Origin of the sequence: Flavobacterium sp. KACC 22763 (genome assembly GCF_028736155.1) — a bacterium.
GTDB lineage: Bacteria > Bacteroidota > Bacteroidia > Flavobacteriales > Flavobacteriaceae > Flavobacterium.
In genome coordinates this window covers 288,357-403,699 of sequence record NZ_CP117879.1, presented here as the reverse complement: position 1 = coordinate 403,699, position 115,343 = coordinate 288,357, and the positions used below count along the sequence as shown (strand labels likewise).

At 33.7% G+C, this 115,343-nt stretch carries 92 protein-coding genes (2 of these 92 cut by a window edge); 47 read left to right on the top strand and 45 right to left on the bottom strand.

What is annotated here, in order from left to right; all coding sequences use genetic code 11:
* Positions 1 to 1,947, bottom strand: partial view of a YfhO family protein gene (locus tag PQ463_RS01730; RefSeq protein WP_274256017.1) — the 5' portion only. 513 nt of this gene lie to the left of the window's left edge; the window shows 1,947 of its 2,460 coding nt (coding positions 1-1,947); its start codon is at positions 1,945 to 1,947; its stop codon lies off the left edge, out of view.
* 49 nt (positions 1,948 to 1,996) lie between these two features.
* Positions 1,997 to 2,290, bottom strand: a complete 294-nt coding sequence (locus tag PQ463_RS01725; RefSeq protein ID WP_274256016.1) for a DUF4834 family protein — start codon at positions 2,288 to 2,290, stop codon at positions 1,997 to 1,999.
* Positions 2,291 to 2,413: 123 nt separating this feature from the next.
* Between PQ463_RS01725 and PQ463_RS01720 the strand changes: the two genes are divergently transcribed.
* Together PQ463_RS01720 and PQ463_RS01715 are read left to right on the top strand one after the other, a co-directional pair.
* Positions 2,414 to 3,382 (top strand): transporter, encoded by a 969-nt coding sequence (locus tag PQ463_RS01720; RefSeq protein ID WP_274256015.1) that lies wholly within the window; start codon positions 2,414 to 2,416, stop codon positions 3,380 to 3,382.
* A 45-nt stretch (positions 3,383 to 3,427) separates the two neighbouring features.
* Complete coding sequence (locus PQ463_RS01715) at positions 3,428 to 4,546, top strand: GTP cyclohydrolase (RefSeq protein ID WP_274256014.1); 1,119 nt, start codon at positions 3,428 to 3,430, stop codon at positions 4,544 to 4,546.
* A 158-nt stretch (positions 4,547 to 4,704) separates the two neighbouring features.
* Here PQ463_RS01715 and PQ463_RS01710 read toward each other — a convergent pair whose 3' ends face one another.
* The gene (locus PQ463_RS01710) at positions 4,705 to 5,190 is read right to left on the bottom strand and encodes a hypothetical protein (RefSeq protein ID WP_274256013.1); all 486 of its coding nucleotides are present in this window, start codon (positions 5,188 to 5,190) and stop codon (positions 4,705 to 4,707) included.
* A gap of 123 nt (positions 5,191 to 5,313) precedes the next feature.
* On the bottom strand, positions 5,314 to 6,573 hold the full coding sequence (gene capB / locus PQ463_RS01705) for a cysteate-C-fatty acyltransferase (protein WP_274256012.1): 1,260 nt from the start codon (positions 6,571 to 6,573) through the stop codon (positions 5,314 to 5,316).
* A gap of 276 nt (positions 6,574 to 6,849) precedes the next feature.
* On the opposite strand from capB, the gene nirK reads away from it, so the two are divergent.
* From nirK to PQ463_RS01690, 3 genes are read left to right on the top strand one after another with little or no spacing between them, the layout of a single operon-like run.
* The gene (gene nirK, locus PQ463_RS01700) at positions 6,850 to 8,295 is read left to right on the top strand and encodes a copper-containing nitrite reductase (protein ID WP_274256011.1); all 1,446 of its coding nucleotides are present in this window, start codon (positions 6,850 to 6,852) and stop codon (positions 8,293 to 8,295) included.
* Positions 8,296 to 8,311: 16 nt separating this feature from the next.
* Entirely contained in the window at positions 8,312 to 9,088 is a 777-nt protein-coding gene (locus tag PQ463_RS01695) for a formylglycine-generating enzyme family protein (RefSeq protein ID WP_274256010.1), read from the top strand.
* A gap of 17 nt (positions 9,089 to 9,105) precedes the next feature.
* Positions 9,106 to 9,702, top strand: coding sequence for an SCO family protein (locus PQ463_RS01690; RefSeq protein WP_274256009.1), 597 nt, complete (start codon positions 9,106 to 9,108; stop codon positions 9,700 to 9,702).
* A 345-nt stretch (positions 9,703 to 10,047) separates the two neighbouring features.
* Here the strand turns inward: PQ463_RS01690 and PQ463_RS01685 are convergent, their stop codons facing one another.
* From PQ463_RS01685 to PQ463_RS01665, 5 genes are all read right to left on the bottom strand, one after another.
* Positions 10,048 to 11,277, bottom strand: a complete 1,230-nt coding sequence (locus tag PQ463_RS01685; protein WP_274256008.1) for a hypothetical protein — start codon at positions 11,275 to 11,277, stop codon at positions 10,048 to 10,050.
* Positions 11,278 to 11,525: 248 nt separating this feature from the next.
* Positions 11,526 to 12,257 carry an iron-sulfur cluster repair di-iron protein gene (ric, locus tag PQ463_RS01680; protein WP_274256007.1) on the bottom strand — a complete coding sequence of 244 codons (732 nt, stop codon included), beginning with the start codon at positions 12,255 to 12,257 and terminating at the stop codon, positions 11,526 to 11,528.
* Positions 12,258 to 12,284: 27 nt separating this feature from the next.
* Positions 12,285 to 14,519 carry a nitric-oxide reductase large subunit gene (locus tag PQ463_RS01675; protein ID WP_274256005.1) on the bottom strand — a complete coding sequence of 745 codons (2,235 nt, stop codon included), beginning with the start codon at positions 14,517 to 14,519 and terminating at the stop codon, positions 12,285 to 12,287.
* Between the two features lie 94 nt (positions 14,520 to 14,613).
* Positions 14,614 to 15,141, bottom strand: a complete 528-nt coding sequence (gene azu / locus PQ463_RS01670) for an azurin (protein ID WP_274256004.1) — start codon at positions 15,139 to 15,141, stop codon at positions 14,614 to 14,616.
* A 20-nt stretch (positions 15,142 to 15,161) separates the two neighbouring features.
* A complete protein-coding gene (locus PQ463_RS01665) occupies positions 15,162 to 15,611 on the bottom strand; it encodes an RrF2 family transcriptional regulator (RefSeq protein WP_274256003.1) in 450 nt (149 codons plus the stop codon).
* 200 nt (positions 15,612 to 15,811) lie between these two features.
* Here PQ463_RS01665 and PQ463_RS01660 point away from each other — a divergent pair, with 200 nt between their 5' ends.
* Both PQ463_RS01660 and PQ463_RS01655 read left to right on the top strand, forming a co-directional pair.
* Complete coding sequence (locus tag PQ463_RS01660; protein ID WP_111378638.1) at positions 15,812 to 16,591, top strand: NYN domain-containing protein; 780 nt, start codon at positions 15,812 to 15,814, stop codon at positions 16,589 to 16,591.
* Positions 16,592 to 16,626: 35 nt separating this feature from the next.
* Positions 16,627 to 18,141 carry an FMN-binding glutamate synthase family protein gene (locus tag PQ463_RS01655; RefSeq protein WP_111378639.1) on the top strand — a complete coding sequence of 505 codons (1,515 nt, stop codon included), beginning with the start codon at positions 16,627 to 16,629 and terminating at the stop codon, positions 18,139 to 18,141.
* Between the two features lie 329 nt (positions 18,142 to 18,470).
* On the opposite strand, the gene PQ463_RS01650 is transcribed toward PQ463_RS01655, so the two are convergent.
* The 3 genes from PQ463_RS01650 to PQ463_RS01640 form a co-directional block, all read right to left on the bottom strand.
* Positions 18,471 to 18,902 carry a hypothetical protein gene (locus PQ463_RS01650; protein WP_274256002.1) on the bottom strand — a complete coding sequence of 144 codons (432 nt, stop codon included), beginning with the start codon at positions 18,900 to 18,902 and terminating at the stop codon, positions 18,471 to 18,473.
* 265 nt (positions 18,903 to 19,167) lie between these two features.
* Positions 19,168 to 19,575 carry a hypothetical protein gene (locus PQ463_RS01645; protein ID WP_274256001.1) on the bottom strand — a complete coding sequence of 136 codons (408 nt, stop codon included), beginning with the start codon at positions 19,573 to 19,575 and terminating at the stop codon, positions 19,168 to 19,170.
* 7 nt (positions 19,576 to 19,582) lie between these two features.
* On the bottom strand, positions 19,583 to 20,761 hold the full coding sequence (locus tag PQ463_RS01640) for a glycoside hydrolase family 88 protein (RefSeq protein ID WP_274256000.1): 1,179 nt from the start codon (positions 20,759 to 20,761) through the stop codon (positions 19,583 to 19,585).
* 221 nt (positions 20,762 to 20,982) lie between these two features.
* On the opposite strand from PQ463_RS01640, the gene PQ463_RS01635 reads away from it, so the two are divergent.
* The 5 genes from PQ463_RS01635 to PQ463_RS01615 all read left to right on the top strand — a co-directional run bounded on the left by PQ463_RS01635 (position 20,983) and on the right by PQ463_RS01615 (position 25,438).
* Positions 20,983 to 21,387, top strand: coding sequence for a ribosomal maturation YjgA family protein (locus PQ463_RS01635; protein WP_274255999.1), 405 nt, complete (start codon positions 20,983 to 20,985; stop codon positions 21,385 to 21,387).
* Positions 21,353 to 21,931 carry a non-canonical purine NTP diphosphatase gene (locus PQ463_RS01630; protein ID WP_274255998.1) on the top strand — a complete coding sequence of 193 codons (579 nt, stop codon included), beginning with the start codon at positions 21,353 to 21,355 and terminating at the stop codon, positions 21,929 to 21,931. The genes PQ463_RS01635 and PQ463_RS01630 overlap by 35 nt, the downstream gene beginning before the upstream one ends.
* Before the next feature lie 203 nt (positions 21,932 to 22,134).
* Positions 22,135 to 24,051: a DEAD/DEAH box helicase gene (locus tag PQ463_RS01625; protein ID WP_274255997.1), complete on the top strand. Its 1,917-nt coding sequence runs from the start codon at positions 22,135 to 22,137 to the stop codon at positions 24,049 to 24,051.
* A gap of 173 nt (positions 24,052 to 24,224) precedes the next feature.
* Positions 24,225 to 25,007, top strand: a complete 783-nt coding sequence (locus PQ463_RS01620) for a carboxypeptidase-like regulatory domain-containing protein (protein ID WP_111366840.1) — start codon at positions 24,225 to 24,227, stop codon at positions 25,005 to 25,007.
* Between the two features lie 92 nt (positions 25,008 to 25,099).
* A complete protein-coding gene (locus tag PQ463_RS01615; RefSeq protein ID WP_111378646.1) occupies positions 25,100 to 25,438 on the top strand; it encodes a DHCW motif cupin fold protein in 339 nt (112 codons plus the stop codon).
* Positions 25,439 to 25,582: 144 nt separating this feature from the next.
* On the opposite strand, the gene PQ463_RS01610 is transcribed toward PQ463_RS01615, so the two are convergent.
* On the bottom strand, positions 25,583 to 27,043 hold the full coding sequence (locus tag PQ463_RS01610; RefSeq protein WP_274255995.1) for an aminoacyl-histidine dipeptidase: 1,461 nt from the start codon (positions 27,041 to 27,043) through the stop codon (positions 25,583 to 25,585).
* A gap of 177 nt (positions 27,044 to 27,220) precedes the next feature.
* Between PQ463_RS01610 and PQ463_RS01605 the strand changes: the two genes are divergently transcribed.
* On the top strand, positions 27,221 to 28,282 hold the full coding sequence (locus PQ463_RS01605; protein WP_274255994.1) for a DUF3810 domain-containing protein: 1,062 nt from the start codon (positions 27,221 to 27,223) through the stop codon (positions 28,280 to 28,282).
* Between the two features lie 70 nt (positions 28,283 to 28,352).
* Here PQ463_RS01605 and PQ463_RS01600 read toward each other — a convergent pair whose 3' ends face one another.
* Together PQ463_RS01600 and PQ463_RS01595 are read right to left on the bottom strand one after the other, a co-directional pair.
* Entirely contained in the window at positions 28,353 to 32,894 is a 4,542-nt protein-coding gene (locus PQ463_RS01600; RefSeq protein WP_274255993.1) for an MG2 domain-containing protein, read from the bottom strand.
* 1 nt (position 32,895) lies between these two features.
* A complete protein-coding gene (locus PQ463_RS01595; RefSeq protein WP_274255992.1) occupies positions 32,896 to 35,673 on the bottom strand; it encodes a carboxypeptidase-like regulatory domain-containing protein in 2,778 nt (925 codons plus the stop codon).
* Positions 35,674 to 35,826: 153 nt separating this feature from the next.
* Here PQ463_RS01595 and PQ463_RS01590 point away from each other — a divergent pair, with 153 nt between their 5' ends.
* Positions 35,827 to 36,321 (top strand): RNA polymerase sigma factor, encoded by a 495-nt coding sequence (locus PQ463_RS01590; RefSeq protein ID WP_008462500.1) that lies wholly within the window; start codon positions 35,827 to 35,829, stop codon positions 36,319 to 36,321.
* 8 nt (positions 36,322 to 36,329) lie between these two features.
* Positions 36,330 to 36,962: a DUF8845 family protein gene (locus PQ463_RS01585; RefSeq protein ID WP_274255991.1), complete on the top strand. Its 633-nt coding sequence runs from the start codon at positions 36,330 to 36,332 to the stop codon at positions 36,960 to 36,962.
* A gap of 99 nt (positions 36,963 to 37,061) precedes the next feature.
* Here PQ463_RS01585 and PQ463_RS01580 read toward each other — a convergent pair whose 3' ends face one another.
* Both PQ463_RS01580 and PQ463_RS01575 read right to left on the bottom strand, forming a co-directional pair.
* A complete protein-coding gene (locus tag PQ463_RS01580) occupies positions 37,062 to 37,871 on the bottom strand; it encodes a lysophospholipid acyltransferase family protein (RefSeq protein ID WP_274255990.1) in 810 nt (269 codons plus the stop codon).
* A 132-nt stretch (positions 37,872 to 38,003) separates the two neighbouring features.
* On the bottom strand, positions 38,004 to 38,648 hold the full coding sequence (locus PQ463_RS01575) for an NUDIX hydrolase (RefSeq protein WP_274255989.1): 645 nt from the start codon (positions 38,646 to 38,648) through the stop codon (positions 38,004 to 38,006).
* Positions 38,649 to 38,740: 92 nt separating this feature from the next.
* Here PQ463_RS01575 and PQ463_RS01570 point away from each other — a divergent pair, with 92 nt between their 5' ends.
* Positions 38,741 to 39,178, top strand: a complete 438-nt coding sequence (locus tag PQ463_RS01570) for a DUF4268 domain-containing protein (RefSeq protein ID WP_274255988.1) — start codon at positions 38,741 to 38,743, stop codon at positions 39,176 to 39,178.
* Positions 39,179 to 39,308: 130 nt separating this feature from the next.
* Here the strand turns inward: PQ463_RS01570 and PQ463_RS01565 are convergent, their stop codons facing one another.
* The 4 genes from PQ463_RS01565 to mnmA are packed head-to-tail and all read right to left on the bottom strand — an operon-like array spanning position 39,309 to position 43,529.
* A complete protein-coding gene (locus PQ463_RS01565) occupies positions 39,309 to 39,719 on the bottom strand; it encodes a hypothetical protein (RefSeq protein ID WP_274255987.1) in 411 nt (136 codons plus the stop codon).
* A gap of 20 nt (positions 39,720 to 39,739) precedes the next feature.
* Positions 39,740 to 40,684 carry an NAD(P)H-dependent flavin oxidoreductase gene (locus PQ463_RS01560; RefSeq protein ID WP_274255986.1) on the bottom strand — a complete coding sequence of 315 codons (945 nt, stop codon included), beginning with the start codon at positions 40,682 to 40,684 and terminating at the stop codon, positions 39,740 to 39,742.
* A gap of 5 nt (positions 40,685 to 40,689) precedes the next feature.
* Positions 40,690 to 42,297, bottom strand: coding sequence for a S8 family serine peptidase (locus tag PQ463_RS01555; protein WP_274255985.1), 1,608 nt, complete (start codon positions 42,295 to 42,297; stop codon positions 40,690 to 40,692).
* A gap of 44 nt (positions 42,298 to 42,341) precedes the next feature.
* Positions 42,342 to 43,529 carry a tRNA 2-thiouridine(34) synthase MnmA gene (gene mnmA / locus PQ463_RS01550; RefSeq protein WP_274255984.1) on the bottom strand — a complete coding sequence of 396 codons (1,188 nt, stop codon included), beginning with the start codon at positions 43,527 to 43,529 and terminating at the stop codon, positions 42,342 to 42,344.
* Positions 43,530 to 43,671: 142 nt separating this feature from the next.
* Between mnmA and PQ463_RS01545 the strand changes: the two genes are divergently transcribed.
* A complete protein-coding gene (locus PQ463_RS01545; RefSeq protein WP_274255983.1) occupies positions 43,672 to 45,549 on the top strand; it encodes a PEP/pyruvate-binding domain-containing protein in 1,878 nt (625 codons plus the stop codon).
* Here PQ463_RS01545 and PQ463_RS01540 read toward each other — a convergent pair.
* From PQ463_RS01540 to PQ463_RS01495, 11 genes are all read right to left on the bottom strand, one after another.
* Positions 45,546 to 46,103, bottom strand: a complete 558-nt coding sequence (locus tag PQ463_RS01540) for a DUF4956 domain-containing protein (RefSeq protein ID WP_274255982.1) — start codon at positions 46,101 to 46,103, stop codon at positions 45,546 to 45,548. The two genes, PQ463_RS01545 and PQ463_RS01540, sit on opposite strands and share 4 nt — an antisense overlap.
* A gap of 90 nt (positions 46,104 to 46,193) precedes the next feature.
* Entirely contained in the window at positions 46,194 to 46,919 is a 726-nt protein-coding gene (locus PQ463_RS01535; RefSeq protein WP_274255981.1) for a toxin-antitoxin system YwqK family antitoxin, read from the bottom strand.
* Positions 46,920 to 47,012: 93 nt separating this feature from the next.
* Positions 47,013 to 48,926: a membrane protein insertase YidC gene (gene yidC / locus PQ463_RS01530; protein WP_274255980.1), complete on the bottom strand. Its 1,914-nt coding sequence runs from the start codon at positions 48,924 to 48,926 to the stop codon at positions 47,013 to 47,015.
* A gap of 81 nt (positions 48,927 to 49,007) precedes the next feature.
* Positions 49,008 to 50,621: a CTP synthase gene (gene pyrG, locus PQ463_RS01525; RefSeq protein WP_119789787.1), complete on the bottom strand. Its 1,614-nt coding sequence runs from the start codon at positions 50,619 to 50,621 to the stop codon at positions 49,008 to 49,010.
* Between the two features lie 216 nt (positions 50,622 to 50,837).
* A complete protein-coding gene (locus tag PQ463_RS23405) occupies positions 50,838 to 51,164 on the bottom strand; it encodes a DUF2752 domain-containing protein (RefSeq protein ID WP_443135203.1) in 327 nt (108 codons plus the stop codon).
* Positions 51,165 to 51,240: 76 nt separating this feature from the next.
* The gene (locus PQ463_RS01520; protein ID WP_111424036.1) at positions 51,241 to 51,651 is read right to left on the bottom strand and encodes a DUF4190 domain-containing protein; all 411 of its coding nucleotides are present in this window, start codon (positions 51,649 to 51,651) and stop codon (positions 51,241 to 51,243) included.
* 104 nt (positions 51,652 to 51,755) lie between these two features.
* A complete protein-coding gene (locus PQ463_RS01515; protein ID WP_111286778.1) occupies positions 51,756 to 51,986 on the bottom strand; it encodes a DUF3820 family protein in 231 nt (76 codons plus the stop codon).
* Between the two features lie 286 nt (positions 51,987 to 52,272).
* Positions 52,273 to 54,201: a glucosamine-6-phosphate deaminase gene (gene nagB, locus PQ463_RS01510; RefSeq protein ID WP_274255979.1), complete on the bottom strand. Its 1,929-nt coding sequence runs from the start codon at positions 54,199 to 54,201 to the stop codon at positions 52,273 to 52,275.
* Between the two features lie 233 nt (positions 54,202 to 54,434).
* Positions 54,435 to 55,808 (bottom strand): sugar MFS transporter, encoded by a 1,374-nt coding sequence (locus tag PQ463_RS01505; RefSeq protein ID WP_274255978.1) that lies wholly within the window; start codon positions 55,806 to 55,808, stop codon positions 54,435 to 54,437.
* Between the two features lie 165 nt (positions 55,809 to 55,973).
* The gene (locus PQ463_RS01500) at positions 55,974 to 56,855 is read right to left on the bottom strand and encodes a sugar phosphate nucleotidyltransferase (RefSeq protein WP_274255977.1); all 882 of its coding nucleotides are present in this window, start codon (positions 56,853 to 56,855) and stop codon (positions 55,974 to 55,976) included.
* Positions 56,856 to 56,861: 6 nt separating this feature from the next.
* Complete coding sequence (locus PQ463_RS01495; RefSeq protein WP_274255976.1) at positions 56,862 to 57,953, bottom strand: GHMP family kinase ATP-binding protein; 1,092 nt, start codon at positions 57,951 to 57,953, stop codon at positions 56,862 to 56,864.
* A gap of 231 nt (positions 57,954 to 58,184) precedes the next feature.
* Here PQ463_RS01495 and PQ463_RS01490 point away from each other — a divergent pair, with 231 nt between their 5' ends.
* Positions 58,185 to 59,225, top strand: coding sequence for a LacI family DNA-binding transcriptional regulator (locus PQ463_RS01490; RefSeq protein ID WP_274255975.1), 1,041 nt, complete (start codon positions 58,185 to 58,187; stop codon positions 59,223 to 59,225).
* 271 nt (positions 59,226 to 59,496) lie between these two features.
* Here PQ463_RS01490 and PQ463_RS01485 read toward each other — a convergent pair whose 3' ends face one another.
* On the bottom strand, positions 59,497 to 60,135 hold the full coding sequence (locus tag PQ463_RS01485; RefSeq protein WP_274255974.1) for a sugar-binding protein: 639 nt from the start codon (positions 60,133 to 60,135) through the stop codon (positions 59,497 to 59,499).
* 680 nt (positions 60,136 to 60,815) lie between these two features.
* Here PQ463_RS01485 and PQ463_RS01480 point away from each other — a divergent pair.
* The 10 genes from PQ463_RS01480 to PQ463_RS01435 all read left to right on the top strand — a co-directional run bounded on the left by PQ463_RS01480 (position 60,816) and on the right by PQ463_RS01435 (position 81,619).
* Positions 60,816 to 63,902 (top strand): SusC/RagA family TonB-linked outer membrane protein, encoded by a 3,087-nt coding sequence (locus tag PQ463_RS01480; RefSeq protein ID WP_274255973.1) that lies wholly within the window; start codon positions 60,816 to 60,818, stop codon positions 63,900 to 63,902.
* Between the two features lie 36 nt (positions 63,903 to 63,938).
* Positions 63,939 to 65,450, top strand: coding sequence for a RagB/SusD family nutrient uptake outer membrane protein (locus PQ463_RS01475; protein WP_274255972.1), 1,512 nt, complete (start codon positions 63,939 to 63,941; stop codon positions 65,448 to 65,450).
* Positions 65,451 to 65,548: 98 nt separating this feature from the next.
* Positions 65,549 to 66,955 (top strand): aryl-sulfate sulfotransferase, encoded by a 1,407-nt coding sequence (locus PQ463_RS01470; RefSeq protein ID WP_274255971.1) that lies wholly within the window; start codon positions 65,549 to 65,551, stop codon positions 66,953 to 66,955.
* A gap of 13 nt (positions 66,956 to 66,968) precedes the next feature.
* The gene (locus tag PQ463_RS01465) at positions 66,969 to 67,970 is read left to right on the top strand and encodes a c-type cytochrome (RefSeq protein WP_274255970.1); all 1,002 of its coding nucleotides are present in this window, start codon (positions 66,969 to 66,971) and stop codon (positions 67,968 to 67,970) included.
* Between the two features lie 37 nt (positions 67,971 to 68,007).
* Positions 68,008 to 71,010 carry a glycoside hydrolase domain-containing protein gene (locus PQ463_RS01460; protein ID WP_274255969.1) on the top strand — a complete coding sequence of 1,001 codons (3,003 nt, stop codon included), beginning with the start codon at positions 68,008 to 68,010 and terminating at the stop codon, positions 71,008 to 71,010.
* Between the two features lie 262 nt (positions 71,011 to 71,272).
* Entirely contained in the window at positions 71,273 to 74,368 is a 3,096-nt protein-coding gene (locus PQ463_RS01455; RefSeq protein ID WP_274255968.1) for a DUF5107 domain-containing protein, read from the top strand.
* A gap of 21 nt (positions 74,369 to 74,389) precedes the next feature.
* On the top strand, positions 74,390 to 76,573 hold the full coding sequence (locus PQ463_RS01450) for a M1 family metallopeptidase (protein ID WP_274255967.1): 2,184 nt from the start codon (positions 74,390 to 74,392) through the stop codon (positions 76,571 to 76,573).
* 196 nt (positions 76,574 to 76,769) lie between these two features.
* Positions 76,770 to 78,530, top strand: a complete 1,761-nt coding sequence (locus PQ463_RS01445) for an alpha-1,3-galactosidase-related protein (RefSeq protein WP_274255966.1) — start codon at positions 76,770 to 76,772, stop codon at positions 78,528 to 78,530.
* A 348-nt stretch (positions 78,531 to 78,878) separates the two neighbouring features.
* The gene (locus PQ463_RS01440) at positions 78,879 to 80,198 is read left to right on the top strand and encodes a DUF3472 domain-containing protein (RefSeq protein ID WP_274255965.1); all 1,320 of its coding nucleotides are present in this window, start codon (positions 78,879 to 78,881) and stop codon (positions 80,196 to 80,198) included.
* Positions 80,199 to 80,239: 41 nt separating this feature from the next.
* Entirely contained in the window at positions 80,240 to 81,619 is a 1,380-nt protein-coding gene (locus tag PQ463_RS01435) for a Gfo/Idh/MocA family protein (protein WP_274255964.1), read from the top strand.
* A gap of 131 nt (positions 81,620 to 81,750) precedes the next feature.
* On the opposite strand, the gene PQ463_RS01430 is transcribed toward PQ463_RS01435, so the two are convergent.
* The 4 genes from PQ463_RS01430 to guaA all read right to left on the bottom strand — a co-directional run bounded on the left by PQ463_RS01430 (position 81,751) and on the right by guaA (position 87,825).
* Positions 81,751 to 82,152, bottom strand: coding sequence for an OsmC family protein (locus tag PQ463_RS01430; protein WP_111378679.1), 402 nt, complete (start codon positions 82,150 to 82,152; stop codon positions 81,751 to 81,753).
* Positions 82,152 to 84,224, bottom strand: coding sequence for a PBP1 and LysM peptidoglycan-binding domain-containing protein (locus PQ463_RS01425; protein WP_274255963.1), 2,073 nt, complete (start codon positions 84,222 to 84,224; stop codon positions 82,152 to 82,154). Before PQ463_RS01425 ends, PQ463_RS01430 begins: the two co-directional genes overlap by 1 nt.
* A gap of 94 nt (positions 84,225 to 84,318) precedes the next feature.
* Positions 84,319 to 86,232 (bottom strand): LysM peptidoglycan-binding domain-containing protein, encoded by a 1,914-nt coding sequence (locus PQ463_RS01420; protein WP_274255962.1) that lies wholly within the window; start codon positions 86,230 to 86,232, stop codon positions 84,319 to 84,321.
* Between the two features lie 63 nt (positions 86,233 to 86,295).
* Positions 86,296 to 87,825, bottom strand: coding sequence for a glutamine-hydrolyzing GMP synthase (gene guaA, locus PQ463_RS01415; RefSeq protein WP_026729125.1), 1,530 nt, complete (start codon positions 87,823 to 87,825; stop codon positions 86,296 to 86,298).
* 237 nt (positions 87,826 to 88,062) lie between these two features.
* On the opposite strand from guaA, the gene PQ463_RS01410 reads away from it, so the two are divergent.
* Positions 88,063 to 88,590: a hypothetical protein gene (locus tag PQ463_RS01410; RefSeq protein ID WP_274255961.1), complete on the top strand. Its 528-nt coding sequence runs from the start codon at positions 88,063 to 88,065 to the stop codon at positions 88,588 to 88,590.
* A 185-nt stretch (positions 88,591 to 88,775) separates the two neighbouring features.
* On the opposite strand, the gene PQ463_RS01405 is transcribed toward PQ463_RS01410, so the two are convergent.
* The gene (locus PQ463_RS01405; RefSeq protein WP_274255960.1) at positions 88,776 to 89,489 is read right to left on the bottom strand and encodes a hypothetical protein; all 714 of its coding nucleotides are present in this window, start codon (positions 89,487 to 89,489) and stop codon (positions 88,776 to 88,778) included.
* A gap of 295 nt (positions 89,490 to 89,784) precedes the next feature.
* Between PQ463_RS01405 and PQ463_RS01400 the strand changes: the two genes are divergently transcribed.
* The 15 genes from PQ463_RS01400 (at position 89,785) to PQ463_RS01330 (ending at position 102,983) form a co-directional block, all read left to right on the top strand.
* The gene (locus PQ463_RS01400) at positions 89,785 to 90,711 is read left to right on the top strand and encodes a DnaJ C-terminal domain-containing protein (RefSeq protein WP_274255959.1); all 927 of its coding nucleotides are present in this window, start codon (positions 89,785 to 89,787) and stop codon (positions 90,709 to 90,711) included.
* On the top strand, positions 90,708 to 91,013 hold the full coding sequence (locus PQ463_RS01395) for a chaperone modulator CbpM (protein WP_274255957.1): 306 nt from the start codon (positions 90,708 to 90,710) through the stop codon (positions 91,011 to 91,013). The genes PQ463_RS01400 and PQ463_RS01395 overlap by 4 nt, the downstream gene beginning before the upstream one ends.
* Before the next feature lie 151 nt (positions 91,014 to 91,164).
* Positions 91,165 to 91,545: a RidA family protein gene (locus tag PQ463_RS01390; RefSeq protein WP_274255956.1), complete on the top strand. Its 381-nt coding sequence runs from the start codon at positions 91,165 to 91,167 to the stop codon at positions 91,543 to 91,545.
* Positions 91,546 to 91,695: 150 nt separating this feature from the next.
* A complete protein-coding gene (locus PQ463_RS01385; RefSeq protein WP_274255955.1) occupies positions 91,696 to 92,940 on the top strand; it encodes a voltage-gated chloride channel family protein in 1,245 nt (414 codons plus the stop codon).
* 201 nt (positions 92,941 to 93,141) lie between these two features.
* Positions 93,142 to 94,146 (top strand): DHH family phosphoesterase, encoded by a 1,005-nt coding sequence (locus PQ463_RS01380; protein ID WP_274255954.1) that lies wholly within the window; start codon positions 93,142 to 93,144, stop codon positions 94,144 to 94,146.
* An 8-nt stretch (positions 94,147 to 94,154) separates the two neighbouring features.
* On the top strand, positions 94,155 to 94,811 hold the full coding sequence (gene gldI, locus PQ463_RS01375) for a gliding motility-associated peptidyl-prolyl isomerase GldI (RefSeq protein ID WP_274255953.1): 657 nt from the start codon (positions 94,155 to 94,157) through the stop codon (positions 94,809 to 94,811).
* Between the two features lie 15 nt (positions 94,812 to 94,826).
* Positions 94,827 to 95,903, top strand: a complete 1,077-nt coding sequence (locus PQ463_RS01370; RefSeq protein ID WP_274255952.1) for a peptidylprolyl isomerase — start codon at positions 94,827 to 94,829, stop codon at positions 95,901 to 95,903.
* A 30-nt stretch (positions 95,904 to 95,933) separates the two neighbouring features.
* Positions 95,934 to 97,064 (top strand): peptidylprolyl isomerase, encoded by a 1,131-nt coding sequence (locus PQ463_RS01365; protein WP_274255951.1) that lies wholly within the window; start codon positions 95,934 to 95,936, stop codon positions 97,062 to 97,064.
* 222 nt (positions 97,065 to 97,286) lie between these two features.
* Entirely contained in the window at positions 97,287 to 98,189 is a 903-nt protein-coding gene (locus PQ463_RS01360; protein WP_274255950.1) for an EamA family transporter, read from the top strand.
* Between the two features lie 87 nt (positions 98,190 to 98,276).
* Positions 98,277 to 98,633, top strand: a complete 357-nt coding sequence (locus tag PQ463_RS01355) for a DoxX family protein (RefSeq protein ID WP_274255949.1) — start codon at positions 98,277 to 98,279, stop codon at positions 98,631 to 98,633.
* Positions 98,634 to 98,658: 25 nt separating this feature from the next.
* Complete coding sequence (aqpZ, locus tag PQ463_RS01350) at positions 98,659 to 99,366, top strand: aquaporin Z (RefSeq protein ID WP_111424007.1); 708 nt, start codon at positions 98,659 to 98,661, stop codon at positions 99,364 to 99,366.
* 42 nt (positions 99,367 to 99,408) lie between these two features.
* On the top strand, positions 99,409 to 99,648 hold the full coding sequence (locus PQ463_RS01345) for a GlsB/YeaQ/YmgE family stress response membrane protein (protein WP_111366928.1): 240 nt from the start codon (positions 99,409 to 99,411) through the stop codon (positions 99,646 to 99,648).
* 139 nt (positions 99,649 to 99,787) lie between these two features.
* Positions 99,788 to 100,615: a sterol desaturase family protein gene (locus tag PQ463_RS01340; RefSeq protein ID WP_274255947.1), complete on the top strand. Its 828-nt coding sequence runs from the start codon at positions 99,788 to 99,790 to the stop codon at positions 100,613 to 100,615.
* 121 nt (positions 100,616 to 100,736) lie between these two features.
* Positions 100,737 to 101,015 (top strand): DUF2805 domain-containing protein, encoded by a 279-nt coding sequence (locus tag PQ463_RS01335; protein ID WP_274255946.1) that lies wholly within the window; start codon positions 100,737 to 100,739, stop codon positions 101,013 to 101,015.
* Between the two features lie 111 nt (positions 101,016 to 101,126).
* Complete coding sequence (locus PQ463_RS01330) at positions 101,127 to 102,983, top strand: M61 family metallopeptidase (RefSeq protein ID WP_274255945.1); 1,857 nt, start codon at positions 101,127 to 101,129, stop codon at positions 102,981 to 102,983.
* Positions 102,984 to 103,308: 325 nt separating this feature from the next.
* On the opposite strand, the gene PQ463_RS01325 is transcribed toward PQ463_RS01330, so the two are convergent.
* Positions 103,309 to 103,752 carry a hypothetical protein gene (locus tag PQ463_RS01325; protein ID WP_274255943.1) on the bottom strand — a complete coding sequence of 148 codons (444 nt, stop codon included), beginning with the start codon at positions 103,750 to 103,752 and terminating at the stop codon, positions 103,309 to 103,311.
* A 171-nt stretch (positions 103,753 to 103,923) separates the two neighbouring features.
* Positions 103,924 to 106,260 carry a GH92 family glycosyl hydrolase gene (locus tag PQ463_RS01320; protein ID WP_274255942.1) on the bottom strand — a complete coding sequence of 779 codons (2,337 nt, stop codon included), beginning with the start codon at positions 106,258 to 106,260 and terminating at the stop codon, positions 103,924 to 103,926.
* A gap of 136 nt (positions 106,261 to 106,396) precedes the next feature.
* Between PQ463_RS01320 and PQ463_RS01315 the strand changes: the two genes are divergently transcribed.
* Positions 106,397 to 107,020 (top strand): M949_RS01915 family surface polysaccharide biosynthesis protein, encoded by a 624-nt coding sequence (locus PQ463_RS01315; RefSeq protein WP_274255941.1) that lies wholly within the window; start codon positions 106,397 to 106,399, stop codon positions 107,018 to 107,020.
* Between the two features lie 89 nt (positions 107,021 to 107,109).
* Here the strand turns inward: PQ463_RS01315 and PQ463_RS01310 are convergent, their stop codons facing one another.
* From PQ463_RS01310 to PQ463_RS01300, 3 genes are all read right to left on the bottom strand, one after another.
* Complete coding sequence (locus PQ463_RS01310; RefSeq protein ID WP_274255940.1) at positions 107,110 to 107,466, bottom strand: hypothetical protein; 357 nt, start codon at positions 107,464 to 107,466, stop codon at positions 107,110 to 107,112.
* Positions 107,467 to 107,621: 155 nt separating this feature from the next.
* A complete protein-coding gene (locus tag PQ463_RS01305; RefSeq protein ID WP_274255939.1) occupies positions 107,622 to 108,800 on the bottom strand; it encodes an AIR synthase related protein in 1,179 nt (392 codons plus the stop codon).
* A 220-nt stretch (positions 108,801 to 109,020) separates the two neighbouring features.
* Positions 109,021 to 111,210, bottom strand: coding sequence for a glutamine synthetase III family protein (locus PQ463_RS01300; RefSeq protein WP_274255938.1), 2,190 nt, complete (start codon positions 111,208 to 111,210; stop codon positions 109,021 to 109,023).
* Positions 111,211 to 111,639: 429 nt separating this feature from the next.
* Between PQ463_RS01300 and PQ463_RS01295 the strand changes: the two genes are divergently transcribed.
* Positions 111,640 to 112,656 carry a glutamine synthetase beta-grasp domain-containing protein gene (locus PQ463_RS01295; RefSeq protein ID WP_274255937.1) on the top strand — a complete coding sequence of 339 codons (1,017 nt, stop codon included), beginning with the start codon at positions 111,640 to 111,642 and terminating at the stop codon, positions 112,654 to 112,656.
* A 217-nt stretch (positions 112,657 to 112,873) separates the two neighbouring features.
* A complete protein-coding gene (locus PQ463_RS01290) occupies positions 112,874 to 113,845 on the top strand; it encodes a TerC family protein (protein WP_274255936.1) in 972 nt (323 codons plus the stop codon).
* Between the two features lie 79 nt (positions 113,846 to 113,924).
* Here PQ463_RS01290 and PQ463_RS01285 read toward each other — a convergent pair whose 3' ends face one another.
* Together PQ463_RS01285 and PQ463_RS01280 are read right to left on the bottom strand one after the other, a co-directional pair.
* Complete coding sequence (locus tag PQ463_RS01285; protein ID WP_274255935.1) at positions 113,925 to 114,452, bottom strand: hypothetical protein; 528 nt, start codon at positions 114,450 to 114,452, stop codon at positions 113,925 to 113,927.
* A gap of 223 nt (positions 114,453 to 114,675) precedes the next feature.
* Positions 114,676 to 115,343, bottom strand: the 3' end of a protein-coding gene (locus PQ463_RS01280) for a T9SS type A sorting domain-containing protein (RefSeq protein WP_274255934.1). 6,559 nt of this gene lie beyond the right edge of the window; only the last 668 of its 7,227 coding nucleotides appear in the window; its start codon lies beyond the right edge, outside the window; its stop codon occupies positions 114,676 to 114,678.

Below are 115,343 nucleotides of genomic sequence, written 5' to 3'. Positions count from 1 at the left end.
TCCGTTAGCATCTGGATTAACCGCAGGAATTTGGTTTCCGTCTTTATCAACTTGAATAACATACTTAACATTCAACATATTAAGCACTTCTAAATTATTTTTAGCAATTTGGTAATCATATAATTGCTGCATTCTTCTTGGTCTTACAGCACTATAACCTCCAATTGTTTTATGGAAATAAGATGATCTTCCTTGCAATTGTCCTTGAAGATCAAATACACGGTAAACTGAAGTATCTTTTAAAATCTGAGCATCTGCCTGCGTTTCTTGAAAAGGAGCAGCAATTTGAACTGGGCTCACAAAATCTTTAGCAGAAACATATTTTTTATCGACAAAGAACAAATCAAAAATCATTACTATTCCAACCACAATTAAGGTTGTAGTTTGAGAGAATTTGTTCTTTACAAACATCCAAAGAACCACAAATGTCACTATAATTAAGAATCCAGATCTTAACAAATCTGCATAGTACATGGTCATTCTGTCTTCTCTTAAAGCATCAACAAATCCTGGCCCGTAGCTTTCCAAATAAACATTATCGTTCATTCCTGTAAAATGGAAGAAGCTTTTTGCTATTAGAAGAATAACGAGAACCCCCAAACCAAAAACTCCTGTCTGCACTAATGCTTTCTGCTGTAATTTTGGCTCGTCCTTAGCTTTAAAAAATGATTGTAATCCCATAACAGCTAAAACAGGGAAACATAATTCTAATATAACCTGAATTGAAGATACTGCTCTAAATTTATCGTAAAGCGGAACATATTCAATAAAAAAGTCTGTCAATAAAGAGAAGTTTTTACCCCAAGAAAGCACTAAAGTGAAAAGTGCTCCAGTAAGGAAAACATATTTGATTTTTCTTTCGTCAATAAATAAAGCTAAAACTGCCAAAAAGAAAACTACTGCTCCAATATAAGCCGGTGCTGAAACAATTGGCTGATCTCCCCAATAAGTAGGCATTCCTGAAACAAAATCCTGAGCTTGAGAAGCAGGAACTCCCTGTTCAAGCATAAATGCGTACATACGGCTGTCTGTACCTACATTTTCGTGACTTGAACCTCCAAAAATTCTTGGAGCAATTAAATTTAAACTCTCTGCAATACCATAACTATATTCAGTGATATAATCTGTAGTCATAGAAGCAGTGGTTTCATTTTTAGATCCATCTGGATTAAAAGTCAACTCGCTTTTATCTCTGATACTGTATTTAGCATATTCGTTTGTTGCCATTAAATTACCTGCGTTGGCACCCAATGCAAAAATTCCAGCAACTAATAAAACGCCACAAGAAATTAGAAGTCCTTTAAAATCTTTCTCTTTGATATAATTAAAAGCAAAATAACCTGAAAGCATCAATAAGAAAATCAATAAATAATAGGTCATCTGGAAGTGATTGGCGCTAATTTCTAATGCCACCGCAAACATGGTGAGCAGACCGCCCTTAATATACTTCTTCTGAAAGACGAGTATAAAACCAGCAATTACCAGAGGCATATAAGCTATTGCGTGCGCTTTTGCATTATGTCCAACTCCTAAAATGATAATCATATAAGTTGAAAAACCAAATGCAATTGAACCAATAAAGGCTTTCAAAGGATCTGTTTTTAAAACTAATAATAAGCCATAAAAACCAAGGAAATATAAAAACAAGTAATCTGCAGGACGTGGAAGAAAACGCAAAACGTCATCAACTTTACCGATAAAATCGTTCGGATAATTTGCTCCAAGCTGATACGTTGGCATACCTCCAAAAGCAGAGTTGGTCCAATAAGGCTCAGCATTTTCTACTGCTCTAAAGTCATTTTGCTCTTTTGCCATTCCGGTGTATTGAGCAATATCAGACTGGAAGATTTGTTTTCCTTGTAGAACTGGATAAAAATAAATTAACGAAACAAAAATAAAGCCCAAGATAACAAGGGCATGCGGATAGAACTTATTTACTATTTTCAATTTTGGCTAGTTTGGGTTAAAATGAATCCTAAATTTTCAGGACACAAATCTAATCTATTTCTTCGTAATCGACATACTCTCCCACTTTTTTGGTTTCGCGCGGATTTTTAGCATTAGCAGTATTAATGATTATTTCATCATTATTATTTGTATTGTGATTGTTCTGATATGTATTGCCTTGATTATACTGCTGCTGTTGTCTTTGAAAATTTTCACTAGCATTCTCTACCGCCTTTTTAACCAATACTGGCAAAAAGATTCTAGCTAAAAATTTAAAAATGTAATAAAAAGCTATAACCCACATGATGGTTTTAAACAACCCTGAAAATGATGCTTCTTGCATAACTATATATTTTTTTCCAAAATTAATAAATCCATTCCTTAAAAATAAAATATGAATCTTAAATAAATAATAAAATATGTACATTTGAAATGCGTTATTATTTTTTAATCCAAAAAAAATTATATGTCCAAAATTAAAAACTTACTTGCCCCGGTACTTTTTTTTATTCCACAACTATTTTTTGCACAATACACCGACGTTATTAATTCCAACCGTCCTGGCGAAACCATGTCTGCTTACGCTGTTGGGAAATCTGTAATTCAAGCCGAACTTGGTGTTTATGGCATTAAAGAAAAACACGATTTATTAGACTACGATGCCAGCGGATTTGGCACTGATTTAACCATAAGATTTGGTGCTTTTCTAGAGCAATTAGAATTTATTGCAGATTTACAATACCAAGCAGCTAACTACGATACACCGTATACAAGCTACAAAAAGAACAATTTTAGACAGACTGTTTTAGGAGCTAAATACCTTATTTACGATCCGTATAAAAATTACAAAAGAGAAGTGAATATTTACAGCTATAAAGCCAATCGTAATTTTCAATGGAGAGAGCTGATTCCTGCGGTTTCGGTATTTGCAGGAGCAAATTTTGTTGGCGCCGACAATCCTTATTATTTTTCTCCTGATGGAGCCATTTCTCCTAAGGTTTCGATTATTACCCAAAACCTTCTTGGAGGTGGATCTTGGGTTTTTGTTACCAATATTATTGCAGATTATATCGGTACAGACTATCCAAGTTACGGATATGTATTAACTTTGACGCACGGATTTAATGACCATTGGTCAGGTTTTCTAGAAAATCAAGGATATAAAAGCGACTTTTACAGCGATTCAATTCTGCGTACAGGTGCTGCTTATTTGCTTTCTTCAAACTTACAGGTTGATGCTTCTATAAGCACTAACTTTAAGAATACGCCTTCTATTTTATATGGCGGAGTTGGAGTATCATGGCGTTATGATGGATGGTACAAAGAAAAACAGATAGAAAACAAAGCAGCCGCAAAAGCAAAAAAGAATCCTGACAATGAGAAACCAATAGATTATCAAGAAAGAGAAAGAAAACGTAAAGCGAAATACGAATAAACATAAATAACTAGATCCTTTTTTAAGGACTCTCAATACCATATAATGATTACAATTAAAGAAGCCAAAAGCAAGAAAGAATTAACCGAATACATCAAATTTCCTTTTTCATTATACAAGGACAATCCGTATTGGGTACCGCCTATTATTTCAGATGAATTGGCATCTTTTGATAAAACTAAAAATCCGGCTTTTGATAATGCCGAAGCTTATTTTTACTTAGCATACAGAGACAATAAAATTGTTGGCCGTATTACAGCTATTATCAATTGGTCTGAGGTAAACAATCAACATAAAAGAAAAGTTCGTTTTGGCTGGTTTGATGTAATTGATGATATTGAAGTCACTAAAGCACTTCTTGAAAAAGTGTATGACTTAGGAAGAAAACACAACTTAGAACACGCTGAAGGGCCAATGGGATTCTCAAACTTAGACAAAGTTGGAGTTCTTACCGAAGGATTTGATCAAGTTGGAACTATGATTACGTGGTACAATCATGAATATTATGTGAGACATTTTGAAGAATTAGGCTTTCAGGTTGAAAAACAATATATCGAAAGTATATTCCCTTTTTCTAATGTTAAACCAGAATTCTTCCAAAAAGCGCAGGAGTTAATCAAGAAACGCTACGGACTTAAAGCGCTTAATTTTACAAAAACAAAAGACATTATGCCTCACGTAGACAAAATGTTTGATTTGTTTAACGAATCTTATGAGAAATTAGCTTCGTTTGTAGCCATTTCTGATGTACAGAAAGAATACTTTAAAAAGAAATACATCAGCTTTATCAATCCTGAATACATCAAATTTGTAGTTGATAAAGATGATAAATTGGTTGCTTTTAGTATTGTAATGCCAAGTTTTGTGGAAGCGCTACAAAAAATAAGAGGTAAATTATTTCCGTTTGGTTTTCTGCAATTATTAAAGGCTAGAAAACACAGTAAAGATGTTGTTTTTTACCTCATCGGAGTTCATCCAGAATACCAGAATAAAGGTGTAACCGCTATTATTTTTGATGAATATTACAAGACTTTTTCTGCCAAAGGAATTCAGACTTGCATTAGAACTCCAGAGTTATTAGAAAATAATGCTATTCATTTACTTTGGAAAAACTTTGATCCAATTATTCACTGTCAGAGAAAGACTTATTTGAAGAACCTTTAATTTTTTTAGTCATCAGTTTACAGTTTTTAGTGTACAGTTTTAAAGTGAATCTAAAATTCTAGCGCTTTACAAATCAACTTAAATACGAAAATATCTTTAAAAATAAAAAAATCCATTCGCCCCCAAACGAATGGATTTTTTACTTTATAAAACACATCTTACTCTACTTTGCAATCTACTTTTACCAAAGTATTTTTGGCATCAAATTTTAGTTTTGATTTATCTTTAAAAGAAACTTTATTATTTGCTTCTGCAACATCGCCATATCCTTCAATAAAAGCCCCGTCTTTTTGTAGAAAGACAACTTCTCGAACAGATGAAGCGCCTTCAGAATTAAAGGTATAATCAGCAACCAAAGTATCACCTTTCATATTACCTATTAAAGTTCCTTCATTTTTATCTTTTCCAACCAGATTATAGCTTAGTTTTCCGTTTACCTCTTGATGAGAATTAACATTAAAGCTCATTTCAATAACGCTTCCATTAGATTTCCAAGCATAACATTGATCTCCAGCAGGCTCAACAATTTCAGCTTCTTTCGGCGGATTCGGTGTAATCTGTACTGGCTCTATTGTCGTTGTTTCTTTTTTACAAGAAACAAAAACAGACAGCGCTATCACAGCTATTATAAGTACTTTTTTCATATTTGTCTTTTATTTTTCTGATTATAAAATAAAGTTACTTTAAATAAAAAAAAATCCATTCGCATAACGAATGGATTCTTTTACATAATTCCCATGTTCTGAGAATTTATTTTTTTTAAGTCATTACGAAACGTCAACAGTTGTACGCTCTGCAATTTCTTTATAAGTTCCGTTAGTCAGTTTCTCGCGGATTGCTTCGAAAGCTGTTAACGTTTCATTGATATCTTCTAATGTATGAGAAGCCGTAGGAATCATTCTCAACAAGATAATTCCTTTTGGAATAACTGGATAAACCACGATAGAAAGGAAAATACCATAATTTTCTCTTAAATCGTTTACCATTACCATTGCCTCAGGAATACTTCCTTCTAAGTAAACTGGTGTAATACAAGTATTTGTATCTCCAATATTAAATCCTTTCTCTTTAAGACCGTTTTGCAATGCATTTACGTTTTCCCAAAGCTTGTCTTTAATTGCAGAAGATTGACGTAATAACTCTAAACGTTTCAAAGAACCAATTGTTTGAATCATTGGTAATGCTTTAGCAAACATTTGAGAACGTAAGTTGTATTTCAAATAATCGATAACCGTTTTATCAGCAGCTACGAAAGCCCCAATATTAGCCATAGATTTTGCAAAAGTAGAGAAGTAAACATCAATCTGATCTTGAACTCCTTGCTCCTCACCTGCTCCAGCACCCGTTTTACCTAAAGTACCAAAACCGTGAGCATCATCTACTAATAATCTGAAATTGTATTTTTTCTTTAGTTCAGCAATCTCTTTTAATTTTCCTTGCTGTCCGCGCATTCCAAAAACTCCTTCAGTAATAAATAAAATACCTCCACCAGTTTCTTCGGCCATTTTTGTAGCACGCTGCAGGTTTTTCTCCATACTTTCCAAATCATTGTGTTTGTATGTGAAACGTTTACCCATGTGCAAACGAACACCATCAATGATACAAGCATGTGAATCTACGTCATAAACGATAATGTCATTTTTTGTAACCAAAGCATCAATGATAGAAACCATTCCTTGGTAACCAAAATTTAACAAATAAGCAGATTCTTTCATTACGAACTCAGCCAATTCATTTTCTAATTGTTCGTGGTACGTAGTGTGTCCAGACATCATACGAGCTCCCATTGGATATGCTGCACCAAACTGAATTGCTGCATCTGTATCTGCCTGACGAACTTCTGGATGATTTGCTAAACCTAAATAATCATTTAAACTCCAGTTTAAAATATTTTTTCCGTGAAATTGCATTCTAGGACCCAACTCTCCTTCTAACTTTGGGAAAACATAATAACCTTCTGCTTGAGAAGCCCATTTTCCTAAAGGTCCTTTATTGTCCTGAATTCTTTCGAATAAATCTTTTACCATAATATATTGTAGTAATTTTTTTTACTTAATCAGCGAGCAAAAATAATCATTATTAATTTAAAATGAAGAACCTCAATTATTTTTATTAAAAAATATTCCAAACATTTTTTCTAACAGTGTTAGTTTCTAAATAATAATTGCCAGATGTAATTTAACATACTATTTCTATACTAAGTATGATTTTTATCATAATAAAAGACAAATATGTCTTTTATTTTTGAATAAAATTTTAATTATCTTTAAATTAAAATACAACTAATACAAAATCAATAAGTTATGAAAAACAAAAGCAAAATTCTAAGTAAACTGTATGCTCTTGCAGGTTTATTTTGCTTGCTTCTAATCTTAGGAAGCTGCAAGAAAAACGAAGAAAAAGCCTATGCAGACATTATGACTGAAGGCGAAATGGATGCCGAACTTACCGCACCTCCTCATGTGCCCAAACCTGTAGGAGACAGAACCGCGATGAAGCTAAAACTAAACATGGAAATTAAGGAACAAGAAGGCACAATGACTGATGGCGTAAAATATACCTATTGGACATTTGGCGGTTCTGTTCCTGGAAGCTTCATTAGAACACGCGTTGGCGATGAAGTAGAATTTCACTTAAAAAACCATCCCGATAATAAATTACCTCATAATATAGATTTACATGCCGTAACTGGCCCAGGTGGTGGAGCAACCTCATCTCTCGTAGCGCCGGGACACGAAAAAGTATTTAGTTTTAAAGTTATAAATCCTGGATTGTACGTTTACCACTGTGCTACTGCTCCTGTTGGAATGCATATTGCAAATGGTATGTACGGACTGATTTTGGTTGAACCAGAAGGTGGACTTCCTCCTGTTGATAAAGAGTACTACGTAATGCAGGGTGATTTTTATACGCAAGGCGAATATGGAGCAAAAGGTCTTCAGCCGTTTGACATGAATAAAGCGGTAAAAGAAACACCTGATTATGTTGTATTTAATGGAAAAGTAGGTGCTTTGACAAATGGCGGTGAATTAACAGCAAAAGTGGGCGAAACTGTTCGTCTTTTTGTTGGAAACGGTGGACCAAATTTGGTTTCTTCTTTCCACGTTATTGGAGAAATTTTCGATAGTGTACATATTGAAGGCGGAAGTACAATCAATAAAAATGTTCAGACAACCTTGATTCCTGCTGGTGGTGCGGCAATTGTAGATTTTAAAGTTGAAACTCCAGGAACTTTCATTTTGGTTGACCACTCTATTTTTAGAGCATTTAATAAAGGGGCGCTAGGAATGCTAAAAGTGGAAGGAAAAGAGAATAAGAACATTTATTCTGGAACCATTCAAGAAGGTATTTATCTGCCTGAAGGTGGAACAATCCAAAAAATGCCAGGCGGATCGGCTGCAAAAACTGCAATTCCGAAACGAACAGTTGCTGAGAAAATTAATATTGGTAAAGAAATTTTCGGAACAACTTGTTTCGCTTGCCATCAATCTGAAGGACAAGGAATTCCGAGTACTTTCCCTCCTTTAGCGAAATCAGATTATTTAAATGCCGATTCTAAACGCGCGATTAAAACCATTCTGCATGGTTTAACTGGAGAAGTAACCGTTAACGGTAAAAAATACAACAACGTAATGCCGGCTCAGAATTTATCTGACGATGAAATTGCAAATGTACTGACCTACATTTATAACAGCTGGGGCAACAATAAAACTGAAGTTACGCCAGAAATGGTAAAAGCATTAAGATAAACAGCAAACATTCAGCATGAAAAAATACATTTTCATACTAACTATCTTTTTCTCTGTGTTTAGTGTCATGAAGGCGCAGGAAAAAGAAATGGCTTTCATAAAAGAGGGATCTTATGTCCCTCTTTATGGAGCTGTTTCTCAAAAACCTGTAGTAGTAAGGCCTTTTTACATAGACATTTATCCTGTAACCAATAGTGAGTTTTTAGAATTTGTCAAAAAGAATCCTTCTTATCAAAAATCGAAGATTAAAGGGATTTTCGCTGATAAAAGTTATCTCTCTTATTGGAAAAATGATTTTGATTTTGGAAATGCAAAACCCAAATCGCCTGTAACCAGTGTTTCTTGGTTTGCTGCAAAAAAATACTGCGAATGTCAAGGAAAACGTTTGGCAACAATGGATGAATGGGAATATGTGGCAATGGCAGATACTAAAAAAATAGATGCTAGAACCAAAAAAGAATTCAACGAATACATTTTGTCTTGGTATGAGAAATCAAGAACGTATGAAAATGAAATTGGAAAAACTTTCAAAAATTATTGGGGAGTTTACGACATGCACGGTTTAGTTTGGGAATGGACTTCTGACTTTAACAGCATTTTTTTATCAGGAGAATCTAGAAAAGACAAAAGCACTGACAAAAACCTCTTTTGCGGCAGCGGATCTGTAAATGCATCCGATTTAATGGATTATGCCGCTTTTATGCGATACGCCTTTCGTGGGAGCTTGAAAGCGCAATATTCAACACGAAATCTTGGCTTTAGATGTGCCAGCACAACAAAACCGAAAATCTAATTTAAAATTAGTTTACAATGAAAAAAATAGCAATTGCTTTTCTTCTCCTATTCTCATTTTACAGCTGTAAAGAAGCCGATAAAAAAGAAAGCAAAGCAGAAACAAAAAAGGAAATCAGCGATTTATCAATTTATAATCTGCCATCAAAATGGACAACACAAGATGGAAAAGATATTGAATTAAAATCACTTCGAGGAAATGTTCTCGTAATGGTAATGATTTACACAAGCTGCAAAGCTGCATGTCCTAGATTAGTTGCCGACATGCGTGATATTGAATCAAAATTGGAGAAACAAACAAAAGAGCATGTCAAATTGATTTTGGTCAGTATTGATCCAAATACAGACACACCTGAAAGATTAAAATCGTTTGCTATTGAAAATAAAATGAACCAAGATCCTTGGATTTTTCTTCGTTCATCTGAAGAAAACACGAGAGAGTTTGCAGCAGTCTTGGCTGTCAATTATAAAAAAATCTCTCCAATAGATTTTTCGCATTCAAATATTATCAGCGTTTTTAATCCTGAAGGAGAATTGGTTTTTCAGCAGGAAGGTTTAGGTGTAAATAATGAAAAAACAATCGAAACAATAAATTTAGAAGCAGGAAAAATATAGACATAATTTTTAAACACATAGAAGCATAGATTTTTAAGAAAGTAAAAAAAATAATTTTAAAAAATCTAGATTTTAACACATAGCTATGTGCATTGATGTAAGTGAAACGCCTTTTATGCGTTTGCAATCCCGATAGCTATCGGGAATGTTTCTATGTGTTTAAAATAAAAAAATCATTAGATAAATAGGTTAATTAGTAAGAAGCAAGAGCAGATTTAGAAATAAATTGACTCTTGTTTTTTATTTAAATCGGACTTCTATCATTAAATTTATGATTTAGAAAAGTTTGACTTCCTGCAAGGTTTCAAAAACCTTGTAGGTATCTAAATATTTAAAAGATAAGACCTACAAGGTTTTTGAAACCTTGCAGGAAAGAAAATTTATTTTAGATATCACAATCAAAACCAACCCCAAAACCAAAAGAATACTAAAAATCAAAATACTCTGAAAATATCCTGGAATACTTCCTTTTCCAAAAAAGAAAGACCAACCTTGAAGAAATAACAAAACTTCTGTCAAAATATATCCTGAAATAAAACACTTCACTCCTATTTTCAATGATGAAGAATTAGCAGAAAGCATTTTATTCTGAAGCAGAATCCCGAACAAAAATCCAGTTATGATTCCTAAAGTTGTTAAATGAATAAAACCAATTACAAAGTTTCGAATTTGATGTGAAACTTCTGCCAGATTGGGAAAAAGAGTCAGCAACTGAATTCCAACTTTCAAAAACAAAGAACACAATGCCAAACCATAAACTATTTTAGTCGTTTTATCTAAAGTGCTTTTGAAATGATGGATTTGAGGTTTTAGCATTTTATAAAAATAAATAAATGCCCCTAATTGCAGTAAAACTCCCAAGCCATTGATATAACTCAAAATATCATTTTCGATGAACCATCGAACTGGAAAACAAACCGTCAATAGAGTAGAAACAACCATTAGAAAGTAAAACTTCTTAAACTTTACCTCATCAATTTTATTTTGAAATTGCTTTAAAAATAAAGCCAAAATCGCCACTATAAACCAGCCGTTAAATTGAAAATGAAGAAAAAATTGAATCGCAATTTGATAAAAAGCACTTTGTTTTCCTAGCGTGCTCACGGCTGGACCAAGACACCAAACTCCAAAAGTTGATAAAATCATAAATAGAACTGAGACCAATAAAAGTCTTTGAGATGGCGATTTATCTTTAACACAATCTTTCCAAACCAAACGGCAAAAAACATAACTCAGCAAAATATGCATGGTTGAAAATACAATCGAAAACAAAGCATATCCTTGAATTGGAAAAGCAATCATCATTCCGATTACTGAAAATTCTGTCAGCCAAAACAAACGGTTATAAATGGGTTTCTGGCTTTTTCCTTTCGGAATAAAAAAATGAACCACCAAAACATATACGATCATATAAACCCAGCCTAACATGGCAACATGCGAATGCGCATGAAGCAGAAAACTATAGTTCAAAAGATCTAAAGGAAACAGATACATAAACCGCATTAATAATCCGAAAACGCAGGCCATCAGAAAATTAAAAAAACAGCACAGTATCCAGCTTTTTTGAGAATTCATAGATTATATTTTTATTTAAACACATAGAAACATAGATTTTCTAGACGCATAAAAGGCGTTTCACTTGCATTAATACACATAGCTATGTGTGAAAATCTAGATTTTCTAAAATCATCTTTTGAGTTTTTTAATCTATGTTTCTATGTGTTTAATTCCAATTAAAAATAACATTTCTTGAAATAAAAAACACCGATAATTATCATATTTAGATATTTTATCGGTGCTTTTTCCACTATTAAAATCAACCTTTATTCTACTTCAACAAAGTCTTTTTCTAAAATCACAGCTTTTGGAAATAAAATATTGTTTTCCAAATGAATGTGTTTATGCAAATCTGCTTCAAACTCTTTCAACATTGCAAAAGTTACTCTGTAAGTCGTACAAGCATCTGCTGGCGGAGTATAATTATCTGTCAACGCAGCGATTTCTCTAAAACGCTCGCCTTCATTGTCATGTTCGTGCATCATCATCGCAATCGGATTTGCAACGGTTCCGAAAGATGGCTGATGTAAAACTCCATCTGTATCTTTCGTTTTCACCATTCTTTTTACAAATGGAAATAAAACTAACTCTTCTTTTTTCATGTGCTGAGATAATTCTCCTGCACAGCCAATGAACAATTCGTTTATTTTAAACAATTCAGGATGATTTGCTCCATGAACTTTGCATAATTTATCTAAAAACGGAAGCAAAACATTCGTTTTTTCTTCCACATAACGGTGATGCGTTTTCTCAATATAATCTGCCAATAAATCTAAAGGCCATGAGTTGAAATCAATACTTCCGTTATTTTCTGATTGTACAACTTGCAATACATTTTCTAGTAAAGCATCTGCATCAATATTTTGTTTTTCGCATACTTCGGTAACTGTTCTGTTTCCTTTGCAGCAAAAATCAATTCTATATTTAGAGAATACTGCAGCTGTTCTAAAATCTTCAGCTACAAATGATCCTATTGTTTTGTTTTTTAAATTTTCCATGATAATCAATTTATATTTTTTGTGTTTTTATTTTTTGTTTTTTAATGTCAGTTCAAATACAAACCAAGCCATTGTGATAAACCCGATTCCGAAAATAGAATCTCCAATTGCACGAAGCCATTTTAAAGTAATCATTGCTGGCTGTTGCATTAATTCTGATGAACGAGCATACCACATTCCGTGACTAATACTTTCAATTGCCTGCCAAACTCCAATTGGAAGAAGACTTAAGATTGCCATCAGGAACAATCCAATATTTAAAGACCAGAAAGTGATTTTAAGCAGTTTGTTATTCCAGCTTACATTTCGGTATAAACTTCTCAGTACAAATAATACCAGACCAATTCCAAGCATTCCGTAAACTCCAAACAGAGCCGTGTGTCCGTGTAAAGGCGTTGTGTTTAATCCTTGAACATAATACAAGGCAATTGGCGGATTAATGATGAATCCGAAGATTCCAGCTCCAAGGAAATTCCAAAAAGCTACAGAAATCATAAAGTAAATTGGCCATTTGTAATCGGCAATCCATTGTGTTGATTTTGAAATTTTATAGTTTTGATACGCTTCAAAACCTATTAAAGTTAATGGCACAACTTCTAAAGCGCTAAATGTTGCTCCTAAAGCCATAATTGCTGTTGGCGTTCCTGAGAAATATAAGTGGTGAAATGTTCCTAAAATACCTCCAGACATGAAAATAATCGTAGCAAAAAGCACATTTAAAGTCGCTGTTTTCGTTTTCAATAATCCCAAACGAACAAACAAGAACGCAATTACAACGGTTGCAAATACTTCAAAGAATCCTTCAACCCAAAGGTGAACTACCCACCATCTCCAATATTCGGCAATGGCTAGATTGGTTTGTCTTCCCCACATTAATCCTGCTCCATAAAACATGGCAATTGCAGTACAAGAAACTAAGAACAAAATGATTAGGTTTTTCTCTTCTGTTTTTTTCTTTAAAACTGGAAGTAACGGACGAATCATTAAAGCCAACCATAAAAACAATCCGACCAATAGGAAAATCTGCCAAAAACGGCCTAAATCAACATATTCATAACCTTGATGTCCGAACCAGAAATTCTGAACCAAATTCAGTTTTTGCATCACTCCAAACCATTGTCCAGCCATTGATCCTAAAACAATAATCAATAAAGCGATGAACAAGAAGTTAATTCCAAAACATTGAAATTTAGGATCTTTACCAGAAACTGCTGGTGCAATATATAAACCTGTTGCCAGCCAAGCTGTTGCAATCCAGAAAATAGCCAATTGCGTGTGCCATGTACGTGTTACGGCATAAGGCAGTATTTTATCAATCGGAATTCCGTACAAACCATTTCCTTCCACTCCGTAATGCGCAGTGATAATTCCGAAAACCATTTGCAGAACCATTAGTAAACTTACAATCCAGAAATATTTGGTCACCAATCCCATAGATTTGGTTTTGCCTTGCTTAATCAACGGATCTTCTTTTGGAAGCGGAAATTCTTCTTCTTCACCCGATTTTGCATGATAGAAAACTAAGATTCCAACACTCAAAATCAATAAAATAATACTTACTCCAGACCAAGCTAAAAGCTCTGTTGTAGCCTTATTTCCAACCAATTCATCTGACGGCCAGTTATGTGTATACGAAATATCTCCATTAGGACGATTGGTAACTGTCGCCCAAGTTGCCCAAAAGAAAAATGCGTTCATTTTATGCATTCTCTCCACATCTGTAATAGAGTTTTTCGGAATCGCATATTCTTCTCTCAGTTTATCAAATTTTGGATCATTTGTAAAAAGACCTTTATAATATTCGCTTAAATGTTCAATTGCAGCCAAACGGTTTTCAGAAATAGTAAGTGTACCAGTGTCAGCATTGTAACGATTGGTTCTTAAATCTTTCTGAAGACGAACCTTTAGAGCTGATTGTTTTTCGGCATCTAGTTCTTCATACTTTTTATTGAAGTCTTTTTGAGCATAAATATCCAATATAAAAACGGCTTCTCTATGCAACCAATCTGCGGTCCAGTCTGGGGCCACATAGGCGCCGTGTCCCCAGATAGATCCCACTTCCTGGCCTCCTATACTTTGCCAGATATTTTGTCCGTCTTTAATTTCGCTTTCGCTAAAAACAGCTTTACCCGAATCGGTTACAATTTCCTTTGGAACTGGCGGTGCCTGCTGATAGATTTCGTAACCAAAATAACCCAACACTGCAAATGATATACTCATTACCAATGCAAAAACCAACCATAATTTTTTTTCTCTTTTCATTCTTTTTCAATTTAATAAAAGACATTTTTATCTTTTATTAGTTTTTAAAAAAACTCCAAAGCCAGTTACAGCATTTGGAGCAGCTTTTGTTTATTTACTCAACAATTAATACACCTTTCATCATGGCTACGTGTCCAGGGAAAGAGCAAATAAATGGGTATGACCCTTTTTTATCAATTGTAAACTCGATTGTATCTTCTTCTCCACCACCAATTAATTTAGTGTGTGCAATGATTGAAGCTTTTTCAGATTCCGGAATATAATCAGTTGCTTTGGCGTCATTAGCTTTTAAAGCAAAAGCTGCTTGGTCTGTTCCTTCTTGCAAAATCACTAAATTGTGACCCATCGCCTCTTTCGGAATTTTACCAACGTGTTTCAAAGTCAATTTGATTGGTTTTCCTGCAACAGCTTTTAATTCATTTACACTAAACTGCATTTGGTCATTTCCTTCAATAACTAAAACATTTTCCTCTGATGCCGCTGCTACAGGAGCTTGTTCTCCTTCTGTAGACGGTTCAGTTGTTTCTGTTTGATCAGCTGGAGCTGTTTCTTTTTTACCGCAAGAAGTAACGGCTAGAAATCCCATTAGGATTAGTACTGAAATTTTGGTTTTTGTATTCATTTTTAAGATATTTAATAATGTTAATTGTTCGCATTTGTCGCTTTAAGAAAGAAATCTCCCGATTTAACATCAGAAGCAAGCTGTTCTAAAGTGGTATTGATAAGCATTTCTAACAGAAGTCCTCTTATTTTCTTGAACTCGTGATGAACTGGACAAGGGTGTTCTTCTGAACATTCTTTTAATCCGATTCCGCAACCACTGTATATTTTATTTCCGTCAATGGCATCCACAATCTGAATTAATTTGATAGACTTTGATGCTTCTGGCGAAACTTCAAATCCACCTCCTACTCCTTTTGTCGAATGAATTATGCCACTTTTGGTCAAAATCTGCATAATCTTGGCTGTAAATGGTTCTGGCGAATCAATTTCTTTTGCCACGTCTTTTATTCCAACCCTAATTCCTTTAGAAGATTTGGTCGCAATAAATATTGAGGCCCTTATTCCGTACTCACACGCTTTTGAAAACATACATCCTTAATTAATTCTAGACAAAGATAGAGAGGTTTTAAATAAAAGACAAATTTATCTTTAATTATTTTTATAAAGACCAAACATTATTTATAATGAAACTAATTAATAGTCATAAAAACATATATTCATCATTCAATTCTGATAAAAACCAATTTTAATTTTAACTTTGAGAGTATTAAATTTTAAATATTTAACAAATGCCTTTAAGCAATTCAAAAGATTTAAAACTGGCAGTCCTTATTGATGCAGACAATGTGCCCTACAGCAATGTAAAAGGTATGATGGAAGAAATTGCAAAACTAGGAACACCAACTACGAAAAGGATTTATGCCGATTGGACAAAACCAAATGCAAATGGCTGGAAAGGTGTTTTATTAGAACATGCTATTACTCCTATTCAACAATATAGTTACACGGTTGGAAAAAATTCATCAGATTCTGCTCTTATTATCGATGCAATGGATTTACTTTATTCTGGAAAACTAGATGGTTTCTGCATTGTTTCCAGCGACAGTGATTTTACAAGACTTGCTGTAAGACTTCGCGAATCGGGTATGAAAGTGATTGGAATTGGAGAAAAGAAAACGCCAAACTCGTTTATTGTTGCCTGCGATCGATTTATTTATATTGAAGTTTTGGATGGTGCAACTCAAAAGAAAAAACCAAAAGCAGTTGCAGCTGATACCAAAAAAACAGTTGAAAAACCAGCAGAAAAAGCGCTTCACAAAATTGACAAACAAACTATAGAACTAATTGAAGCTACTATAGAAGACATTGAAGATGATGATGGGTGGGCGTTTCTTGGGGATGTCGGAAATCTAATCGTAAAGAAAAAACCTGAATTTGATCCTCGAAATTATGGTTATTCAAAACTGACTCCAATGCTTAAATCACTTACTGATATTCTGGAAATTGACGAAAGAGAGTCAGACAAAAAAGGAATCAAACACGTCTATGTACGTTTAAGATTCAACTAATTATCGCATTTAATACTATTTAATTTTTTAAAAACATGAGAAAAAAATTCTTCATTTACGGATTCTTATTGTTTATAATTGTTGCTGCAATTTATTATTATACTGGACGAGGCTATTTACTCGTATTTATTATTCCGCTTTTGCTAATTGTGGGAGCCTACAACGCATCTCAGGAAAAACATGCTATTTTAAGGAACTTTCCAGTTTTGGGATATTTCAGATATTTATTTGAAATGATTGCGCCTGAGATTCAGCAATATTTTATCGAAAGATCTACAGACGGAAAACCTTTTTCAAGAAACCAACGTTCGTTAGTTTACCAAAGAGCCAAAAATATTGATTCGAGCACTCCTTTTGGAACACAATTAAATTTAAATACAGAAAATTACGAAGGAATAAAACATTCTATTTTCCCTGCAAAAGTAAACGAAGAATTACCTCGCGTATTGGTGGGTGGAAAAGATTGTAAACAGCCTTACTCTGCTTCTTTATTTAATGTTTCGGCAATGAGTTTTGGTTCGTTGAGCGAACATGCAGTTCGTGCCATTAATATTGGTGCGCAAAAAGGAAATTTCTATCAAAATACTGGAGAAGGCGGATTAACAGAATTTCACCTTGCTGGAGGCGGAGACATTACTTGGCAGATTGGAACTGGATATTTTGGTTGCCGTGATGCAGAAGGAAATTTCAGTCCTGAAAATTTCTCTGAAAAAGCAAATCTTCCCAATGTAAAGATGATCGAAATCAAAATTTCGCAAGGTGCAAAACCAGGTCACGGGGGTGTTCTTCCTGCAAGAAAAAATACAGAGCAGATTGCTAAAATTAGAGGCGTTGTGCCACATACGATGATTCTTTCTCCTCCAGGCCATCATGCTTTTTCTGATCCTAATGGATTAATTCAGTTTATCAAACAATTACGTGATTTATCTAATGGGAAACCAATCGGATTTAAATTGTGTATTGGAAATACAGCTGAGTTTGAAGCTATCTGTCAAGAAATGATTAATGAAGATACTTATCCAGATTTTATTACAGTTGACGGCGCTGAAGGAGGAACAGGAGCTGCTCCGCTTGAATTTGCAGATGGTGTAGGAATGCCTTTTGAACCTGCTTTAATTTTTGTGAATAAAACTTTGGTGCGTTTAGGAATTCGCGATAAAATGCGCATTATCGGAAGCGGCAAAATTATTTCTGGCTATTCTATTTTACATGCCATTGCGTTGGGTGCAGACATGTGTAACAGTGCAAGAGGCTTTATGTTCTCTTTAGGTTGTATTCAGGCTTTACGTTGTCATAATAACGAATGCCCAACTGGAGTTGCCACACAAAACAAAATGCTGATGAAAGGTTTGGTTGTTACAGATAAGTCTGAAAGAGTGTATCATTTTCATAAAAATACGCTACATGCCGCTAATGAACTTTTGGCTGCAGCTGGAAAAACATCATTTGCAGATGTTGATATTAATATTTTTATGCGCGGAGATGAGTTTACTAACTTATCAGAACTCTATTTCCCAGATAATCTTAAAAACGTTACTCAATTCTCATAAACAAAAAGCCTCTTCAAAATTGAAGAGACTTTTTGTTTATGAAATAAGGCAATCAAACAACTGAAATTCATTCCGTAGGAATGTCTCATCGGTAGAATTAAATTTGAATTGTTGTTACGCGTACGTTCCGTAGGAACGTTTGATTAACAATACATATATTTAACATAAAAAACAGGTGTCCCTACAGGACACTATCCAAAACAATACCATTTTTTTCTACCGATGAGATATTCCTAGCGGAATATTAAAAATTGTTTATGTCTATAATTTTACCGTTTCTTTACTTCTACCAATGAGATATTCCTAACGGAATATTAAAATGTTTATATCTATAATTTTGCCGTTTCTTTACCTTTTTTTGCAGTTCCTTCTAAAACCGCTAATTCTTCCTGATCTACTAATTCCTGTGCCAAAATAGCATTATTATAAGCCAAGAAATACACATCAAACTTTACTCCTTCAGCAATAAGAGAAGAAGAAATCTGGTCGTTCTTGATCATCTCTTTTAATAAGTCTGGAAAAGATTCTTTGTAGGCTAATTTATTTGCATCGTTTTCTTCTAAATTGGTTTCGATTCTAATTTCGATTTTATTATCATTCAGAAAAGCTTTTGCTGCAGTACTGGTAATACCACTTCCTTTTATAGAAACAGAATTATTGTAATTACTTACATATTCCTGTATTTTCTGTTTAGTGTTTTTACAGCTAATTAAAAATAATGCAAAAGCAAGCACGAATGCGATTTGGGTAATTTTTTTCATAATTTTTTGGTTTAATAGTTATTTTTTAACTCAAACATAATTAATTCATAACATAAAAACAACATTCAATTACAAAAAGCATATAGATAATTCTTTGAATACAACCCAATTATCTACCCAAAAGAGTAAAATTTGTAAGAATAAAAACGTCTCATTTACACTTAATTTTAGTCGTAAACATAAAAAAGTCTCTTTAAATAAATCTTAAAGAGACTTTTAATATGTAAGAATTAAAACGATTTGTTTTTCTACAAACCTCAATCTTTTATTTCAAAAAATCTTTAAGCGATTCTCCCGTTAAGGTTTCTTTGTCTAAAACGGTATTATCATCTGCAAGAAAATAAACATCAAATTGAACTCCTTCTTCAATCAATTGCCTTGGAATCTCGTCCTTATCGATCATCAGTTTTATCAATTTTGGAAAAGAAATTACAGATGCAGATTTATTAACTTCATTTTGTTCTAAATCGGTTTCAAAACGTAATTCAATTTTATCATCGTTAATATAACCTCTTGCCGTAGTAAGCGTTACATTTTCGGCTCTAAAACTTGGAGCAATATTTTTGTTGTATGTAACAACATACTCTTGAAGCTTTTGTTTGGTATTTTTACAGCTTACAACTGTCAATACCATCATTATCACAAAGGCAATCTGGCTTATTCTCTTTAGCATAATTTTTCTATTTTAGTTTTTGAAGTCTTAAAAGTGCTTCAAGATAGTAATAATCTGCGTAATTTATAGAACAATCTACCTCACTATTTGCTGGTTTATGCCCTGTTGAATGCAGTAAAAATGCCGAATTTACATCATGACTTTGATAATTATCTGAAAGCGAAACAATCATCTTTTTAGCTTTTGTTAGATATTCTGCTTTTAAATTCTTGTCTTTTGTATACGAACTTAATTCTAAAAGTGCAGATGAAACAATGGCTGCGGCCGAAGCATCTCGAGGCTCATTAGGAATATTTGGCGCATTAAAATCCCAATACGGAATTAAATCTTCAGTTGTTAATTTGTCCAAATAAACTCTTGCTACTTTATGAGCAAAATCTAAAAACTTAGCATCTTTTGTTTCTCTATAAGTCATTGTAAAACCATAAATCGCCCAAGCCTGACCACGCGCCCACATACTGTCATCACTATATCCTTGTGCTGTTCTTCCTTTTATCTTTTTCCCAGTTTCGTAATCGTAAATTATGACATGATAAGAAGTGTTATCTGGTCTAAAATGATTTGCCATTGTAGTTTCGGCATGTTTTACAGCTATGTCGTATAATTTTTTACTTCCGCCATTTTTTGAAGCCCAAAACAAAAGCTCCAAATTCATCATATTATCAATAATAGTATTGTGACCGCCCATTTTGTTATGAGGCCACGATTGTATTGTTCCCACTTTCGGATTAAAAAGTGTTGCCAATGTATCTGCAGTTCTTAAAATAATCTGTTTGTATTCTGGATTTTTAGTCAGTCTGTATCCATTCCCGAAACTATTAAAAACCTGAAAACCTAAATCGTGATCTCCTGCTTTACTTGTAGATAATGGCGTTAAAAAACGACTAAATTTATCAGCTTCGTTTTCCCATTTTTTATCTTTGGTTGCTTCATACAAAAACCACAATTCTCCAGGCCAGAATCCGCTAGTCCAATCTTTGTAGCCCACAAATTTCCATTCATTGCTTCCGTTTGGAACTGTTCTAGGAGAAGTCCCATCATTTGGAATTACTTTTAAAGTTTTTGAAGCTTGTTCTGCGCAATAATCCAATTGCTTTTTAATATTAAACGAATTATTTTTTTGAGAATAGCCTTGGTTTCCTAAAAGGAACAAAGCTGCAATCAGGGTAAAAAATTTTGCCTTCATCTGGTTATTTTGATAGATAATTAATTAACTGATAAATTTATAAAATAAAGTGACGCTATTCGGGGTTTGTATTTTTTGTTACCCAAAAATGGATTATTGATACACCATTTTTTCATGTTTATTAATGTTTCTACTTTTTCCTCTTTGTCAAAGTTTTAAACTTTGACAAAGAGGAATTACCAATGTTTGCATAAATTTGCTTCAACAAAACAATACTAAACTTGAACAAAACAAGAATCAACTACTCTCTAATCTTCCTAAGCATTATTCTCTTTGGAATACTTTCAAGAAAAATATCTTTTATACCTTTATGGATTGGCGATTTTCTTTATGCCGTGATGATTTACTTTTTAGTTAGAGTGTTTTTTCCGTCAAAAAAGTTCTTCTTTATTATACTACTTTCTCTTTTTATTTGTTATTGCATTGAGTTTTTACAGCTTTATCAAAGCGAATGGATTGTTGATCTTAGGAAAACACTTTTTGGCAAATATGTATTAGGTCAAGGATTTTTATGGTCTGATATTCTTGCTTATACGTTTGGAATTGCAATTGCTTTTATTACTGAAAAATCATTTTTAAAATACTACAATCATGAATCTAGTTTTCGCATCAAACAACAAAAATAAAATCGCAGAAATTCAAAGTATGCTTCCAGAAAGCATCAAAATTTTAAGCTTAGAAGATATTAATTGTTTGGAAGATATTCCAGAAACAGCAGATACTATAGAAGGAAATGCCATTTTAAAAGCTGATTATGTAACCGAAAAATATGGTTATGATTGTTTTGCCGATGATACAGGTCTGGAAGTAAACGCTTTAAATGGTGAACCTGGAGTTTATTCTGCGAGATATGCAGGCGAACAAAAAAATGCCGATGATAATATGAACAAGCTTCTGGAAGCTTTAACAAATGAAGAAAACCGCAGTGCCCAGTTCAAGACCGTTATAACATTAAACCTAAATGGAAAGCAATATTTGTTTACTGGAATTGTGAAAGGAGACATTACCCTAACCAAAACAGGAACAAACGGTTTTGGTTACGATCCTATTTTTAAACCTGAAAATTTCAATGAGACCTTTGCAGAATTGCCTTTAACAACCAAAAACACTATAGGTCATCGCGGAAAAGCAGTTAAGCAACTAATTGATTTTCTGAGCACCACAAAATAATTGTTTAAAACACAACATTTTAGAGGCTAAATTTTACATTTCACGACGTATTTTTTGGCGTGTTTCCTCATTTCTTGTAAAAAATTATTTTAATAAAACTGTAACTTTTTGATAATCAATTCTTAACAAATACATAATTCTTAAAATTGCATTAGTTTATCTGAATAATTAACAGTAATTTTGCACCCTATTTTAAAACACATATGAATAAATTTGAACAATTAGGATTGAATGAATCGTTACTGAAGGCGATTTTAGATCTAGGATTTGAAAATCCGTCAGAGGTACAGGAAAAGGCGATTCCCCTATTATTGGAAAAAGACACGGATATGGTTGCGTTGGCTCAAACAGGGACAGGGAAAACGGCAGCTTTCGGTTTTCCGCTAATTCAAAAAATTGATGCCGACAACAGAAATACACAAGCATTAGTTTTATCGCCAACACGCGAGTTATGTTTACAGATTACTAACGAACTTAAAAACTACTCAAAATACGAAAAAGGTATTAATGTGGTAGCAGTTTACGGAGGAGCTAGTATAACAGAGCAAGCAAGAGAAATAAAGAGAGGTGCACAAATTATTGTGGCAACTCCAGGAAGAATGCAAGACATGATTAACAGAGGTTTAGTAAACATTAAAAACATAGATTACTGTGTTCTTGATGAGGCTGATGAGATGTTAAACATGGGATTCTATGATGATATCGTATCTATTTTATCAGATACTCCAGACGAAAAAAGCACATGGTTGTTCTCTGCAACTATGCCGCAAGAGGTTGCTAGAATTGCAAAACAATTCATGAGCGAACCATTAGAAATTACTGTAGGAACTAAAAACTCAGGTTCATCTACAGTTTCTCACGAATTTTATTTAGTTAATGCTCGTGACCGTTATGAAGCTTTGAAACGTTTAGCTGATGCTAATCCAGACATTTTCTCAGTAGTTTTCTGTCGTACAAAAAGAGACACACAAGCTATTGCTGAGAAATTAATTGAAGATGGATATAGCGCCGCTGCGTTACACGGAGATTTATCTCAAGCACAACGTGATGGTGTAATGAAATCGTTCCGTGGAAGACAAATTCAGATGCTTGTTGCTACTGACGTTGCTGCACGTGGTATTGACGTTGATAACGTAACACACGTTGTAAACTACCAATTGCCTGACGAAATCGAAACTTATAACCACCGTTCTGGTCGTACAGGTAGAGCTGGAAAATTAGGAACTTCTATTGTAATTGTTACAAAAAGCGAGTTACGTAAAATTTCTTCTATCGAGAGAATCATCAAACAAAAATTCGAAGAAAAATCTATTCCATCTGGAATCGAAATCTGCGAAATTCAGTTATTACACTTAGCAAACAAGATTAAAGATACTGAGGTTGATCACGAAATTGACAACTATTTACCAGCAATCAACAATGTTCTTGAAGATTTATCTAAAGAAGAGTTGATTAAGAAAATGGTTTCAGTAGAATTTAACCGTTTCATCACTTATTACAAGAAAAACAGAGATATCTCTGTAGGTGGTGGCGAAAGACGCGAAAGAGGCGATTCTGAACCAAGAGAATTCAGCAACAACGGAGCAGTTCGTTATTTTGTGAACATTGGTTCTAGAGACAACTTCGACTGGATGTCATTAAAAGATTACTTGAAAGAAACATTAGATTTAGGTCGTGATGATATCTTTAAAGTAGATGTAAAAGAAGGATTCTCTTTCTTTAACACAGATCCACAACATACAGACAAAGTAATGGATGTTTTAAACAACGTACAATTAGAAGGTCGTCGTATCAATGTTGAGATTTCTAAAAATGATGGTGGTGGAAGACGTGATCACAACAACCGTGGTGGAAGACGTGATTCTGGAAGAAGAGAAGGAAACTTCGCTCCAAGACGTGAAGGCGGATTCAGAAGCGATAGAGGTTCTTCAAGAGACGGAGGTTCACGCGAAGGCGGATCTCGTGAAGGTGGTTTTAGAAGCGACAGAAATTCATCTTCAAGAAGAGAAGGTGGTTTTAGAAGCTCTGCTCCAAGAAACGAAGGTGGTTCAGATAGAGCTCCAAGACGTTCAGAAAACTTCGGAGATAGTTCAAGACCAAGAAGATCAAGAAGAGATTAATACTTCAATTTCTTAAAATACAAAATCCCAAATTCCAATTTTATACGGAATTTGGGATTTTTTCTTATATCCAATAATCTTATCAATGTCTTTGTTAATTTTCTTATAATTAAATTCCAAGACTGCGAGATATTTAATCCCTATTTACTACTTTTAGAGCTTTAAATCAGGATATGAAATATTTCGCAATTTTCTTTTTTACACTTCTCGCCAACATTGGTTTTGCACAAGATACGCAAGATACACAACCAACAGTTCCACAAAGAGTTTCAGGTTACGTTATTAATGACGACAGCAAACAACCGCTTGCTGGAGTAAATATCATTAACACCAACAAAGTGCGTGGTGCAAAATCTGACGAAAAAGGATATTTTGAAATTGACGTACAAGTCAACGATACGCTACATTTTTCTATCCTAGGATTTCAATCTCTAAGAATCAGAGTTACAAATGACTGGATTAAAAATAAAGTAACTAGAATTCAGCTTACTGAAAAAGCAATTGCTTTGGAAGAGGTTGTTATTGCTCCTTTCTCGCTAACAGGTTATCTTGAAATTGACTCTAAATTAATTCCAACAAAAGAAAACTACCGTTATAGCATTTCAGGTTTAACGCAAGGTTACGAAGCTGGAGAATATGCGCCAAATGCTTTTGGAAAAGTCCTCGGTTCGATTTTCAACCCCGCCGATATGCTTTATAATTTCTTTGGAAAGAATGGAAAAGAACTCAAGAAGCTAAAGGAAATGAAAAAGGATGATACCGTACGAACACTTTTAGAATCTAAATATGATCGTGAAACCGTTGCAGTATTATTAGGCATCAGCAAAGACGAAATTCCTGAAATTATGCATCGTTGCAATTATTCAGATTCTTTCATCCAAACTGCAAACGACCTCCAGATTATGGATGCAATAAGCGCTTGTTATGAACAATATAAAGTTTTGAAACGAAATTAAACTCACAACATAAAAAATCAATCCTCATTTTTAAAACTGAGGATTTTTTTTGTTTTAAATATAACTATTAACTACCTAAACCATAAAAAAAAATGTCTACAATACCTTTTCAGACGATTGATTGGAGTCAAATCGAAAAAACAGAACACATAGGAGAAACCGGAACTGCTTATTGGCAGACCATACAATTAGGAGGTCTACGTGTTCGAAAAGTTGTTTATAGTAAAAATTATCTTGCTGATCACTGGTGCCAAAAAGGACACATTGTACATTGCTTGAAAGGGGATTTCATCAGCGAATTAGATAACGGTGAAAAAATGACATTAACAAAAGGAATGACTTATATTGTTTCTGACGATATGAGTTCTCATCGCTCTATTACAACTAAAGGTGTCGAATTGCTAATAATAGACGGGGACTTTTTAGTTTAGTCTCAGTTTACAGTCTCAGTTTACAGTCTTAGTACACAGTCTTAGTACACAGTCTTAGTATACAGTCTTAGTATACAGTCTTAGTATACAGTCTCAGTGTACAGTTTTACAAAACTGAACACTGAGACTGCGACTGAAAACTTTTTATTTAACTGGTATATTAGAAAGAATTTCCAATACGAATTTCCAATATTTTTGAGCAGAAGAAATACTTGCTCTTTCATCTGGAGAATGTGCTCCGTGAATTGTTGGACCAAAAGAAATCATATCCATATCTGGATAATTTGTTCCTAAAATTCCGCACTCTAAACCAGCGTGACAAGCCACAACTTTTGGCTGTTCGCCATTTTGTTTTTCGTATATCTCTTTTAAAACTTCTAAGATTTCAGAGTTTACGTTTGGTGTCCAACCTGGATAAGAACCCGAAAGTTCTACTTCGCATCCTACTAATTCAAAAGCAGAACGTAACGAATTAGCCAAATCAAATTTTGAAGATTCAACAGAAGAACGTGTTAAACACCCAACCAAAATCTCTCCGTCTTTGATAACAACACGAGCAATATTGTTTGAAGTTTCAACCAGATCTGCCATATCAGCACTCATTTTATAAACTCCATTCTGAGCTGCATAAATCGCTCTGATAATTCCTTCTTGAACACCAAGTTCCATTACTTTCTCAGGCAAATCGCCTTTTACGATTTCAATAGACAAGTTTGGTTCAGTCGTTTTATATTCTGCTTTAATATCAGAAATAATCTCCTGCATATCATAAACATAAGCTTCATCAAACATCTGAGAAATAATTACTTTAGCAACACTTTCTCTTGGAATTGCATTTCTAAGACTTCCTCCATTAATTTCAACAATCTGCAAACCGAAGTTTTCAAATGCATCAAATAACAAACGATTCATGATCTTGTTGGCATTTCCTAGACCTTTATTAATATCCATTCCTGAATGCCCTCCATTTAGTCCTTTTACTGTAATGGTATAACCAACAGAACCTTCTGGAACTTCTTCTTCATGATACGTTCTTGTTGCTGTTACATCAATTCCACCAGCGCAACCGATATCAATTTCATCATCTTCTTCAGTATCCAAATTCAATAAAATCTGACCTTGAAGAATTCCGCCTTTTAAGTTTAAAGCTCCTGTCATTCCAGTTTCTTCATCAATGGTAAACAAAGCTTCAATTGCAGGATGCGGAATATCTTTGCTTTCTAGAATAGCCATAATAGTCGCCACGCCTAGCCCATTGTCTGCCCCAAGTGTTGTACCACGCGCGCGAACCCAGTCACCATCCACATACATATCGATTCCTTGTGTATCAAAATCAAAAACTGTATCTGCATTTTTTTGGTGCACCATATCTAAATGCCCTTGCATAACGATTGGTTTACGGTTTTCCATTCCTGGAGTTGCCGGTTTTCTAATGATTACGTTTCTGATTTCATCTTCGAAAGTTTCTAAACCTAAGCTGTTTCCAAAGTTTTTCATAAACTCAATTACACGCTCTTCTTTCTTCGATGGACGCGGAACAGCATTTAAATCTGCAAATTTGTTCCAAAGTGCTTTTGGTTCCAGATTTCTTATTTCTTGACTCATTATGTTTTGTTTGATGTTTAACAATAAAGAGCTTCAAAGTTACAAAGTTTATATTTTTTTTCGCCACAAATTTCACGAATTAGCACTAATTATTCGTTTTAAAATAAAATCCCTCAAATACTATTCTTTTTAGTTATAAATAATTGTAATTATATTTACGTATTCAAAAATTACACTGTGAAATCAAAATATATACTTCCTCTATTTCTTATAGTTCAAATTATCTTTTATAAAACCCTTCCATACTTCCCAGATTTTGTTGAAGGTTTTTACAGTAAAAATTTATTCGTCAGGATTTCACATTTCTCTAGAATGGTTTTAGGTAAAATTCCGTTTTCTGTTGGCGACATAATTTATGCTATTTTGATGATTTCCATAATTAGCTGGTTTTGGAGAATCAGAGGAACATGGAAGACTAATTGGAAAGATCATCTTTTAAAAATAATAGGCAAAATTTCTATTTTTTACTTTTTCTTCCATCTGCTTTGGGCTTTCAATTATTATCGCAAACCTCTTTTTGAAAAAATGGAAATCAAAAGAGAATATACCGATGCTGATCTTCTGGCTTTCACTAAGAGATTAATTGTAAAGACGAATGAAGTTCAGTTTCAAATCACAAAAAATAAAAGCTCTAAAATTGTCTTTCCATATTCACAGAAAGAGTCATTCAACATGATTTTAAACGGTTATGATAATTTAGCAAAAGAACATTCTTATTTTGAATACAAAACATTAAGCGTAAAAAAATCATTATTCAGCGTTCCTTTAACTTATATGGGATTTGGCGGTTATTTAAATCCATTTACAAACGAAGCGCAAATTAATGACTTATTGCCAATGTACACTTTTCCACTAACTACATCTCATGAAATGGCGCATCAGATTGGTTTTGCAAGTGAAAGTGAATGCAATTTTATTGGCCTTTTAGCTTCTGTCAAAAATGACAATTTATATTATCAATATGCAGGATATAGTTTTGCATTACGCTATTGTCTCGGAATCTGGCAGTTTAAAAACGAGAAAATTTTTGAAATACTAAAGAAACAAGTAAATACTGGAATTTTAAAAAACTATCAAGAAGACCAAGATTTCTGGAAAAAATATGACACATTTATAGACGAAGGGTTCCATTTTCTATGGGATAGTTTTTTAAAAACAAATAATCAAAAAGACGGAATGGAAAGCTACAGTAAGTTCATCGATCTGACGATTAATTATTATCGAGATAAACCACTTTAACTTTTTAGTCTTAAGTCAAAAATACCTAACAGGTTCTCAAAACCTGTTAGGATAATCAACTTATATCATATCAAGGCAAAACCTCAATTTCTAAACCTTTGTTCCAGTTTTTATGCTCCTTTTCGTAATATAAATAGGCCGACGAAGCAGCTCCTTTATAATTTCCGGGAACAATGGCTTTAAAGTCAATATTAATTTTTCGATTTTCTCTTGCATTCAATTTTCTGAAATAGAACACCAATTCATTACCAAAGATTTCATAAAAATCGACATTATTTTTTTCTACAAGTTCTTTTAGCTGCCAAGGTTCAGGAGTTAGTCCACCCGGAATACCTATTCTAGCAATTGGATTTGAAATTTCTTTTGTGCTTTTATTTTCAACTTCAATTTGCACTCTAAGCGTTTCACTTACTTTTGCCTTGTTCTGCAAAGCATTAGTTTTTAAAGACAATTTACATTCTTTAGAATTAATTGGTGTATAAGTATTGTACTGAATCTGCAAACTATAAGGCACCATATTATCTTCTTGAATTTGAATATCAAACTTATTTTTTCCTTCTTTTACTTTTAACTCATTTAAAGCTACATTACTGTTTTTATCTCTTACAGATAAATCAATTGACTCATCATTAAAACTCATTACCGCATTTTTAACCGCTACCGTATTGATGTAAAGTTTATTAAATTCTGTGATTGCTTTTAAAGCCAAAGCGGTCGATTGTGTTGATCCAAATCCATAGGAAGTTCTGGACGATTGAATAAAGTTTAAAGCTTTTACAACTTCAGGTGTAATTTCTTTTTCTTTCAATAAAGCAATCGCATATAATGAAGCAATTTCCATATTCATCGATTCGCCGTAACTGTTAATAACAGTTTGTTCAGCTTCTAATTTATTAAAACCTTTTTTATCAATTTCAGTTTTTATCAAACTCATAAGAGATTTGTATTCTGGAATTTTACCTAAATTAAATGCTGACAAAGCAACCAGTTCCATTCTATATAAATCTTTGCTTTTTAGAGCTTCTTGCAACGCTGTTTGATACTCCTTTTCAATATCAATTTTTCCAATTTCAGATAAAACATAAACGATATAAGCATTATTCACGATATTTTTTATTCCCGAAAAGCCATATTTTGCAGGGTTTTGCTTAAATCCACCTTTACCATCTTTTCTAGAATCCATCCATGCAATTGTTCTTTCAATCAATTTCTGATCTATATTGATAAATTCTTTCATTTCATAGAACTGCAATAATCCGTAAGCTGTCAATGCTTCATTGCCAGGATTTCCGCCATACCATTCAAAACCGCCATCTTTAGACTCATAGTTTTTAAGTTTTTTATATCCCGATTCTAAAAACTTCAAGGCACGTTCTTTAAATTCTGGCGACGTATTTTTAAACTTAAGCAATTGCATTGCCATGATATTAGGATAATTTGAAGAAGAAACTTGCTCAAAACATCCGTAAGGTTCACGCACCATTCCTTCGAGAGTACTGAAAATTGAAGAAAATGGATTGTAAAACAATTTAAAATCAGAAGTAATTGATCCCGGAAATACATCTTGAATTACAAAATCTGTTGTTTGAGATTTTACCCCAGAAATATCAATATTTACAGGAAATCCTTTTGAATATACATCAATTGTTTTTTTAATAGTTGTCTTATAATTGTCTCCAGTTAAGGCAATTTCCAACGGTATATCTTTTCCAATTTTAGACGCAATTAATTTGATATTAATGCTTTTCGTTTCATTTGGTTTCAGCCCGACAGAAGCAGTTTGTTCGATCAAATCCTTTTTTTCATAAAACTTCACTTTATAGGTTAAGTTTAAGTCTTTGTCTGAATTATTTTTCAGCCAAAGCGGCACTGCAATTACATCTTCCTGAGAAGCATAAAGCGGCACTTTTACATCTGTCTGAATTAGCTCTTTTACAGAAAAAACAGCTTCCGATTTTCCAAGATCACCTTTATAAGATGTTCCTTCGGCTAGAATTTTAAAAGAAGTATTATCATCAGAATTATAAAATTCGAAATTAGCCTTACCATTTTTATCGGTCTGAATAATTGAATTCCAGTAAATACAAGTTCTAAAATCTGTTTTTTCTTCTACGATTGTCGATTGATATTTTGGCACATAAAACCTTTCTGCTATACTTATCGCTTTAGCCGAAGTTTTATTTATTTCCTGATAAGAGTATTTATATTTTTTTCCTAAAAGAATATTTCCTTGAAAGAGTCTGCCTTTTGTAGTGATCAAAATTACGCCAGAACTGCCTGCAGATCCGTAAATAGCGGTTGCCGAAGCATCTTTCAGAATTGTAACCGATTCTATAGAATTTACCGATAAATTGCCAAATACCGAGGAGTTTTCATTGTTTACATAAGCAATTCCGTCTACAACAATTAAAGGCTGTCCTCCCGCTCTATTTCCATAGACTGAACTTAAACCTCTAATTCTGACTTTGTCTGCAGATCCTGGCTGTCCAGAAGATTCTGTTATTTGAACTCCAGCTACTCTTCCGCTTAAAGAACTACTAATAATATCTGTTGCACTTATTTTTGTAATGGCTCCAGAAATCAATTTTTTGTTACTCATTCCATAACCTACAACTACTACGTCTGATAACTCAGCCGAATCTGATGACATAACAATTGGAGTTCCCCTAATCTGACCACTTTCTGTTATCGTTTCTTTTGTCTCAGTTGGTCTAAAACTTACTTCTAACGGTGTTTTATTTCTAAGTGTATCTTTCATTAACAAGAACCTACTACTATTTGTATATGAATTTGTTATCAAATATTCTTCACCATTGTTTTTCCCTTCAACTAGCAAATAAGCAAAGTTTGAGAAGGAAACTTTATTAAAGATAAAATAGCCACTGGAATTGCTTTTTGTTTCATAAACTTTTCCACCATCTGAAAAAAGAAGCACTTTTTTTGAAACTCCTTTTTTTCTTTGATTTGTAACAAAACCTGCTATCCCATTATTTTGTTCTGGTAAGATTCCGTTTTTTACTTCTGACACTAAATTTTGAAGATTTTTTTGATTGTACTTTCTCCATCCGTGTGTATTCAACAGTAAATCAATTGCTTCTTCTTTTATTTCCTGAGTTTTATTATCATCAAAATAAAATCTTGGTTCATGTATTTTTCCTTTTAACTCAAATCCAAGAAAAAGCCATGACAAAATATTATCCTGTTTATCATCAATATAAGTGAGTAATTTTGAATCGACTACAGAAACTGACAAACTTGACGGAATCGGCATATTATTTTTGTCCTTTGTTACAATTGAAACATTTACCTTTTCTCTAGGCAAATACGTTTCTTTATCGGTTTTAATTTCGATTTTTAGTCCGTTTTGATAGTTTAGAAAAACCAATCTTTCTGCAACAACATTATCTTTTATTAGTAACGAAAAAGAATGAATTCCGACAGGAAAATCTTTTGTGTTTACTTCAATAACATTCCATCCTTTTTTCAAATTCAAGTTAATTGTTTTGCAAATTTGAGCCAGGTTTCTAACCAAAACTTTTCCTTCAATTTCTAATGGAGCATAAATATTAAGCAAAACTGTTTCTGTTTTCCTTTTAGCATTTATGGTAAAGACATTTTCTTCTGCTATTGGCAGAGCGATTTTTTCATTTGATTTAAAAGGAGAAGTTACAACTGCAAAATATTTTTTAGTTCCTTCGGTTTTCAGCATTACATTTCCCATTCCGTCATGAATGCATTTAAAATCTGTTATTTTATTTCCATTTTCATCTTCAATAAATCCTGCAACATCCATTGGAAGACCAAATTCATTTTTAGCAATAAAATATAAGGATGATAATTCGTTTAAAATCATATTGCCACTTTCTGCTAAAAATTGCAAGTCAACAAAATCTAAACTAATTGGAATCGAACGCGTTACAGATTCTTTAAAATTATCATAATCGAGCATTACATTTAGAATTCCGTCATTAGAATCTAAATTTGCTGGCAATTTAAATTGAACTACAGCTTTTCCTAAATCATCTGTTTTTCCTTTCAGCGAATCGATTTTTTTTCCCGAAACAAATACATCATATTTAAAATCGTAATTTCGAATTGGCTCATTATCCAGATTTTTAAGTACAAAATCGGCTTCACAGGTTTCCCCTTTTCCATATGCTTTTTTCTTAAAATCCAGCGTCATCAAAATTCTTGGAGAAACTACTTTTTGCACAAAAAAGGTCTTCTCAAAAATATTTTCAGATAACTGATTTTGAATTTTAGTGTAAGCTTTTATTTTGTACAAACCGGCAACTGCATCACTCGGAATTTTATACGAGCATACAGCGCTGCCGTTTTCTATTTCATAATTCTGGCTAAATACTTTTTTATTACCTTGAAAAAATTCAACATATAAGTATGCACTTAATGTAGTTGGCCTATTGTCGCTTTCGGTAATAAATGCTTTAAAAAAAACAGTTTCGCCAGGATTATACAAAACATTATTTAACTGCACATATACTTTTTCTGTTTTAGAATTTTTGTAAACAGTATTCCAGTCGGCTTCTATATTTTGAGCTGTCAGAGCCGTAAATAACAGCAAAAACAATATTGAGAGTATATTTTTCATCATTTTAAAATTTTACAGTTAAAGAAGAACCGAAACTTTTCATCATTGGCGAGTTGAAATATTCTAAACCGCTTGTATCTATAGACCCGAACATCGCATTATTGCTAAATGCCGTTTTACTTTTGGAAACAACAAAAACATTGTTCATAAAGACCGAAATAGTAAACATTAGTTTCCCTCTAAAAATGCCATAATCACTTTTATATGATAAATTGATTGAATTAAGCCTAAAATAACTAGCATCTTGAATAGCGTCTTCGGCTACACCAGAAACTCCATACCTCACCCAACGATTTTGTTCAACCGGAAGATTGCTGTCATAAAACGAAACTACTTTGGTATTTACATCGCCAGATTGTGTGACTCCATTAAAAACATAATTCGTAATATCTCTCTGGTTTCCTGTTAATTGAGATTTACCGTAGTAGTTTAAAGTCTGCTCAGTTCCGTTCCAGATTTCTCCTCCTTTACTCCAATCAAAAGAAAGGCTTAGACTAAATTCTTTGTAACAAAATGAATTAAAGAATCCGACAACAAAATCTGGATTCGGATCTCCTAAAATCTTTTGCTGAGGGTCTACCATCGGAAAACCTTCATTATCAATAACTATATTTTGATTTTGATCTCTTAAATAACCGCTTCCAACAAGAACTCCAAGCGGTTGCCCAACGATATAGTTTTTATTGACATCTGCAAATCCTGCAAATGGAATTCTGGTTTGATTGTTATTCAAACTCGTTACTTTATTTTTATAATAAGTAAAGTTCAAATTGAAACCACAATTAAAATCTCTATTTCGTTCTGTCTGTTTTTCAATTTCAAATTCAACTCCATTTTGCTTATAATTCACATCTGGAGACCAATTAAAAGAATTAAGATTAACAACTGGCGTATACAAATCCTGAACATTTTTATGGTAATATTCTACATAGAAATTCCAATAATAACTAGGTCTGTATGTTAATGTTAAGTTTGTAATATTTTCTTTTGTCGGAATTGCATTCTTTGGAGTTATAAGTTCTAAATTATTTCTAAGCTCTTTAAATTGACTTACTTGATATTGCAAAGAATTAAAATTCAAATTATTATTCTGCAATGATGGTTCTGTTTGCGTAAAAGTGTGACTTGCTGTGAAATTGAAAGATGTATCAAATAATCTTTTTATTTCAGCAGAGCCAGAATAGTTAAACAAAAAATTGCTATTTACAGTAGAAGAATAATTTAAGTTTGAACTTGCTTTTAGGGTAAGTTCTTCATTCGATCCTAAAGCATTACTAATATTATATGCTCCATTTATATTGTAGAAAATTTCAAATCTTTTCTGCAAAACATCCATTTTATTTTGAATTGTTCCATTATCAGGAATGTCTGATGGCGCTGAAAAACCAGAATAAAAACTACGATCTAAATCTCTTTGCTGAAATCTAAAATCGATTTTAGATTCTACAAATTTCGCATATCCAAAATTGCGTCTAAAAACATCTGAGAGAGAATAGCTTATAAATCCCTCAAATCTCCTGTCAAAATTTGGCGTATTAATTTCGGCAAAATAAAATCCCTGACCGTTTTTATTTTTAATTTCTGACGATTGAAAATTAGCGTTAAACGTGTTCAAATAATTATTATAAGAATAGATATGATTAAAGTTGAAAGAGATCGTTTTACTTTTATTTTTATCTAAATTATTCTCAATCAAATAATACGGATTGTTCTCATTTGCAGAATAACTTCTCTGCAATCCGTTTGATAAAGTTGAAGCAAAATGATTGTCAAAATGAATTGGAGTTACAGCATTGGCAAAAATGACTTTATTTATTCCAAAGTTTGAATTTGAAAAATTGTTTTCGAAATCATTATAAGACAAAATCGCATCTATTTTGCTATTGAAAGAAAGTGTTCTGAAATATTTTAAGGAAGCTGAAATCTCATTATTTCGACTAGTCGGAATTACAATATTTCCTGTTTTATATCCAAAATCAAACTTAAGAATATTCATCTCTGGACTTTGAATTTGTGCGCTGAAAGACACTTTATTATCCTGCGTGTCCTGGAAAAAGTTGTTAGAATTAAAAAGCTGTAATGGATTTCCGTTGCTAGAATTTCTATTGATAATATCTCCCTGCGGATAATATTCTGAAGGATTTGCAGAATATTGCAATGTACTCACATTTGGTCCCCAGCTGAAAATTTCATTAGTTTGAGGTGATTGATAAGCCAAGTTTCCATTTAAACTTCTACCTTGTGCGAATTGATTTTGATATTTTGGAAGACGCATTGGTGTGGAATAAACAAAATCATGATTTACCTGAAATGCTACTTTCGAATATTGATGATACGTTTTAGCATTATAAACACCCGAATTATCCCTATTAATTTTCATTAAAGATTGATTGTAATTGTAAAGGTATTCGACAAGATCAAAATAATAATCGCCTGATGATTGAGTCGCTTTTATAGAATCTTTTGGCTTTTTTAAATTTTCTACATAATCATTACTTATTATTGGGTTAGCATAATTGTCATTTTTACCTTCTAATACCATATTAGCCCCAATTGTAATAGTTTGAGTTTTCATTCCAAGATATGAGATACGGAGTTTATCTCCATAATTAACTTCTATAGAATAATTTCCATTAAAATCTGTAAATGTGCATCTTGAAGTGTTTACAACACATACAGATACGCCTGGAATAGGTGTTCCTTTATCACTTACATTTCCCTTATAGATTTTTTGCGAAAAACTGGCTGTGGTTACAAAAAGTAAGAGTAATAATTTATTCATATTGGCTGGTTATTTTTATATATAGAGGGCTACTTTTTGCAAAAGGTTGGGAAAGATCAAAAAAAAACAAGATTAATACTAATATTTTTATTTAATGTTTTTTTTTACTTTTAAAACTGTAACAAAATCGGTTGCAATACTACTAATTAAAATATGAGCGAAAATCTAGAACAATCTTTTGTTGCGCAGCTGCAAGCAAATCAGAATATAATCCACAAGATTTGTAGATTATATACTGCTGGCGAAGATGCTCATAAAGATCTGTTTCAAGAGATTACCATTCAGCTTTGGAAAGCTTATCCAAAATTTAGAGGCGACAGTAAATTTTCGACTTGGACGTATCGTGTTGCCTTAAACACAGCGATTACCTTATATCGCAAAACCAAAAGAACTATATCGACCGTAGATTATGAAAATCATCAGCATTTTGTAAAAGATGTTGACTACAATTATGAAGAAGAAGAACAGATTAAACTGATGTATAAAGCGGTTTATCAATTAAATGACATCGAAAAGGCATTAGTTTTTATGTATTTAGAAGACAAAGATTATCAAGAAATAGCTGAAACCTTAGGGATCAGCGAAGTGAATGCGCGCGTGAAAATGAACAGAATTAAGGGGAAACTTAAAAAAATACTAAATCCTTAAAAATTATTATGAAAGAACTGGATTTATTAAAAAAAGACTGGCAAAAGAACTCTGATTCTTTTCAACAAATTTCTGAAAACGAAATCTATAAGATGATTCATAGAAAATCATCTTCCATTGTAAAATGGATTTTGATTATCAGTATTTTGGAAATTTCGTTTTGGACTTTTTCAAACATTTTTATCAATACAGATGATGTCTTGCACAAAATGAATCACCCTGAAATCGTAACTGCCTTAGAGTTCCTTACCTATTTCAATTATGTGGTTGTTTTAATTTTTGTTTACATCTTCTACAAAAATTATAAAACAATTTCGACCACAATAGCCACAAAGTCTTTGATGAGCGCTATCCTAAAAACCCGTAAAACGGTGCAATATTATGTTTGGTACAATTTAGGAATGATTGTAATTACAGCCATTCTAAGTTTCTTTATTGCTTTTGTCTACAATCCAGATATGGAATTTCTGAGAGAAAAATTAGCCATGAACGGAAAAGCTATGTTTGTTACAATCGGAATATTGTTCCTAGTAATTTTAGGATTCTTCGGATTGTTCTGGTGCTTTTACAGAATCATCTACGGAACTCTTTTAAGACGATTGTACGCTAATTATAAGGAATTGAAGAAGATAGATTTCTGAAAAAGTTTCTAAGGTTCTGAGATGCTAAGATTCTAAGCTTTTTCAACTTGAAACCTTAAACTTGAAACAAAACAAAACAAAACAAAACAAAACCAACTTTTAATAATCCCATTGTCTCATTTTGTTAAGTTCTTCTTGTGCTTTAATTTCTTCAGCAGGAATAACTTTTAAAAATGAAGGATGCTGTTCAATTGCGTATTCTACTTTCTCTACAATTTGTTCGATTGTATCATTTTCATAATCAATATCAAGAGGTTCTTTGATGATGAAAGACTGCAGGATTCCTTTTTTCTTCATTCGAAGTCCTTTTTTATCGAATGATCTGCGGAAACCATCAATTACAATTGGAATAACAAGCGGTTTGTGCTGTTTAATGATATGAGCCGTTCCTTTACGAACGGGCTTAAATGATTTTGTAGTTCCTTGCGGAAAAGTAATAACCCAGCCGTCTTCAAGCGCAATCCTGATATTTTCTGTGTCGTTCGGGTTTACTTCTCTTTTTTCAGTAACATCAACGCCTTTTGCTCGCCAAGTTCTCTCGACTGTAATTGCTCCAACATAAGCTAAAATTCTTGGTAACAATCCAGCTTGCATGGTTTCTTTTGCTGCAACGTAATAAATATTCATTTTGGGTTGCCACAAATAACCGATATTTTTAATCGTGTCTTGACGCCCTGATAAACTGGCATTAAAAACATGAAACATCGCTACAACGTCTGCAAAATAAGTCTGGTGATTGGAAATAAATAAAACATTAGTATCTGGAAGTGTCTTAATAATTTCAGATCCTTCAATCTGCAATTCATTAAAACCTCTATATCTCTTATGAGTCATGGCACCTAGAACTCGGATCAACCATTTCTTGATGAATAATATATGCCCAAAAGGATTTCGTTTAAACAATCCCATAACTAATTTATCTTATTTTTTTGTTAGGTCGCAAACATACAAAAATTATTCTTTTAGCAACACTATAAAACATTTTCTCCAACTAATAGATATCCAAATGAATATCAAATCATTAAATAAACTTTATTAAATTTATTTTGCCATCGCTTCTTTTAAGACATCTCGCAATTCGCTCAAAATCATTGCCGTGGCTCCCCAAACAACATGATTCTGAATATTAAAAGCAGGAACTAAAATATTTGCCCCATAAGAAGTTGATAATCTGGCTTCGATAATAATATCATCATTTAAAAAAACAGATAAAGGCAGTTCGATAATTCCGGCAACTTCTCTTATATCGGGGTAAAAAGAAAGTTCTTCTTTGGCAATTCCCAAAAACGGATGCACCAAAAAGTTGCTTGGCGGAATATACATCGGTGAGAAATGCTTAATAATGTCTATTTTATCGCTAGTAATTCCGACCTCTTCATGGGTTTCTCTAAGTGCTGTGGTTTCAAAATTTAAATCTTCTTTTTCATACTTCCCGCCAGGAAATGCAATCTGTGCCGAATGAACACCTTCATAAGCATTTCTAACAATTAAAACCAGATGTGTTTTTTCCTGTTTGGGATAAAACAACATCATTACTCCCGCCATTCTGGCGTTTAACGTATTAATATCAAGATTTTTTAATCCCTCTATACGCTCTTTTGGAGCCATTTTTAAGTGCGATGTTACAGCTGGCAGCTCTACTGGAATTATATTGGGAACATATTTCAAAAAGTCTTGAAAATTCATAATCAAAGCTTATTTTTGTACTTTCAAATAAAACATAAATATACTCCAGAAAACGCAGTGCTACAAGTTTTCTATTATTAAAGCCTAAAAAAATGTACAGCAAAGAAGAATCGCAAAGAATAAAAAGAGAATTTTGGGTAGCTTTTGCCGAAAAATATCCTCGTAAATGGGTGCTTTATGATACAAAGATTAAAGACTTTTCTTTTAAGTTTTATGTTGACAATAAAAAAGCTCAGGTTTTAATTGACATCGAACAAAGAAGCGATGAAAAACGCATTGCTTATTTTGAAAAACTAGAAGCTTTAAAAAATATTCTGGAAGAAGAATTTATTAAAGATCTAGTTTTTGAAAAAAACTATACTCTTGAAAGCGGCAAAAACATCAGCAGAATCTGGGTTGAAAAACTTGGCGTTGGTTTCAGCAATAAAAACACTTGGGATACTATTTTTGATTTCTTCAATGAAAATATGCACGCTCTAGAAATGTTCTATTTAGAATATGATGAGTTTATTAAAGACGTAGAGAATTGAGGTTCTAAGATGCTAAGGTACTGAGTTACTAAGCTCTGACTTTATATAGCAAACCCGACAGGTTTTAAAAACCTGTCGGGTTTATTATTTTATCTAAATCCTAAAAAAACTAAGCATCTTAGAACCTTAACTACACAGTAATAATATTATACACAATTATATGATCATCGTAATTGATATAAAGCTGTTTTCTGTAATCTTGTTTTTTTCGAGTTATGATTGACAATTTGCACTCTCTGCCATCATTATCCTTACACATAAAAGAATATACAATATCGGTATCATTTTCTTCTCTTTCGATATAATCTAAAATATTATAAAGTTGGATTTCTTGAGAATAAACTACAATTCTATGCTTATTGGTATCTAAAACCACCGAAAGATTTACCAAATCTAGATTAGACCATTCACCCCACTTTCCTCTTTCATTTTTTTCCAGAACACTAAATCCTGAAGTTTTAAAATGATAAGACTGACTCTGAACCTGTTGCAATCCAAAAGCTAAAAACAATAACAATATGTAGGGGCGTAGGGAATTCATAAAATATTTCTTGCAGGTAATTAAAACTCAAATGTAATCTTTTCTTTGGATGCGGTTTCAAATTCGGCTATCATTTGTTGAACAATTTCTTCAACTGGCAAAATTTTATGAATCAGACCTGCCACTTGTCCAATTTCTAATTCTCCCTCTTCCAAATCTCCTTCAAACATTCCTCTTTTAGCTCTTGCTCTTCCTAAAAGCTGAGCTAATTCTTCTTTAGAAGGGCATTTTTGATACAGATCCTGAACGTCCTGATAAAATTTGTTCTTTATCAATCGAACAGGCGCTAATTCTTTCAAAGTCAGCTGCGTACCTCCTTCTATAGTATTAACTATGGTTTCTTTAAAATTATTGTGTGAAGAAGATTCTATAGAAGCAGCAAAACGACTTCCAACCTGAACTCCATCTGCTCCCAAAATCATTGCAGCTAGCATTCCTCTTCCTGTAGCGATTCCTCCTGCAGCAATCAACGGAATCTTAATTTTTTCTTTTACCATCGGAATCAAAGTCAGTGTTGTAGTTTCTTCACGACCGTTATGCCCGCCCGCTTCAAAACCTTCGGCTACTACTGCATCTACTCCGGCATCTTGCGCTTTCAAAGCAAAAGCACTGCTACTAACTACATGAACAACTGTAATTCCTCTTTCTTTCAAAAAAGAAGTCCAAGTCTTAGGATTCCCAGCCGAAGTAAAGACAATCTTTACGCCTTCCTCGACTACTATATTCATAATCTCTTCAATGTTTGGATATAACATCGGAATGTTTACTCCAAAAGGTTTATCTGTTGCTTTTTTGCATTTTTGAATGTGTTCTCTTAAAACTTCTGGATACATAGAACCTGCTCCAATAAGTCCTAAACCTCCTGCATTACTTACGGCCGAAGCCAATTTGTAACCACTGTTCCAGATCATTCCGCCTTGAATGATTGGATATTTTATATTAAAAAGCTGGGTGATTTTATTCATTAAAATTATTGCTTAATTATTTTTCCTGTTTTATGCAGATTATCGGCATCAAAACTATAAAGATACAATCCGCTTTGAAGTGATTGTAAGGAAAGAACTGGATTTGAACTATTAATTTTTTCTTCTATCAATTTTTGTCCTAAGATAGAATAAATGGTTATTGATGCCGTATTATTTTCATTTAAAAAAGAAAACGAAACCTCATTTTTAGCTGGATTTGGATACACCGCAAACGAAGCTTCTGCAATAAAGCTGTCAACGCTTAATGTTGCACCAAAATTTGGAATTCCGTATCCGTAATTATTATCAGGGTTGGCATATCTATCAGCAGAAGCCAAAATCATTTGTCTAATTTCTTTATTGGTTTTAGTTGGAAATGCCTGCCATAAAGAAGCTGCCATTCCTGCCATTATCGGGCAAGAAAATGAAGTTCCGTTTGCTGTACCAATATTCCCATTTGCGTCAGAGACCACAGCCGATACTCCTTGTGCCATAACATCTGGCTTTATTCTGCCATCGTAACTTGGCCCGATTGAACTTGAACTAGCTCTTACTTTAGAAGCATTAACAGAACCTATTGCCAACACTGAAACAGCATCTGCAGGAGCGCCAACGTGCTTTTCTGGTTGAGTTCCTTCATTTCCAGCAGATGCCAAAACCAAAATACCTTTACTAAAAGCAATTTCAGCACCACGAGAAATAAAAGTCGTGATTCCGTTCATCTCACTATACGTATGATTGTACCTAATTTCATCTCTATCCAAAAAATATCCCAATGAAGTAGTAATTATATCAACACCCAAAGCATCTGCCTTTTCCGCAGCTTCTACCCACAGTGACTCTTCTAACGGAATCTCTTGAGCTTGAATTTCTGTGATAAAAAGATAATACGACGCATTTGGAGCTGTTCCTACTAAAGAATTTGCTTTATAACCTCCCATTGTGGAAAGCACAGAAGTTCCATGCGAATCACCTGTATAGAAATTACTGTTTCTTGTAGTATAATCGTAACCGCCTAGAATTTTGTTGTTGATCCTAAGATTTTCAAATGGCGCAGCCGTATTTACCCCTGGAAAACCTCCATCCATAACTGCAATAATTTTCCCTTCTCCTGTAAAATTCTGCTGATGCAAAACCTGTCCGTTCAGCATCTGAATTTGATTTGCAGAATTTCCATACGAATAATCAATTGCTTCTTTTAATTGTTCATGGGCTTGGCTTATCGAAGTTTGAGAAACTTTTTTTCCTGTAGTATTTAAAGTTTTGTCCGCAAACTCTATTCTAGAAACAAAAGCCAACGATTTTAAAGCATTAATATTAGCCTGAGTTCCTTGAATATGGAGAGCATTTAGCCACTTAGACTGTGCTTTTACGGCAATTCCTGTACTTGAAGTAATTTGATTTACATATGAAGTTTCAAGAGGAGCATCTGTAATAACTAACGGGATATTTTGGTTCGTTCTTCGATCCAAAGCCCTTTGCGAAAGTTCGGTTAGCGGATTATCATAGAAAGCTTGTGCATTAGGTTTTCCATTAAAATAAACCCATGCATCTTCTTGTGAAAATACCGTAAACGAAAGAAGTAATAAAAGAATAGTAAATTTATATCTCATCTATTTATACCTTTTAGGGATTTAGTCCCAAATAAAGTATAAAGCTAAGAAATTACTCCCGAACCAACTAATTCATTTTCTAAATACCAAGCAACAAATTGTCCTTCTGTAATAGCAGACTGCGGTTCTTCAAACTCCACATACATTCCGTCTTCAAATTGATATAAAACTGCTTTTTGCAAAGGTTGACGGTAACGTATTCTTGCCATTACATCCATTTTCTCACCAGCTTTCAGAGTCATGTCTTCTCTAATCCAGTGCACTTCAGATTCTCCAACAAAAAGTGCTTTTTTAAACAAACCCGGATGCTGACTCGACATACCTGTATAAATAGTATTGGTTTCAACATCGGTAGCAATTACAAATAAAGGATCTGTTGTACCTCCTACATTAAGACCTTTTCTTTGTCCAACTGTAAAATAATGAGCACCCTGATGTTTTCCAACCACTTTACCCATTGTTGGAATATAGTCTAATTTTTGAGATTCTAATTTTAGTCTTTCTTCCAAAGAAAGTTCAGCCGATTTCTCAATAGTATAGATAGGATCATTTTTATCTACTTGAACAATTTTACCTTCTTTTGGCTGTAATTTTTGTTGCAAAAATTCTGGAAGGCGAACTTTCCCGATGAAACATAAACCTTGAGAATCTTTCTTTTCTGCTGTAACCAATTCCATTTCAGCAGCAATTTCGCGTACTTCTGGTTTGGTTAAAGCTCCAATAGGAAACAAAGCTTTTGACAATTGTTCTTGAGACAACTGGCATAAGAAATAAGATTGGTCTTTGTTCACATCATTTCCGGCAATCAATTGATAAACCGTTTTTCCGTCTACTTCAATTTCACTTTTTTGGCAGTAATGCCCTGTTGCTACGTAATCTGCTCCAAGACTTAGAGCGATTTTCATAAAAACATCAAATTTGATTTCGCGGTTACAAAGGACGTCAGGATTTGGAGTTCTCCCTTTTTCGTATTCGTTAAACATGTAGTCAACGATTTTTTCTTTGTATTCTTCGCTTAAATCAACAGTCTGAAACGGGATTCCAAGTTTCTCAGCAACAAGCAAAGCATCGTTACTGTCTTCCAGCCACGGACATTCGTTCGAAATAGTAACAGAATCATCGTGCCAGTTCTTCATGAAAAGACCAATAACTTCGTATCCCTGCTGCTGCAATAAATATGCTGCAACACTAGAATCTACTCCACCTGAAAGTCCAACAACTACTCGTTTCATTTTAAAATGTTTAATTTTTTAAGGTTGCAAAGGTACACCAAATAATAGAAAATTTCACCATGGTTTTCATTAGTTTAAGCAATCTCGAAGTAGATAAAACTTATTACTTTTTTAATTACATTTAGCCATACATTTTTAAAACATGAAAAAATACATTTACAGCTTGTTTTTCTTTCTTGCCCTGACTTCTTTAAGTGCGCAGCGATTTAGCGCGTCACTACCAAATTATGAAGCTTACAAGGCATTTAGAGGAAAACCTTTGTCTGATAAATTTTCGAATATCGAATCTGTAAAAGTGATTTATGACCTTCGAAAACAGAAAATGTATTATTTCAACAGCAGCGTTATTCCGCTTCATTACGATTTTGTAGTTAATTATTTAGGCTACAGCCAAGATCTCGAAGTTTTCAATAATGAAAATTATAGCGATACAGAAAAAAATAGAGATTTTCTTCTCGGAAATTTAAACCACATAAAAGGAACCGATAAATGGATTTTTGAACTCGCCGCTTCCGATCACATGCCTCTGCCATTGATTGAACGTTTTTTCAATATGGTCAAAAATTCCACATGTATAGGCGAAAAACTAAAATTTTATCTGAATAATCCAGAAATGATGGAATGGTTTCAACAGCAGAAATTCAAAATTCCGTGTATAAAATCAGATTATATTTTTGGCGAAATCAAATATCAAGAAGTTGTTCGAGGAACTAATGTTGGAATTCTCAAAAAATACAAAATCAAAGAATTAGAGAGCGTAAAACCTAATGCTGATGAAATCATTATTTTAGACGGAACGCCAGATATTCTTCCAAATGTTCGAGGAATTATTGTAAATGAACTTCAAACTCCGTTAAGCCATTTGGTACTTCTGGGAAAAAACAGAAAGATTCCTATTATGGCTTACACCGATATTGAAAAGGATAATAACATCAAGAAACTGCTATCTAAAAAAGTAGAACTAAAAATCGAAGTCGATACTTTTTTCATTAAAGAAACAACCAAAAAGATTCCAGTAAAAACATCTGGAAAAAAGAAAAACCTAATTATTGATAATAGCGTTACCGAATTAGTCAACTTATCTGAAATCCCAAAAAAAGGAGTGAATTATATTGGCTCGAAAGCTCAAAACATGGCGTATTTAATTGCTATTTCAAAAGAAATTCCATTTAAAGTACCCGAAAATGCGCATGCTATTCCGTTTTATTTTTATACGAAACATATTCAGAAACCTTCTATTTCTCCTTTAATCGCAGAGCTTTTGGCTTTTCCTCAAAAAGATTCTACAGTTTGGATTAATAATCAGCTTAAAAAGATTAGAGATGCTATAAAAAAAGAACCTATTGATCCTGAATTAATTTCGAAATTAAACATCGCTTTTAAAGATGCAAAATTCAAAAACTTCAGATTCCGTTCTTCTACAAACGCAGAAGATCTAGATGATTTTAATGGCGCCGGATTATATGACTCGAAAACAGGAATTATAGGCGATTCTATCAAAACTTTCGAAAAAGCTATTAAACAAGTCTGGGCAAGTGTCTGGAACGAGGCTTCGTATAACGAAAGAGAACTTTTTGGAATTGACCAGCAGAATATTGCAATGGGCGTTTTAGTGCATCGCTCATTTCCTGACGAATTAGCAAATGGCGTTATTATCACTAAAAATATATTTAGAGAGAACTTTCCAGGAATTACAGTGAATGTTCAAAAAGGAGAAAACTCTGTTGTAAAACCCGAAAAAGGAGAAATCTGCGAGCAATTTGTTGCCTATCATTTTAATGACGGAAAAGACGAAACCGATTTTGATATCGATTATACTTCCAATTCAAATTTAAACAATAACGAGCCTTTATTGACCAGAAAAGAAATGAGCAATCTGTATGATGTCAGTAAAAAAATTGAAACCAAAATGTATCGCTATTGGCGCAAAAACCAATTTCATCCTGTAGATATCGAGTTTAAAATTGTAGGCGAAAAAAGAGATTTATACATCAAACAAGTTCGTCCTTTTAACGATTAATAGAATACTAACAAATCTATTTCGTTGGCCGCTGTATTGATTAAGACAATTCTAAAATCAAAATCTTCAATCTTAATTTTCTCTTGAATTGATTTTCGAATTGCTTCTGAATTTAAAGAAAAATTATCGTCAAGCGGAATTTTCAGATCTACAGAATTCAGATATTTCGAAGCTTTTTTATTGACAATAATCGAAGCTGCTATGTAAAATCCGATGATTATAATCTGAAAGAATAATAACAATTCAATCTTTTCAAACGGATACATAATGTCTAAAATAGACAACGTGATTGTTGCAAATAGAAAGATGATTGCGTTTACAGTAAAGGATTGTGTTCTAAAACGAAGTATCGAAAAAATCGCAAATAATCCAAACCCGATTCCGACTCCAATTTCGATTTTAGTAAAAAGGTAACAAAGAGAAAAAGTACAAAGTCCAACAATAACCATCAACGGATTTATGGTTGCATTATCTTTTCTGTTGGAAAAAAAATACAGAACTAAAATTGAGCAAAACAGCAGTGAAAATCGTCCTAAAAGTTCATTTAAATCCATTGGTTAGAATAAATTGGTTACTCAAATGTAAACAATTTATTCTTTACCTATTTTATTTTTTAATGAATGAATTCTGAACTTATTAGACTACTACTTTTTCGGTGCAGCACCTTTCTCTGAAGCTTTATTCGTGTTTTTAGGATCACTCATATTTACTTCTTTTACCAATTTCCCTTTTTGATAAAACTGCCAGATTCCCGCCTTTTTACCATTTACAAATTTCCCTTTGGAAGCAACAGATTTGTCTGAATCATAGAAAACAGTCTGTCCGTTGTATTCGTTATTTATAAAATAGGATTCTTCCAAAAGTGTTCCGTCCTGTCCTATTTTTTTATAAGGACCTTCTTTCAAACCATTTTTATATGTCATCTCTTCTGCTAATTGAGCATTTGGATAATAAATAGATTTCAAACCTTCTAGCTTCCCATTTTTATAATTCTCAACCGTCATCAAAACTTTAGAAGCTTTATGGTAATATTTCCATTCACCTTCGCGAGCTTTTCCTATCTCTTTTCCTTCGCTTACTTTGTTTTTGTTCTGATCATAAAAAATAGTGTATGAACTCCCATCATTTGCACTAAAATCTCTTGTCGCTACAATGTCACCTTTTTTTGTATCATCAAAAAATTTAAAAACACCAGTTTCTTTTCCGTGATCAAAAGTTCCTTCGTAGCGAGGGCGTTTAGATTCAGTATAAGTTCCTTTCCAAAGTCCGTCTTTTTTTCCTGCTGCGTCGACTTTATTAATATCAGTTTGCGCATTCGAAACTAATGTGGTTAGGAATAATAATCCAAATATGATTTTTTTTGAGATCATGGTAAATTCTATTTTTAAGCTTAACGAAAATCTTAATTATAAATTATAATGGTATAAAAAAATCCCGATAAATCGAGATTTTTTTATTGAGAATTATTTTTTCTTATTCTGAGCTTTTGCTGCTTCTTGTTGTTCCATTACTTCTTGAAGACGCTGTTGAAACTTACTTGGTTTCTTAGGCTCTCTTTGTTTGTTTTCTTGAATCTGAGCGTGAATTTTATCACTGTCTACAATATAATTCTTGATCACAAACATAATTCCGATTGTAATTAAGTTTGAAATAAAGTTGTACAAACTCAATCCAGCTCCGTAACTATTGAAGAAAATTAACATCATTAATGGCGAAACATAAATCATGATTTTCATCATTTTTGCCATATCTGGCATACCTTCTTGCTGAGGCGCTGCCATTTGCTGATCTCCTGAAGTCATTTTCATGTAGAAGAAAATCGCAATTGCTGCCAAGATTGGGAACAAACTGATATGATCTCCATACATTGGAATATTGAATGGTAATTTTACAATTGAGTCAAAAGAAGATAAATCGTCTGCCCAAAGGAAGCTTTTTTGTCTTAATTCAAACGCTGCAGGGAAAAACTGGAACGATGCATACATAAATGGCAACTGAATCAATGCCGGGATACATCCTGCCATTGGGTTTACACCTGCTTTGTTGTACAATTTCATTGTCTCCTGTTGTTTCTTCATTGGGTCTTTTTTGAATTTCTCTCCCAACTCAGCGATATCAGGTCTTAAAACTTTCATTTTAGCCTGAGACAAGAATGACTTATAGGTAATTGGCGACATAGCCAATTTGATGATAATGGTAAAAATAATGATTGCAATTCCTAATGACAATCCAACTGTTGAACTTAAGAATCCGAATAATGGGATGAAGATTAGTTTGTTAATCCATCCAAAAATTCCCCATCCTAAAGGAATGATTTTATCGAAATTTTTATCGTAAGCTTTTAATGTTTTATAGTCTACAGGACCCATGTACAAATTCATTTTGTAATCGATCTCTCCGTTTGTAAACGCTAAAGGTAAATTTGCTCTAAACTGTTTAGTAAAAACAGTATCGATTTTTTCGTCTTTAACTAAATCGTCAGATTGTAATTTAGAAGTTTCAAAAGGCTTTTCTGTAGATAAAATAGTAGCAAAGAAGTGCTGTTTGAAAGCTACATAACTTAGTTTCTCAGGCGTTTCTTCTTTTCCTTGTCCATGACTATTTACATAACTGTATTTTGCATCTCCATACTTGTAATTAATTTCAGCAAAACGATTTTCATAAGAAACACTTTTTTCGTTTCTGTATGTTTTTAAATCCCATGCCAAATTTAATGGTTTAGCAGAATTTAAAACTCTGTTCAAACCTTGAGAACGGATATCAAAACCAACCAAATAATCGTTTGGTTTAAGAATGTATTTGTACTCTAAAAATTCATTTGCTCCAGCTTTCAAACGCATGGAAAGAACTTGGTCTGCACCAATTTTTTCTAATGTTGGTTCAAAGTACAAATCTTTAGAGTTTAATGTTCTATTATCTGTAGTAAGAAGCTGTAAATTTAAGTTTGAGTTGTTGTTTTTGATTAACTCAACCAACTGCCCAGAACCTTTTTTAAATTTTTCAAATTCTTTTAAAGTAGCTTCAACAATATATCCACCTTTATTAGCAATCTTCAATCTTAATTTTTCGTTTTCGATTGTAGTAAAAGCTTCTTTTGCAGAAGGAAGTGTTGCAGAATAAGCAAATCCTCCTAAAGTTTTTTGCAATTGAGCCAATTGAACTGTATCTCCAGGAGTTACAGCTGCAGCTGGTAATGACGCAGTTTTAGCTTTATCTGCTTTTGCTTGTGCTTCTTGTTTAGCAACCAATTCTTTCTTGGCTTTTTCAGCAGCGATTTCTTTTTCAGAAGGCTGATTTTGGTACATAATCCAAATCAAAATTCCAAAGATCAATACAAAACCAATGATTGAATTGAGGTCTAATTTTTTTTCTTCCATTATTAATTTAAAAAAGTTACTCGTTGAAGGTTATTAGTAATGAGTTTAACTCAAATGTTACATCTTCACAGAATATAATTATTATTTTTTATGCGCATTTACAGCAGCTGCCACAAAGTTCACAAAAATAGGGTGCGGATTTGCAACAGTACTCTTGTATTCTGGGTGGTATTGTACACCAATGAAGAATGGGTGATTTTCAAGCTCTACGATTTCAACTAATCCTGTATCAGGGTTAACTCCAGAAGCTTTTAAACCAGCTTTTTGCAATTCATCAGCATATTTATTGTTGTACTCATAACGGTGGCGGTGACGCTCCGAAATAGTTTTTTCTCCGTAAATTCTATACGCTAAAGTATCTGGTTTAATATCACATTTCCAAGCACCTAAACGCATTGTTCCTCCTTTGTCTGTTACGTTTTTCTGCTCTTCCATTAAACTTACAACTGGATGAGGCGTTTTATCGTTCATCTCTGTTGAATTTGCTTCCGCGTAACCTAAAATATTTCTAGAATATTCGATAACAGACATCTGCATTCCTAAACAAATTCCGAAGAAAGGAATGTTGTTTTCACGTACAAAACGAACTGCTTCGATTTTTCCTTCAATACCTCTTTCACCAAAACCTGGAGCAACTAAAACTCCGTCTAAAGAGCCTAATTTCTCTTCCACATTATCTGCATTGATATGCTCTGAGTGAATAGAAATTACGTTTACTTTTGTTTCGTTTGCAGCTCCTGCATGGATGAACGCTTCTAAAATAGATTTGTAACAATCCTGCATTTCTACATACTTTCCAACCAAACCAATATTTACAGTTTGTTTTGGGCTTTTTAATCTTTTTAAGAAAGTATTCCAGTTTTTAAGATCTGGAGATGCTTTTTTAGGTAAATCCAATTTCTTTAAAGCTACAACGTCTAATCCTTCTTCAAGCATTAAATTCGGAACTTCATATATAGTAGAAGCATCAATTGACTGAATTACAGCTTCTTTTTTCACATTACAGAATAAAGCTAATTTTTGGCGTAATTCCTGAGACAATTCGTGCTCCGTTCTACAAACCAAAATATCGGCTTTAATTCCGCTCTCCATTAAAGTTTTAACAGAGTGTTGAGTTGGTTTTGTTTTCAACTCTCCTGCTGCAGCCAAATAAGGAACTAATGTTAAATGAATAACGATTCCGTTATTTTCACCTAACTCCCAAACTAATTGACGAACAGATTCTATATAAGGTAGAGATTCGATATCACCAACCGTTCCACCAATTTCAGTAATTACAATATCATAATCGCCAGATTTTCCTAGCAATTGCATTCTGTCTTTGATTTCGTTTGTGATATGAGGAACAACTTGAACTGTTTTTCCTAAAAATTCTCCTCTTCTTTCTTTTTCAATAACCGAAAGATAAACTCTTCCTGTAGTAACGTTATTAGCCTGAGAAGTAGGAACGTTTAAGAAACGCTCGTAGTGTCCTAAGTCTAAGTCAGTTTCAGCTCCATCATCTGTCACATAACATTCTCCGTGCTCGTACGGGTTTAGTGTCCCCGGATCTACGTTAATATATGGATCAAATTTCTGAATTGTAGTGCGGTATCCTCTTCCTTGTAACAATTTTGCCAAAGATGCCGCGATAATTCCTTTTCCTAATGAAGAGGTCACACCTCCTGTAACAAAAATATATTTTGTTTGATTCATTCTGTTGTTTGTTTGTAAGTAGTTGTGTAAAAAACTTGGCAAAAGTACAAATTTAATTAGACAATTTATCAATTCCAGAATGAGATAATTTTTAAAATTTTAAGCACATTTTATTTTATATACTTCCCTATCAATTATATTATCAAAATGAATGCTTTTTATCATTATTAGCTAAAAATCCACAACTAAAACTCAAAAATACAATCTAATTAATTTCTAGTAAGGAAGTATTAAATTATAAAAACAAAAAAGGAAAAAAATTACACTTATTGATACATCAAAAATTAATACCCTTTTGAATAGAGGAAAAGAAATGATCCAATTGATCAAAAACCTAGCAATAAGCTGAAAGAAAAAGAAACAAAAAATTTTAATAGAAAACGGGTTTAAAACGATTGCTTCCTGAAAATGAAGTCTAAGTATCTGAGAAAAAGCCCTAGTAAGTCCGCGGCTTTTACAGTATACCAACGGCAATCCTTCACAAGATGATTGCAAACCGAAATTTAAATAGGGAAGAAAAAAGCAATAAAAAAAGATAAACATAATTATGAAAATCAAAATTACATTTATCTTTTTATAAGAATCAATTTCTTGATAAACAGACATTTTATTCAAGAAGTTATTTTACAGTAGTTTCAATTGTAGTAGAATCTACCTGCACTTTTACATTTAAAGAATCATCTGTTTGTATTTGTTCCACTTTGACAGAATCTAACGCTCTCTGAATCTCATCTTTATGTTCTAAAGCCATAGAACCTACTGAACCTACAAAAATTGCAACCCAGATAATAACAAAGATTGTTGCCGCAATTCCTAAATAAAGACCAGCTTTTGGCAAAGAAGTCGATGCATTTTCTTTTTTTGCTTGATTTAAAGCAATTGCTCCAAATACAATTGCAAGAATTCCGAATAAAACTGCAATAAAACCAAAGCAAGGGATAAATGCCGCTAATACACCGATAATACCAAAAATTAAAGCGATAATACCTAGTGACTGGCCAGCATTTGAAGAAGGTAAATTGTTTTCCATAAAAAATTGTTTTGTTAGTTCTGACAAAAATAGAAAACGACTAACACAAACTAGGGCGATCCAATCTAAGTTATCAACAATTAAATTAACCTTCTTTTTCTGAATTAAGGTTTTGGATATTGTTTTTTGATATTTCGAATCAATTCCTCCAATCCATTTAATTTCAACTCATAAATCAATTGCAATTGCTGCCCTAATTCTCCTTTTGGAAATCCTTTATTATGATACCAAACCACATAATATTCTGGAAGATCAATTAAATATCGCCCTTCATATTTCCCGAAAGGCATTTTGGTGTGTGCTAATTTTATGAGTTGTTTTTTGTCTTGATCCATGGTTTTTAAGAAGAAAGAAGCAAGAGGAAAGATTTAATAGATTTTCTGCTTATTTCATTTCATGCAAAACTACCATTTATTTTTTCTTTTGCCACAGATTAAAAGGATTCTCACAGATTAAAACTTAGTCTCTCAGCAACTCAGCAACTTAGAATCTAAACAAAAAAAGAAGCAAGAAAAAAGAACCTATTTCCGTTCCCTCTTCCTGCTTCAAAAATATTATTTAAACTTTATTACTAATTTTCTAAAAGACTAAAAAAACTTAGAATCTCAGAACCTTAGCATCTTAGTAATGCCATCTCACGAAAGCCTCCATTGCCGCATAAGTCGCAAGACCTAATTGGTAGTATAATTCTGCTGTTTCGCGGTTTCTGTCTTCTGCTCTCTGCCAGAACTCTCTTGCGTCTGTTCCTTGAAAAACAACTCCATCTTTCTGAGATTGGTGTTTGAAGATTCCGTGACGTTTTGCCAAAACCTGATCTGGACTCATCGGAACTGCCATTTCAACTTCGTCAATTCCCCACTCTTGCCAAGCTCCACGGTACAACCACAACCAGCAGTCGTTCATGAATTCTTTTGGTTTTAAAACTTTAACCGCTTCAAAAATCGCATCCAAACAAACTTTGTGCGTTCCGTGTGGATCTGCTAAATCTCCAGCTGCATAAATTTGATGTGGTTTAATTTTCTCAATCAAATCAACTGTCAATTGAATATCTTCTGGTCCAATTGGTTTTTTCTCGATTGTTCCTGTTTCGTAGAAAGGCAATTCCATAAAGTGAATTTGAGAATCTGGAAGACCTACAAAATAACTTGTAGCTCTCGCCTCTCCTTTTCTGATTAAACCTTTAATGTAACGAACTTCTGGAATATCAATTTCACTATTCTTTTTGTTCTGTAAAAATGCTTCTGCTTTTTTGTAGATGTTATCTGCTTCTTCGCTTTTGATTCCGAATTTCTCATTGTAATCAATTACGAATCTTGCAAAACGTAAAGCTTCATCATCAGCAACTGCAATGTTTCCAGATGTCTGGTATGCTACGTGCACTTCATGCCCTTGTTCTTGCAGACGCATAAAAGTTCCTCCCATACTGATAATATCATCATCAGGGTGCGGGCTGAAAATCAACACACGTTTTTTAGCAGGTTCTGCTCTTTCAGGACGATTTGTATCGTCTGCATTTGGTTTTCCACCTGGCCAACCCGTGATTGTGTTTTGTAATTTATTAAATATCTTAATGTTAGTATCGTAAGCTGGACCTGAATCTGCCAACAAATCACTCATACCATTTTCGATATAATCAGCATCAGTAAGCATTAAAATTGGTTTTTTAAGATCTAATGCCAATCCTAAAACTGCTTTACGAGTTAATTTGTCTGTCCAAACGATTTTTTCAACCAACCAAGGCTTGTTGATTCTCGTTAATTTTGAAGAAGCTTCTTTATCTAAAACAAAAACTGCGTTGTTATGCTCTTGCAAGAATGAAGCAGGAACTCGGTTTGTAACTTCATCCTCAACAGATTTTTTTACAATGTTTGCTTTTCCTTCACCCCAAGCCAACAAGATCACTCTTTTTGCTTCCATGATTTTTTTAACCCCAAGCGTAATTGCTGTTCTTGGTGTATTATTTAAACCAAAGAAATCTTTACTTGCAGCCACTCTTGTAATATGATCTAAAGCCACTAAACGCGTTTTAGAGTTTTGAAGCGATCCAGACTCATTAAATCCGATGTGTCCGTTTCCTCCAATTCCAAGAATCTGAAGATCGATTCCGCCTAAAGCTTCGATTTTAGCTTCATATTCGTGGCAATAATCTGCAATTTGTTCTTTTGTTAAAAGTCCGTCTGGAACGTGAGCGTTTTCAGGTAAAATATCGACATGATCAAACAAAAGTTCTTTCATGAAACGAACATAACTGTTGATTGAATTTGGTTCCATTGGATAATACTCATCCAAGTTAAAACTGATTACGTTTTTGAAACTCAAACCTTCTTCTTTATGAAGACGCACTAATTCTGCATACAAACCTTTTGGAGAAGAACCAGTAGCTAATCCTAAAATACATGGTTTTCCTTCTTTTTGTTTTTCTTTAATTAAAGCTGCAATTTCTTGCGCTACCTCTTTTGAAGCATCTGTTGAATTTTCAAAAACAACTGTGTTAATGTTTTCGAATCGTTTTTCGAAACCTGTTGCTTTGTCGATTTTACTTTTTAACATGATATATTAATTTTTATTTTTTTCTTTCTAAACAAACCCATTGGTGAATATTTTTAACACATAGAAGCATAGTTTTTTTGCTTAATTAAAAAAGGCGTTTCACTAATTTAAATGCACATAGCTTATCTATGTGTGGAAACCAGTTTCTTTTACTCTCTTCTTTTTAAAGATAAAGATCTATGTTTCTATGTGTTAATATTTACTTTTTTTTAATCACCCAATGTATTCTTCAGCTACCATTTCCTGTATTTATGCCCTTTAACAGCATAAAACAAAATCATTGCATAAGAAGGCAGCAGCATTAGATATGCCAATTGATTACCGCTTTTTGAAACACCTTGCATATTTTTTGCAAGATTTGCAGAATTAATGCTTTCAGTGATCATTCCGTAAAAAAGTGGAAAAACTGCACCGCCAATAATTCCCATAATCAAAATAGCGCTTCCTATTTTTGTATACCCTCCTAAATCCTCTAATGCCATTGGCCAGATTGCCGGCCAGCATAATGCATTTGCCAATCCTAAAAGTGCTACTAAAAATATTACCAATGGTATATTTGGAGTTCCAGGCAATGCAATCATTATTTTCGGAGAAATCAAAACAATCGCTAAAACCAGCACCAAACCTAGCAATCCAGACACTTTTAAAGCAGTGACTTGCGAAACATATTTAGGAATCAGGACTATTCCAAGAACGTATCCAATAACCATTGCTGACATGGTAAATGATGTTAGTTTTAGATAGAAATTCCCTCCTTCACCGTATACTCCAAGCTGTTTTCCGAAAGCTCCGATAGAATCTCCCGCTAAAACTTCGGCAGATAAATACAGCATTAGAGTAATTACTCCTAAAACCAACTGTGGGTGCTGAAAAGCATTTTTAATCTGCTTAAAAACACTTAAATTCGATACATTCCCTTCTTCATCCAAATCAATTTCTGGCAGAGGAGAAAATTTCACCATAAGAGCTAAAACAGTAATAATCAACCCCATATAAAGATACGGTGTTTGTAATTGTAATGCAAGAGAATTTAACGCACTCGTTTTTGCAGCTTCATCCATCAAGGCAATTTTGTCTGCTGTAAAGTCCTGCATATTAGACAAAACAAGAACCGTAAGCACAATCGGCGCTACAAATCCTGCCAGTTTATTTGCAATTCCTAAAACACTGATTCTTGCCGCAGCACTTTCTCTTGGACCAATTACAACAACATAGGGATTTGAAGCTGTCTGCAAAACCGCCAAACCAGTTCCCATGATAAATAAGGCTAATAAAAACAGCAGAAATGTACGGCTTGAAGCTGCTGGATAAAACATAAAAGCTCCTGCAGCAATAACCAATAATCCTAGAGAAATTCCGTTTTTATAACCCACTTTTTCAATGATATACGAAGAAGGAACTGCCATAACAAAATAGGCAATATAAAATGCGAAAGTCACAAAATAGGCTTGCGAAGAAGTTAGTTCGCAAGCTAATTCAAAAAACGGAATTAATGGTCCGTTAAGCCAGGTTACAAATCCTAGAATAAAAAACAATAAGGTTAAAATTACCATCGGAACAATGGCACTTTTTTTCTCTACCTGTAATGTACTTTGAATGTTTGTCATAATTTTTGGTTGATTTAGTTATAGATTTATTTAATTCAAAATCTAAATTAGAATCAACTCTCACATTATTGATTGCGTAATTTATGCAAATATCTGCATTTTTTTTGCAAAACAAAAGTACTACATTAAATTTCCTTATTCTCTAATTTAGATATGAAAGTTTTGTTAATTTTTATTATTCCAATTTAAATCAGGATAATATTTTGCTAAATATGTTTTTACTTCGGCAATATCTTCTTTAGCTGTTAAGTCTGGTACGTGCTCAGAAAACGGAATTCCGATAGTAGTTTGCGGATTTTCTTTAACTGAGTTCAAAAGAACCGTTGGAAGCTCCTTTTCATCACGTTCTGGATGAACAGGGCAATTTTTAAGATGTATATATAAGGTCTTGCCGTTAAACTTAAAAGCATTCATACTGACACGAATCTTACCTTCTGAATCTTTATATTGCTCCAAATCTTCTTCTGTAGGCTTTTCCAAAATATTCAACAGCTGATTGTTTTGATCTAATTTGGCAATGGCAAAACGAGAAATACGCTCTAACGGGAAATCCATTGCATCACGATCATAACTAATAAAAGCATTTGGACTTTCAGTTTCTCTCAAAGCGCGCAATGCTTCAGCAGAATACAAATTATCACTGTTGCAAACCGAATAAAATTGCGAATTCAACTCTGGATATTGCTCTACAGCCTGAAACAAAGCATCTGCAGTCCCAAAAGGCTTTACTCTTCCTTCAGGAATATATTGAATCGCAAATGAAATATTAAGCCCGTGAAAATCATTATCCTTCATTTTACTGCCATAAAACTCTTTAAACAACTCTCCTTGTTCTCCTATTATAATATAGATGTTTTTATAGCCTGCTTTTTTCGCATTCCACAAAAGGTAATCTAAAAGAGGTCTTCCGCTTGCGCCAACACCAATTAAACCTTTACTTCTTTCGTTGGCCTGCGCAATTTCTTCTGGAGATAAATTATCTGTAACCGCTTCTTTTTTCATACGAGAAGAAGCTCCGCCGGCTAAAATCACTAAACTGTCGTGCATTTTATTTTAATTTTCAATATTATCAATAATTCGTACTCCTGGATCAACATTTACCCCATACGCTTCTTGTGCTCCTGCATCTAAAATTGCCTTAATAACCGCATCTTCATTCCTAGGATCGGCAATTACCACGATACTTCCGCCACCGCCAGAGCCCACGATTTTTGCTCCGTATGCTCCTGCTTTCAATGCAGCATTGACCATTGCATCAATTCTAGGAACCGTTATTTTCAGCAAATCACGCAAAACTTCATGATGACCATTCATTAAAGCGCCAATCTTCTTTAGATCTAAAACTGGCTTTTGAAATTCCTTTAAAGCTTCTTTTGTATAATGGTAATTTTTTACAGCCGCTTCAAAAAATGGAATCAGACGGTCAGGGAGACAATTTCTATATTTATCTAAATCTTCAATTTCCGAAGCATTCAAATCAAATTGCGGATAATTGCGTTTAACCAAATCAATCGCCATTAAAGCATTTCCTTTCAACTCACCAAGAAGTCCGATAGTTTCCTTTGGAACACCCGAAACTCCAGTAATCAATCCTTTCAGCTCTGTTCCTATAACATCAAAAGAAAAAGGCTTTTTAGTATTAATGTAAACAATATTTCCAACTCCAATACTAAAATGATCCATCATCCCGCCAGGTTCTCCATGCTCCAATACTTCAGACTCGTAGCCTAATTTTGAGAGAAATGCAGGCGTAACTTCATGATCGATTCCAAAAGCTTCTATTAGAAAACGAATCCAAGCCATCAATAAAGCCGATGAACTCGATGTACCTGAATTAATCGGAATATCTCCAGTAATTGTAATTGTGTAACCTGAAGTTGGTTTGCATCCATATCTGCGCAAGACACGCAATGAGGATGCAAAATAATCTCTAGATTCTAATTTTTCGAAAGTCTCATGTATATCGATGATCCTAATTTCATTAATATCAATCATATTCAGAACAAATGTGTCAGTCTGATTTTCTTTTGCTATTAATTTAATGCTTCGATCTATCGCACAAGCAATGACAGGCAACCCTAAATAATCCTGATGATCACCAAACAGACAAGTTCGGCCGGGAGCTAATGATGTAATTTTTTTCACGTAAACACATTGTGTTAAAATATTGTAATTCAACAAATTACAACATTATTAGGTTATATTTTTATTCTAGTTTTTCGGTTTTGATTTCACGAAACTAGAGATTATATTTTTATAAAACAAGAAAAAAACAAAAAATGTGCTCGAACACACTTTTTTTATGTTCTCGAGCACATTATGTAATTCTTACAAAAAATTCACGTTTATTAACTCAAAGTTTTTATATTTGCTCATATGGATAAAAAGTACACAATTAAGGATATAGCACAAATGGCTGGAGTTTCTAAAGGAACTGTAGACCGCGTGCTGCACAACAGAGGAAAAGTCTCTCCTGCTGCGCTCGAAAAAATCAATGAAGTTCTAAATGTAATTGATTACGAACCCAACTTAATTGCGCGAAATTTAAAAAGCACAAAAGTGTACCGCATTTGCGTTTTACTTCCAGATCCTGTATTTGACCCTTACTGGCTTCCATGTGTAAACGGAATTCAAGATGCAATAACAGAATATAAAGCTTATAATGTTGTCATCGAAACACATTATTTTAATCCAGAAAGCACAAAATCTTTCCTTAAAGTTCATGAAACTATTATAACTCGATCACCAGACGCTGTTTTATTAGCACCTCTTTTCCATAAAGAGACTGTAGAAATCATAAAACAATATGACGAACTGGGAATTATAGTAAACACTTTTAATAACCAGGTGGAATCTTCATCAATAAAAAGTTTTGTTGGACAGGATTTATACAAAAGCGGTCGTGTTGCCGCGAGTTTAATGAATTTAATTCTGCCGAAAGGCCAAATCGCAATTATCCATATTGACGAGAGTCTTAAAAACGCGGTTCACATGCAGGAAAAAGAACGAGGCTTTAGGAGTTATTTTGAAGAAAAAGATCTTCCCGATTTTTCTTTAACCACATTAAAACTGAAATATTCCAATATAGAAACTAAGCTACCCGCTTTTATAAATGAAAATCCAGATTTGTGCGGTATTTTCATCACCACTTCAAAAGCTTATCAAATTGCTTCTACTCTGTTTAATTTAACAGACAAAAAAATCGCCTTAATTGGTTATGATTTAATTGACAAAAACGTCAGCTTCTTAAATCAGGGGTTGGTTCATTTTTTAATCCATCAAAATCAAAAGAGACAGGCTTATTTAGGCGTCAGCACTTTAGTAGAGCACTTTTTATTCAGAAAAGATATTCCAGAAACTATTTTGCTTCCTATTGACATTATCAATGTAGAGAATGCTTCTTTTTATGTTAGTTAAAGGGGTTTTGCCGCTAATGCAATAAGATACGAAGGTTTTTTTGAATCTCGCAAAGTCGCAGAGGCCCAAGGTTTTTTTTGGAAAAAAAGAAATTTGAATTGCCTCCAGCTTTAGCTGGAGGTGCTAAAATAAGATAGGAAATGGCTTTAGCCAAACTACTCAAGTTTGGCTAAAGCCATTTTGGTTGATATTCTAAAACCTCCAGCTAAAGCTGGAGGCAATTAAAATTATAATGTAAAAAAACTTTGCGTCTTCGCGCCTTTGTGGCTAATTATTTCACCAAAACAAACTTTCCAAAAGAAGAGGCAATATGAAAATTTGGCTCTACAGTATTTGGATCTACCCATGTAATCCAGGTTGGCTCGTAGTTGCCATTTTTATCTTTGGAAAATTTTGCTCTGTAAACTCCTGTTTCAATAACATTATCATGTATTAAATCTAGTTTTTCTAAAGATGCAATACTAATTACTCCTGCAACTGTAAAAGAAACTTCATCTGAAGAAGATTCCAATTTAATATGATTTTCAGGCCATTTCCATTCGTAATCAAAAATTTTATTTGGAAGAGCATAAAAATCTAGCAATCTTGTCGAAGGATCAATTTCCAAGCAATAATAAGGATTCAGTTTGTCATTACTTCTAAAAAACAGCTCTACCCGATCTGAATTACAAATACTATCTACACTATCATCTTTCCGATCAATATATACTTCAGTATCAAAAACTCGAAAATTGAAATATAAGTTTTCTTGATCCCAAAGCGCACGAAATTCAATTCTTAAAACCGAATTATTATTCCATGGAGAAGTAAAATCGGTTAGACAATCTGCTTTTTCCCAAAAAAAGGAATCTAAAATCTGAGTTTCACTCTTTTGATTTTTATCTATTATTTGTACGTGATATTCTTTCAAAATTCCGCTTCTTAAAATCTGTTAATTTTTCATTTTCAAAAAAGGTCAAAATGACCATTAATTCATTTCTCAATTTTGACTTTTTTCACCATGACCAATATAGTTCAAAAATTGAATAGAAAAACAAATCAAATTCATAATTAAATCTAAAATTCTACCCCTTTCTAAGATAAGAAAAGACTGTTTAATTTTTACGTTTTTAGTTTAGTGATTGCGAAATTCATAAGTTTTTAATAAATCCTTATTTATAATTCAAAAAACCATCAATTTCGCATACACTGCTTTTTCAAAATTATTTTAAAAATATCACAGCAATTTAAGTCAAAAAAAACGATTCGCATAATTTTATGTGCTCGAGAACATGAATTTTGTGTGTTCGAGCACATTTTTTGTGTTTTTTCTTGTTTTATAAAAATATAATCTCTAGTTTCGTCAGAGATTAATCTTAAAACTAAGTTAATTATGCAAAATTTCAGGTGATTTTTAAGCTTAAAAAAAGAAGAAAAACGAACTAAACAAGCAGTGTTTAGAAGCAAAAAAGAAGCATCGGGTTTGTATAAAAAACAGTTCAATCGAAAACACAACTAAAAAGACAAAATGAATTTCCAGATCAAAAAAGAAATCTAAAACCTACAAACAAAGAAAAAACAATTAAACATTAACCAAAACCAATTCAAAGTATGAAATTATTAACCCAAAAAAAGCCAAGAGATTTTCGGCTTAACAATTTATCCCGCAAAGAAATCGGAATAACAGTTCTCTCGTTATTAGTTTTTACATTTCAAGCTTCTGCAGCTTCTTCTATAAATATTTCTGAAAAAACCAATACAGCGCTGTTTTTTGAAAAAACTGTAAAAGGTACAGTAAAAGATCAGAACGGTATGCCTCTTCCAGGCGCCAATGTTGTGGTTAAAGGTAGCACGAAGGGCGTTCAGACTGATGTAGACGGAAGTTTTGTTATTACAGTTCCTGACAATGCAACAAAATTGGTGATTACTTACATTGGTATGGAAGATCAAGAAGTAAGCATTGGAAGTTCTCCTCTAAAAATTGTCATGAAAGAAGCTGGACAAAAATTAGACGAAGTTGTTATTGGATACGGAAAGTCTAAGAAAAAAGACCTTACGGGCTCTGTAAGTTCTCTTAGCAAAGACAATTTAAACTTAGGCGGAACGGTTGCAAACGTCGGACAAGCTCTTCAAGGACGTGCTTCTGGAGTACAGGTTCAGCAAAATAGTTATGCGCCAGGAACAAATCCGTCAGTAATAATTAGAGGAGGAAACTCTATCAATACTTCTAATGCTCCGTTGTATGTTGTTGACGGATTCATTACCAGTACTGGAGCTTCGATAAGCCCAAATGACATTGAAAACATTCAGATTCTTAAAGATGCCGCTTCTACAGCAATTTACGGTGCTCGTGGAGGAAATGGGGTAATTTTGATTACAACAAAAAAAGGAAAGGCTGGAAAAATGAATGTTGAGGCTGAGATTTCTGATGGTTTTCAAAATATCATAAAAGAGCCTTCTTTAATGACTGGACAGCAATATGCCGATTATCAGAATGCTCTTAATACTGAAAACGGACGACCACCACTTTTCCCTTCTAGTTTTCCTGTTGCCAACACTAACTGGTTTGACGCTGCAACTCGTACAGGAGAAGTGCTTAATAGAACGCTTACATTTAGCGGAAGTGACCAAACTTCAAAATTCTTTCTTTCTGGAAACTATTTAAAACAAACTGGAGCTATCGTAAACACTGATTTTGAAAGATACAGTGTGAGAATGGGAGCTGAGAAAAAATTCAACGATAAGCTGAACATGGGTATGAATGCTTATGGTGCTGTTGCTGAAGGAAATAATAGCGATTTTGGCGATAATATTTTATCTCCAATGTTCTCTATTCAGACTGCTCCTCCAACTATTCCAATTTACAATGCTGATGGTTCATACTATAAATTCCAAGGAAAAGACAATGCCTTAGCACTTTTACTGGAACCTACTGACCACATTATTAATAGATTGGTAAACGGAAACATGTTTTTAGATTATCAGATTATTAAAGGTTTAACATACCACTTTGGCGCTGGTGCTGAATGGCAGGAAAATATTGAAGGAAAATATACTCCTAGTACTTTAGTAGCTGGAGCTGCGTTAAAAGGTTCAGGTTCTGAGGAAAACAAAACCTATTTCAGATGGAGTACAGAACAGTATTTAACGTATAAATTTGACATTAAAGAAGTACATGCCATTACAGCAATGATTGGTACTTCTAACCAAAAAGATACATACGAGCGAGTAAGAGCGGCTGGAACAGGTTTCTCTAGCGACTTATTGACTTATTACAATCTGCAAGGTGCTTCAGTTTATTTAAAACCTGAAACGGAAAAAACAGAAACGAAATTGACTTCTTATTTTGGAAGGTTAAATTATGCATTCAACGATAAATACTTAGCCACTTTCACTATTAGAAAAGACGGTTCTTCTCGTTTTGGTCCAAACAATAGATTTGGTATTTTCCCTTCTGGAGCTGTTGCTTGGAAAATTTCTAACGAATCTTTTATGCAAAACGTAAAAGCAGTTTCTGAACTTAAATTGAGAGCGAGTTATGGTATTACAGGTAGCGATGGTATTGGGGATTATGCTTACATGAGCCGTTTGTCTTCTTGGGGTGTTACTATTGCTCCAGATGAATTTGTTGCAGGAACAGAACCAGCAAACCTAGCTAACCCAAATCTAAAATGGGAAGAAACAGCTCAAACTGATATCGGTTTAGATTTAGGTTTATTTAATGACAAGCTTTCTATTACATTCGATTACTACAAAAAAAGAACTACAGATGCTCTTTTAAATGTTCCTGTTGGAGGATGGTGGGGATTTGGCACTCAAAGAATTAACTCTGGAGTTATTGACAATCATGGTATTGAGTTAGGAATAAGCACTACGAACTTTAGAACGGATAAATTTACTTGGACTACTTCATTAAATGTAGCTTACAATAAACAAGAAATTGTATCTCTTGCTGATAACGTTAAAATTATTAGTACAAATACTTCTAACCCAAGTGGAGTAGTTTCTGGTCAAGAATTTACAAGATTGGAGCCTGGAAAAGAAATGGGAGTTTTATATGGTTATAAATATGCAGGAGTTATCAAAACAGGAGAAACTTACGCGCCTCAGCCTTTATCTGCACCTGGAGATCCTAAATATGTAGACATTGATGGCGATGGTACTATTACAGCAAAAGACAGAACCTATTTAGGAAATACTATTCCTCATTATGTAGCTGGTTTTAATAACGATTTCAGATATAGAAATTTTGATATGAATATCTTTTTCCAAGGCGCTTTTGATTATTCAGTTTACAATATGACTGCAATGGTGGGAGAGTCTTCTACAAGCACTGATGCATTAAATCGTTGGGTTGCTGGAAAAAATGAGAATACAGATATTCCGAGAGACGGATATTACAAAAGCAAATACGGAAGTTATGTGAATTCTAAATTTGTAGAAGAAGCTTCTTACTTACGTCTAAAAAATGTTTCTATCGGATATACAATTCCAGAAAGTGCATTAAAAACTGTGAAGTTTATTGACAACATCAGATTATATGCAATCGGACAAAATTTATTGACGATTACAAATTATTCTGGAAATGATCCTGAAGTAAATGGACACTCTACGAACAATTTAGGCGGTGGAATCGATTTTAACTCATTCCCAGCTTCGAGAACTTTTATACTTGGAATTAAAGTAGCAATTCACTAGTCTAAAATGCTTTATAGTAACATTAAATTGATTAAAATGAAAAAATATACAATCTTATTACTTTTACTTGCCGCTGGAACACAAGTCTCTTGCAATCAGGATCTTGATCCCACGGTATATAGCAGCTTGACTAATACCAATGGGTATCAGACAAAGTCGGATGCTATTGCGGCTATCAATTCCATTTATGGAAGATTAAAAGGGCCATCTGTAGGCGATAACTTCTCGTATTGGGCTACAAGGCACTTTGCTTTGACTGATATTGCTACAGATTTAGGACACTGTCAATTTGGAGGAGATCCAGGACAATTATCATTGGGAACTTGGAATTCTGCAAACGGTCTTTTAAGAGAAGACTGGAACGCGATGTACAAATTGATTGCCAATGCAAACAACGCTATTTTCAACATTACACCAATGGGCGGTATTACAGCTGCAGAAAAAGCACAATTTATTGCAGAAGCTAAATTCTTAAGATGTTCTGCTTATATGGATTTGACAGACTCTTGGGGTCCTGTAATTCTAATTACAGAAGCAAACTTAGGAAACCCTGGGTATTTAGATCAAACTCCGCCTTCATCTGTTGAAGAAATCGATGCTTTTATGATTAAAGAATTAACTGAAGCTGCTGATGTACTTCCTGTTAATTACAAAAACAATGATATTTACGGTACAAATGATGTAGGACGTGCTACAAAAGGTGCAGCACTTACATTATTAGCAAAATTATACTTGAGAAGCCACGATTGGCAAAAAGTAGTTACCTATACTCAAAAAGTAATGGATTTAAACGAATACCAACTTTATCCTTCTTACTTAGGTTTGTTTAAAGAAAGTAACAAATGGTGCAGCGAAAACATCTTTTCTTCTTTAAGTGACGCCAACACAAACGGAACAGAGTTATTAAACCACTTTGGCCCTGTTGATCACCCTGTAGTTCAAAACAGATGGCAGTATTATACTGTAAACTGGGATTTCTACAACACTTTTGGTGATGAAGATGAGAGAAAACAATGCTTTTTCCCAGAATTTATGGGTACAGATGGTCTTCTTCATAAACAAGCACCTTCATTGGGAGCTCAGCCACCAGCTGGAGAATTATATATGCAAGACGTTTCTACAAAAAAATATGCTGATGATGAAACTACAACTTATTATGATGGCCATAGTGTAAATATCCTTCGTTATGCCGATGTTTTATTGAGCAGAGCTGAAGCCTTAAACGAAATCAGTGGACCAACTCAGGAAGCAATTGATCTTATCAATAAGGTCAAAGGAAGATCGCATGCTAAGCTTTTAGTTTTATCTGGCCAAACGCAAACTAGTTTAAGAGATGCTATTTTGCAAGAAAGAGGCTGGGAACTTTTCTATGAAGGAAAACGCCGTGCAGATTTGATCAGAATGAACAAATATGATGTTTTAGTAAATGCGTACCACCTTAGAGTTGGAGAGGCAGCTTTAATCAAAATGCCACAAAACAAATATTATACTTATCCACAAAGTCAGGTTGACCTTAATCCAAATTTAAGCAACGCCGACAGACAATAAAGAATACCTATCAAGAATAGACAGTTAAATGTCTGTCTATTCTTGATTTTTAATAACAATAAAAGTATTTTTCTGTTTCACAAAAAGAAGCTTTTCAGATGATTAAAAAAATAATAGTAAAAGGAAGTTTTATTTTAGTCTTGCTGGCATTCGCTAGCTGTTCTAAAAGCCAAATTATCTCTAATATCAATATTGGCACTCATAGCAACAACGAATTGAAAATTCAGATCGATGTTACTACGAATGACCAAGCGCAGGTATATGCAGAATATTGGTCGGACAAAGAAGGAAATCAAAATAAAATAACCTCTCCTATTTCAAAATCTGGTCTTAAACACTCGCTGGTACTTTGCAACATCACTCCAGAAACTAAGTATAGTTATCAACTAGTTACAGTTCAAGACGGAAACAAACAAACTAGTAAAGTTTATAATTTCAAATCTAGAAAACTTCCAGAATGGCTTCAAAAACAATTCAAAGCCAATTGTCCGAAACCAGAATTGCTTCCTGAAAATTTCAAAAAAGGCTTTATGCTTTTAGCGAAAAGAGAAACTCCCGGAACGGCTTATATTGTAGATTACAAAGGAAATTTAAGATGGTACCATACGCTTGAAGGAACTGGATTTAAAGTTACTCATTTTACAAAAGACCAAACCATTCTTTCCATTTTAGGAACAAATGACGAACCAACAAGTTATGGAAGCGAAATTCTAGAAATTAACCTTCAAGGCGATACTTTAACTCACATCAAAAAAGGTGAAGGCGATTTGAAGCAAGTTCTTCATCACGAAATCATAAAAAAATCGGCTGACGAAATTGTCGCTTTAACTGTTGAACAAAAAATAATTGATTTAACTTCTATTGGAGGAAAAAAACAAGATACGATCAACGGAGACGGAATTGTAATCTTAAATAAAAAAGGAAAACAACTCTGGAAATGGAGTGTTTTTGATGACTTAGATCCGTTTAAAGATAAAGATTTAATAAAAACTAAAAAGGATTGGACACACGCCAACAGCTTGAGCTACGATACAGATGGAAACTTTTTAATTTCTTTCTACAACAATGGTCAGATTTGGAAAATCAATTCTAAAACAGGGAAAGTAATCTGGAAATTAGGAAAAGGGGGCACAATGAAAATGGCTCCGGACACCAATTTCTCTCAGGCGCATGCCGCACATATTGATCAAGAAGGAAGTTTATTGTTTTTTGACAATGGTGTCGATATAAAACAATCTTCTGTTTTTGCCTTAAAAGTAGATGAAAAAACTAATTCAGTAAATCTGGATTTTCATATAAAATTGCCAAAAGATATTTACAACGACCGAATGGGAAGTGCGTATATGATCAATAAAGACCTCTTTTTGGTTTGTTGTTCTAAAAGACATATTACCGTTTTAACCAATAAAAAAGGTGTTTTGTTATGGGCTTTAGAATCTGAAATTCCGCCATACAGAACCATCTTTATTCCTGAAGAAAAACTAAAACCTTTTCTTCTAAATTAAAAAAATAGTACCCATGAAAAAAACAATTCTTATCGGACTTTTTTCAGCATTTTCAATAGCTGTTTTCAATTCCTGTACTAAAACCAATTCTCAAACTTTAGCTTCAAAAGCAATCGAAGAAGGAGAAGAAGATGAAGGTTACATCACAATTGATACTTCTCAAATTCCAGATGATCAATTTGGAGAATCGGTTCGCTATGGTAGAGAATTAATGATGAAAACGGCTTATTATATTGGTCCAAACGGAAAAAACGGACAATACTTAGGCAATAAAATGAACTGCACCAATTGTCACCAAGATGCGGGAACAAAACCTCATGCATTCAATTTAATGTCTTCGCATGACAATTATCCACAATATCGCGGGCGCGAAAACAAAGTACTTACTTTAGCAGAAAGAGTTAATAACTGCATTATGCGTCCGCATTCTGGAAAACCGCTTCCGTTGGATAGTAAAGAAATGGTGGCGTTTTTATCCTACTTTAAATGGATCAGTAAATTTGTTCCAAAAGACGGTAAGTTTAAAGGAGCTAAAAATTTAGAAATCGAATTTCCAGATGTTGCCGCAAGCCCAGAAAGAGGAAAAGTTTTATTTGCTGAAAACTGCGCAAGATGCCACGGAAATAATGGTGAAGGAGTTTATAATGCAGATAAATCAGGCTATACTTATCCTCCACTTTGGGGACAATACGGTTATCAGCCTGGTTCAAGCATGCACCGCGTGATCAAACAGGCACAATGGCTAAAAAGCAATATGCCTTATGATAAAGTTCAACTAGGAAAACCGTATCTTACAGACAAACAAGCGCTTGATATTGCAGCTTATGTAAATGACGATTCACAGCATACAAGACCAAATCCTAAAACATTTGATTATCCGGATAAAATGGGTAAACCTATCGATTATGCACACAGTCCGTTTAATGATAATTTCTCTGAAGAACAGCATAAGTATGGACCTTACAAACCCATTATTGCTTACTGGAAAAAACAAGGATGGAAAGCCGTTTACTAAACTCAAAATATACTATTTAACCTGATTATACAATACAATGAAACTAAACCTAAACAACACAACGCTTTTAAGCAGAATAATGATAATGTGTCTTTTCGCAATCAGTATTCCGCTAACTGCACAAATAAAATATTCAGACGGAAATGACAGCTGGAATCCGAATCAATTAGGAAATCACCGTGCTGTAGTTGCTTTTTCTGGTTCAGGAAATGTTGCTAAAACAACAATCGAATGGCGAAGAAGAGACACGAATCCAGAACTTAAAAAAATTATCGTTCAAGATGCGTCTGGAAAAGAAATTCAGAACATAAAAACCGAAAATATCAATAGAGAAAACGGAACTATTTTCTTTGAACCTATTTCAGGAAAAGGAACATACTACGTTTATTATATGCCTTATGTAGACGAAGGAACGGCTAATTACCCTAAAGGAATTTATCAGAAACCAGAAAACAAAGCCGATGCTAAATGGCTTACTAATGTAAAGACAAACTTAAAAGACAATGCGGCTGTAACAGAAATTCAGAGTGTAAATGCTTTCAACAGCTTTTACCCAATGGAAGTAATTGCAACAGCTGCTGAAACTTCGGCTCTTGTAGCAAAAAATAGCGGGAATTCATTTTTAGTTTTCCCAGAAGACAGAGAACATTCGATCAAATTAAAATCAGATTTGCCACAAAGATGGATTCAGAAAGGTGTTCAAAACAGTTTTTCTGATACAGCAATGAAAGGTGAATATTTAGCTTTTCAATTAGGCGTTTATGCTCTTGAAGATTTAAAAAACATAAAAGTAACTTTTACCAATTTAGTAAGTACAACTGGCGCAACAATCGAAGCGAAAGATATCAGCTGTATCAACACTGACGGAACGAAATATGACGGTAATCCTTTCACCAATACTGTTTCTGTTTCAAAAGGAAAAATTCAGGCAATGTGGTGCGGTATCGATGTTCCGCAAACCGCTGCTGCTGGAACTTACAACGGAAAAGCAACTGTAATTGCTGACGGAAAATCAAAAGAAATCAATCTACAAATTACGGTTTCTAACCAAGTAACGAAAAACGGAGGCATCGACAGTCCAGAAAAAATGACTCGTCTAAAATGGTTAAACTCAACTTTAGCTCAGGAAAATACAGTTATTGCTCCTTACACTCCATTAACAGTAAACAATTCTGAAATTTCATTATTAGGAAGAAAACTGATTGTAGCTCCAAACGGATTCCCTGCGCAAATTCAGACTTTCTTTACTCCAGAAATGACTTCTGTAACAACAAAAGCAAATGATGTTTTAAGCTCACCAATCGATTTTCATTTTGTTGATGCATCAGGAAAAGAAGTGCAATGGAAAAACAGCGGTGTAAAATTCACCAAAAAAGAAGCTGGAACGGTTTCTTGGGAAAGCACTTCAACTTCAAAATCAGTTCAAATGGATGTAAATGCTTCTGTTGAATTTGATGGTTTCGTACATTATATCGTGAAAGTTACAGCTCTTGAAGATGTTGCCTTTAATGACATTAATTTCCAAATGCCAATGCAGCCAACATCTGCAAAATACATGATGGGATTAGGTCAAAAAGGTGGAGATCGCCCTGCAACTTTCGACTGGAAATGGGATGTAGCACATAAAAACCAAGACGGCGCTTGGATTGGTGCTGTAAACTCTGGATTGCAATTTTCTTTGAGAGACGAAAAATACAGCCGTCCATTAAACACGAATTTCTATTTACAAAAACCTTTGTTATTGCCAACTTCTTGGGGTAACGAAAATAAAGGGGGAATTACAATTACACCTAACCAAAAGTCAGTTTTAGTAAACGCCTACAGCGGTGCTAGAACAATGAAAAAAGGAGAAGTGTTATACTATAATTTCAATTTGTTAATTACCCCTTTCCATACAATTAACACAGATTTTCAATGGGATACAAAGTTTTACCACAGATACAGCCCAATCGATTCTATTGCTAAAACTGGCGCAACGGTAATCAATATTCATCACGCAAATGCGATCAATCCGTATATCAATTATCCTTTTATCGAATTTAAAAAGATGAAAACCTATATCGATGAAGCGCATGAAAAAGGATTAAAAGTAAAAATCTACAATACAGTTAGAGAGGTTTCTAACAAGGCTTATGAGACTTTCGCTCTTAGAAGTTTAGGTCACGAAATCTATTCTCCAGGAAAAGGCGGCGGATTCTCTTGGTTGCAAGAACATGTTGGCGACGATTATATCGCAGCTTGGTTTGTTCCTGAAATTAAAGATGCTGCAATTGTAAACAGCGGTATGAATCGTTGGCACAATTACTATGTTGAAGGTATGAACTGGCTAACTCAAAACGTTGGTATCGACGGAATTTATCTAGACGACGTTGCTTTTGACAGAATCACAATGAAACGTATCAAAAGAGTTTTGACGAAAGACGGACATCCTGGAATTATCGATTTGCATAGTGCGAACCAATACAACAAAAGTGACGGTTTTAACAACAGTGCCAACTTATATATGGAGCACTTTCCGTACATCAACAAATTATGGTTTGGAGAATACTTTGATTACGAAAAAAATCAGCCTGACTTTTTCTTGACTGAAGTAAGCGGAATTCCGTTTGGATTAATGGGAGAAATGCTTCAAGATGGTGGAAATCCGTGGAGAGGAATGGTTTATGGAATGACAAACAGATTGCCTTGGAGCGACGGTGCTGACCCAAGAAACATCTGGAAAGTTTGGGATTCTTTCGGAATTAAAGGTTCTGAAATGATTGGATACTGGAGCGAAAACTGTCCTATAAAAACAAACAACGACAAAGTTCTGGCAACAGTTTACAAAAAGAATGGAACAGCTTTAATTTCAATCGCAAGCTGGGCAGATGCTGATGTAAATGTGAAACTAAACATCGACTGGAAAAAACTAGGAATCAATGCTGCAAAAGCAACTATTACGGCTCCAGAAGTTACCAATTTCCAGTCTGCAAAAACATTCACAACAAAAGACGAAATAACTGTTCCTAAAGGAAAAGGATGGTTGTTGATTGTGAAGTAATAATCTGATTCAAGATTTTTGTGCCATTAGGCACTATATATTGGTAGAAAATATATGTTTAGAGTATATCAAGCGTGCCGTAGGTACGCAATAATTATCGTTTTGTTGCGTACCTACGGCACGCTAAATCTATTCCGACTCATGTTTTTCTACCAATATATAGTGCCTAACGGCACTTTAACACCAATTAATGCCTATTAAATCATTGAAATATATTTAATCTGTGGCAAAAAAATAACCACAAATAACCAAGCTCTCCATCATGAAATTTAGACCATTACTATCCTTTTTACTCCTTGGAAGCCTTTTTGTCACTGCACAAAACAACCCCACTATAAAAGAATACAAAAAAGTATTTACCACATATCCGTTCTCAGATCCTGATCCGATTCCGAAACCAGATACCAAGTTTTATCCGTATTTCCGTTTTGATGGTTTTACCGATAAACCGATTCAGAAAGAATGGAAAGTAATCGAAATTGAAAACGATTATATCAAACTGATGATTCTACCAGAAATTGGCGGAAAAGTCTGGTCGGCTATAGAAAAATCTACAGGAAAAGATATTGTTTACAATAATCATGTGGTAAAATTTAGAGACATTGCCATGCGCGGACCGTGGACAAGCGGCGGTGTTGAAGGCAATTACGGAATTATCGGCCACACGCCAAACTGCGCTACTCCTGTCGATTATAAAATCATAAATCGAGAAGACGGAAGCATTAGCTGTGTCATTGGAGTTTTAGATTTATTGACAAGAACTTCTTGGAAATTAGACATCAATCTGCCAAAAGACAAAGCCTATTTTACCACAAATTCGTTTTGGTCAAACACAACCGAATTTGAACAGCCTTATTATACTTGGATGAATACGGGAATAAAAGCAGCCGAAAATCTGCAGTTTATTTACCCAGGACAGACTTACATTGGTCATAACGGAGAATACAATTCGTGGCCAATTGACAAAGAAAACGGTAAAGATTTATCATTCTACAAAAACAACAATTTTGGCGGTTACAAATCGTATCACGTATTCGGGAAATATGATGATTTCTTTGGAGGATATTATCATGACGAAGATTTCGGAATGGGAAGATACGGCAATCACGATGATAAACCGGGCAAAAAAATATGGATTTGGGGATTGTCTCAGCAAGGAATGATTTGGGAAAAATTATTAACCGATACCGACGGACAATATGTAGAAGTGCAAAGCGGAAGACTGTTTAATCAAGCGAGCGAAGGAAGTAATCTTACACCTTTCAAACAGCGCTCATTTGCGCCTTATCAAACGGATACTTGGACCGAATATTGGTTTCCTGTAAAGCAGACGAAAGGTTTTGTAAAAGCGAATAATTATGGTTCTGTTAATATTAAAAACGAAAACGGCTGGCTAAAAATCTATTTTTCTCCGCTTCAAAAATTAAATGAAAAAATTGAAGTTTTTGAAAACGATAAAAAAGTGTATTCTAAAGATATTGCTTTGAATACCATGCAAACTTTCAAAGATTCAATTCAGGTAAAAGTCGATTCTAATAAATTGAAATTTGTTTTAGGCGGAAATAAACTCGTTTGGAATTCTGCTCCTGAAGACGGAAATATTAATCGTCCTGTCGAAATTCCAAAAGATTTTGACCATAATTCGATTTACGGATTGTATTTGCAGGGGAAAAATTACATCAGTTTTAAAGATTATGTACTTGCCGAAGAAAAACTAAATGCCTGTTTAAAATTAGATGCTAACTACGCTCCTGCTCTTTCCGCATTAGCTTCTTTGCAAATCAGAAAATTAGATTACAAAGCTGCTGTAAATACAGCAAGCAAAGCTTTGTCAATTGATACGTACGATCCTTCTGCCAATTATTTTTATGCTTTGGCTAATTTCCATTTAGGAAATAATACCGATGCAAAAGATGGTTTTGATATTGCGGCTGCAAGCGTTGAATTTCGCAGTCCTGCTTACACCGCTTTAAGCAAAATTTATTTAGCAGAAAACGATCTTTCAAAAGCGGTTGAATATGCTGAAAAAAGCTTAATCTATAATCAATACAATGTAGAAGGTTTACAGGTTTTAGCGGTTTTATATCGTCTACAGAATAATTCCGATAAAGCAAATTCGGTTTTAAAAACCATTACAAAATTAGATCCGCTGAATCATTTCGCTGATTTTGAAAAATATCTTTGGAACAATTCAAACGATTCTAAAAATGCCTTTACTTCTGCTATTCAAAACGAAATGCCAGAACAGACTTTTCTTGAATTAGGAATCTGGTATAATAATATCAGTCGAAAAGAAGATGCTCTTAAAGTGTTTTCTATTGCAGAACCTAGTGCTGAAATTATCTATTGGAAAGCCTTTTTAGAAAATAAATCGGTTGATGTAAGCAAAATCAAACCTGGAACAAGTTTTCCTTTCAGAAATGAAACTGCTGAAATTTTGAAATCATTAATTAAAACGAATGATCAATACCAATTAAAATATCATTTAGGTTTAATTGAATGGAATCGTAACAGCATTTCAGAAGCTAAAAGATTGTTTTCAGAATGCGGTTCAAAACCAAATGATCCTGCGTTTTATGGAGCTAAAGCTTCTTTATTCAAAGACGATGCTTCAATAGTATTGGTAAGTCTTCAGCAGGCAATAAAATTGGATCCGCAAGGCTGGAGATACCATAAAATGCTGGCAGAACATTACATCGCTCAAAAACAATTTGATAAAGCGCTTACAACGGCTGAATCTTTCTATAAAAAACATCAAGACAATTATTTGATTGGAATGCTTTACGCTAAAACTTTATTGCTAAATAAAAAATACCGTGAAGCCGATTCGTTCTTAACCAAATTGCAAATTCTTCCGTTTGAAGGTGCAACAGCAGGAAGACAATTGTATCATGAAGCTAAATTGATGCAGGCTTTAGCAGAAATCAAAAACAAGCAGTACAAAAAAGCGTTACAATTTATTGCCGATGCCAAACTGTTTCCAGAGAATTTAGGCGTTGGAAAACCGTATGACGAAAACATAGATGAAAGACTAGAAAACTGGCTGGATCATCAATGTTATAGCAGTCTTGGAAATAAAGAAATGGCTTCTAAATCTTTAGATAAAATAGTGGCTTTCAAACCGGTAGTTGATAATACGGTTATGAACTTCCTTCCGGCAAACAATCTTGTTTCGGCTTGGGCAATTGAGAAAACTTCTTCCTCACAAGAGGCTGAAAAATGGATTAAAACTCAGGCCAATTTATATCCAACTAATAAAATAATTCAGTGGACTTTATTGTCTTACACCAAAAAATCATCGAATATTTTGAGTGAAGATGAAAAAGACGGCGAAGTCAGAATTATTGAAAAATTGTAAAGAACTTTCAAAAACAATAAAATGAAAAACCATTTTTTAAAATATATTTTTTTGGGTCTTGTCGTTTTGATGAGTCCAAAAATTGAGGCACAAAACAAAGCAGAAAAGGTTGATGAATTATCCATTTATCGCGCTACTCCTTTAAAAACACACGATTTAATTCATACCAAACTGGAAGTTTCTTTCGATTATGGAAAACGCTATTTGTATGGAAAGGAATGGATTACTTTAAAACCGCATTTCTACGAAACTGATTCGCTTAAGCTAGATGCAAAAGGAATGGATTTTAAAGAAATTGCTATTATCGACGGCAAAAAAAGTATTCCGTTACAATACAAATACGATAACGAGGAACTTTCTATCGCTTTAAACAGAAAATACAAAAAAACTGAAAAGTACACGATTTTCATTAATTACACTGCCAAACCAGCAGAACTAAAAAGCAAAGCCGGCGAATCGATTACCAACTCAAACGGATTGTATTTTATTAATCCTGATGGAAAGGGAGACAAACCAATACAAATATGGACGCAAGGCGAAACAGAAGCTTCGTCTTGCTGGTTCCCAACAATTGACAAACCAAATCAGAAAACAACTTCTGAACTTGCTATGACTGTTGAGGCTAAATATACTACACTTTCAAACGGTAAATTGGCTTCGCAAAAAGTAAATAAAGACGGAACAAGAACGGATATCTGGAAAATGGAACAGCCAAATGCGCCTTATTTGTTTATGATGGCCGTTGGTGATTTTAAAATCTATAAAGATTCTTATAAAGGTAAAGAAGTCAGCTATTATTTAGAGCCAAAATATGCGCCGTATGCCAAACAGATTTTTTATAAAACGCCAGATATGATGAATTTTTACGGCAAAATGCTTGGCGTAGAATATCCTTGGGCGAAATATGCGCAGATTGTGGTGAAAGATTATTTTGGTGGTGCAATGGAAAATACATCAGCAACCGTTCATGGTGAATATGTTCAGAAAACAGAACGAGAATTATTAGATGATAATCAAGAAAGCACCATTGCTCACGAGCTTTTTCATCAATGGTTTGGAGATTATGTAACGGCTGAATCTTGGTCAAACTTAACCATGAATGAATCGTTTGCCACTTTTGGAGAAGTGCTTTGGCACGGGCACGATGCCGGACAAGATGCGGAAGACAGATCGCGTTATGAAAAATTGCAGAATTATTTGCGTTCTCAAAAAAATGGTGACAGTCCTATTTTAGCACGTTTTCATTACAAAAATGCAGACGATATGTTTGATAATATCAGCTATTCTAAAGGTTCGATTATTTTATATGCCATGAAAAATCAAATGGGTGATGAAGCATTCTTTAAAGGACTAAATCATTATTTAACCACAAATGCTTATAAATCTGGCGAACCGCATCAATTGCGTTTATCGATGGAAGAAGTGACTGGAAAAGACTGGTTGCCTTATTTTGAACAATGGTATTATAATGCTGGAAGTCCGATTCTGGATGTGACTTACAAATATGCCAATGGAAAAGTTATCATTACAATAAATCAATCTCAGGATAGTTCGGTGCAAACCTTTACACTGCCTTTAAAAGTTGATTTTTACGTAAACGGAACTAAAATCAGAAAGGATATTTTAATTAATAAAAGACAGCAAAGCTTCAGTTTTGACATTTCTTCAAAACCTGAATTTATAGATTTAGATCCAGATAAGATCTTAGTTGGAGAAGTTAATGTAGATAAAAAAACGGCTGCTGATTATCTTTATCAATATAAAAATGCGCCATCGTATTACAACCGAATTGAAGCTATAAAATTTGCGTCAAAAGACAGAAGTCAGGAATCACAGCTTATTTTACTGGAAGGTTTAAAAGATCCACAAGAAGATTTAAGAGTATTGAGCATCAAAGCAATTGATTTAAATGAAAAACAAACCAAAGATCAGGTTTTAAAAACACTTCTTGATATTGCTAAAAACGACAAAAAAACTATTGCAAGAGCAAATGCTATTGTAAAATTAGCTTCTACAGGCGATGCTTCTTATAAAAGCTTAATGGAAGAAAGCATAAAAGAACAATCATACAACGTAATTGCAGCTGGATTATCAGGATTAACAAAATACGCGCCAGCCGAAGCAGATAAAGCATTAGCTTCATTAGATGACGATACCCAAAAACATGTAACGCCATTAATGAAAAGATTTAGTAGTCAAAAATAATTAGTAAGAATCCTTTAGGTCTGTTTTTGTTTTTGAAAACCTCTCTAATTTGGTTCATTAGAGAGGTTGTTTTTTTAACTAAAAATCTCAACTAAAAATGCAAAAATTCTTTTTAACATCCATCTCATTTTTTTTGTTAACCATTTGCACTGCTCAAAATAAGGTAAAAAAAATAAACGTAAAAGATTATGGTATTATGGCTAATACCAAAGAAAATTTAACTGCAAAAGTTAATCAGCTTATTGAAGGATTGGGAAGCGAATCTGTAGAAATAATTTTTCAGAAAGGACGTTATGATTTCTATCCTGATGCCAATTATTACAGAACTTATTATGAGAGCAATACTTATGATGCCGATACCAGAAAACTGGCCATTCTCATAAAAAACAAAAAAAATATTACGATTGATGCTCAGCAATCTGATTTTGTGTACCATGAGCATATTCAGCCTTTTACATTAGATAATGCAGAAAACATCACAATCAAAAATGTAAACATCGATTGGGATGTTCCTCTAACATCTGAAGCCGAAATTATTGAAGCAGATGAAAATCACATTCTAATGAAAATTGATATAGCTCAATCTCCCTACAAAATCCATGAAAAAGGTTTGACTTTTATAGGAGAAAATACTAATGAAAACTGGGCGCTCTCTGAAGGTTCGTGGTTAATTGAATTTGACAAAAACCATATTATTCCAGCAAATACCGGTGATAATGGTTGTGTAAAAGGAGATTTAAAGAATGTAATTTACAGCGAAGTAAAACCAGGATTGGTAGTAATGAAAGGAAATTTTACCAAAACACCCGCCGTTGGAAACTTTGTAATATTAAGACACGGAAAACGTGATCACGCTGGAATGTTTTTATTTCATAGCAAAAACACTAAACTAGAGAATATTAATGTTTACCATACTTCTGGATTAGGAATTCTATCTCAATACTGCGAAAATATTGAGATGAGAAAAGTAAATATGATTCCAAATCCTAAAAAAAATCGATATCTCAGCGGACATGATGATGGTTTGCATTTTATGGGATGCAAGGGCGAAATCATAATAGACAATTGTGACGCACAAGGCCTAATGGATGATCCTATTAACATTCATGGAACCTATGTGCCGGTAATGCAAAAAATAGACGACTATTCGGTAAAATGTAACTTTGGACAAAATATGTCTCACGGATTATTATGGGCTGTGACTGGAGATAAAGTTGGCTTTATTCAGAAAAAAGAAATGAACACGATGTCTTACGGAATTGTTTCAAGTTTTGAACCGTTAGATGTAGATCATTTTATTATCAGATTCAAAGAAAAAATTCCGACCGATATAGATGCCAATTTTGTTCTGGAAAATCTAAGTTGGACGCCAAATGCTACAATTACAAATTGCTTTGTGGGCAGCAATCGTGCGCGTGGTTATTTAATATCTACTCCAGGAAAAGTGGTAATATCTAATAATATTTTCGAAACCAGTGGCTCGGCCATTCTTATAGCGGGAGATGCAAATTATTGGTTCGAAAGCGGTGCTGTAAAAGATATTACCATCAAAAACAATGAATTTAGATTTCCTTGCAATTCCTCTTATTATCAATTTTGCGAAGCAATTATAAGCATTTATCCTGAAATTCCAGCACCAAATGCTTTGCAGCCATTTCATAAAAATATAAAAATAGAAAATAACAGTTTTAACCCTTCAGACTACCCTATTCTTTACGCCGTTTCTGTAGACGGATTAAGTTTTAAAAACAATTTGATCAAGCGTAGTTATGCTTTTACTCCTTGGTATCCAGAGAAATACAACTTTAGAATTGAGGCCTGCAAAAATGTAGAAATTAGCGGAAACAAAATTGAAAAAGATGTATTAGGAAAAAATATTCTTCTGACAGGAATGCAGCCAACGGAGCTAAACTTAAAGAATACAGAATTAAGTGTTGAGATAGCAAAACCAAATTAAATTCTACTTCGAATTTAAAAAGAATATGCATTTTTTATAGTCTCTTGGTAAAGATCCTTTTTTTTATGTGCTCGAGAACACATAATAAGTGTGTTCGAGCACATATTTATGTTTTTTCTTGTTTAATCAAAATATATTCAATAGTTTCGTTAAATAATTAAAAGCAAGCATTGTTTTATTTGCCATCTCACAACACCTCAACTATCTCATTAACAGATTACAACATAAAAAAACAAAGTATTTAAAAAACATAATTAGATTTAAAACATACGTTTTTGATTTTTAAAACCTCTTTAATTCGATTTGTTACAGAGGCAATTCAAAAAAAGAAACGAATTCATCAATCAAATGAAAAAAATTGTATACTTATTACTTGCTTTGGCATTAATTTCTTTTTCTCCTATAAAAGATGCTTCTTTCGTTGAAAGGAACACAATAGAAGACCCAAAAACAAAAATTTCACTGCCGCTTGCAGGAAATGCCTTCAGTTCTGAACATATTGACGGAAGCAATACCATTACAGATAATGGCATTGAAAATTGGACAAACCCTAATGAGTTTTTCACTTTATATTTTAAGATTTCAAAACCTGGAATTTTTCAATTTACGGTTGAAGAATCTGTTGAAGTTTTTGGAAAATCAGAAGTTGAATTTTCTATAAATAACGAATCTAAAAAAGTAGCGTTCAGCTCTTCAAAAAAAGCTATTTCCATTGGAACTTGGACAATAAAAAAAGAAGGCTATGTTGCTTTAAAGATAAAAGGAATCAGTAAAACTGGTGATCGCTTTCCTTCTATAAATCGTTTAGAAATTTCAAGCAAAGATTTTAATGGAAAAATATCTTATGTGCCAAACAATGAAGGTAACTTTTATCATTGGGGACGTCGCGGGCCTTCTGTTCATTTGAACTATCAGGTTCCAGAAAATGTCAATGCAGAATGGTATTACAACGAAATTACTGTTCCTAAAAATGAAGATAAAATAGGTTCTTACTTTATGGCAAATGGTTTTGGCGAAGGCTACTTTGGAATTCAAGTCAACTCTGCGTCAGAAAGAAGAATTCTATTTTCAGTTTGGAGTCCATTTACAACAGATGATCCCAAAAGTATTCCTGAAAATCAAAGAATTAAAATGCTCAAAAAAGGAGAAGATGTTCACACTGGCGAATTTGGAAGTGAAGGTTCAGGAGGTCAAAGTTATTTGAAATACAACTGGAAAGCTGAAACAACATATAAATTCTTATTAAGAGGAACTCCTCAAAGCAATAATTCAACAATTTATACCGCTTATTTTTATGCGCCAGAATTAAAAAAATGGTTGTTGATTGCGAGTTTTAATCGTCCGCAAACACATACTTATTTAAAAAGATTTCATTCCTTTTTAGAAAATTTCATTCCGGAACAAGGTAATTTATCACGAAAAGTTCTATTCAACAGTCAATGGGTTTGCGATGAAAAGGGGAATTGGACTGAAGTTAATTCAGCTCGTTTTACAACAGACAATACAGGAGCAAAAGGATATCGAATGGACTTTGCGGGCGGACTGGAAAATGATTCATTTTACTTAAAAGATGGCGGTTTCTTTGACGCATTCACAACACCAAAAACAATATTTACAAGACCATTAAACAATAAAAAACCAGAAATAAATTTCAATACTCTGCCATAATTGACGAAGTATTGATCAACAAAAAACAAATTAATTTACTCATGAAAACTACATTTTTTAAATCGGCAATAGTTCTTTTTCTTTTGTTTGGATGGACGATTGCTTCTGCACAAATGATTAAGACCAAAACTCCTTCTCGCCCAAAAGGACAGCAAGACGTATTAAGAATGGCTGCAGATCCAATTCCGACGGTTCGTGTTGCCTTTATCGGACTGGGAATGCGCGGTCCGGGCGCGGTTGAACGTATGACACATATTCCCGGTGTAGAAATTGTGGCGTTGTGCGACATGACTCAGGAAAATACTTCAAAATCGAATGAAATTTTAACGAAAGCTGGTTTTCCAAAAGCGCAAGAATTCTATGGCGATGAAAATGCTTGGAGAAAAGTTACAGCCTTGCCAAACGTAGATTTGGTATATATTGCTACAGATTGGAAACATCATGCTATTATTGGAGTTCAAGCCATGAAAGACGGAAAACACGTTGCGATTGAAGTTCCAGGCGCTTTAACCATGAAAGAAATCTGGGAACTGATTGATACTTCGGAAAAAACGAGAAAACACTGCATGCAATTGGAAAATTGTGTTTATGATTTCTTCGAATTGACTACTCTAAACATGGCACAGCAAGGCGTTTTTGGAGAAATTCTACATGCAGAAGGTTCATACATTCACGGTTTACAGCCATTCTGGGGAGAATACTGGAATAACTGGAGAATGGACTACAACATCAAACACCGCGGGGATGTTTATGCGACACACGGGATGGGGCCTGCGTGCCAGGCATTAAACATTCACCGTGGTGACAAAATGAATTTCTTGGTTTCTATGGATACAAAAGCCGTTGGAAATCCTGCTTACATTAAAGAAAAATCAGGACAGGAAATTAAAGATTTTAGAAACGGAGATCACACGATGACAATGATTCGCACTGAAAACGGAAAAACAATCCACATTCAGCACGATGTTACTTCTCCTCGTCCCTATAGCAGAATGTATCAGTTGAGCGGTACAAAAGGATTTGCTAACAAATATCCATTGGAAGGTTATGCGCTTGACGGAAAAGAGTTAGGTGATGATGTAAAACCAAACCACGAAAAATTGAGTGCACACTCTTTTGTTCCTGAAGAAGTAAAAAAAGCTTTAATGGAAAAATACAAACATCCAATTGCAAAAGGAATTGAAGAACAAGCCAAAAAAGTAGGCGGTCACGGCGGAATGGATTTCATTATGGATTATCGTTTAATTCACTGTCTGCAAAAAGGACTTCCTCTTGATATGGACGTTTACGATTTAGCGGAATGGTCTTGTTTAGGGCCATTAACAGAGATTTCTCTTGACAATAATTCTGCTCCCGTTGAGATCCCAGATTTTACTCGTGGAGGCTGGAACAAACTTAAAAAATTAGAGTTTTCAGAATAAAATATTATTGGTTAGTTAGTAAGGGACAAGAGGGCAAAGTAGATGTTGCTCTCTTGTCTGTTTTAGACAATTCGTAAAACAAAAAAGCCACCTGATTTTCTCAGATGGCTTCTTTTATTTTTGATAAAAAACTAATTCCAGTTGAAAGTAATTTTCTTTTCTATTTCACTGCTTAAACTTAGAAATACTGGGCAAGTCATTGCTGCACGTTCCAAAATAGTTTTGCTTTTTTCATCAGCATTGCTTTTCATTTGAAACACAATTTCGATTGCTCCAATTCTTCTTGGCTCTGCATTCATAATTTTAGTTACTTCTGCTGTAGAACCCACAAAATCTACTTCTAAATCACGGGCTTTAATTCCCATAATCGTCATCATACAGCTTGCTAATGCGTTTGCTACAGTATCTGTTGGAGAAAATGCTTCTCCTTTTCCGTTATTATCTACTGGTGCGTCAGAAATGATTTCGCTTCCTGACTGCACATGGATTGAACTTGTTCTTAGATCTCCTAAATAGGTTACTTTTGATGTCATTAATTTGCTACTTTTAAAGTTAAGTCAGTATCATAATACAAGATGTAAACACCTTTGTTAGCGTGTCCGCCATCTTCTTTTCTATAATATTGAAATTTATTATCTACTTGCTGAGTCGTCATCAAATCAGCTGTTTCCTGAAATGTTTTTCCTTGCATCAAACGCATCATCGTGTCAAACGTTACATCAAAACCTCTAGTTGCATAAGTGGTCGGATTAGCTTTATTTTTCAAACGATACTGTTTTTCATAAATTAAAACTGGCTGCTCGTCGTTTTCACGAGTAACAGAAGGATACATCAATTTCAGTTTCACCAAATTATCAAAACTAATTTCATCAGTATCTAATGTGCTATTTGGTTCCAAAATTACCAACTGAACCTGACATGTTTTCTGAGAATCTAACAAAGCTTTGATTGTAGCTTTAACCATTGCTGTATTTCCTGTTTCCATTACAACATAATTCATTCGGTTTGGCAATAATAAGCTTTTTAAGTTAGCCACATCTAAACCTCCAGTTTCAGTCAAAGATGCAAACGCAACTCCTTTTTGGTTTTGTTTGATATAATTAATAACCGACTCTTTTTTCTTATCAACAACCGCTATGATATTTCCATTTTTAGAACGCATATAATCAAAAACTGAATTTCTGATGATATCATTTGCAGGTACAGTCTGGTACAAATTGTCAATCGGATTTGCGCCATCTTTTGATAAAGGAGAAATAACTGGCACATTGCTAGAGCGAAGCATATTGGCTGCTACTTCTGCATTATTCTGATAAAACGGCCCAATTACAGCATCTGCATCCTGAAGTTTTGGAACTAAACTTACAATGCTCGAAGTTGTTTTTGTTTCTTGCGAATCATAAATCGCAACATCAATTGGCAGCTTCAATGTTTTTGCCGAATCAATCGCCATCAAAGCTCCAGAATAAAAATCTAAAGTCATATTTAAGAACTTGTCGTTTTTAATTCTATTAGTTTTTCCAGATGTGTCACTTTGCACTTTTGCCATATTAAAAGGAAGCAATAAAACTACTTTTTTACGCTCGTTAACACCTCTTTTTTTGGTTAATTCTACAATTTCTACATTTTCGTTTTCCGTTGATTTTACTTTATCAACAATCTTAATTCCGCCACCAGTACTTTCTACTGGTTTGTTTACTGAAGAATCTGCTGGCTTTTCAGTAGGAACTTGAGCCGCTATAATTGGTGCAGGAGCTATGTATCCAGCAGGAACTTTCAGAACCATTCCTTCTTTTACCCCTTCAGAAAGTGACGGATTTAATGCTACTAATTCGTCTTGTGATAAATGAAAAACTCTTCCTAAACTATAAAACGTTTCTTTTGGTTTTACCTGATACTCCATATAAGTCACCGCTTTTTTTGAAGATTCAGCTGGTTTCTTATTTTCAGCAGGCTTTGCTGTTTCTGTTGCAACATGTTCAGTCTTTGGAGCTGTTCCTTTTATGGTCAATCTATAGCCAACTGGCAAACTGTTAACAATATCCGGATTGCGTTTTTCCAATTCGTCAACAGTCATATCATACTGTTTTGCAATTCCAAATTTTGTTTCTTTTGGCTGAACATCATGATACACATATTTCTCAGCACCTTTTTCTTTAGCAGGTTTAGCAGCTGTTTTTGGAGCAGATCCTTTTGCAGGAATAACCAATTTCTGTCCAATCTGAACACCTGTTTTTTCTAAAAACGGATTTGCGGCTTTTAAAGCTTCATCAGAGATTCCGTATTTTTTCTCAATGCTGTAAAAGGTTTCTTTTGGCTGTACTTCATGAATAATTTCTTTTCCAGAAGCTACAGCTGTTTTAGTTTCAGAAACTTCTTTTTTTGCCTCTCCAGTTGTCGGAATCAACAATACTGTATTTGGACTTAATCCTGTTCTGGCATCTGGATTCAGCTTATAAATATCATAAGGCGTAACCTTAAATTTTTGAGCAATCTGATTAATAGTTTCACCGCTTGACACTTTATATTTCACCACTTTTTCCTGAGAAAAAGCACTTGAACTGATAAAGAATACAAGAGACAATAATGTTAAATAGTATTTCATAATATGGCTTAAAACAATTTAATTTCTAATTTAAAAATATCTCACAGATTTATCCAAAAGCAAAATTCGAGCCGTTTGTTATTTCATTCAAAAATCATCTCAAATCGATTTCTACTTTGGCAATTATAATTTCTTTATATAACTCATCTTCTTCTTTTTTCTTGCATTTATAAAGCACTTCTTCCATGTTTTCGAATTTATCGCTGTAAACATAGTACGAAAGACTGTTAATATTGAAAAAGAAACTAGCGTTAAAATCACCAGAATCAATGAGTTTCATAATAAGCTTATCTCGGTCAACTGCGCCTGTAAATATACCCAAAACTAAGTAATACCCATTCGAAACTTCTCTAAGATTATCATAAACTTCTACTTTTACTGTTTTGTCAGGTCGTAACGGATTGTCTTTCAATTCTTGTTTCATTTCTTCCAGCGAAATTGTTTTTGAATTTTCGACAGTATTATTCTTTTTCTGTTTTTTGACCGCTTCGTCCTGATATTTTTTCAGTTTCACCAAAGCCAATTTATCATCAAACTTTCGAGCTTCCATGCTGTAATAGGAAGCTTTGCTGATGTGTCTTTTTACTTCAATTTTTTTCTGATTATCAAGCGAATCAATTTTTGCAATCAAAAGTTGATTCTTTTCATCTCCTTTTTTCTGGTCTTCTTTATAGCGATTAATTTCCTCTAAAGACAAGCGTTGCTGTAAAGGTTCTGTATTGGCCTTTTTCTCGTTTTCGCGGATTTTCTTCTTATACTCCTGATTTTCTTCAACCGCAATTTTCTCTACTTTATTCATCAATCCGGCATAAACTTTTCTGTTTTCTGCCAACTCTTTTTTCAGTTGAGATGATAATTCATTGGTTTTATTAATTCCCTCAGAAGATTGTTTTTCTAATCTTTTAGATTCTTCAACATTCAAAATATCCATTCGCTTCAATTCTTTCAAATCATCATTCATTGAATTGACAAGTGAATCTAATTTTGCCATTAAAACATCCTGTACATTTTTATTGGCTTCTAAAACCAGACGCAGTTTTTCAACCGAGTTTTCTTTAGAACCATTCATATCGTTCAAATTCACTTTCAAATCATTAATCTTTATAATTTTCTGATTCATTTCTTTCTGAACAACCAAACGATCTTTTAAATCTTCAATTTCGACTGTTTTGGCTTTTGTTTTTTCAACTACAACCTGTTTTTCCGCCAAAGCCAGCATTAATTCTTCGCTTTCATTTGTTGGTTTTATTGCTGCGGTATTGATGGCTAATTTATTTCCAACGATTAATCCGTTTACAATTTCAGGATTCTGAGATTCTAATTGATCAATTGAGATTCCGTATTTTTTAGCAATTGAAAATTTGGTTTCTTTTGGTTCAACCACATGAAAAACCGTTTCCTGATTGATGACACGAACCCTTCCGTCTAAAGTTTTTCTCTTGTTCGGAATTGAAATGGTCTGGCCAATCTGTAATCCATTAATTAAAATGTCTTTATTGAGGTTTTCTAAGTCCTGAACCGAAACATTGTATTGTCTGGCAATGCTGAACAAAGATTCTTTAGCCATGACTTGATGCGTAGTTTTGGAAGAAACTACATTTTCTTGTTTTGAAGAATGATCCGAATTTTGAGGAATAATCAGTTCTTGACCTATCTGAAGTCCGTTGGCCAAAATTTCCTGATTGGCATTCTGAATAGCTTCTACAGAAACGTGATATTGTTTTGATAAACCAAACAATGTTTCTTTTGGCGCAACAATATGGGGTTGCTGCTTTGAAGTTGTGTTTTCTGAGTGGTGAATTGGAATCTTTAAAACCTGATTGTCTTTGATTCCGTTTTGCGATTCGGGGTTGAGTTTGTAAATCTCGTCGATAGAAACCTTATACTTTTGGGCAATAAAATAAGCGGTTTCACCTTTTTGAATCTTGTGCTCGATAATTGAATCTTGCGCAGTTATTTTGTTAAAAGACAAAATAAAGACAAGAGAAATTGTTAAAAGTTCTCTCATAAATAGTAGGTTATAAAAAATTAAGGCCTTACAAATGTAAGACCTTAATTTTAAATTATACTACTATTCCCACTCAATTGTTGCAGGTGGTTTTGAACTAATATCGTAAACTACACGATTCACGCCTTTTACTTTATTGATGATATCATTAGACACTTTCATCAAGAAATCGTAAGGTAAATGAACCCAGTCAGCAGTCATACCGTCTGTCGATTCTACAGCTCTAAGCGCTACTACTTTTTCGTAAGTACGCTCGTCACCCATAACACCAACACTGTTTACAGGAAGCAAAATTGCTCCAGCCTGCCAAACTTTATCGTATAATCCCCAAGATTTTAATCCTTCAATAAATACAGAATCTACATCTTGTAAAATTCTAACTTTCTCTGGAGTAATATCTCCTAAAATTCTAATTGATAATCCTGGTCCTGGGAAAGGGTGTCTTCCTAATAATTCAGGATCTATTCCTAATGTAGCTCCTACTCTTCTCACTTCATCTTTGAAAAGCATTCTAAGCGGTTCTACAATTTTTAATTTCATATAATCTGGCAATCCACCAACGTTGTGGTGTGATTTAATAGTTGCAGATGGTCCTTTTACCGAAACAGACTCGATAACGTCTGGGTAAATTGTTCCTTGAGCTAACCATTTTACGTCTTCTAATAAGTGCGATTCATCATCAAAAACTTCGATAAATACACGACCGATTGTTTTACGTTTTGTTTCTGGATCACTAATTCCTGCTAATTCACCAAGGAAACGATCTCCAGCATCTACTCCTTTTACATTTAATCCCATTCCTTTGTATTGATCTAATACATTCTGGAATTCGTTTTTACGTAAAAGTCCATTGTTAACGAAGATACAGTATAAGTTTTGTCCTATTGCTTTGTTTAATAAAACTGCTGCTACTGTAGAATCTACTCCTCCAGATAAACCAAGAACCACTTTATCGTTTCCTAATTTTTCTTTTAATTCTGCTACCATTTCGTCAACGAAAGCATTTGGAGTAAAGTTTTGAGGAACTTCAGCAATTTTTACTAAGAAGTTTTCCAACATCTGTTTTCCATCTGTTGAATGGTAAACTTCTGGGTGGTATTGAATTGCATAAGTAGTTTCGCCTTCAATTTTGTAAGCTGCATATTCTACATCATGCGTGCTTGCAAGCTTTACAGCATTTGTTGGAAGCGCTTTGATACTATCGCTATGGCTCATCCAAACTTGGCTATTTTCTGAAACTCCTTCAAAGAAAGTTTCACCTTCTTTAATATAAGACAAGTTTGCTCTTCCGTATTCTCTCGTGTTTGAAGCAGCAACTTCTCCACCACTAAAGTGTGCTAAATATTGTGCTCCGTAACAAACAGCAAGTAAAGGCATTTTACCTCTAATTTGCGATAAATCAGGATGCGGTGCATCTTCTCCTCTAACAGAGAAAGGGCTTCCTCCTAAAATTACGGCTTTATAACTTGATAAATCACTTGGAATGTGATTGTAAGGAAAAATTTCGCAGAATATATTTAATTCGCGAACTCTACGCGCAATAAGCTGAGTATATTGCGATCCGAAATCTAAAATAAGTACGTTGTGTTGCATGCGCAAAAGTACTTTTTATATTCGAAATTCAAAAATCGGAACGGTGAAAAAAAATATTTTTTTTTCACCGAAAGATACTAAGAAACTAAGATGCTAAGATTCTAAGCTTTTTTCTTCGCAAAACTAAAAACTTAAAATCTTAGCATCTTAGTAACTTAGAGACTTAGTATCTTCGCAAAAAAAATCCAAACAACTTAAAAAATCGTATCTAACAAAAACCCAATTTTAAATTTAACTATGAAATCAAAAATTATTGCCCTGACTGTTTTTATGTCGGCTTTTTTATCTTCTTGTAATACGGTCGATGATTTATTGACATTTACTATTTCGAATAACGCTTCGATTAAAATTCAAAGCACTTCACCAATCAATCTGCCTTCGGAAATAATCACTCCAGAAGTTACAACCAATTCTTCGGCTGAGTTTGAAAATAATAAAACAAAAGCTAGTTTGGTAAAAGATGTTAAAATCAGATCACTGAAATTATCCATTACAGATCCGTCTGATAAAACATTTACATTTTTAAAATCGGTTCATTTGTATATCTCAACAGCAAATTCAGAAGAAATCGAATTGGCGTATGCTGACAATATTAATGTATCGAGCAATTCTGTTGATTTGATTTGTACAGATAAAAGATTAGACGATTATATTAAAGCAGATAGTTACAAGATAAGAACTAAAGTAACTTTAAAAGAAACCTTAACGCAAGATGTAACGGTAAAAGCAGAAATGAAGTTTAAGGTAACTGCGGATCCATTCTAAGACACTAAGATACTGAGATTCTAAGTTACTGAGATTCTAAGTTACTGAGATTCTAAGTTACTGAGATTCTACTCAGATTATAAAAAAGGAGATTCTAAAATTAGAATCTCCTTTTCTGTTTATACTTTAAACTTCTAAAAAAACTTAGCAACTTAGAATCTCAGCATCTTAGCATCTTTAAAAAATCACTCCTTAGTCACAACAATAGAAGCCTTAAATCCTGCAGCAAGGTTATCCCAATAATCATTTGTCACTAAATTGCCTTTATCGTCGTAAACTTGTATTTCTGCTGTATTTCCTCCTAGCGAACCAATATTTAGAGCTTCAAAATCTAATTTATTAAAACCTGGAGTAAGGTTTATTTTTACTTGTTGAAAATTAGAATCCAGTAAAATTCTATCGCGAATTACGTAATCATTTGAAGAAACTTTTACCAAATCACCGTCAATTGCTCCGAAATCACGGAACTTGACAATAAAGTATTCTGATTTAGTTTTAAAATCTCCTAGTGAAATATTTCTCTTTACCAAAACACCTCGACCTTCCCTTAAACCAGCATCTTTTAAAGATTTATCCAAATCCTTTTCCATCTTAGCTACATATCTATCGCCTGGATTGGCAAAATCGGTTTCTGTAGACATGGTAAATTTACTTTTCTCTTCTCCAATCTGAAATTTTGATTTCGGAGTTATAGTAGTATTTTCAAAAACATTTGGAGTTTTAATCGCTGGCATATCATTAAATTCTGCCAATGGATCTTTGACTTCAGGAACTGGAGTCTTTTTAGGCTTGGCAGTAAATTTTCCCCCAGGAATAGTTTTGAATTTAGTACTAGACTCAATTTGGGCTGATACTGATATTGCAGTAAAAAATAATATGAAAAATAAAATGTGCTTCATTGAAAAAAGTATTATCGAATCGCCTTTTATAATTAATACAAACCAAAAGTCCAGCTTCACAAAAATAGTATAATTTACTTACTTGCTACAACTTTAGGAGTTTTATAACATTAAATTAAGCTAATTTTTGGAATCAAAAAACCTGCCAAGATTTTTTACTTTGTAAAAAATAAAATTCAAATCTAAAATTTTAAAAATTCCAAAATCCAATATTACAAAAACATTCAGCATTTTGATTATTAACAACTTATTCTTAACTTCAAGACTTTATTTTACCATTTAAAATCTAAAGAAAATGGATTATATCGATTATTACAAAGTATTGGATGTTACCAAATCTGCAACTGAGGCAGACATCAAAAAAGCATATCGAAAACTGGCGAGGAAATATCATCCCGATTTGAATCCGAATGATAAAGAAGCCGAGAAAAAATTCAAGGAAATAAATGAAGCCAACGAAGTTTTAAGCAATCCAGAAAATCGAAAAAAATACGATAAATACGGAAAAGACTGGAAACATGCTGACGAATTTGAAAAAGCGGGTTACGATCCTAATCAGCAGCAAAACAGACAGCAAGGCGGGTATCAATATTCTGAAGGCGATTTCTCTGGTTTTGGAGGCGGAGATTTTTCTGGAAGCGATTTTTCTGAATTCTTCAATTCTATGTATGGCCAAAATGCAGGCAGAAGCAGATCGCAGGCTAAATATAGAGGACAGGATTTTAATGCCGAACTGGAATTAGATCTTAAAGCCGCGTATACAACACACAAACAAAACTTAACGGTAAACGGAAAGAATATCCGAATTACAATTCCTGCTGGTGTAGAAAACGGACAGATTATTAAAATTCCGAATCATGGGGGACCTGGTGTAAATGGTGGACCAAACGGCGATTTATACATCACATTTATAATTTCTAATAATTCAGATTTTAAACGTGAAGGCAATAATTTATATGCCGACGCTCCCATTGATTTGTACACTGCAATTTTAGGCGGAGAAACTTACATCAATACTTTTGACGGAAAAGTAAAAATTAAAGTACCCGCAGAAACTCAGCCGGGAACCAAAGTGAAGCTGAAAGGAAAAGGCTTCCCAGTTTATAAAAAAGAAAATCAGTTTGGCGATTTATACATTACGTACACCATAAAACTTCCAACAAAACTGTCGGATAAAGAAAAAGAGTTATTTGAAGAATTAGCAAAACTAAGAAAGTCATGAAAAATAAAAATTTAATCCAGATCAAACAGTTTTGTATTTACCACGAAATTGAAAATACTTTCATAACCGAACTTAATAATTATGGACTCATACATATTATAACGGAAGAAAACGACGAATATTTAGAACCAGAACAGCTTCCAACGGTTGAAAAAATGATCAGAATGCATTATGATCTCAAAATAAATCTGGAAGGAATTGACGCTATTGCAAACCTTTTGAATAAGATTGAAACCTTGCAGCAAAACTTAAATACGGTACAAAACAAGCTTCGACTGTACGAAGAAAAAGAAACCGAATAAAGATTAATATCACAAAAAGCTTGAATTTCTGAATTGATTTCAAGCTTTTTTTAATCGCTGTCAAAACCATAATTCTTAAATTGCAGCATCTTTAATTAACCTGAATTTGCTTTTAAAACCATACAGACAAATTCGCAAAAATTATAAAAAAATGAAAAGAGAAAACATCTTGACTGGATCTCCGTGGGAAGACAAAATGGGATATTGCCGTGCCGTAAGAATTGGCAATATTGTTGAAGTTTCTGGAACTGTAGCCATTGTTGACGGCGATAAAGTAAAAGCTGATGACGCTTATGCTCAAACGTATAATATTTTGGAACGAGTTGAAAAAGTTTTAGAAGATTTAAATGTGGGAATGAAAGATGTTATTAGAACAAGAATTTTTACAACAGACGTTTCTACTTTCGAAGAAGTGGCAAGAGCGCACTCTTCTTTCTTTAAAGATGTAAAACCAACAACAGGATTTTACGGAATCAGTAAATTGGTTGCTCCAGAATATTTGGTGGAAATAGAATTTACTGCTGTAGTATAATATTTTTTTTGCCACGAATTTCACGGATTTACACTAATTATTTTTTTATGCCACTCCCGATAGCTATCGGGATAATGGATTTAAAATATTTTTTTTCCTTTTAATTCGTGAAAATTGGCGAAATTCGTGGCAAACTTTTAGAATTCATTAATGATTTCCCAAAACCCAAAACAATTCTTATTTTCACTTCCCAAGTGGATTCTTATCTGTGCTTTAATTGGTATACTTTCAGGTTCTGCATCTGCTTTCTTTTTAGTTTCTTTAGAATGGGTTACGCAATTTAGAATGCAGCACAACTGGATTATCTGGCTTTTGCCTTTCGGCGGATTTTTGGTAGGATTGAGTTATTACCATTGGGGAGAATCGGTTGCAAAAGGAAATAATCTTTTACTTGAAGAATACGAAAATCCTAAAAAAGTTATTCCTTTTAAAATGGCTCCTTTAGTCCTTTTAGGAACACTTTTGACACATTTATTTGGAGGATCTGCAGGGCGAGAAGGAACTGCGGTACAAATGGGAGGCGCAATTGCCGATCAATTTACCAAGCTTTTTAATCTTGATAATTCAGAACGTCGAATTTTAATCATTCTCGGAATCAGTGCAGGTTTCGCTTCTGTTTTCGGAACGCCTCTAACAGGAGCTATTTTCGCCTTGGAGGTTTTATATTTCAGTAAAATCAATTTTAAAAGCGTTTTACTTTCTTTTCTAGTGGCTTACGCTGCTTATTTTACTGTAGAATTCTGGGAAATAAAGCATACGCATTACGGCATTCCGGTTGTTCCAGAACTAAGTTTAAATAATATTATTTTTACTCTTATTGTTGGAATTTTATCTGGGTTTGCTGCTTTATTATTTTCTAGAAGTACACATTTTTGGGGTTCTCTTTTTTCAAAAAACATTAAATATCCACCGCTTCGTCCTGTAATTGGCGGTGTAGTTTTAGCTATTGCTATTGCCGGTTTAGGATTTACAAAATTCTCAGGATTAGGTGTTCCTGTTATAGTTGATTCCTTTTCAAATCCAAATCAGTGGTATGACTTTCTGCTTAAAATCTTATTTACAGGTTTTACACTTGGAGCAGGTTTTAAGGGCGGTGAAGTAACTCCTTTATTTTTTGTTGGAGCTACTTTAGGAAGCGCATTATCAACCGTAATCCCAATGCCCATTGCTCTTTTGGCAGGAATCGGATTTGTTGCGGTTTTCTCTGGCGCAACCCACACTCCTATTGCCTGTACCATTATGGGAATGGAATTATTCGGAATTGCTCCTGGAATCTTCATTGCAATTGCCTGCACAATTGCTTATTTCTCTTCAGGTTCTGTTGGAATTTATAAATCTCAGATTGTAAAAGGTGCGAAATATAAATTATACCAAAGGTTAAATACCAATTTTTAAAATTCCAAATTCCAATCTACATAAGTCGTTCCTGCAGAACTTAAATAAAAAAATCCGCGCCAATCAGTGTTTTCGCGATAGCGAATCCGCGTCATCTGTGTTCTAATTTCAAAAGAAAGCCAATCCAGTCCGCTAGCCACTGAGACTTGAATACTAAAATTATTTTCAGCATTACATTAAAAAAATGTAAATTCGCACACTATGAAAATACAAGATATTCAAGCGATTCAATTATTGCTTGCTGCGCCAAAGAAAATCGCGATAATTCCGCACAGAGGACCAGACGGTGATGCCATGGGTTCTACTCTAGCTTTGTACCATTTTTTACTCAAAAATAATCATCAGCCAACCGTTATTTCTCCTAATGATTTTCCTGATTTTTTAGCTTGGCTCCCAGGTTCAGAAACAGTAAAAATCTATGAAAAAGATACTCAAAACTGCATTAAAATATTAGAAGAAGCCGAGCTTATTTTTACGTTAGATTTTAATGCTTTTCATCGCACTGGCGAAATGGAGCATACTCTAGCAAAACTTACAGCTCCATTCATTATGATTGATCATCATGAAAAACCTCATGATTATGCTGCCTATACGTACTCAGACACTTCGTTCGGGTCTACTTGTGAAATGGTTTACAATTTCATTGCCTTTTTAAACAAAAAAGAGGATATTGATAAAACCATTGCAACTTGCATTTATACTGGAATTTTGACTGATTCTGGTTCTTTCCGTTTTCCTGGAACCACTGGAAATACCCATAGAATTATTGCAGAATTGATCGATTTAGGAGTTGAAAACACTCAAATTCCAGTTTTACTATACGATAATAGTTCTTTTAGCCGTTTGCAGTTACTAGGCCGTGCACTTCAAAACATGAAAATTTTCGAAGAGCACAAAACGTCTTACATGACTCTTACACAAGAAGAACTTGATTCATTTAACTATGTAAAAGGTGATACTGAGGGAATTGTAAATTACGGATTAAGCATTCGCGGAATTGTTTTTACAGCTATATTCATTGAAAACAAAGATGAAAAAATAATTAAGATTTCTTTTCGTTCTCAAGGAGGATTTGATGTCAACCAATTTGCAAGAGATCATTTTAACGGAGGTGGACATGTCAATGCAGCAGGCGGAAGATCTGAAGTTTCTATGGAAGAAACAGTAAATAAATTTGAAGATTTAGTCAAAAAACTAAAATTATAACCCAAATCATGAATTACCTAAAACTTAGCATTTATACTTTGCTTTTTACTGTTTTGTTAAGCAGTTGCAAACATCATGAAGAAGCCAGAAGACCTATTTCTAGAGCTTCAGGAACATTCATGAAGAAATCAGCTGACCGAAATAAAAAGTTAGTGGCAAATGAAGAAAGCGTTATTAAAAAAATAATTAAGAGCAATCCGAAAGTAAAATATTATGCCACTCCAAAAGGGTATTGGTTTTGCTATGAAGAAAAAAATGCGGCAGAAACTACAGCACCGAGAAAAGGAGATATTGCTTACTTTAATATGGAAATAAAAGATATTAAAGGCAATAGCATTTACTCTGATTCTGATCTTGGCCCTCAAACCTATTATGTAGACAAGCAAGACATTATGATGGGGTTACGCGACGGAATCAAAAGAATGCATAAAAATGAAACGGTAACGTTTTTGTTTCCATCGCATATGGCATACGGATATCATGGAGACAACAAAAAAATTGGTCCAAATGAATCTTTAATCGTTACGGTTACACTTAGAAATTTTGTTCCAGATCCAACGGCTCAAACAGCAAAACCTGCTACACAATCGCCACAAACCGTAGCACCGAAACCTGCAGTTGCAAAACCTGCAGTACAAGCTAAAAAAGACACATTAACTCAATAAAAACAATATCTTAAAATGAAAAAGAGTATTTTATTATTACTAATAGCTGTAAGCTCATTTTATTCTTGTAAGGACGATCACAGTAATCTGCCAGATGGTTTGTATGCCGATATCGAGACAAACAAAGGTCACATTATTGTAGAACTTGATTACAAAAAAGCACCTATAACTGTGGCTAACTTTGTGACTTTAGCTGAAGGTAAAAATGAGTTTATAACGCACGAAAATCTTAAAAACAAGCCTTTCTTTGATGGTTTAAAATTCCATAGAGTTATTGAAAGTTTCATGATTCAGAGCGGTGACCCATTAGGAACTGGTTCTGGAGATACCGGTTATAAATTTAAAGATGAATTTTCAGATTTAAAATTTGATAAAGCTGGTGTTCTGGCAATGGCAAATAATGGACCTGGTACAAATAGCAGCCAATTTTTCATCACACATGTTGAAACTCCTTGGTTAGACGGGAAACATACTATTTTTGGTCATGTTGTAGGCGCAAAAGATCAGGAAGTAGTAAACAAAGTGATACAAGGCGACAATATTGTTTCGGTAACAATTATCAGAAACGGTGAAGCTGCTAAGAAATTTGATGCTGTAAAAGTATTCCATGATTATTTTGCTGACATCGCAAAAGAACAAAGCAAATACGCTGGCGTTCAAAAAGAAAAAGTGGATTATTATACCGCTTTAAAAGCAAAAGCAACTAAAACTACTAGTGGTTTAGAATATGTAATTACAGAAAAAGGAAGCGGTAAAAAACCTGTTGCAGGAAATCCGATTTACATTCACTACGCTGGTTTTCTTGAAGACGGAACTTTATTTGATGCTAGTATTGAAGAAGTTGCAAAACAATTTGGGAAATATGATCCTGCAAGAGCAACACAAGGAGGCTACCAACCAATTCAATTTCAAGCTGGTAAAAAAGACGGTTTAATTCCTGGTTTTATTGAAGGAGTTGAGCAATTATCTTACGGAGACAAAGCGGTTCTTTTTATTCCATCTCATTTAGCTTATGGAGCAACTGGTGCTGGAGGTGTAATTCCGCCAAACGCTAATATTATTTTCGAAATCCAAATTTCAGATAAACAGTAATCGAATTATAGACTTAAAAATTAAAAAGCAATGAAATTTAAATTTCTATTTTTATTTTGCTTAGCAATCGTAAATATTCAGGCTCAGACGAAAAAACCTGCTGCTAAACCAGCTACCAAACCTACAAGCAAAGTAGCAGCAACAGCAGCAAATCCAGGTGACGGAATTTTTGCTACAATCTCTACTACAAAAGGAGATATCGTGGTTTCTTTAGAATATGTAAAAGCACCTGTAACAGTTGCTAATTTTATCACTTTGGCAGAAGGTAAAAATCCTTATGTAAAAGTAGAGCGTTTAAAAGGCAAACCATTTTATGATGGTTTAAAGTTCCACAGAGTGATTAATGACTTTATGATTCAAGGAGGAGATCCTCAAGGAACTGGAGCTGGAGATCCTGGATATTCTTTTAAAGATGAATTTGTTGGAGAATTAAAATTTGAAAAAGGAGGAGTTTTAGCTATGGCAAATTCTGGTCCTGCAACAAACGGAAGCCAATTCTTCATTACGCACAAAGAAACACCTTGGTTAAACGGAAAACATACAATCTTCGGTCATGTCGTTTCTGGAATGGACAATGTAAATAAAATTGTTCAGGATGATATCATGAATAAAATTACCATTACACGCAAAGGAGCAGCTGCCAAGAAATTTGATGCAGTAAAAATTTTTAGCGATGAAATGAAAAAAGGGGAATTGCAAAAAGAAGAAGCTAAAAAGATAGTGGCTACAAAAGCGGCTTATTTCAAAGACATGAAAGCAAAAGCTACTGCAACTTCTACAGGTTTAAAGTATGTAGTTACTCAAAAAGGTACTGGTGTTAAAAGTGCTGAAGGCTCTACAATCTATTTTCACTATGCAGGTTATTTTGAAGACGGAAGCTTATTTGACAGCAGCATGGCTAAGGTAGCAAAAGCATACGGAAAATATGATGCAAACAGAGATGCTCAAGGTGGTTACAAAGCTTTCCCTTTTACAGTTGGTAAAAAAGAAGGAATGATTCCTGGTTTTCTTGAAGCTCTCGATATGATGACAGACGGAGAAAAAGCAATTTTCTTTCTTCCTTCAAATTTAGCCTATGGTGAAAAAGGTGCTGGTGGCGTAATACCTCCAAATGCAACTCTGATTTTCGAAATTGAAACTTATCAAAATCAGCCTAAGTAATTAGAGAAGAGAATATTTATTCTTTATAAACATAAAAAGCCATCAGATTTTTTTTGATGGCTTTTCTATTTTTCAATACTTCCATTTTTTAAAGAATTCTTAATTTGAGCCTTTAAAAACCAATTTCATTACAATTAAATCACTATTTTCAACATAGTACAATAGAATCCTAAACAAAATAACTTACCTTTGCCGGCTTAATTTTTTAAAAACAGATAATTTATGACGTCGCAAAATAATGTATTAAAAGGTGTTTTTCTTGTTGCTTTGGGAGCAACCACTTACGGAATGTTGGCTACTTTTGTAAAAATGGCTTACTCTGAAGGATACACAACTGCAGAAGTCACAACCTCACAATTTATTTACGGAATTCTAGGAATTCTTCTGATCAATCTTTTTCAGCGTATTAAAAACAAAAATAAACCTGCTGTAAAAGCATCTCGTAAAAATATTTTCAGTTTGATGCTTGCGGGAACTTCATTAGGGATGACCAGCTTATTCTACTATTTGGCTGTAAAATACATTCCTGTTTCTATCGGAATCGTTTTATTGATGCAAACCGTTTGGATGGGGGTTTTACTTGAAATGATTTTAGAAAAAAAACTGCCTTCAAAACAAAAAGTAATTGCTGTATTTATCGTTCTTTTTGGGACCGTTTTGGCTACCAATATCATCAATAATGATATCGAACTAGACTGGAGAGGTTTGGCATGGGGAATGCTTGCCGCAGCTTCATTTACTACCACTATGTTTACTGCAAACAGTGTTGCAACTGAAATTTCATCTGCACAAAGAAGTCTTTATATGCTTTTAGGCGGTGCAATTATTGTATTTTCTTTTGCTTTTGCAACACAAGTAACTGCTTTCAATCTAGAAATCTTCCTAAAATGGGGAATTGTCTTATCACTATTTGGCACTATCATTCCGCCTCTTTTAATGACTGCTGGTTTTCCTTTAACAGGAATTGGTTTGGGGAGTATTGTTTCTGCTCTTGAACTGCCAGTTTCTGTAATGATGGCGTATGTTTTATTAAATGAAAAAGTAATCTTTTCTCAATGGGTTGGCATTGTTTTGATTATTCTAGCGATAATTATTATGAATGTAAATTTCAAGTCAAAAAAATAACTCAAAATACGTAATTTCAAAAAAAGAAGATCTGTAATGCAATAATTGTTAATTTTTTTATAAATTCGTGATAAACAATTAGATATCATGATTCTACCTTGGCATTTATATTTAATGGCTTTCCTTTATATTCTTGCTGGGCTAAATCATTTTAGAAATCCCGGAATGTACGTAAAAATCATTCCGCCCGCATTTAAAAACCCCAAATTAATAAATATTTTAAGTGGTGCCGCTGAGATTATTCTGGGCATCTTTTTACTCCTGCCTTTTTCATCACATTTTGCTGCTTGGGGAATTATGCTATTATTAATTGCTATTTTCCCTGCCAATTTGTACATGTTTCAAAATAAAAAAGCAGGTTTTGGTTTACCAATATGGATTTTATTTGTACGTTTGCCCTTACAATTTGTTTTAATTTATTGGGCTTACCAATATACATTCTAAACATTAACCATTAAATTATTTTATTATGAAAAAATTATTTGCAGAGTTTTTTGGGACTTATTGGCTTGTTTTTGGGGGATGCGGAAGCGCTATTTTTGCTGCTGGAATTCCAGATTTAGGAATTGGATTTGCAGGTGTCGCCTTGGCTTTTGGTTTAACAGTGCTTACAATGGCATACGCTGTTGGACATATTTCTGGCGGTCATTTTAATCCAGCGGTTTCTTTCGGTTTATGGGCTGGCGGAAGATTTTCTGCCAAAGATCTTATTCCATACATCATTGCACAATGTGTTGGGGCTGCTGCTGCTGCTGGAACTTTATACACGATAGCTTCTGGAAAAGCTGGCTTTGTAATAGACAATACAAAAGCTGGTGCCTTTGCATCTAATGGTTTTGGAGCTTTTTCTCCCGATGGTTATTCGTTGCAGTCTGCTTTTATTGCAGAATTTGTGCTTACTTTATTCTTCTTATTAGTGATTTTAGGAGCAACTGATAAATTTGCAAATGGCAGATTTGCTGGAATTGCAATCGGTTTGGCTCTGACTTTAATACACTTAATCAGCATTCCAATTACAAATACTTCTGTAAATCCAGCAAGATCATTGTCTCAAGCTATTTTTGTTGGTGGAGAGCCATTATCTCAGGTTTGGCTGTTTTGGGTCGCTCCTATTCTCGGTGCATTAGCGGCAGGTTTTCTTTATAAAACACTGCTTCAAAATCATGACGAAGCATAATAGCTGAAAAGAAATCAATTTATATCATCAAAAAAATAAAATATGGAATTTTTATATTTCTTACTTATAGGAGCCATTTCTGGATGGCTAGCCGGTCAGATCTGGAAAGGTGCTGGTTTTGGCTTAATTGGTAATATTGTTGTCGGAATCATAGGCGGATTTATCGGAGGATGGATTGCTGGGAAACTTGGTATTGGTGGCGGAGGCCTACTGTGGCAAATTCTGATTGCCGTAGGTGGTGCATGGGTTTTATTATTTATAATTAGCCTCATCAAAAAATAATACGCAATTAAGTACACAATTATTAGTACATAATTTAATTTGAAAGAGAAAATCTGATATATTTATATTGGATTTTCTCTTTTTATTTGGATAAAATCGACAAGAAAATTTTATTTCAACTCAAATATAGGTATGTATTATGAACGAAATCATTTCTTACTTCAGTACGATTCCATCGTCACATAGAAGCCTTATTCTGGTTGGGGGCATTACCATTTTTTGGCTTATTGAAAATAGTTTTCCTTTGTTTAAAATGCAATATAAAAAATGGCCACATGCTGGGATAAACTTCTTTTTTACCTTCACAACCATTGTGGTCAACTTTATCCTTGCCTTTATTCTAATAAAAACCGCCGCTTGGACAATCGAAAATAATTTTGGCATTCTGCAATGGCTTCCGCAAATGCCAATCTGGCTTTATACCATAATTGGATTATTGCTTTTGGATTTAATTGGGGCTTATTTAGCACATTTGGTAGAACACAAAGTAAAAATTCTATGGCAATTTCATTTGGTGCATCATACCGACACTTGGATCGATACTACCACGGCAAATAGACATCATCCCGGCGAAAGTGTTGTTCGCTTTGTCTTTACCACTTTAGGCGTCTTAATTGTTGGAACCCCGATGTGGATGGTTTTTCTCTATCAGTCATTATCTGTTATTGCTTCGCAATTTAATCACGCCAATATTTCGCTTCCAGAAAAACTGGATGTTTTTTTAAGCTATTTTATTGTCTCTCCCAATATGCACAAAGTTCACCATCATTACGTACTACCTTATACAGACAGCAATTATGGAAATATTTTTTCTGTATGGGATAGACTTTTTAGAACATTCACTTATTTGCCTAAAGATCAGCTTGTATACGGTGTAGATACTCATATGCTTCCAGAAGAAAACAATGAATTGAAAAATCTGTTAAAAATTCCATTTCAAAAATCAAGATCCTTTAAAAACAGCTAAATTCTCTAAAAAAAGTGCACTTTACTGAACCAACTTATTATTTTTTTTTTTAATATTGATACAAGAATTGAAAATCAATCTATTAATAATTAACACCCTATTTTGAATTAATTTTCACGAGATGAAAAAGAGTAGCCGCAAAGAATTGACTCCGGAACAAACTGAAAAACTTGTTTCGCTAGCTTTAGAAGAAAGAAATCCATTTGAAATTATAAAAAAAGAGTTTGGATTGGCAGAAAAAGAAGTCCTGGACATTATGAAAAAGAAAATGCCTCTTGAAAAATTTGAGATGTGGAAGAAGAAGGCAATTGCAAACAAGCCAAAACCAAAACCAGTAAAAATAGATGATTTTGATGAAGATTTGGACGGAAAATATTATATCAAGAATAAATTAGACTAACATAAAGCTCCTGTTTTTCAGGAGTTTTTTTTTTATATTTAAATTTAATGTGATTTTTTAGTAACTTTTCGATACTTTTTGTGTCAAATACAATTAACTAAACATATAGAAATGAAAAAAATACTTTACACCTTAGCTCTAGCGGTCACTTTTTGGAGCTGTAAAACAGGGAGCACCGGAGCCGCAAAAAGCAATATAGTTGAAGTTAATATCAATTTAACCGATGTTAAAGACGATAAAGTTTTAGTAACGGTTACTCCGCCAGCCATAAAAACTGACGAAATTGTTTACAGTATTCCGAAAACCGTTCCAGGTACTTATTCAACAGATAATTACGGAAAATTCTCGGAAGATTTTAAAGCATTTGATGCTAAAGGAAATCCACTTACAGTAAAGAGATTAGACGATAATTCTTGGTCTATTTCAAACGCAAAAGCGCTGAAAAAAATCACTTATTTGGTAAATGATAGTTTCGATACAGAAAAAGGAACTGGGTTCGGAAATGATGACGTTTTTTCTCCAGCAGGAACAAACATTGATGCAGGAAAAAATTTCATGGTTAATACTCATGGATTTGTAGGGTATTTTAAAGATAAATTAGATGTGCCGTACAAAGTGACTATTACACATCCTGAAACACTTTGGGGAGCAACTTCTATGACAGATCAGGATGCAAGCGCTACTTCTGATGTATTTACTACTTCTCGTTATGCTATTTTGGTAGAAAATCCAATTATGTATTCTAAACCTGATTACACTACTTTTAATGTAAACGGAATGGACATCTTAATTGCTGTGTACTCCCCTACTGGAAAATATACTGCTGAAAGCATCACTCCAGAGATGAAAACGATGATGACAGCACAGAAAAACTTTTTAGGCAAAGTAAATTCTACTAAAAAATATACTGTGTTATTGTACTTATCAAGTATGGCTAAAGACGATGCGCACGGTTTTGGAGCTTTGGAGCACCCAACTGCTACAACAGTAGTTTTACCAGAATCGATGCCAAAAGAAAAATTAGTAGAATCTATGAAAGATGTAGTTTCTCACGAGTTCTTTCATATTGTAACTCCTTTAACAATCCACTCAAAAGAAATTCAGTATTTTGATTACAATGCACCAAAAATGTCTGAGCATTTATGGATGTATGAAGGTGTGACAGAATATTTTGCTAACCTTTTCCAAATCAACCAAGGTTTGATTAATGAAGCTGAATTCTATACTCGTATTGCCGATAAAATTCAGCAATCTAAACAGCTAGATGATACAATGTCATTTACTGTAATGAGTAAAAATGTACTAGAACAGCCTTATAAAGACCAATACTTAAATGTATACCAAAAAGGAGCTTTAATTGGAATGTGTATCGATATTATCATTAGAGAGAAAAGCAATGGAGAAAGAGGAATCCTTGATTTAATGCATAAATTATCTGATGAGTATGGTGTTGAAAAACCATTCAATGATGATGAATTATTCGCTAAAATCACTTCATTAACTTATCCTGAAGTCGGAGAATTTTTAAACAAATATGTTGCTGGAACTACTCCAATTCCTTACGACTTCTACTTAGCTAAAGTTGGTGTTACAAAAGCAATGGAGAAAAAAACTGGAAATCCGTTTATAAAAGGACAGACTCCAAATATCACTATTGACAAAGCAACTAAAGAAATCGCTGTTCGTCCTGAATCTGAGTCAATCGAGTTTTTCAAAAGCCTAAATTTAAAAGGTGGTGATAAAATCTTAGCTGTAAATAATAAATCATACAACTTAGACAACATTTATGATTTGATTACTGAAAGTGAAAATTGGAAAGATAATGACCCAATCACTTTGAAAGTAAAACGTGGCGGAAAAGAAGAGACTATTAAAGGAACTGTAAAATTGCCATTTGAAGAAGCTGAAACTTTTAAAGCTACCGATGCTTCAAAAGAGAAACTTAAAAACGCATGGTTAAAAGGTTAATTTCCTTTTACAACATAAAAAAACCGACAAGAGATTGTCGGTTTTTTTATGCCTTTCTGAGAAACCAAGAATCATACACGTAAATCGACAAAGATTGTCTGACATACTTTTGCGGAGCTTCTTGTGTGATCCTTCGTTCGAAATGACGTTTTTTTTAAATTGCGTCCAGCTTTAGCTGGATGAATAAATTATAGTATCAGAGAGGGCTTTAGCCAAACAATAATTATTTGGCTAAAGCCTTTTTCTTCTCTTTATTTATAACCTCCAGCTAAAGCTGTAGGCAATCCAAATTTTGCCTCGCGTTTCAAATACTATCTTCGCGAAACTATTTCTTCACAGGAAATTTCCAGTCAAACTCATCTTTACTATTGATGATCGCTCCAATTTCGAACTTCACCACCTCATCAAATTCTGTTTGAAGGATAAACCAGTTGTCTTCGTTGAAATAATTTTCGAAAGTATCAAAAGTTTCTTGATTGTATTTAGTAATTCCTTTTGCCGCAAAATCTTTCTTTACATCAGCAATTTTTCTTCCGATTAATTTGAATCCGAAAACTTCTAAATCATTACTTGACGCTACAATATATCCTAATTTAAGATCTTCTTCCTGATAGAAAGTTAATCTTATTTTATGAGCATTGTAAACAAAAATTACGTTATCATCTTCGTCTTTATAATTTTTATCAGGTTTTCCCAAAACAGCTGTAACGTCGTTTTGTTTCATTCCGAAAAGCAATTTATCAATTCCTGATTTTAGATTTATTTTCATATTTATCTTTCTTTATTTGAAGTGCAAATTTCGTGAAGTTTTTTATTGTTTTGCCACGAATTGCACAAATTTTCACGAATTAAAATATCATCGTTTTGTCAGGCTGAGCGGAGTCGAAGCCTTTTTAAGTTAGAAAGCCCTTCGACTCCGCTCAGGGTGACAGACGTAAAACTAATTTTGATATTCCTTTTTATTAGGTTTACTGCTCATATAAAACGTAATTTTCCCACCATTCATAACATCAGCATGTTTTAAGAAAGGCTTAGAAAGTTCTTTTCCATTCAAAAGTACTCTTGAAACGAATACATTTTTATCAGATTGATTTACTGTTTCTACTTCAAAAGTTTTTCCGTTTTCTAAATTTAAAATGGCATTTTTCAGCAACGGACTTCCTAAAGCATATTCGTCAGAACCGGGAGCAACTGGATAAAATCCTAAACTGCTAAAAATATACCAAGCGCTCATTTGCCCGAAATCGTCATTTCCGCCCAACCCATCAGCACCATTTCTGTACATTTTTTTCAAGATCATCCTAATTTTATCTTGCGCCTTCCAAGGAGAATCTGTCCAATTGTATAAGTACACAACATGGTGCGAAGGCTCGTTTCCGTGAACATAATTTCCTATGATTCCATCTCTTGTAATATCTTCCGTATTTTCAAAATATTTATCTGGAAGATGCATGTTGAATAACGAATCTAAACGAACTTTAAACTTTTCATTTCCGCCCATTAAGTGAATCATATCGGCAGGATCTTGCGGAACGTATAAACTGTAATTCCATGAATTTCCTTCTATAAAACCTTGGCCGTGCGTGTCTAGTGGATCGAATTCTTTCTTAAATGTTCCGTCATTCAATTTCGGACGCATAAAACCTGTTTTTTCATCATAGACATTTTTATAGTTTTTCGATCTATTGATGAATTCATTGTAAATATCTGTCTTTCCTAATTTCTTTGCCGCTTGTGCAATTGCCCAATCATCATAGGCATATTCTAAAGTTTTAGAAACCGAAGCGCCACTTTTGTCTTCTGGAACATATCCTTTATTCATGTAAAATTCTAAACCATCATAATACGGCACTTTTGCAGTATTTACACAAGCTTGAAGCGCTTTTTCGGCATCAAAACTAATATTGCCTTTTACAATGGCATCGGCAACAACCGAAACCGAATGATATCCAATCATACACCAATTTTCATTGGCGTAATGCGACCAAATTGGAAGCATTTTATGAACGCTTTGGTCTGAATGTGCCAACATTGAGCTTACCATATCGGCGTTTCTTTTTGGCTGTACAATATTAAATAATGGATGCAAAGCACGATACGTATCCCAAAGCGAATAACTGGTGTAATTGGTGAATTTTTCGGCTTTATGGACATTCATATCCAAACCTTTATAATTTCTGTCTAAATCCATGTATTCGGTTGGTCCCAAAAATGCATGATACATTGCGGTATAAAAATTAACCAAATCTTCTTTTTGAATAGTTTCAACTTGAATTTTATTCAATTCTTTATTCCAAACTTCCTGGCTTTGTTTTTTTACTTTTTCAAAATCCCAATCAGGTGTTTCTTTTTTCATATTTTCTAATGCTCCAGCAGAACTCACAGGCGACAAAGCCATTTTAATTTTGATTTTTTCACCTTCATTCGCATCAAAATCAAAAAATAATTTTAGATTTTGTCCTGCCATTTCTGGAAAATTCTTCGTTTGATCAAATCTTCCCCAGAAACCTCTGTAAACACTTTTTTCTTGAGCTGCTTGCCCGTAACTCTTAATTGGTTTGCTGAATGACATAGCAAAATAAACCGTTCGGGTTCTTGCCCAGCCATTTGTCTGACGATATCCTGTTATCAAAGTATCGTTTTCTACACGTACAAATGTCCAAACATTCTTTTTATCGTAATTGTAAATCCCTGAAGTCAAATCTAAAATGATATGAGCTTCATCTGATTTTGGAAAAGTGTACTGATGCATTCCGACGCGAGTTGTTGCCGTCAGTTCCGCTTTAATTTTATGATCTTCTAGAAAAACGCTGTAATAGGCTGGTTCTGCTTTTTCTGTCGAATGCGAAAATGCCGATCTATAACCTGACAAAGGTTTTGAAGCCACACCTGGATTTAATTGCAGTTTACCAGTTGTTGGCATAATCAAGAAATCGCCTAAATCTGAATGACCTGTTCCGCTGAAATGGGTATGGCTGAAACCTACAATGGTTTTATCTTCATACTGATAACCAGCACAATATTTATAGACTTCACCATTATATTTTCCGTTTAAACTATAAGCAATCGTATCGGTTTCTGGACTCAATTGTACGCTCCCAAAAGGAACTGTTGCGCCGGGATAAGTATGTCCCATTTTTGCTGTTCCAATCATTGGATCAACATATTGAATTAGATTTCGATTTTGTTCTGCTTTTTTTTGTCCATTTATAGTATTGAAAAAAAGTACTAAAACCGATATAGTGGAAAGAAATTTGACGCAGTTTATCTTAGTCATATTATAGTTTTTTGTTGAAATATTTACTGTGATTTTAATTTAGAAAAGTACAACAAAATCTATTTTTAAAAAACATAAATTTAGCAGGACTCAAAAGGTTTAAATATCTTTGATATACTAAAAGTCAATTCAAAACATGAAAAAATATATTTTAATTTTACTTTCTTTCTCTTCTTCATTTATTTTTTCTCAAAAAATTGAAAGTCATAGATTAACCAAACAGGAAATTACACAGCGAGAACTCGAAAATCTGACTGATTATCCTATTTATAGAGCATTTGAATTTAGCGATAAAAGCGGAGTTTACGAATTGGTTTTAGGCGAAAACCAAAAGGTAATTTCTAAAAAAGATACTTTAAATACAAAAATACAAGCAGTTTGTGTCATTAACGATCACGGCGGACTTTTAGATCAATGGAAAATTAATGATTTGCTTGAAGATACTCTCCCAAAAGAAAAAAACATTTGGTTCTGGACAAAATATTGCAGCACAAAAGATATTGATGGCGACGGTTATATTGAACCTGTTATTGTTTACGGAACTCGCAACGAAGATGGCTATATAAGACGCGTAAAAATTATTACGGTTTATAAAAAGAAAAAATATGTCATTCGCGCAGTTGAATGCGATTTCGATAATTGCAGAAGTTTTGAAAAGGATCAAAGTTGGAATACGCTTCCGCAGAAAATAAAAACGTATGTCGATCAATTGCTAGCTAAAATGAGAAAAGAACAGAATGTGCTTTTGAAAAATGGATAGATTTAATTGTAAATTGTTAATGGTGAATTGTAAATGATTGATGGTTGTTCATAATTCACCATTTACAATTCACAATTTACAATTATTTTTTACTCACTCATTTCATCATAACGTTCCGGAACTTGCGGATCGTAAAGCGGACATTTGAATTCTTCCATGACATCAACTAATTTGTTCATGGTTTTTCCTTCTGTTCCGTAGCAGTCAATTTTTATGCTTTGCGGTGTTGTAATAACTTGAAATGCACCTTTCCCTTTTGGATTCTTCCAGCTGTTTTCATCCACTCTTTCCCAATCTGAGAAAACGGAATTAATTCTATTTACGATTACTTCAGTTTGAAGTTCAGCTAAACCTTCAACTTCTTGTTTTTCAACAAGAGCTTCATAAACTTCCTGATTGTTCAGGTAGATTTCGTCTAGATATTTCCAAAAAAGTAGTTCGTACATAGTTAAATATTTTTAAACCATATAAGTGATATAAGAAAATATAAATTCTTTCTGATTAGAATAGAAAGCTGTCAAATCAAAACAGGGCTTCGACTTCGCTCAGCCAAACAATCTAACTTAAAATGAACTTATATCACTTATATGTTTATTTTTTTTTAATAGTTGAATGTTCCGTATTCGCTAGTAATAGTCAGCTTTTTATCATCAGATGCTTCTACTCTACCTACGATTTGTGCGTCTACATTGAATGATTTAGAAATTTCAATAATATCTTGTGCGATACTTTCTGGAACGTAAAGCTCCATTCTGTGTCCACAATTGAAAACTTGATACATTTCTTTCCAATCTGTTTTTGATTGTTCTTGAATTAGTTTGAACAATGGTGGAACTGGAAATAAATTATCTTTTATAACGTGTAAATCTTTTACGAAATGCAAAATTTTAGTTTGTGCACCACCACTGCAGTGTACCATTCCGTGGATATCTTCTGGAGTATATTTATCTAAAATTTTCTTGATAATTGGCGCGTAAGTTCTTGTTGGAGAAAGTACTAATTGTCCAGCATTTATTGGGCTGTTTTCAACTTCATCAGTCAGATTTACTTGCCCTGAATAAATTAATTCTTCTGGAACTGCAGCATCGTAACTTTCTGGGTATTTTTTAGCTAAATATTTCCCGAAAACATCGTGACGTGCAGAAGTAAGTCCGTTACTTCCCATTCCTCCGTTATAGCTTTTTTCGTAAGTTGCTTGACCAAAAGAAGCCAATCCAACAATTACGTCTCCAGCTTTAATATTTGCATTATCTACAACATCTGCACGTTTCATGCGAGCTGTAACTGTAGAATCTACGATAATTGTACGAACAACATCTCCAACATCGGCAGTTTCTCCTCCTGTTGAATGAATGGTAACGCCAAATGATTTTAATTCGTTGATTAATTCTTCTGTTCCGTTGATGATTGCAGAAATAACTTCAGCAGGAATTAGGTTTTTATTTCTTCCGATAGTTGACGAAAGTAAAATATTATCTGTTGCACCAACGCATAATAAATCATCAATATTCATAATTAAGGCATCTTGAGCGATTCCTTTCCAAACAGAAAGATCTCCAGTTTCTTTCCAATACATATACGCCAAAGATGACTTTGTACCTGCTCCATCAGCATGCATAATAAGGCAGTGCCCATCATCCTGTGTTAGATAATCAGGAACAATTTTACAGAAAGCCTGAGGAAATAAACCTTTGTCAATATTTTTTATAGCGTTATGTACGTCTTCTTTTGATGCCGAAACACCTCTTTGTGCATATCTTTTGCTAGAATCTGAACTCATGAAAATTAGTTTGTGTTGATGTGGTGCAAAGATAATCCCTTTTTTTAATTCTTTGAATGATTCGCATGCTTGATTCAAAAAAAGTTTGCCACGAATTGCACTAATTTTCACAAATTTTTATTCTTTATGTAAAATCAGCTAAATCAGATAATTTTTGAAAAAAAATAAATTCGTGAGAATTCGCGCAATTCGTGGCAAAAAAACTATTTAATAAAAACTATTATTTAGTAAACAATAATTCTCTGTATTTTGTCAATGTCCAGCTTTCGTCATCAACTAATAATTCTAATTTATCACAGTGATTACGAATTTCATCGAAATATGGCTTAACATTATTGCAATACGCTTCTGCCATTTTTTGAGCGTCAGTCAATTGATTGGCTTTCTTTCTTTCATTAGTCATTGCCAATACTTTAGAATTGATTCCTTCAATATGGCCTGAAATTTCTTTAATTAAAACAATTTGTTCTTTAGCTAAAACTTCAAACTCTTTTGCAAAAATTTCTTTTAATCCTTTTACATTATCAATTAAAGTATTTTGATAACGAATTGCAGTTGGAATAACATGATTTCTTGCAATATCACCTAAAACACGTCCTTCAATTTGGATTTTTTTAGTGTATTCTTCCAATTCAATTTCGTAACGCGCCTCAGCTTCAACATGATTAAAGATTCCTAATTGCTCAAATAAATCCAATGCTTGTTTAGAAACTTTTGCTTTTATAGCTTCTGGAGTTGTTTTGAAGTTGCTCAAACCTCTTTTTGCCGCTTCTTTTTCCCAAGCTTCGCTATAACCGTCTCCTTCAAAAAGGATTTTTTTAGATTGTTTGATGTATTCTCTTAAGACATTGAAGATCGCATCATCTTTTTTCATGTCTTTATTTTCAATCAAGTTCTCTACTTCATTTTTGAAGTCGATTAATTGTTTTGCTACGATTGCGTTCAAAGTCGTCATTGCATTAGAACAGTTTGAATTTGAACCCACTGCTCTAAACTCAAATTTATTTCCTGTAAAGGCAAAAGGCGAAGTTCTGTTACGATCTGTATTATCAAGTAATACATCTGGAATTTTACCAACAACATTTAATTTCAAATCTGTTTTTTCTTCTGGCGAAAGTTTTCCTGTTGTTACGCTTTCCAACTCAGATAAAACTTTTGTCAATTGTGCTCCAATAAATACTGACATAATCGCTGGCGGCGCTTCGTTTGCTCCTAACCTGTGATCGTTACTTGCTGTTGCGATAGAAGCTCTAAGTAAAGTTTCGTTATCGTTTACTGCTTTTATTGTATTAATAAAGAAAGTCAAAAACTGTAAATTGCTCATTGGCGTTTTGCTCGGACTCAATAAATTAACTCCTGTATCTGTAGCCAATGACCAGTTGTTGTGTTTTCCTGAACCGTTTACTCCTTTAAATGGTTTTTCATGAAATAATACTTTAAAATCATGACGCTCCGCCACTCTTTGCATTACATCCATTAATAAAGAGTTGTGATCAACCGCTAGATTTGTCTCTTCAAAGATTGGTGCCAACTCAAATTGATTTGGCGCTACCTCATTGTGACGCGTTTTTACAGGAATACCCAATAGCATACATTCTTGCTCTAAATCTCTCATATAAGTAAGAGCACGAGTTGGAATAGATCCGAAATAGTGATCGTCTAACTGCTGTCCTTTTGCAGAAGTGTGTCCTAATAACGTTCTTCCCGTCATCATTAAGTCTGGACGAGAATTTGCCAAAGCTTTGTCAATCAAGAAATATTCTTGTTCCCAGCCTAAAGTTGCCGTTACCTTTTTTACGTTTTTGTCAAAATATTTACAAACTTCTGTCGCCGCTTCATCAATGGCAGATAATGCTCTTAATAAAGGTATCTTATTATCTAAAGCCTCACCTGTATAAGCAATAAATACTGTTGGGATACATAAAGTTGTACCATATATAAAAGCTGGAGAAGTTGGATCCCAAGCCGTGTAACCTCTTGCCTCAAAAGTATTTCTGATTCCTCCGTTCGGGAAACTAGATGCATCTGGCTCTTGCTGCACTAATTGCGCACCGCCAAATTTTTCAACAGGATCGCTTCCGTCATAAGAAATCTCAAAAAAAGCATCATGCTTTTCTGCAGTAGTCCCTGTAAGAGGCTGAAACCAGTGTGTATAATGTGTCACACCTTTTGCCAAAGCCCATTCTTTCATTCCCATGGCAATATAATCGGCTAGCTTTCTATCTATTTTTGTACCGTGCTGAATAGCATCTCTTACTCCTCTAAAAGCATCCGAAGTTAAATATTGCTTCATTGCTTTCTCATTAAACACATTTGAACCAAAAAGATTAGATTTTCGGCCAATTTCTTCAAAGTGCACCGGCTTTCTGTTAGAAGCTTCTTGTAAAGCTTGGAAACGTAATGTTGACATGGTTATATATATTTTAAATTCGTAATAATTTTCATTAAAAAATGATCAGCAAATATAAACAATTAAAAAACCTATTTGGAATATAAATTTTAGATTTTTGAAATAGAATTTCTCAACATAAAATGCTTTTTTCAAAGAATAATGAATTCAAATCACAGAAATATAACAAAACTGTACGGTAATATTGATTAAATAAACATTTTTTCATAATTCCTTAACTCATAAATTCAAAAATGTGCCGTAATTATTACGAATTTGTTTTTTAAAGGTTATCAAAATTGCTTTTTTTTAAATATACCCCTATCAAAATTATGCTTATCCAAAAAATTATACTTCATAAAACAAAATAGCCCCCTAATTTTTGGGACTGGAAAAATAAATCTATATTTGACCCAACGAAAAAAAACAAAAAAATTAATTTATATTATTATGGCTAAAATTAAGTTAGAGTACATTTGGTTAGACGGATATGAACCAACTCAAAATCTTAGAAGTAAAACTAAAGTTGAAGAGCACGAAAACTTCAAAGGAACATTAGAAGAACTTGGAAATTGGTCATTTGATGGTTCATCAACAAGACAAGCTGAAGGTGGATCTTCTGACTGTTTATTAGTTCCTGTTGCAATTTATCCAGACCCAACTCGTATCAACGGATGGTTAGTAATGTGCGAAGTTATGTACGCTGACGGAACACCACACCCTTCTAACGGTAGAGCTACAATTGATGATGATAATGATGATTTTTGGTTTGGTTTCGAACAAGAGTATTTCATCATGGATACTAAAACTCAACTTCCACTTGGTTTCCCAGTTGGAGGATACCCTGCTCCACAAGGGATGTACTACTGTTCAGTAGGTGGAAAAAACACACACGGTAGAAAATTAGTTGAAGAGCACGCTGACTTATGTATCGCTGCTGGAATCAACTTTGAAGGAATCAACCAAGAGGTTGCTTGCGGACAATGGGAGTTCCAATTATTCGCTAAAGGAGCTAAAAAAGCTGGAGACGAAATCTGGGTTGCTCGTTACCTATTAGACCGTTTAACTGAGAAATATGGTTACTATATCGAATATCACCCAAAACCTCTAGGAGATACAGACTGGAACGGTTCTGGTATGCACGCTAACTTCTCTAACACAGTTCTTAGAACATGTGGTTCTCAAGAAGTTTATGAGAAAATCTGCGAGGCTTTCCGTCCTGTTACTGCTGAGCACATCGCGGTTTACGGAGCTTACAACGAGCAACGTTTAACTGGTAAACACGAAACTGCTTCTATCAACGATTTCTCTTATGGAGTATCAGACAGAGGATGTTCTATCAGAATTCCTTTAATGACTGTTCAAAAAGGTTGGAAAGGTTGGTTAGAAGACAGAAGACCAGCTTCAAACGGAGACCCTTACAAAATTGCTGCTAGAATTATCAAAACTGTTAACTCAGCGCTATAATTTAAAGCTTACAATATACTATAAAAAGTGCCATCATTTATTTGATGGCACTTTTTTTTGAAACAATCTTCGCAAATTCAACTTTGTCAAAGTTTCAAACTTTGACAAAGTTCATTCATAATTCATAACTTATAATTTTAAAAGTAAGTTTCTGATAAATTTAATTTTTAAGTTAAACATCAAAACTTATCTTTGTAAATCATTAAAAAAAATCATTATGATAGTCTGGTCACTCTTTTTACTTGCTGTAGTTTTTATTCTTGCTTTAGACTTAGGTGTCTTCAACAAAACACCCCATATCATTAGCACTAAAGAAGCCAGCAAATGGACCTTGGTTTGGGTTACTTTATCATTCCTTTTTTCGGGAGTTATTTATTGGCTATACACCACAGACTACATTGACAATCCTGATAATTTGAAACCAGCCGTCGCTTCAATGAAGTTTATTACGGGTTACCTGATTGAGCTTTCGCTGAGTGTCGACAACATCTTTGTTATTGCTATTATTTTTGCTTCATTCAAAATTCCGCAAAAGTATCAGCATCGTGTTCTGTTTTGGGGAATCTTAGGTGCTATTGTTTTCCGTGGATTGATGATTTTCTTCGGAGTAATGCTGATTAATAAATTTGCTTGGACAACGTATGTATTTGGAGTTTTCTTAATATTTACCGCAATAAAAATGCTTTTTTCTGGAGAAGAAGAAGATTTTCACCCAAAAGATTCTTTTATCTATAAAGCTTTAGGTAAAGTTATGCCGATTACATCGGAAACAGATGGGGAGAAATTTTTCATTTCAACCAAGACTGCAAAAAAAGCCGCTACTCCATTATTTGTCGCTTTAATTGTTATTGAAGTTATGGATGTTTTATTTGCTGTAGATAGCGTACCTGCAATTCTTGCTATAACCAAAGATCCGTTTTTAGTATTCAGTTCGAACATTTTTGCTATTCTTGGATTACGCTCTATGTATTTCTTCTTAGCAAATATGCTGGCAAAATTCAGTTATTTAGAGTACAGCTTAGTTGCCATTTTAGCTTTCGTTGGATTGAAAATGCTTTTACACGATTTCTTCCACGTTCCAGAATGGGCTTCATTAGGATTTATTGCTTTATCTCTTCTAGTAGGAATTTTGGTTTCTCTTAAATTCGGACCAGAAAAAGTTTTAAATGATTCGTCAAGCGAAGAATAATTAGTTACAAAACATATATTTATAAAAAAAAGGAAATCGTAAGATTTCCTTTTTTTTATATTTTAATTAACTTCAAAAATTAATTTAATTGTTTAACATTACTATCGTCAATGTTATATTTCTTGATAACTGCATTATAATCTGAATAATCAGGCTTGCTAACAGATTTACCTGTTGTTGAAAAATCACCTGGAACAATTACAATTCTAAAAGTTTGATTTCTAATAAGATCAGGAGTTAAAGCCAAGTCATAAGTTCCTCCCGCATAGATTGTAAAATCTGTTCTACTAAAATCAAAATCATAATCAAGCTCTCCTTGAGACAGATAAAGTGTTCTTGGAATTTGTTGCCAAATTGGAGTTGTAGAATTAATTAATCCTGACAATCTGTAAATCAAAATAACATCTGAGTCCACAATATTTGGAGTTAATTTTCTATAAATATTATAGCCATCATCAACATTATAATCAAAATTTACATTTTGAAGTTCAAAAACTTCAGCAACAGGTCCTGGAAGTCCTTCCGGTCCTGGAGGCCCTTCTGGCCCTTCACAGCTAGAGAATGCAATTAAACCGATAACTGCAAATAAGGTAAGTATCTTTTTCATAATTATTTTTTTTTTAAGGATTATACTATAAAGGTATTCCAAAAATTAAACCAAAAAAAAGAAAAACATGATTTTTCCTCTATTTTTTTTCAATCTCACTGATATTTAACAAATCGTCTTACTCGTAAAACACTAATAATTAAAGGATAAAAAGAAAAAATAATTTTCAAAAAAAAAAGCACCCGCTTTTAACGGATGCTTTAAATAAGATTTATAAATAAATTTAATTACCAGCAGAAATGACTTTTTTAGTACTACTGCCTCTGTTAGTCGTAATTTGTAAAATGTAAACTTGGAATTTACCTACATAGAAATCGATATTAAAGTTATATTCTTTTCCTAAATGGGCATCTGTATCTGTTTTAGAAGATAACAGTTTTCCTGATAGATCAAACAATTCAATTTTGACATCGGTCGCATAATCAAAGTTATAGCGAATGGTAATGTAATTTTTGAATGGAACAGGATAAGCATCAAAACCAGGTTTTTTACTTTCTTTTGCACTGCTTTCTACTACAGTTGTTTCCTGAGTAGTAGGTGTCTGAGTAACTATTGATTGTTGAGTAGCTCCACAAGCAAGCGGTTGAATATTGTATCCTATTGCGATTCTACATTCATCAAATGCATTGTTTATCAAATCTACTAAGCTTGCAATATCAGAAAGAGAAAGTCCGTAAGTGTTTCCGCCTCCTAATGCTTGATTAGCCAAGTTAAACAAATCACCGACTGTTTTATCTCCAGCCAGTTTACTAACCACATTGTTCGGAATAGTGTAATATTTGTATTCATTACTTACTGTTCCGTCAGGATTACAAGAACGCGCTTTTGGAGTTTTAGATCCGCAACCGCCTTCAGGTTGAGCAACTGCCAATATACCTGCTTGCAATTTGA

Bases quoted from the DNA above. Each gene is read 5' to 3' on its own strand.
- PQ463_RS01405 (WP_274255960.1), bottom strand. From the start codon at position 89,489: ATGAAGCACATTTTATTTTTCATATTATTTTTTACTGCAATATCAGTA.
- PQ463_RS01490 (WP_274255975.1), top strand. From the start codon at position 58,185: ATGGATAAAAAGTACACAATTAAGGATATAGCACAAATGGCTGGAGTT.
- PQ463_RS01520 (WP_111424036.1), bottom strand. From the start codon at position 51,651: ATGGAAAACAATTTACCTTCTTCAAATGCTGGCCAGTCACTAGGTATT.
- azu (WP_274256004.1), bottom strand. From the start codon at position 15,141: ATGAATACAAAAACCAAAATTTCAGTACTAATCCTAATGGGATTTCTA.
- PQ463_RS01555 (WP_274255985.1), bottom strand. From the start codon at position 42,297: ATGAGATATAAATTTACTATTCTTTTATTACTTCTTTCGTTTACGGTA.
- PQ463_RS01715 (WP_274256014.1), top strand. From the start codon at position 3,428: ATGATTACAATTAAAGAAGCCAAAAGCAAGAAAGAATTAACCGAATAC.
- PQ463_RS01465 (WP_274255970.1), top strand. From the start codon at position 66,969: ATGAAAAAAACAATTCTTATCGGACTTTTTTCAGCATTTTCAATAGCT.
- PQ463_RS01365 (WP_274255951.1), top strand. From the start codon at position 95,934: ATGAAATTTAAATTTCTATTTTTATTTTGCTTAGCAATCGTAAATATT.
- PQ463_RS01285 (WP_274255935.1), bottom strand. From the start codon at position 114,452: ATGAAAAAGATACTTACCTTATTTGCAGTTATCGGTTTAATTGCATTC.
- PQ463_RS01470 (WP_274255971.1), top strand. From the start codon at position 65,549: ATGATTAAAAAAATAATAGTAAAAGGAAGTTTTATTTTAGTCTTGCTG.
- yidC (WP_274255980.1), bottom strand. From the start codon at position 48,926: ATGGAAGAAAAAAAATTAGACCTCAATTCAATCATTGGTTTTGTATTG.
- PQ463_RS01410 (WP_274255961.1), top strand. From the start codon at position 88,063: ATGAAATCAAAAATTATTGCCCTGACTGTTTTTATGTCGGCTTTTTTA.
- PQ463_RS01535 (WP_274255981.1), bottom strand. From the start codon at position 46,919: ATGATCTCAAAAAAAATCATATTTGGATTATTATTCCTAACCACATTA.
- PQ463_RS01600 (WP_274255993.1), bottom strand. From the start codon at position 32,894: ATGATGAAAAATATACTCTCAATATTGTTTTTGCTGTTATTTACGGCT.
- PQ463_RS01505 (WP_274255978.1), bottom strand. From the start codon at position 55,808: ATGACAAACATTCAAAGTACATTACAGGTAGAGAAAAAAAGTGCCATT.
- PQ463_RS01545 (WP_274255983.1), top strand. From the start codon at position 43,672: ATGAAAAAATACATTTACAGCTTGTTTTTCTTTCTTGCCCTGACTTCT.
- ric (WP_274256007.1), bottom strand. From the start codon at position 12,257: ATGGAAAATTTAAAAAACAAAACAATAGGATCATTTGTAGCTGAAGAT.
- PQ463_RS23405 (WP_443135203.1), bottom strand. From the start codon at position 51,164: ATGTTTATCTTTTTTTATTGCTTTTTTCTTCCCTATTTAAATTTCGGT.
- PQ463_RS01570 (WP_274255988.1), top strand. From the start codon at position 38,741: ATGTACAGCAAAGAAGAATCGCAAAGAATAAAAAGAGAATTTTGGGTA.
- PQ463_RS01295 (WP_274255937.1), top strand. From the start codon at position 111,640: ATGGCTAAAATTAAGTTAGAGTACATTTGGTTAGACGGATATGAACCA.
- PQ463_RS01665 (WP_274256003.1), bottom strand. From the start codon at position 15,611: ATGTTTTCAAAAGCGTGTGAGTACGGAATAAGGGCCTCAATATTTATT.
- PQ463_RS01685 (WP_274256008.1), bottom strand. From the start codon at position 11,277: ATGAATTCTCAAAAAAGCTGGATACTGTGCTGTTTTTTTAATTTTCTG.
- PQ463_RS01445 (WP_274255966.1), top strand. From the start codon at position 76,770: ATGGCTAATACCAAAGAAAATTTAACTGCAAAAGTTAATCAGCTTATT.
- PQ463_RS01370 (WP_274255952.1), top strand. From the start codon at position 94,827: ATGAAAAAGAGTATTTTATTATTACTAATAGCTGTAAGCTCATTTTAT.
- PQ463_RS01310 (WP_274255940.1), bottom strand. From the start codon at position 107,466: ATGTACGAACTACTTTTTTGGAAATATCTAGACGAAATCTACCTGAAC.
- PQ463_RS01340 (WP_274255947.1), top strand. From the start codon at position 99,788: ATGAACGAAATCATTTCTTACTTCAGTACGATTCCATCGTCACATAGA.
- PQ463_RS01320 (WP_274255942.1), bottom strand. From the start codon at position 106,260: ATGACTAAGATAAACTGCGTCAAATTTCTTTCCACTATATCGGTTTTA.
- PQ463_RS01675 (WP_274256005.1), bottom strand. From the start codon at position 14,519: ATGAAAAGAGAAAAAAAATTATGGTTGGTTTTTGCATTGGTAATGAGT.
- PQ463_RS01720 (WP_274256015.1), top strand. From the start codon at position 2,414: ATGTCCAAAATTAAAAACTTACTTGCCCCGGTACTTTTTTTTATTCCA.
- PQ463_RS01440 (WP_274255965.1), top strand. From the start codon at position 78,879: ATGAAAAAAATTGTATACTTATTACTTGCTTTGGCATTAATTTCTTTT.
- PQ463_RS01385 (WP_274255955.1), top strand. From the start codon at position 91,696: ATGATTTCCCAAAACCCAAAACAATTCTTATTTTCACTTCCCAAGTGG.
- PQ463_RS01645 (WP_274256001.1), bottom strand. From the start codon at position 19,575: ATGCTAAAGAGAATAAGCCAGATTGCCTTTGTGATAATGATGGTATTG.
- PQ463_RS01400 (WP_274255959.1), top strand. From the start codon at position 89,785: ATGGATTATATCGATTATTACAAAGTATTGGATGTTACCAAATCTGCA.
- PQ463_RS01435 (WP_274255964.1), top strand. From the start codon at position 80,240: ATGAAAACTACATTTTTTAAATCGGCAATAGTTCTTTTTCTTTTGTTT.
- PQ463_RS01560 (WP_274255986.1), bottom strand. From the start codon at position 40,684: ATGAATAAAATCACCCAGCTTTTTAATATAAAATATCCAATCATTCAA.
- PQ463_RS01540 (WP_274255982.1), bottom strand. From the start codon at position 46,103: ATGGATTTAAATGAACTTTTAGGACGATTTTCACTGCTGTTTTGCTCA.
- PQ463_RS01460 (WP_274255969.1), top strand. From the start codon at position 68,008: ATGAAACTAAACCTAAACAACACAACGCTTTTAAGCAGAATAATGATA.
- PQ463_RS01300 (WP_274255938.1), bottom strand. From the start codon at position 111,210: ATGTCAACATTACGTTTCCAAGCTTTACAAGAAGCTTCTAACAGAAAG.
- PQ463_RS01290 (WP_274255936.1), top strand. From the start codon at position 112,874: ATGATAGTCTGGTCACTCTTTTTACTTGCTGTAGTTTTTATTCTTGCT.
- gldI (WP_274255953.1), top strand. From the start codon at position 94,155: ATGAATTACCTAAAACTTAGCATTTATACTTTGCTTTTTACTGTTTTG.
- PQ463_RS01655 (WP_111378639.1), top strand. From the start codon at position 16,627: ATGAGAAAAAAATTCTTCATTTACGGATTCTTATTGTTTATAATTGTT.
- PQ463_RS01325 (WP_274255943.1), bottom strand. From the start codon at position 103,752: ATGAAAATAAATCTAAAATCAGGAATTGATAAATTGCTTTTCGGAATG.
- PQ463_RS01425 (WP_274255963.1), bottom strand. From the start codon at position 84,224: ATGAAATACTATTTAACATTATTGTCTCTTGTATTCTTTATCAGTTCA.
- nirK (WP_274256011.1), top strand. From the start codon at position 6,850: ATGAAAAACAAAAGCAAAATTCTAAGTAAACTGTATGCTCTTGCAGGT.
- PQ463_RS01640 (WP_274256000.1), bottom strand. From the start codon at position 20,761: ATGAAGGCAAAATTTTTTACCCTGATTGCAGCTTTGTTCCTTTTAGGA.
- PQ463_RS01710 (WP_274256013.1), bottom strand. From the start codon at position 5,190: ATGAAAAAAGTACTTATAATAGCTGTGATAGCGCTGTCTGTTTTTGTT.
- PQ463_RS01305 (WP_274255939.1), bottom strand. From the start codon at position 108,800: ATGAGTTCAGATTCTAGCAAAAGATATGCACAAAGAGGTGTTTCGGCA.
- PQ463_RS01360 (WP_274255950.1), top strand. From the start codon at position 97,287: ATGACGTCGCAAAATAATGTATTAAAAGGTGTTTTTCTTGTTGCTTTG.
- PQ463_RS01430 (WP_111378679.1), bottom strand. From the start codon at position 82,152: ATGACATCAAAAGTAACCTATTTAGGAGATCTAAGAACAAGTTCAATC.
- capB (WP_274256012.1), bottom strand. From the start codon at position 6,573: ATGGTAAAAGATTTATTCGAAAGAATTCAGGACAATAAAGGACCTTTA.
- PQ463_RS01315 (WP_274255941.1), top strand. From the start codon at position 106,397: ATGAAAAAATATATTTTAATTTTACTTTCTTTCTCTTCTTCATTTATT.
- PQ463_RS01330 (WP_274255945.1), top strand. From the start codon at position 101,127: ATGAAAAAAATACTTTACACCTTAGCTCTAGCGGTCACTTTTTGGAGC.
- PQ463_RS01695 (WP_274256010.1), top strand. From the start codon at position 8,312: ATGAAAAAATACATTTTCATACTAACTATCTTTTTCTCTGTGTTTAGT.
- PQ463_RS01355 (WP_274255949.1), top strand. From the start codon at position 98,277: ATGATTCTACCTTGGCATTTATATTTAATGGCTTTCCTTTATATTCTT.
- PQ463_RS01475 (WP_274255972.1), top strand. From the start codon at position 63,939: ATGAAAAAATATACAATCTTATTACTTTTACTTGCCGCTGGAACACAA.
- PQ463_RS01725 (WP_274256016.1), bottom strand. From the start codon at position 2,290: ATGCAAGAAGCATCATTTTCAGGGTTGTTTAAAACCATCATGTGGGTT.
- PQ463_RS01420 (WP_274255962.1), bottom strand. From the start codon at position 86,232: ATGAGAGAACTTTTAACAATTTCTCTTGTCTTTATTTTGTCTTTTAAC.
- PQ463_RS01395 (WP_274255957.1), top strand. From the start codon at position 90,708: ATGAAAAATAAAAATTTAATCCAGATCAAACAGTTTTGTATTTACCAC.
- PQ463_RS01500 (WP_274255977.1), bottom strand. From the start codon at position 56,855: ATGCACGACAGTTTAGTGATTTTAGCCGGCGGAGCTTCTTCTCGTATG.
- PQ463_RS01455 (WP_274255968.1), top strand. From the start codon at position 71,273: ATGAAATTTAGACCATTACTATCCTTTTTACTCCTTGGAAGCCTTTTT.
- PQ463_RS01580 (WP_274255990.1), bottom strand. From the start codon at position 37,871: ATGGGATTGTTTAAACGAAATCCTTTTGGGCATATATTATTCATCAAG.
- PQ463_RS01390 (WP_274255956.1), top strand. From the start codon at position 91,165: ATGAAAAGAGAAAACATCTTGACTGGATCTCCGTGGGAAGACAAAATG.
- PQ463_RS01590 (WP_008462500.1), top strand. From the start codon at position 35,827: ATGAGCGAAAATCTAGAACAATCTTTTGTTGCGCAGCTGCAAGCAAAT.
- mnmA (WP_274255984.1), bottom strand. From the start codon at position 43,529: ATGAAACGAGTAGTTGTTGGACTTTCAGGTGGAGTAGATTCTAGTGTT.
- PQ463_RS01345 (WP_111366928.1), top strand. From the start codon at position 99,409: ATGGAATTTTTATATTTCTTACTTATAGGAGCCATTTCTGGATGGCTA.
- PQ463_RS01630 (WP_274255998.1), top strand. From the start codon at position 21,353: ATGAATCTAGTTTTCGCATCAAACAACAAAAATAAAATCGCAGAAATT.
- PQ463_RS01480 (WP_274255973.1), top strand. From the start codon at position 60,816: ATGAAATTATTAACCCAAAAAAAGCCAAGAGATTTTCGGCTTAACAAT.
- nagB (WP_274255979.1), bottom strand. From the start codon at position 54,201: ATGTTAAAAAGTAAAATCGACAAAGCAACAGGTTTCGAAAAACGATTC.
- PQ463_RS01610 (WP_274255995.1), bottom strand. From the start codon at position 27,043: ATGAGTCAAGAAATAAGAAATCTGGAACCAAAAGCACTTTGGAACAAA.
- PQ463_RS01660 (WP_111378638.1), top strand. From the start codon at position 15,812: ATGCCTTTAAGCAATTCAAAAGATTTAAAACTGGCAGTCCTTATTGAT.
- PQ463_RS01595 (WP_274255992.1), bottom strand. From the start codon at position 35,673: ATGAATAAATTATTACTCTTACTTTTTGTAACCACAGCCAGTTTTTCG.
- PQ463_RS01620 (WP_111366840.1), top strand. From the start codon at position 24,225: ATGAAATATTTCGCAATTTTCTTTTTTACACTTCTCGCCAACATTGGT.
- PQ463_RS01380 (WP_274255954.1), top strand. From the start codon at position 93,142: ATGAAAATACAAGATATTCAAGCGATTCAATTATTGCTTGCTGCGCCA.
- PQ463_RS01585 (WP_274255991.1), top strand. From the start codon at position 36,330: ATGAAAGAACTGGATTTATTAAAAAAAGACTGGCAAAAGAACTCTGAT.
- PQ463_RS01450 (WP_274255967.1), top strand. From the start codon at position 74,390: ATGAAAAACCATTTTTTAAAATATATTTTTTTGGGTCTTGTCGTTTTG.
- PQ463_RS01575 (WP_274255989.1), bottom strand. From the start codon at position 38,648: ATGAATTTTCAAGACTTTTTGAAATATGTTCCCAATATAATTCCAGTA.
- PQ463_RS01615 (WP_111378646.1), top strand. From the start codon at position 25,100: ATGTCTACAATACCTTTTCAGACGATTGATTGGAGTCAAATCGAAAAA.
- guaA (WP_026729125.1), bottom strand. From the start codon at position 87,825: ATGCAACACAACGTACTTATTTTAGATTTCGGATCGCAATATACTCAG.
- PQ463_RS01625 (WP_274255997.1), top strand. From the start codon at position 22,135: ATGAATAAATTTGAACAATTAGGATTGAATGAATCGTTACTGAAGGCG.
- PQ463_RS01565 (WP_274255987.1), bottom strand. From the start codon at position 39,719: ATGAATTCCCTACGCCCCTACATATTGTTATTGTTTTTAGCTTTTGGA.
- aqpZ (WP_111424007.1), top strand. From the start codon at position 98,659: ATGAAAAAATTATTTGCAGAGTTTTTTGGGACTTATTGGCTTGTTTTT.
- PQ463_RS01515 (WP_111286778.1), bottom strand. From the start codon at position 51,986: ATGGATCAAGACAAAAAACAACTCATAAAATTAGCACACACCAAAATG.
- PQ463_RS01690 (WP_274256009.1), top strand. From the start codon at position 9,106: ATGAAAAAAATAGCAATTGCTTTTCTTCTCCTATTCTCATTTTACAGC.
- pyrG (WP_119789787.1), bottom strand. From the start codon at position 50,621: ATGAATCAAACAAAATATATTTTTGTTACAGGAGGTGTGACCTCTTCA.
- PQ463_RS01650 (WP_274256002.1), bottom strand. From the start codon at position 18,902: ATGAAAAAAATTACCCAAATCGCATTCGTGCTTGCTTTTGCATTATTT.
- PQ463_RS01335 (WP_274255946.1), top strand. From the start codon at position 100,737: ATGAAAAAGAGTAGCCGCAAAGAATTGACTCCGGAACAAACTGAAAAA.